The organism is Shigella flexneri 2a str. 301 (genome assembly GCF_000006925.2).
Taxonomy (GTDB): Bacteria; Pseudomonadota; Gammaproteobacteria; order Enterobacterales; family Enterobacteriaceae; genus ECMA0423.
The window spans coordinates 4176984-4292326 of record NC_004337.2; the positions used below are offsets into that span (position 1 = coordinate 4176984).

General features: G+C 51.6%; 79 protein-coding genes, 6 tRNA genes, 6 rRNA genes, 1 other RNA gene, 5 pseudogenes and 9 other annotated features (3 of these 106 running past the window's edge). Of the genes and pseudogenes, 64 read left to right on the forward strand and 33 right to left on the reverse strand.

Annotation, left to right across the window (positions count from 1 at the left end; translation table 11 throughout):
* Nucleotides 1-1275, forward strand: a sequence feature (Similar to Escherichia coli O157:H7 transport protein ref: NP_313343.1 (453 aa). BLAST with identity of 59% in 687 aa. This CDS has been disrupted by insertion. The sequence has been checked and is believed to be correct.) (it extends 787 nt beyond the left edge of the window).
* Nucleotides 1-347, forward strand: a mobile genetic element; it begins 421 nt to the left of the window's first position. Its footprint overlaps the feature before it by 768 nt.
* Nucleotides 1-332, forward strand: the 3' portion of a protein-coding gene (gene insB / locus SF4042) for an insertion element IS1 protein InsB (RefSeq protein ID NP_709764.1). 64 nt of this gene lie to the left of the window's left edge; 332 of the gene's 396 nt are visible here — the last part of the coding sequence; the start codon falls outside the window, past its left edge; its stop codon occupies nucleotides 330-332. It overlaps the preceding feature by 396 nt.
* Before the next feature lie 47 nt (nucleotides 1276-1322).
* On the opposite strand, the gene oxyS is transcribed toward insB (SF4042), so the two are convergent.
* A non-coding RNA gene (gene oxyS, locus SF4563) (OxyS RNA) lies at nucleotides 1323-1432 on the reverse strand.
* A 95-nt stretch (nucleotides 1433-1527) separates the two neighbouring features.
* On the opposite strand from oxyS, the gene oxyR reads away from it, so the two are divergent.
* Entirely contained in the window at nucleotides 1528-2445 is a 918-nt protein-coding gene (oxyR, locus tag SF4043) for a DNA-binding transcriptional regulator OxyR (protein ID NP_709765.1), read from the forward strand.
* On the opposite strand, the gene udhA is transcribed toward oxyR, so the two are convergent.
* Nucleotides 2428-3762: an oxidoreductase gene (udhA, locus tag SF4044; protein ID NP_709766.4), complete on the reverse strand. Its 1335-nt coding sequence runs from the start codon at nucleotides 3760-3762 to the stop codon at nucleotides 2428-2430. The genes oxyR and udhA overlap by 18 nt on opposite strands.
* 332 nt (nucleotides 3763-4094) lie before the next feature.
* On the opposite strand from udhA, the gene yijC reads away from it, so the two are divergent.
* Entirely contained in the window at nucleotides 4095-4799 is a 705-nt protein-coding gene (yijC, locus tag SF4045; RefSeq protein NP_709767.2) for a DNA-binding transcriptional repressor FabR, read from the forward strand.
* Nucleotides 4799-5158 carry a hypothetical protein gene (gene yijD, locus SF4046; RefSeq protein NP_709768.1) on the forward strand — a complete coding sequence of 120 codons (360 nt, stop codon included), beginning with the start codon at nucleotides 4799-4801 and terminating at the stop codon, nucleotides 5156-5158. Before yijC ends, yijD begins: the two co-directional genes overlap by 1 nt.
* Nucleotides 5159-5197: 39 nt before the next feature.
* Here yijD and trmA read toward each other — a convergent pair whose 3' ends face one another.
* Nucleotides 5198-6298: a tRNA (uracil-5-)-methyltransferase gene (gene trmA / locus SF4047; RefSeq protein ID NP_709769.1), complete on the reverse strand. Its 1101-nt coding sequence runs from the start codon at nucleotides 6296-6298 to the stop codon at nucleotides 5198-5200.
* A gap of 368 nt (nucleotides 6299-6666) precedes the next feature.
* Between trmA and btuB the strand changes: the two genes are divergently transcribed.
* The 8 genes from btuB (at nucleotide 6667) to birA (ending at nucleotide 16816) form a co-directional block, all read left to right on the forward strand.
* A complete protein-coding gene (gene btuB, locus SF4048) occupies nucleotides 6667-8511 on the forward strand; it encodes a vitamin B12/cobalamin outer membrane transporter (protein NP_709770.2) in 1845 nt (614 codons plus the stop codon).
* 13 nt (nucleotides 8512-8524) lie between these two features.
* Nucleotides 8525-9313: a glutamate racemase gene (murI, locus tag SF4049; protein NP_709771.4), complete on the forward strand. Its 789-nt coding sequence runs from the start codon at nucleotides 8525-8527 to the stop codon at nucleotides 9311-9313.
* Between the two features lie 373 nt (nucleotides 9314-9686).
* A 16S ribosomal RNA gene (gene rrsB / locus SF4533) occupies nucleotides 9687-11228 on the forward strand.
* Nucleotides 11229-11313: 85 nt separating this feature from the next.
* A tRNA-Glu gene (locus SF4534) sits at nucleotides 11314-11389 on the forward strand.
* A 193-nt stretch (nucleotides 11390-11582) separates the two neighbouring features.
* Nucleotides 11583-14486, forward strand: a 23S ribosomal RNA gene (gene rrlB, locus SF4535).
* A 94-nt stretch (nucleotides 14487-14580) separates the two neighbouring features.
* Nucleotides 14581-14699, forward strand: a 5S ribosomal RNA gene (rrfB, locus tag SF4536).
* Together the 16S, 23S and 5S rRNA genes with 1 tRNA gene alongside form the textbook arrangement of a ribosomal RNA operon.
* A 126-nt stretch (nucleotides 14700-14825) precedes the next feature.
* Nucleotides 14826-15854, forward strand: a complete 1029-nt coding sequence (murB, locus tag SF4050; RefSeq protein NP_709772.1) for a UDP-N-acetylenolpyruvoylglucosamine reductase — start codon at nucleotides 14826-14828, stop codon at nucleotides 15852-15854.
* Nucleotides 15851-16816, forward strand: a complete 966-nt coding sequence (birA, locus tag SF4051) for a bifunctional biotin--[acetyl-CoA-carboxylase] synthetase/biotin operon repressor (RefSeq protein NP_709773.1) — start codon at nucleotides 15851-15853, stop codon at nucleotides 16814-16816. Before murB ends, birA begins: the two co-directional genes overlap by 4 nt.
* 28 nt (nucleotides 16817-16844) lie before the next feature.
* Here birA and coaA read toward each other — a convergent pair whose 3' ends face one another.
* Complete coding sequence (coaA, locus tag SF4052; RefSeq protein ID NP_709774.2) at nucleotides 16845-17771, reverse strand: pantothenate kinase; 927 nt, start codon at nucleotides 17769-17771, stop codon at nucleotides 16845-16847.
* Between the two features lie 385 nt (nucleotides 17772-18156).
* Here coaA and SF4537 point away from each other — a divergent pair.
* The 13 genes from SF4537 to rpoC all read left to right on the forward strand — a co-directional run bounded on the left by SF4537 (nucleotide 18157) and on the right by rpoC (nucleotide 32343).
* Nucleotides 18157-18232: transfer RNA gene (locus SF4537), tRNA-Thr, on the forward strand.
* Between the two features lie 8 nt (nucleotides 18233-18240).
* Nucleotides 18241-18325: transfer RNA gene (locus SF4538), tRNA-Tyr, on the forward strand.
* A 116-nt stretch (nucleotides 18326-18441) separates the two neighbouring features.
* Nucleotides 18442-18516: transfer RNA gene (locus SF4539), tRNA-Gly, on the forward strand.
* A gap of 6 nt (nucleotides 18517-18522) precedes the next feature.
* Nucleotides 18523-18598, forward strand: a tRNA-Thr gene (locus SF4540).
* 114 nt (nucleotides 18599-18712) lie between these two features.
* Entirely contained in the window at nucleotides 18713-19897 is a 1185-nt protein-coding gene (gene tuf / locus SF4053; RefSeq protein NP_709775.1) for an elongation factor Tu, read from the forward strand.
* Between the two features lie 229 nt (nucleotides 19898-20126).
* On the forward strand, nucleotides 20127-20510 hold the full coding sequence (gene secE / locus SF4054; RefSeq protein ID NP_709776.1) for a preprotein translocase subunit SecE: 384 nt from the start codon (nucleotides 20127-20129) through the stop codon (nucleotides 20508-20510).
* Nucleotide 20511: 1 nt separating this feature from the next.
* Nucleotides 20512-21057, forward strand: coding sequence for a transcription antitermination protein NusG (gene nusG / locus SF4055; RefSeq protein ID NP_709777.1), 546 nt, complete (start codon nucleotides 20512-20514; stop codon nucleotides 21055-21057).
* 158 nt (nucleotides 21058-21215) lie between these two features.
* The gene (rplK, locus tag SF4056; RefSeq protein ID NP_709778.1) at nucleotides 21216-21644 is read left to right on the forward strand and encodes a 50S ribosomal protein L11; all 429 of its coding nucleotides are present in this window, start codon (nucleotides 21216-21218) and stop codon (nucleotides 21642-21644) included.
* Between the two features lie 37 nt (nucleotides 21645-21681).
* Nucleotides 21682-22353: 50S ribosomal protein L1 (gene rplA / locus SF4057; RefSeq protein NP_709779.2), on the forward strand; the 672-nt coding region annotated here is incomplete at its 5' end.
* 412 nt (nucleotides 22354-22765) lie between these two features.
* Nucleotides 22766-23263, forward strand: coding sequence for a 50S ribosomal protein L10 (rplJ, locus tag SF4058; protein ID NP_709780.1), 498 nt, complete (start codon nucleotides 22766-22768; stop codon nucleotides 23261-23263).
* Nucleotides 23264-23329: 66 nt separating this feature from the next.
* Nucleotides 23330-23695: a 50S ribosomal protein L7/L12 gene (rplL, locus tag SF4059; RefSeq protein NP_709781.1), complete on the forward strand. Its 366-nt coding sequence runs from the start codon at nucleotides 23330-23332 to the stop codon at nucleotides 23693-23695.
* Nucleotides 23696-24014: 319 nt separating this feature from the next.
* Nucleotides 24015-28043: a DNA-directed RNA polymerase subunit beta gene (gene rpoB / locus SF4060; RefSeq protein NP_709782.2), complete on the forward strand. Its 4029-nt coding sequence runs from the start codon at nucleotides 24015-24017 to the stop codon at nucleotides 28041-28043.
* Between the two features lie 76 nt (nucleotides 28044-28119).
* Nucleotides 28120-32343 carry a DNA-directed RNA polymerase subunit beta' gene (rpoC, locus tag SF4061; protein ID NP_709783.1) on the forward strand — a complete coding sequence of 1408 codons (4224 nt, stop codon included), beginning with the start codon at nucleotides 28120-28122 and terminating at the stop codon, nucleotides 32341-32343.
* A 241-nt stretch (nucleotides 32344-32584) separates the two neighbouring features.
* On the opposite strand, the gene thiH is transcribed toward rpoC, so the two are convergent.
* The 6 genes from thiH to yjaE form a co-directional block, all read right to left on the reverse strand.
* Nucleotides 32585-33718 carry a thiamine biosynthesis protein ThiH gene (thiH, locus tag SF4062; RefSeq protein ID NP_709784.1) on the reverse strand — a complete coding sequence of 378 codons (1134 nt, stop codon included), beginning with the start codon at nucleotides 33716-33718 and terminating at the stop codon, nucleotides 32585-32587.
* Nucleotides 33715-34560 (reverse strand): thiamin biosynthesis protein thiazole subunit, encoded by an 846-nt coding sequence (gene thiG / locus SF4063; RefSeq protein NP_709785.4) that lies wholly within the window; start codon nucleotides 34558-34560, stop codon nucleotides 33715-33717. Before thiG ends, thiH begins: the two co-directional genes overlap by 4 nt.
* 110 nt (nucleotides 34561-34670) lie before the next feature.
* Complete coding sequence (gene thiF / locus SF4064) at nucleotides 34671-35426, reverse strand: thiamin biosynthesis protein thiazole subunit (protein NP_709786.2); 756 nt, start codon at nucleotides 35424-35426, stop codon at nucleotides 34671-34673.
* Nucleotides 35419-36054 carry a thiamine-phosphate pyrophosphorylase gene (thiE, locus tag SF4065; RefSeq protein NP_709787.2) on the reverse strand — a complete coding sequence of 212 codons (636 nt, stop codon included), beginning with the start codon at nucleotides 36052-36054 and terminating at the stop codon, nucleotides 35419-35421. The genes thiF and thiE overlap by 8 nt, the downstream gene beginning before the upstream one ends.
* Complete coding sequence (thiC, locus tag SF4066; protein NP_709788.1) at nucleotides 36054-37949, reverse strand: thiamine biosynthesis protein ThiC; 1896 nt, start codon at nucleotides 37947-37949, stop codon at nucleotides 36054-36056. Before thiC ends, thiE begins: the two co-directional genes overlap by 1 nt.
* A gap of 233 nt (nucleotides 37950-38182) precedes the next feature.
* Nucleotides 38183-38659: an anti-RNA polymerase sigma 70 factor gene (yjaE, locus tag SF4067; protein NP_709789.1), complete on the reverse strand. Its 477-nt coding sequence runs from the start codon at nucleotides 38657-38659 to the stop codon at nucleotides 38183-38185.
* A 94-nt stretch (nucleotides 38660-38753) separates the two neighbouring features.
* On the opposite strand from yjaE, the gene nudC reads away from it, so the two are divergent.
* From nudC to yjaH, 6 genes are all read left to right on the forward strand, one after another.
* Nucleotides 38754-39527 (forward strand): NADH pyrophosphatase, encoded by a 774-nt coding sequence (nudC, locus tag SF4068; RefSeq protein NP_709790.1) that lies wholly within the window; start codon nucleotides 38754-38756, stop codon nucleotides 39525-39527.
* 39 nt (nucleotides 39528-39566) lie between these two features.
* Entirely contained in the window at nucleotides 39567-40631 is a 1065-nt protein-coding gene (hemE, locus tag SF4069; protein ID NP_709791.1) for a uroporphyrinogen decarboxylase, read from the forward strand.
* Between the two features lie 156 nt (nucleotides 40632-40787).
* Nucleotides 40788-41459, forward strand: coding sequence for an endonuclease V (nfi, locus tag SF4070; RefSeq protein ID NP_709792.1), 672 nt, complete (start codon nucleotides 40788-40790; stop codon nucleotides 41457-41459).
* A 42-nt stretch (nucleotides 41460-41501) separates the two neighbouring features.
* On the forward strand, nucleotides 41502-42092 hold the full coding sequence (gene yjaG / locus SF4071; protein ID NP_709793.1) for a hypothetical protein: 591 nt from the start codon (nucleotides 41502-41504) through the stop codon (nucleotides 42090-42092).
* Nucleotides 42093-42278: 186 nt separating this feature from the next.
* Entirely contained in the window at nucleotides 42279-42551 is a 273-nt protein-coding gene (gene hupA / locus SF4072; protein NP_709794.1) for a transcriptional regulator HU subunit alpha, read from the forward strand.
* Nucleotides 42552-42563: 12 nt separating this feature from the next.
* A complete protein-coding gene (yjaH, locus tag SF4073; RefSeq protein ID NP_709795.2) occupies nucleotides 42564-43259 on the forward strand; it encodes a hypothetical protein in 696 nt (231 codons plus the stop codon).
* A 1-nt stretch (nucleotide 43260) separates the two neighbouring features.
* Here yjaH and yjaI read toward each other — a convergent pair whose 3' ends face one another.
* On the reverse strand, nucleotides 43261-43827 hold the full coding sequence (gene yjaI, locus SF4074; RefSeq protein NP_709796.3) for a hypothetical protein: 567 nt from the start codon (nucleotides 43825-43827) through the stop codon (nucleotides 43261-43263).
* A gap of 96 nt (nucleotides 43828-43923) precedes the next feature.
* Here yjaI and hydH point away from each other — a divergent pair, with 96 nt between their 5' ends.
* On the forward strand, nucleotides 43924-45300 hold the full coding sequence (gene hydH / locus SF4075) for a sensor protein ZraS (RefSeq protein ID NP_709797.1): 1377 nt from the start codon (nucleotides 43924-43926) through the stop codon (nucleotides 45298-45300).
* Entirely contained in the window at nucleotides 45297-46622 is a 1326-nt protein-coding gene (hydG, locus tag SF4076) for a transcriptional regulatory protein ZraR (protein ID NP_709798.1), read from the forward strand. Before hydH ends, hydG begins: the two co-directional genes overlap by 4 nt.
* On the opposite strand, the gene purD is transcribed toward hydG, so the two are convergent.
* Together purD and purH are read right to left on the reverse strand one after the other, a co-directional pair.
* Nucleotides 46619-47908 carry a phosphoribosylamine--glycine ligase gene (gene purD, locus SF4077; RefSeq protein NP_709799.1) on the reverse strand — a complete coding sequence of 430 codons (1290 nt, stop codon included), beginning with the start codon at nucleotides 47906-47908 and terminating at the stop codon, nucleotides 46619-46621. The two genes, hydG and purD, sit on opposite strands and share 4 nt — an antisense overlap.
* Before the next feature lie 11 nt (nucleotides 47909-47919).
* Nucleotides 47920-49509 (reverse strand): bifunctional phosphoribosylaminoimidazolecarboxamide formyltransferase/IMP cyclohydrolase, encoded by a 1590-nt coding sequence (gene purH, locus SF4078; protein NP_709800.1) that lies wholly within the window; start codon nucleotides 49507-49509, stop codon nucleotides 47920-47922.
* A gap of 615 nt (nucleotides 49510-50124) precedes the next feature.
* Here purH and rrsE point away from each other — a divergent pair.
* From rrsE to aceK, 8 genes and pseudogenes are all read left to right on the forward strand, one after another.
* Nucleotides 50125-51666, forward strand: a 16S ribosomal RNA gene (rrsE, locus tag SF4541).
* A gap of 85 nt (nucleotides 51667-51751) precedes the next feature.
* Nucleotides 51752-51827, forward strand: a tRNA-Glu gene (locus SF4542).
* A 193-nt stretch (nucleotides 51828-52020) separates the two neighbouring features.
* A 23S ribosomal RNA gene (rrlE, locus tag SF4543) occupies nucleotides 52021-54924 on the forward strand.
* A 94-nt stretch (nucleotides 54925-55018) separates the two neighbouring features.
* A 5S ribosomal RNA gene (rrfE, locus tag SF4544) occupies nucleotides 55019-55137 on the forward strand.
* 6 nt (nucleotides 55138-55143) lie between these two features.
* Nucleotides 55144-55779: a sequence feature (Similar to Escherichia coli K12 homoserine transsuccinylase gi: 1790443 (310 aa). BLAST with identity of 98% in 212 aa. This CDS has been truncated. The sequence has been checked and is believed to be correct.), on the forward strand.
* Nucleotides 55144-55779 (forward strand): annotated as a pseudogene (gene metA / locus SF4079). It overlaps the preceding feature by 636 nt.
* 268 nt (nucleotides 55780-56047) lie before the next feature.
* Nucleotides 56048-57649 (forward strand) — a sequence feature (Similar to Escherichia coli K12 malate synthase A gi: 1790444 (534 aa). BLAST with identity of 98% in 534 aa. This CDS contains an in-frame stop codon. The sequence has been checked and is believed to be correct.).
* A pseudogene (gene aceB / locus SF4080) lies at nucleotides 56048-57649 on the forward strand. (Overlaps the previous feature by 1602 nt.)
* A gap of 29 nt (nucleotides 57650-57678) precedes the next feature.
* Complete coding sequence (gene aceA, locus SF4081) at nucleotides 57679-58983, forward strand: isocitrate lyase (RefSeq protein ID NP_709801.1); 1305 nt, start codon at nucleotides 57679-57681, stop codon at nucleotides 58981-58983.
* Nucleotides 58984-59166: 183 nt separating this feature from the next.
* Nucleotides 59167-60904 (forward strand) — a sequence feature (Similar to Escherichia coli K12 isocitrate dehydrogenase kinase/phosphatase gi: 1790446 (579 aa). BLAST with identity of 98% in 579 aa. This CDS contains an in-frame stop codon. The sequence has been checked and is believed to be correct.).
* Nucleotides 59167-60904 (forward strand): annotated as a pseudogene (gene aceK, locus SF4082). (Overlaps the previous feature by 1738 nt.)
* Nucleotides 60873-63057 (reverse strand) — a sequence feature (Similar to Escherichia coli K12 regulator of acetyl CoA synthetase gi: 1790447 (729 aa). BLAST with identity of 98% in 728 aa. This CDS contains an in-frame stop codon. The sequence has been checked and is believed to be correct.). (Overlaps the previous pseudogene by 32 nt.)
* Here the strand turns inward: aceK and arp are convergent.
* Nucleotides 60873-63057 (reverse strand): annotated as a pseudogene (gene arp / locus SF4083). It overlaps the preceding feature by 2185 nt. The pseudogenes aceK and arp overlap by 32 nt on opposite strands.
* Before the next feature lie 316 nt (nucleotides 63058-63373).
* On the reverse strand, nucleotides 63374-64237 hold the full coding sequence (gene iclR / locus SF4084) for an aceBA operon repressor (protein NP_709802.4): 864 nt from the start codon (nucleotides 64235-64237) through the stop codon (nucleotides 63374-63376).
* Between the two features lie 160 nt (nucleotides 64238-64397).
* On the opposite strand from iclR, the gene metH reads away from it, so the two are divergent.
* Nucleotides 64398-68081, forward strand: coding sequence for a B12-dependent methionine synthase (gene metH, locus SF4085; protein NP_709803.2), 3684 nt, complete (start codon nucleotides 64398-64400; stop codon nucleotides 68079-68081).
* A gap of 219 nt (nucleotides 68082-68300) precedes the next feature.
* Nucleotides 68301-69932: a hypothetical protein gene (gene yjbB, locus SF4086; RefSeq protein ID NP_709804.1), complete on the forward strand. Its 1632-nt coding sequence runs from the start codon at nucleotides 68301-68303 to the stop codon at nucleotides 69930-69932.
* A gap of 90 nt (nucleotides 69933-70022) precedes the next feature.
* Here the strand turns inward: yjbB and pepE are convergent, their stop codons facing one another.
* The 8 genes from pepE to sorC form a co-directional block, all read right to left on the reverse strand.
* The gene (gene pepE / locus SF4087; protein ID NP_709805.1) at nucleotides 70023-70712 is read right to left on the reverse strand and encodes a (alpha)-aspartyl dipeptidase; all 690 of its coding nucleotides are present in this window, start codon (nucleotides 70710-70712) and stop codon (nucleotides 70023-70025) included.
* A 381-nt stretch (nucleotides 70713-71093) separates the two neighbouring features.
* Nucleotides 71094-72323, reverse strand: coding sequence for an L-sorbose-1-P-reductase (sorE, locus tag SF4088; RefSeq protein NP_709806.1), 1230 nt, complete (start codon nucleotides 72321-72323; stop codon nucleotides 71094-71096).
* Between the two features lie 51 nt (nucleotides 72324-72374).
* Nucleotides 72375-73163: a PTS system sorbose transporter subunit IID gene (sorM, locus tag SF4089; RefSeq protein NP_709807.1), complete on the reverse strand. Its 789-nt coding sequence runs from the start codon at nucleotides 73161-73163 to the stop codon at nucleotides 72375-72377.
* Nucleotides 73164-73173: 10 nt separating this feature from the next.
* The gene (gene sorA, locus SF4090) at nucleotides 73174-73914 is read right to left on the reverse strand and encodes a PTS system mannose-specific transporter subunit IIC (RefSeq protein NP_709808.2); all 741 of its coding nucleotides are present in this window, start codon (nucleotides 73912-73914) and stop codon (nucleotides 73174-73176) included.
* Between the two features lie 122 nt (nucleotides 73915-74036).
* Nucleotides 74037-74531 carry a PTS system sorbose transporter subunit IIB gene (gene sorB / locus SF4091; protein NP_709809.1) on the reverse strand — a complete coding sequence of 165 codons (495 nt, stop codon included), beginning with the start codon at nucleotides 74529-74531 and terminating at the stop codon, nucleotides 74037-74039.
* Nucleotides 74531-74938, reverse strand: coding sequence for a PTS system sorbose transporter subunit IIA (gene sorF, locus SF4092; protein ID NP_709810.1), 408 nt, complete (start codon nucleotides 74936-74938; stop codon nucleotides 74531-74533). The genes sorB and sorF overlap by 1 nt, the downstream gene beginning before the upstream one ends.
* 9 nt (nucleotides 74939-74947) lie before the next feature.
* Nucleotides 74948-75754: a sorbitol-6-phosphate 2-dehydrogenase gene (sorD, locus tag SF4093; protein ID NP_709811.1), complete on the reverse strand. Its 807-nt coding sequence runs from the start codon at nucleotides 75752-75754 to the stop codon at nucleotides 74948-74950.
* 69 nt (nucleotides 75755-75823) lie between these two features.
* On the reverse strand, nucleotides 75824-76771 hold the full coding sequence (sorC, locus tag SF4094; protein NP_709812.2) for a sor-operon regulator: 948 nt from the start codon (nucleotides 76769-76771) through the stop codon (nucleotides 75824-75826).
* Between the two features lie 347 nt (nucleotides 76772-77118).
* Between sorC and yjbC the strand changes: the two genes are divergently transcribed.
* Nucleotides 77119-77991, forward strand: a complete 873-nt coding sequence (yjbC, locus tag SF4095; RefSeq protein NP_709813.1) for a 23S rRNA pseudouridine synthase F — start codon at nucleotides 77119-77121, stop codon at nucleotides 77989-77991.
* A 264-nt stretch (nucleotides 77992-78255) separates the two neighbouring features.
* Nucleotides 78256-79586: a mobile genetic element, on the reverse strand.
* Here yjbC and SF4096 read toward each other — a convergent pair.
* Nucleotides 78267-79172, reverse strand: coding sequence for an IS2 transposase TnpB (locus tag SF4096; RefSeq protein NP_709814.1), 906 nt, complete (start codon nucleotides 79170-79172; stop codon nucleotides 78267-78269). Its footprint overlaps the feature before it by 906 nt.
* A complete protein-coding gene (locus tag SF4097; protein NP_709815.3) occupies nucleotides 79130-79540 on the reverse strand; it encodes an IS2 repressor TnpA in 411 nt (136 codons plus the stop codon). Its footprint lies within the feature at nucleotides 78256-79586. Before SF4097 ends, SF4096 begins: the two co-directional genes overlap by 43 nt.
* 323 nt (nucleotides 79587-79909) lie before the next feature.
* Between SF4097 and yjdH the strand changes: the two genes are divergently transcribed.
* The 5 genes from yjdH (at nucleotide 79910) to yjdF (ending at nucleotide 86644) form a co-directional block, all read left to right on the forward strand.
* Nucleotides 79910-81541, forward strand: a complete 1632-nt coding sequence (gene yjdH, locus SF4098) for a sensory histidine kinase DcuS (RefSeq protein NP_709816.1) — start codon at nucleotides 79910-79912, stop codon at nucleotides 81539-81541.
* Complete coding sequence (gene yjdG, locus SF4099) at nucleotides 81538-82257, forward strand: DNA-binding transcriptional activator DcuR (RefSeq protein NP_709817.2); 720 nt, start codon at nucleotides 81538-81540, stop codon at nucleotides 82255-82257. The genes yjdH and yjdG overlap by 4 nt, the downstream gene beginning before the upstream one ends.
* A 570-nt stretch (nucleotides 82258-82827) precedes the next feature.
* On the forward strand, nucleotides 82828-84168 hold the full coding sequence (gene dcuB / locus SF4100; protein ID NP_709818.1) for an anaerobic C4-dicarboxylate transporter: 1341 nt from the start codon (nucleotides 82828-82830) through the stop codon (nucleotides 84166-84168).
* Between the two features lie 77 nt (nucleotides 84169-84245).
* Nucleotides 84246-85892 (forward strand): fumarate hydratase FumB, encoded by a 1647-nt coding sequence (gene fumB / locus SF4101; protein ID NP_709819.1) that lies wholly within the window; start codon nucleotides 84246-84248, stop codon nucleotides 85890-85892.
* Nucleotides 85893-86014: 122 nt separating this feature from the next.
* Nucleotides 86015-86644, forward strand: a complete 630-nt coding sequence (gene yjdF, locus SF4102; RefSeq protein ID NP_709820.1) for a hypothetical protein — start codon at nucleotides 86015-86017, stop codon at nucleotides 86642-86644.
* A gap of 138 nt (nucleotides 86645-86782) precedes the next feature.
* On the opposite strand, the gene melB is transcribed toward yjdF, so the two are convergent.
* Together melB and melA are read right to left on the reverse strand one after the other, a co-directional pair.
* A complete protein-coding gene (gene melB / locus SF4103; RefSeq protein ID NP_709821.2) occupies nucleotides 86783-88192 on the reverse strand; it encodes a melibiose:sodium symporter in 1410 nt (469 codons plus the stop codon).
* 114 nt (nucleotides 88193-88306) lie between these two features.
* Nucleotides 88307-89662 carry an alpha-galactosidase gene (gene melA, locus SF4104; protein NP_709822.1) on the reverse strand — a complete coding sequence of 452 codons (1356 nt, stop codon included), beginning with the start codon at nucleotides 89660-89662 and terminating at the stop codon, nucleotides 88307-88309.
* A gap of 282 nt (nucleotides 89663-89944) precedes the next feature.
* On the opposite strand from melA, the gene melR reads away from it, so the two are divergent.
* The 7 genes from melR (at nucleotide 89945) to basS (ending at nucleotide 99392) form a co-directional block, all read left to right on the forward strand.
* Nucleotides 89945-90853: a DNA-binding transcriptional regulator MelR gene (melR, locus tag SF4105; RefSeq protein NP_709823.1), complete on the forward strand. Its 909-nt coding sequence runs from the start codon at nucleotides 89945-89947 to the stop codon at nucleotides 90851-90853.
* Nucleotides 90854-91051: 198 nt separating this feature from the next.
* Nucleotides 91052-93319, forward strand: coding sequence for an arginine decarboxylase (gene adiA / locus SF4106; protein NP_709824.2), 2268 nt, complete (start codon nucleotides 91052-91054; stop codon nucleotides 93317-93319).
* 324 nt (nucleotides 93320-93643) lie between these two features.
* Nucleotides 93644-94405, forward strand: coding sequence for an AraC family transcriptional regulator (adiY, locus tag SF4107; RefSeq protein ID NP_709825.1), 762 nt, complete (start codon nucleotides 93644-93646; stop codon nucleotides 94403-94405).
* A gap of 136 nt (nucleotides 94406-94541) precedes the next feature.
* On the forward strand, nucleotides 94542-95879 hold the full coding sequence (gene yjdE, locus SF4108; RefSeq protein ID NP_709826.1) for an arginine:agmatin antiporter: 1338 nt from the start codon (nucleotides 94542-94544) through the stop codon (nucleotides 95877-95879).
* Nucleotides 95880-95952: 73 nt separating this feature from the next.
* Nucleotides 95953-97626 (forward strand): metal dependent hydrolase, encoded by a 1674-nt coding sequence (yjdB, locus tag SF4109; RefSeq protein NP_709827.2) that lies wholly within the window; start codon nucleotides 95953-95955, stop codon nucleotides 97624-97626.
* Nucleotides 97623-98291 carry a DNA-binding transcriptional regulator BasR gene (gene basR, locus SF4110; RefSeq protein ID NP_709828.1) on the forward strand — a complete coding sequence of 223 codons (669 nt, stop codon included), beginning with the start codon at nucleotides 97623-97625 and terminating at the stop codon, nucleotides 98289-98291. The genes yjdB and basR overlap by 4 nt, the downstream gene beginning before the upstream one ends.
* Complete coding sequence (gene basS / locus SF4111; RefSeq protein ID NP_709829.1) at nucleotides 98292-99392, forward strand: sensor protein BasS/PmrB; 1101 nt, start codon at nucleotides 98292-98294, stop codon at nucleotides 99390-99392.
* A 176-nt stretch (nucleotides 99393-99568) separates the two neighbouring features.
* On the opposite strand, the gene proP is transcribed toward basS, so the two are convergent.
* The 3 genes from proP to yjdA all read right to left on the reverse strand — a co-directional run bounded on the left by proP (nucleotide 99569) and on the right by yjdA (nucleotide 104438).
* Nucleotides 99569-101071 (reverse strand): proline/glycine betaine transporter, encoded by a 1503-nt coding sequence (proP, locus tag SF4112; RefSeq protein NP_709830.2) that lies wholly within the window; start codon nucleotides 101069-101071, stop codon nucleotides 99569-99571.
* Nucleotides 101072-101334: 263 nt separating this feature from the next.
* Nucleotides 101335-102180 (reverse strand): hypothetical protein, encoded by an 846-nt coding sequence (yjcZ, locus tag SF4113; RefSeq protein NP_709831.2) that lies wholly within the window; start codon nucleotides 102178-102180, stop codon nucleotides 101335-101337.
* 29 nt (nucleotides 102181-102209) lie between these two features.
* A complete protein-coding gene (gene yjdA / locus SF4114; RefSeq protein NP_709832.1) occupies nucleotides 102210-104438 on the reverse strand; it encodes a hypothetical protein in 2229 nt (742 codons plus the stop codon).
* Nucleotides 104439-104840: 402 nt separating this feature from the next.
* On the opposite strand from yjdA, the gene phnA reads away from it, so the two are divergent.
* The 4 genes from phnA (at nucleotide 104841) to phnD (ending at nucleotide 107739) form a co-directional block, all read left to right on the forward strand.
* Nucleotides 104841-105176: a hypothetical protein gene (phnA, locus tag SF4115; RefSeq protein ID NP_709833.1), complete on the forward strand. Its 336-nt coding sequence runs from the start codon at nucleotides 104841-104843 to the stop codon at nucleotides 105174-105176.
* Nucleotides 105177-105333: 157 nt separating this feature from the next.
* Nucleotides 105334-105777, forward strand: coding sequence for a hypothetical protein (gene phnB, locus SF4116; protein NP_709834.1), 444 nt, complete (start codon nucleotides 105334-105336; stop codon nucleotides 105775-105777).
* Nucleotides 105778-105909: 132 nt separating this feature from the next.
* Complete coding sequence (gene phnC / locus SF4117; RefSeq protein NP_709835.2) at nucleotides 105910-106698, forward strand: phosphonate/organophosphate ester transporter subunit; 789 nt, start codon at nucleotides 105910-105912, stop codon at nucleotides 106696-106698.
* Between the two features lie 24 nt (nucleotides 106699-106722).
* Complete coding sequence (gene phnD / locus SF4118; protein NP_709836.1) at nucleotides 106723-107739, forward strand: phosphonate transporter substrate-binding protein; 1017 nt, start codon at nucleotides 106723-106725, stop codon at nucleotides 107737-107739.
* A 257-nt stretch (nucleotides 107740-107996) separates the two neighbouring features.
* Nucleotides 107997-108760 (reverse strand) — a mobile genetic element.
* Here the strand turns inward: phnD and insB (SF4119) are convergent.
* Both insB (SF4119) and insA read right to left on the reverse strand, forming a co-directional pair.
* Complete coding sequence (gene insB, locus SF4119) at nucleotides 108012-108407, reverse strand: insertion element IS1 protein InsB (protein ID NP_709837.1); 396 nt, start codon at nucleotides 108405-108407, stop codon at nucleotides 108012-108014. Its footprint overlaps the feature before it by 396 nt.
* Nucleotides 108434-108709: an insertion element IS1 protein InsA gene (gene insA / locus SF4120; protein NP_709838.1), complete on the reverse strand. Its 276-nt coding sequence runs from the start codon at nucleotides 108707-108709 to the stop codon at nucleotides 108434-108436. Its footprint lies within the feature at nucleotides 107997-108760.
* Before the next feature lie 166 nt (nucleotides 108761-108926).
* Nucleotides 108927-110504, forward strand: a sequence feature (Similar to Escherichia coli K12 conserved hypothetical protein gi: 1790496 (529 aa). BLAST with identity of 98% in 526 aa. This CDS contains an in-frame stop codon. The sequence has been checked and is believed to be correct.).
* Here insA and yjcC point away from each other — a divergent pair.
* Nucleotides 108927-110504: pseudogene (gene yjcC / locus SF4121) on the forward strand. Its footprint overlaps the feature before it by 1578 nt.
* Nucleotides 110505-110506: 2 nt before the next feature.
* Here yjcC and soxS read toward each other — a convergent pair.
* On the reverse strand, nucleotides 110507-110830 hold the full coding sequence (gene soxS / locus SF4122; protein NP_709839.1) for a DNA-binding transcriptional regulator SoxS: 324 nt from the start codon (nucleotides 110828-110830) through the stop codon (nucleotides 110507-110509).
* Between the two features lie 85 nt (nucleotides 110831-110915).
* Between soxS and soxR the strand changes: the two genes are divergently transcribed.
* The 3 genes from soxR (at nucleotide 110916) to yjcE (ending at nucleotide 115235) form a co-directional block, all read left to right on the forward strand.
* A complete protein-coding gene (gene soxR / locus SF4123; protein ID NP_709840.1) occupies nucleotides 110916-111380 on the forward strand; it encodes a redox-sensitivie transcriptional activator SoxR in 465 nt (154 codons plus the stop codon).
* A gap of 705 nt (nucleotides 111381-112085) precedes the next feature.
* A complete protein-coding gene (gene yjcD / locus SF4124) occupies nucleotides 112086-113435 on the forward strand; it encodes a hypothetical protein (protein ID NP_709841.1) in 1350 nt (449 codons plus the stop codon).
* Between the two features lie 150 nt (nucleotides 113436-113585).
* Nucleotides 113586-115235: a hypothetical protein gene (gene yjcE, locus SF4125; RefSeq protein NP_709842.1), complete on the forward strand. Its 1650-nt coding sequence runs from the start codon at nucleotides 113586-113588 to the stop codon at nucleotides 115233-115235.
* Nucleotides 115236-115343 lie beyond the last annotated feature (108 nt).

Below are 115343 nucleotides of genomic sequence, written 5' to 3' on the forward strand. Positions count from 1 at the left end.
GGCTGTTTTACGCGTATGACAGGATACGGAGGACGGTTGTGGCGCACGTCTTCGGTGAACGCACTCTGGCCACACTGGAGCGTCTTCTGAGCCTGCTGTCGGCCTTTGAGGTCGTGGTATGGATGACGGATGGCTGGCCGCTGTATGAATCACGCCTGAAGGGAAAGCTGCACGTTATCAGCAAGCGTTACACTCAGCGCATTGAGCGACATAATCTGAATCTGAGACAACATCTGGCAAGGCTGGGACGGAAGTCACTGTCGTTCTCAAAATCGGTGGAGCTGCATGACAAGGTCATCGGGCATTATCTGAACATAAAACACTATCAGTAAGTTGGAGTCATTACCCGGTCTGGGTATTGGCGAAGCGCCATTTATGCCTGCGGGAGTAAAGTCGATCACCGACTGGTATGCACAAAAAGAACGCGGCACGGCGCTGGGGATTTTTAACTCATCTACCGTTATCGGTCAGGCTATCGCGCCTCCTGCTCTTGTATTGATGCAGCTGGCATGGGGCTGGCGGACGATGTTCGTTATCATCGGCGTGGCAGGGATTCTGGTTGGGATCTGTTGGTACGCGTGGTATCGCAACCGGGCGCAGTTTGTCCTGACTGACGAAGAACGGACGTATCTCTCCGCGTCGGTTAAACCGCGTCCACAGCTGCAATTTAGCGAGTGGCTGGCGCTGTTTAAGCATCGGACAACCTGGGGGATGATTTTAGGTTTCTCTGGCGTCAATTATACCGGTTGGCTTTACATTGCGTGGTTACCCGGTTATTTGCAAGCCGAACAAGGTTTCAGTCTGGCGAAAACCGGTTGGGTAGCGGCGATTCCTTTCCTCGCGGCGGCGGTCGGGATGTGGGTTAACGGTATTGTGGTCGATCGGCTGGCGAAAAAAGGCTACGACCTGGCGAAGACGCGTAAAACGGCTATTGTCTGCGGTTTGATGATGTCGGCATTAGGCACGTTGCTGGTCGTGCAATCTTCCTCGCCAGCTCAGGCGGTAGCGTTTATCTCAATGGCGCTGTTCTGCGTGCATTTCGCGGGAACGTCTGCATGGGGACTGGTGCAGGTGATGGTGTCAGAAACAAAAGTGGCTTCCATCGCCGGGATTCAAAACTTTGGCAGTTTTGTTTTTGCTTCCTTTGCTCCGATCGTAACCGGTTGGGTAGTGGATACCACACACTCGTTTAATCTGGCGCTGGTTATCGCGGCCTGTGTGACGTTCACCGGGGCGCTGTGTTACTTCTTTATTGTCAAAGATCGCATTGAGTAATCGTTACTATCAGGCTCTCTTGCTGTGGGCCTGTAGAATAAAAAAAAAGCGGATCCTGGAGATCCGCAAAAGTTCACGTTGGCTTTAGTTATTCGAGTTGAGAAACTCTCGAAACGGGCAGTGACTTCAAGGGTTAAAAGAGGTGCCGCTCCGTTTCTGTGAGCAATTATCAGTCAGAATGCTTGATAGGGATAATCGTTCATTGCTATTCTACCTATCGCCATGAACTATCGTGGCGATGGAGGATGGATAATGAATATTCGTGATCTTGAGTACCTGGTGGCATTGGCTGAACACCGCCATTTTCGGCGTGCGGCAGATTCCTGCCACGTTAGCCAGCCGACGCTTAGCGGCCAAATTCGTAAGCTGGAAGATGAGCTGGGCGTGATGTTGCTGGAGCGGACCAGCCGTAAAGTGTTGTTCACCCAGGCGGGAATGCTGCTGGTGGATCAGGCGCGTACCGTGCTGCGTGAGGTGAAAGTCCTTAAAGAGATGGCAAGCCAGCAGGGTGAGACGATGTCCGGACCGCTGCATATTGGTTTGATTCCTACGGTTGGACCATACCTGCTACCGCATATTATCCCGATGCTGCACCAGACATTTCCAAAGCTGGAAATGTATCTGCATGAAGCACAGACCCACCAGTTACTGGCGCAACTGGACAGCGGCAAACTCGATTGCGTGATCCTCGCGCTGGTGAAAGAGAGCGAAGCATTCATTGAAGTGCCGTTGTTTGATGAGCCAATGTTGCTGGCTATCTATGAAGATCACCCGTGGGCGAACCGCGAATGCGTACTGATGGCCGATCTGGCAGGGGAAAAACTGCTGATGCTGGAAGATGGTCACTGTTTGCGCGATCAGGCAATGGGTTTCTGCTTTGAAGCCGGGGCGGATGAAGATACACACTTCCGCGCGACCAGCCTGGAAACTCTGCGCAACATGGTGGCGGCAGGTAGCGGGATCACTTTATTGCCAGCGCTGGCTGTGCCGCCGGAGCGCAAACGCGATGGGGTTGTTTATCTGCCATGCATTAAGCCGGAACCATGCCGCACTATTGGCCTGGTTTATCGTCCTGGCTCACCGCTGCGCAGCCGCTATGAGCAGCTGGCAGAGGCCATCCGCGCAAGAATGGATGGCCATTTCGATAAAGTGTTAAAACAGGCGGTTTAAACCGTTTAACGCAGCTACCCGATAGGCTTCCGCCATCGTCGGGTAGTTAAAGGTGGTGTTGACGAAGTACTCAATAGTGTTGCCGCCACCTTTCTGTTCCATAATCGCCTGACCGATATGAATAATTTCGGCAGCGCGCTCGCCAAAGCAGTGAATACCCAGAATCTCTTTTGTTTCCCGATGGAACAAAATTTTCAGCGTGCCCACGTTCATGCCGACGATTTGTGCACGTGCCAGATGTTTGAACTGGGCGCGGCCCACTTCATACGGCACTTTCATCGCGGTCAGCTGCTGTTCGGTTTTGCCCACAGAGCTGATTTCCGGGATGGTGTAAATGCCGGTAGGGATATCTTCAATCAGATGTGCGGTGGCTTCGCCTTTTACCAGCGCCTGCGCGGCAATGCGCCCCTGGTCATAGGCCGCTGATGCCAGGCTCGGATAACCAATCACGTCGCCCACCGCGTAAACGTGCGGCTGTGCGGTCTGATACATGCTGTTGACCTTCAGCTGTCCGCGACTGTCAGTTTCCAGCCCAATGTTCTGTAACGCCAGCGAATCGGTATTACCGGTACGACCGTTGGCATAGAGCAGGCAGTCAGCTTTCAGTTTTTTACCCGACTTCAGATGCATGATCACACCGTCGTCACAGCTTTCGATCTTCTCGTACTCTTCGTTGTGACGAATCACTACGCCACTGTTCCAGAAGTGGTAGGAGAGAGAATCTGACATCTCTTGATCGAGAAATGCCAGCAGGCGATCGCGGGTGTTGATCAGATCCACTTTTACATCCATACCGCGGAAGATCGACGCATATTCACAGCCGATCACTCCAGCACCATAGATAAGTACATGGCGCGGTTCGTGGTGCATGCTAAGAATTGAGTCGCTGTCGTAAATGCGTGGATGGGTGAAATCAACATCTGTTGGATGATATGGACGAGAGCCGCAGGCAATAACAAATTTTTCAGCGGTTAGTGTTTCAACGCTGCCGTCCGGGCAATCCAGCGCCAACGTATGCTCGTCAACAAAGCGAGCGTTCCCCTGCAATATTTCACAGTGATTACGTTCGTAAAATCCCTGACGCATGCGCGTTTGTTGATTAATCACGTTATCGGCATGGTTAAGGATATCGGCAAAAGAAGAGCGGAGCAGTCGGGAATGGTCGCTGTATAGTGGGTTTTGATTGAATTCTATAATGCGGCTGACGGCGTGACGGAGAGCTTTCGACGGGATGGTGCCCCAGTGGGTGCAACCGCCGCCAACATTTTGATAACGCTCGATAACTGCGACGCGCGCACCTTGCTTAACCAGGCCCATTGCAGCGCCTTCGCCGCCGGGGCCGGAACCTATTACTATGGCATCGTAATCGTAGGAATGTGGCATGGTAGGGCTTACCTGTTCTTATACATAAAAGCAACAGAATGGTAACATTCTATCGCGGGTAAGCCAATTGATCCCCGTCATTTATCTGGCTATATCCTGAGCGGCCTTTGCTTTGTCTGTTTCTTACTTTTGCCCTGACGTTTTATTGGATTTTTATCGACGATACTCTCCGTTTAAGCGGCAGGTTTCCGCTGTACGTAAAAGAACCGGCCAGTAAATATGTTTTATTGCGTTACCGTTCATTCACAATACTGGAGCAATCCAGTATGTTCATTCTCTGGTATAGTGCCAGCAGTACTTTTGGCAAGGATTCAGACATCGTGATGGGCGTAAGAGCGCAACAAAAAGAAAAAACCCGCCGTTCGCTGGTGGAAGCCGCATTTAGCCAATTAAGTGCTGAACGCAGCTTCGCCAGCCTGAGTTTGCGTGAAGTGGCGCGTGAAGCGGGCATTGCTCCCACCTCTTTTTATCGGCATTTCCGCGACGTAGACGAACTGGGTCTGACCATGGTTGATGAGAGCGGTTTAATGCTACGCCAACTCATGCGCCAGGCGCGTCAGCGTATCGCCAAAGGCGGGAGTGTGATCCGTACCTCGGTCTCCACATTTATGGAGTTCATCGGTAATAATCCTAACGCCTTCCGGTTATTATTGCGGGAACGCTCCGGCACCTCCGCTGCGTTTCGTGCCGCCGTTGCGCGTGAAATTCAGCACTTCATTGCGGAACTTGCGGACTATCTGGAACTCGAAAACCATATGCCGCGTGCGTTTACTGAAGCGCAAGCCGAAGCAATGGTGACAATTGTCTTCAGTGCGGGTGCCGAGGCGTTGGACGTCGGCGTCGAACAACGTCGGCAATTAGAAGAGCGACTGGTACTGCAACTGCGAATGATTTCGAAAGGGGCTTATTACTGGTATCGCCGTGAACAAGAGAAAACCGCAATTATTCCGGGAAATGTGAAGGACGAGTAATGAAACAAGCAAATCAAGATAGAGGTACGCTGCTGCTGGCGTTGGTTGCTGGTTTATCGATTAATGGTACTTTCGCAGCGCTGTTTAGCTCCATTGTGCCATTTTCTGTATTCCCGATTATTTCCCTGGTGCTGACGGTTTACTGCCTGCATCAACGTTATCTTAATCGCACCATGTCGGTAGGCTTGCCGGGTCTGGCAGCTGCCTGTTTTATTCTCGGCGTACTGCTGTACAGCACGGTAGTTCGTGCGGAATATCCGGATATCGGCTCTAACTTCTTCCCGGCAGTACTCTCCGTCATTATGGTGTTCTGGATTGGCGCGAAGATGCGTAACCGTAAGCAGGAAGTTGCTGAGTAATCGGTATCATGCCGGATGCTGGCGCATCCGGCATGGGTTTTACTTCGCGGTCAGTAATACGCCGCACTCCATATGGTGCGTGTAGGGGAACTGATCAAACAGAGCCAGACGTTCGACCTTGTGCGTCTGGCTTAATGTTTCCAGATTTTTGCATAACGTTTCCGGATTGCAGGAGATATACAGAATACGTGGATACGCCTGCACCATTTTCTCGGTTTCACTGTCCAGACCGCTGCGCGGTGGGTCGACAAAAATGGTTTCGAACTGATAGCTCTTTAAGTCGATCCCTTGCAGGCGGTTAAACTCGCGCACACCATTCATCGCCTGAGTAAATTCTTCTGCCGCCATACGAATAATTTGTACGTTATCAATATGGTTAGCGGCAATGTTGTATTGCGCGGCAGCGACTGACGGTTTGGCGATTTCGGTGGCTAATACCCGATCAAAATTGCGCGCCAGCGCTAATGAAAAGTTACCGTTGCCGCAGTACAGCTCCAGTAAATCGCCTTTTGAGCCTTTGGTTACGTCCAGCGCCCATTCCAGCATCTGAATATTCATCGCCGCGTTCGGCTGGGTAAAGCTGTTTTCTACCTGACGATAGATCATCTCTTTCCCTGCGACCGGCAGACGCTCGTCGATGTAATCTTGATCCAGCGCGATTTTGGTTTTCGTTGCCCGACCAATCAGATGCACATTCAGATTCTGCGCGCGCAGTGCATCGCGCAGTGCTTCCGCTTCCTGACGCCACTCATCATCCAGCTTTTTATGGTACAGCAGGGAAACCACCGCCTGATTACTCAGCGTGGTGAGGTAATCAATCTGGAACAACTTGTGGCGCAGAACGGGATTATTACGCACACCCGCAATCATCGCCGTCATCAACTGGTTGATGAGTTCACTGGCGGCGGGGAAGCTATCCACGCGGATGCGGCTTTTGGTTTGTTGATCGAAAATGATGTGATACAGGTCATCGCCATCGTGCCAGATGCGGAACTCCGCGCGCATCCGGTAATGACTGACCGGCGAGCGAAACACTTCCGGAACCAGGTCAGAAAACGGTGCCATCATACTTTGCAAACGTACCACTTTTTCGGCTAACTGCGCTTCATACTGTTCTGTTGGAAGGTGTTCGGGGGTCATGATGTATCCTGAAAAATTAAAGTACGCGGCGATTGTAGGGATTGCTCATCAGATGTCCAGATCTTGATGAATTCCTATTTGTGAGCTACGTCTGGACAGTAACTTGTTACAACCTGTAGCATCCACTTGCCGGTCCTGTGAGTTAATAGGGAATCCAGTGCGAATCTAGAGCTGACGCGCAGCGGTAAGGAAAGGTGCGATGATTGCGTTATGCGGACACTGCCATCCGGTGGGAAGTCATCATCTCTTAGTATCTTAGATACCCCTCCAAGCCCGAAGACCTGCCGGCCAACGTCGCATCTGGTTCTCATCATCGCGTAATATTGATGAAACCTGCGGCATCCTTCTTCTATTGTGGATGCTTTACAATGATTAAAAAAGCTTCGCTGCTGACGGCGTGTTCCGTCACGGCATTTTCCGCTTGGGCACAGGATACCAGCCCGGATACTCTCGTCGTTACTGCTATCCGTTTTGAACAGCCGCGCAGCACTGTGCTTGCACCAACCACCGTTGTGACCCGTCAGGATATCGACCGCTGGCAGTCGACCTCGGTCAATGATGTGCTGCGCCGTCTTCCGGGCGTCGATATCACCCAAAACGGCGGTTCAGGTCAGCTCTCATCTATTTTTATTCGCGGTACAAATGCCAGTCATGTGCTGGTGTTAATTGATGGCGTCCGCCTGAATCTGGCGGGGGTGAGTGGTTCTGCCGACCTTAGCCAGTTCCCTATTGCGCTTGTCCAGCGTATTGAATATATCCGTGGACCGCGCTCCGCTGTTTATGGTTCCGATGCAATAGGCGGGGTGGTGAATATCATCACGACGCGCGATGAACCCGGAACGGAAATTTCAGCAGGGTGGGGAAGCAATAGTTATCAGAACTATGATGTCTCTACGCAGCAACAACTGGGGGATAAAACACGGGTAACGCTGTTGGGCGATTATGCCCATACTCATGGTTATGATGTTGTTGCCTATGGTAATACCGGAACGCAAGCGCAGACAGATAACGATGGTTTTTTAAGTAAAACGCTTTATGGGGCGCTGGAGCATAACTTTACTGATGCCTGGAGCGGCTTTGTTCGCGGCTATGGCTATGATAACCGTACCAATTATGACGCGTATTATTCTCCCGGTTCACCGTTGCTCGATACCCGTAAACTCTATAGCCAAAGTTGGGACGCCGGGCTGCGCTATAACGGCGAACTGATTAAATCACAACTCATTACCAGCTATAGCCATAGCAAAGATTACAACTACGATCCCCATTATGGTCGTTATGATTCGTCGGCGACGCTCGATGAGATGAAGCAATACACCGTCCAGTGGGCAAACAATGTCATCGTTGGTCACGGTAGTATTGGTGCGGGTGTCGACTGGCAGAAACAGACTACGACGCCGGGTACAGGTTATGTTGAGGATGGATATGATCAACGTAATACCGGCATCTATCTGACCGGGCTGCAACAAGTCGGCGATTTTACCTTTGAAGGCGCAGCACGCAGCGACGATAACTCACAGTTTGGTCGTCATGGAACCTGGCAAACCAGCGCCGGTTGGGAATTCATCGAAGGTTATCGCTTCATTGCTTCCTACGGGACATCTTATAAGGCACTAAATCTGGGGCAACTGTATGGCTTCTACGGAAATCCGAATCTGGACCCGGAGAAAAGCAAACAGTGGGAAGGCGCGTTTGAAGGCTTAACCGCTGGGGTGAACTGGCGTATTTCCGGATATCGTAACGATGTCAGTGACTTGATCGATTATGATGATCACACCCTGAAATATTACAACGAAGGGAAAGCGCGGATTAAGGGTGTCGAGGCGACAGCCAATTTTGATACCGGACCACTGACGCATACTGTGAGTTATGATTATGTCGATGCGCGCAATGCGATTACCGACACGCCGTTGTTACGCCGTGCTAAACAGCAGGTGAAATACCAGCTCGACTGGCAGTTGTATGACTTCGACTGGGGTATTACTTATCAGTATTTAGGCACTCGCTATGATAAGGATTACTCATCTTATCCTTATCAAACCGTTAAAATGGGCGGTGTGAGCTTGTGGGATCTTGCGGTTGCGTATCCGGTCACCTCTCACCTGACAGTTCGTGGTAAAATAGCCAACCTGTTCGACAAAGATTATGAGACAGTCTATGGCTACCAAACTGCAGGACGGGAATACACCTTGTCTGGCAGCTACACCTTCTGAACCACGTCCCACCGTGCTGGTGTTTGACTCCGGCGTCGGTGGGTTGTCGGTCTATGACGAGATCCGGCATCTCTTACCGGATCTCCATTACATTTATGCTTTCGATAACGTCGCTTTCCCGTATGGCGAAAAAAGCGAAGCGTTTATTGTTGAGCGAGTGGTGGCAATTGTCACCGCGGTGCAAGAACGTTATCCCCTTGCGCTGGCTGTGGTCGCTTGCAACACCGCCAGTACCGTTTCACTTCCTGCATTACGCGAAAAGTTCGACTTCCCGGTTGTTGGTGTCGTGCCGGCGATTAAACCTGCTGCACGTCTGACGGCAAATGGCATTGTCGGATTACTGGCAACCCGCGGAACAGTTAAACGTTCTTATACTCATGAGCTGATCGCGCGTTTCGCTAATGAATGCCAGATAGAAATGCTGGGCTCGGCAGAGATGGTTGAGTTGGCTGAAGCGAAGCTGCATGGCGAAGATGTTTCTCTGGATGCACTAAAACGTATCCTACGCCCGTGGTTAAGAATGAAAGAGCCGCCAGATACCGTTGTATTGGGTTGCACCCATTTCCCTCTACTACAAGAAGAACTGTTACAAGTGCTGCCAGAGGGAACCCGGCTGGTGGATTCTGGCGCAGCGATTGCTCGCCGAACGGCCTGGTTGTTAGAACATGAAGCCCCGGATGCAAAATCTGCCGATGCGAATATTGCCTTTTGTATGGCAATGACGCCAGAAGCTGAACAATTATTGCCCGTTTTACAGCGTTACGGCTTCGAAACGCTCGAAAAACTGGCAGTTTTAGGCTGATTTGGTTGAATGTTGCGCGGTCGGAAAATTATTTTAAATTTCCTCTTGTCAGGCCGGAATAACTCCCTATAATGCGCCACCACTGACACGGAACAACGGCAAACACGCCGACGGGTCAGCGGGGTTCTCCTGAGAATTCCGGCAGAGAAAGCAAAAATAAATGCTTGACTCTGTAGCGGGAAAGCGTATTATGCACACCCCGCGCAGCTGAGAAAAAGCGAAGCGGCACTGCTCTTTAACAATTTATCAGACAATCTGTGTGGGCACTCGAAGATACGGATTCTTAACGTCGCAAGACGAAAAATGAATACCAAGTCTCAAGAGTGAACACGTAATTCATTACGAAGTTTAATTCTTTGAGCATCAAACTTTTAAATTGAAGAGTTTGATCATGGCTCAGATTGAACGCTGGCGGCAGGCCTAACACATGCAAGTCGAACGGTAACAGGAAGCAGCTTGCTGTTTCGCTGACGAGTGGCGGACGGGTGAGTAATGTCTGGGAAACTGCCTGATGGAGGGGGATAACTACTGGAAACGGTAGCTAATACCGCATAACGTCGCAAGACCAAAGAGGGGGACCTTCGGGCCTCTTGCCATCGGATGTGCCCAGATGGGATTAGCTAGTAGGTGGGGTAACGGCTCACCTAGGCGACGATCCCTAGCTGGTCTGAGAGGATGACCAGCCACACTGGAACTGAGACACGGTCCAGACTCCTACGGGAGGCAGCAGTGGGGAATATTGCACAATGGGCGCAAGCCTGATGCAGCCATGCCGCGTGTATGAAGAAGGCCTTCGGGTTGTAAAGTACTTTCAGCGGGGAGGAAGGGAGTAAAGTTAATACCTTTACTCATTGACGTTACCCGCAGAAGAAGCACCGGCTAACTCCGTGCCAGCAGCCGCGGTAATACGGAGGGTGCAAGCGTTAATCGGAATTACTGGGCGTAAAGCGCACGCAGGCGGTTTGTTAAGTCAGATGTGAAATCCCCGGGCTCAACCTGGGAACTGCATCTGATACTGGCAAGCTTGAGTCTCGTAGAGGGGGGTAGAATTCCAGGTGTAGCGGTGAAATGCGTAGAGATCTGGAGGAATACCGGTGGCGAAGGCGGCCCCCTGGACGAAGACTGACGCTCAGGTGCGAAAGCGTGGGGAGCAAACAGGATTAGATACCCTGGTAGTCCACGCTGTAAACGATGTCGACTTGGAGGTTGTGCCCTTGAGGTGTGGCTTCCGGAGCTAACGCGTTAAGTCGACCGCCTGGGGAGTACGGCCGCAAGGTTAAAACTCAAATGAATTGACGGGGGCCCGCACAAGCGGTGGAGCATGTGGTTTAATTCGATGCAACGCGAAGAACCTTACCTGGTCTTGACATCCACGGAAGTTTTCAGAGATGAGAATGTGCCTTCGGGAACCGTGAGACAGGTGCTGCATGGCTGTCGTCAGCTCGTGTTGTGAAATGTTGGGTTAAGTCCCGCAACGAGCGCAACCCTTATCCTTTGTTGCCAGCGGTCCGGCCGGGAACTCAAAGGAGACTGCCAGTGATAAACTGGAGGAAGGTGGGGATGACGTCAAGTCATCATGGCCCTTACGACCAGGGCTACACACGTGCTACAATGGCGCATACAAAGAGAAGCGACCTCGCGAGAGCAAGCGGACCTCATAAAGTGCGTCGTAGTCCGGATTGGAGTCTGCAACTCGACTCCATGAAGTCGGAATCGCTAGTAATCGTGGATCAGAATGCCACGGTGAATACGTTCCCGGGCCTTGTACACACCGCCCGTCACACCATGGGAGTGGGTTGCAAAAGAAGTAGGTAGCTTAACCTTCGGGAGGGCGCTTACCACTTTGTGATTCATGACTGGGGTGAAGTCGTAACAAGGTAACCGTAGGGGAACCTGCGGTTGGATCACCTCCTTACCTTAAAGAAGCGTTCTTTGTAGTGCTCACACAGATTGTCTGATAGAAAGTGAAAAGCAAGGCGTCTTGCGAAGCAGACTGATACGTCCCCTTCGTCTAGAGGCCCAGGACACCGCCCTTTCACGGCGGTAACAGGGGTTCGAATCCCCTAGGGGACGCCACTTGCTGGTTTGTGAGTGAAAGTCACCTGCCTTGATATCTCAAAACTCATCTTCGGGTGATGTTTGAGATATTTGCTCTTTAAAAATCTGGATCAAGCTGAAAATTGAAACACTGAACAACGAAAGTTGTTCGTGAGTCTCTCAAATTTTCGCAACACGATGATGAGTCGAAAGAAACATCTTCGGGTTGTGAGGTTAAGCGACTAAGCGTACACGGTGGATGCCCTGGCAGTCAGAGGCGATGAAGGACGTGCTAATCTGCGATAAGCGTCGGTAAGGTGATATGAACCGTTATAACCGGCGATTTCCGAATGGGGAAACCCAGTGTGATTCGTCACACTATCATTAACTGAATCCATAGGTTAATGAGGCGAACCGGGGGAACTGAAACATCTAAGTACCCCGAGGAAAAGAAATCAACCGAGATTCCCCCAGTAGCGGCGAGCGAACGGGGAGCAGCCCAGAGCCTGAATCAGTGTGTGTGTTAGTGGAAGCGTCTGGAAAGGCGTGCGATACAGGGTGACAGCCCCGTACACAAAAATGCACATACTGTGAGCTCGATGAGTAGGGCGGGACACGTGGTATCCTGTCTGAATATGGGGGGACCATCCTCCAAGGCTAAATACTCCTGACTGACCGATAGTGAACCAGTACCGTGAGGGAAAGGCGAAAAGAACCCCGGCGAGGGGAGTGAAAAAGAACCTGAAACCGTGTACGTACAAGCAGTGGGAGCACGCTTAGGCGTGTGACTGCGTACCTTTTGTATAATGGGTCAGCGACTTATATTCTGTAGCAAGGTTAACCGAATAGGGGAGCCGAAGGGAAACCGAGTCTTAACTGGGCGTTAAGTTGCAGGGTATAGACCCGAAACCCGGTGATCTAGCCATGGGCAGGTTGAAGGTTGGGTAACACTAACTGGAGGACCGAACCGACTAATGTTGAAAAATTAGCGGATGACTTGTGGCTGGGGGTGAAAGGCCAATCAAACCGGGAGATAGCTGGTTCTCCCCGAAAGCTATTTAGGTAGCGCCTCGTGAATTCATCTCCGGGGGTAGAGCACTGTTTCGGCAAGGGGGTCATCCCGACTTACCAACCCGATGCAAACTGCGAATACCGGAGAATGTTATCACGGGAGACACACGGCGGGTGCTAACGTCCGTCGTGAAGAGGGAAACAACCCAGACCGCCAGCTAAGGTCCCAAAGTCATGGTTAAGTGGGAAACGATGTGGGAAGGCCCAGACAGCCAGGATGTTGGCTTAGAAGCAGCCATCATTTAAAGAAAGCGTAATAGCTCACTGGTCGAGTCGGCCTGCGCGGAAGATGTAACGGGGCTAAACCATGCACCGAAGCTGCGGCAGCGACGCTTATGCGTTGTTGGGTAGGGGAGCGTTCTGTAAGCCTGTGAAGGTGTGCTGTGAGGTATGCTGGAGGTATCAGAAGTGCGAATGCTGACATAAGTAACGATAAAGCGGGTGAAAAGCCCGCTCGCCGGAAGACCAAGGGTTCCTGTCCAACGTTAATCGGGGCAGGGTGAGTCGACCCCTAAGGCGAGGCCGAAAGGCGTAGTCGATGGGAAACAGGTTAATATTCCTGTACTTGGTGTTACTGCGAAGGGGGGACGGAGAAGGCTATGTTGGCCGGGCGACGGTTGTCCCGGTTTAAGCGTGTAGGCTGGTTTTCCAGGCAAATCCGGAAAATCAAGGCCGAGGCGTGATGACGAGGCACTACGGTGCTGAAGCAACAAATGCCCTGCTTCCAGGAAAAGCCTCTAAGCATCAGGTAACATCAAATCGTACCCCAAACCGACACAGGTGGTCAGGTAGAGAATACCAAGGCGCTTGAGAGAACTCGGGTGAAGGAACTAGGCAAAATGGTGCCGTAACTTCGGGAGAAGGCACGCTGATACGTAGGTGAAGCGACTTGCTCGTGGAGCTGAAATCAGTCGAAGATACCAGCTGGCTGCAACTGTTTATTAAAAACACAGCACTGTGCAAACACGAAAGTGGACGTATACGGTGTGACGCCTGCCCGGTGCCGGAAGGTTAATTGATGGGGTTAGCGCAAGCGAAGCTCTTGATCGAAGCCCCGGTAAACGGCGGCCGTAACTATAACGGTCCTAAGGTAGCGAAATTCCTTGTCGGGTAAGTTCCGACCTGCACGAATGGCGTAATGATGGCCAGGCTGTCTCCACCCGAGACTCAGTGAAATTGAACTCGCTGTGAAGATGCAGTGTACCCGCGGCAAGACGGAAAGACCCCGTGAACCTTTACTATAGCTTGACACTGAACATTGAGCCTTGATGTGTAGGATAGGTGGGAGGCTTTGAAGTGTGGACGCCAGTCTGCATGGAGCCGACCTTGAAATACCACCCTTTAATGTTTGATGTTCTAACGTGGACCCGTGATCCGGGTTGCGGACAGTGTCTGGTGGGTAGTTTGACTGGGGCGGTCTCCTCCTAAAGAGTAACGGAGGAGCACGAAGGTTGGCTAATCCTGGTCGGACATCAGGAGGTTAGTGCAATGGCATAAGCCAGCTTGACTGCGAGCGTGACGGCGCGAGCAGGTGCGAAAGCAGGTCATAGTGATCCGGTGGTTCTGAATGGAAGGGCCATCGCTCAACGGATAAAAGGTACTCCGGGGATAACAGGCTGATACCGCCCAAGAGTTCATATCGACGGCGGTGTTTGGCACCTCGATGTCGGCTCATCACATCCTGGGGCTGAAGTAGGTCCCAAGGGTATGGCTGTTCGCCATTTAAAGTGGTACGCGAGCTGGGTTTAGAACGTCGTGAGACAGTTCGGTCCCTATCTGCCGTGGGCGCTGGAGAACTGAGGGGGGCTGCTCCTAGTACGAGAGGACCGGAGTGGACGCATCACTGGTGTTCGGGTTGTCATGCCAATGGCACTGCCCGGTAGCTAAATGCGGAAGAGATAAGTGCTGAAAGCATCTAAGCACGAAACTTGCCCCGAGATGAGTTCTCCCTGACCCTTTAAGGGTCCTGAAGGAACGTTGAAGACGACGACGTTGATAGGCCGGGTGTGTAAGCGCAGCGATGCGTTGAGCTAACCGGTACTAATGAACCGTGAGGCTTAACCTTACAACGCCGAAGATGTTTTGGCGGATTGAGAGAAGATTTTCAGCCTGATACAGATTAAATCAGAACGCAGAAGCGGTCTGATAAAACAGAATTAGCCTGGCGGCCGTAGCGCGGTGGTCCCACCTGACCCCATGCCGAACTCAGAAGTGAAACGCCGTAGCGCCGATGGTAGTGTGGGGTCTCCCCATGCGAGAGTAGGGAACTGCCAGGCATCAAATTAAGCAGAAAGCCCAGTCGGGCCTTTTTGCGTTTCTACAAACTCTTCCTGTCGTCATATCTACAAGCCATCCCCCCACAGATACGGTAAACTAGCCTCGTTTTTGCATCAGGAAAGCAGCTATGAACCACTCCTTAAAACCCTGGAACACATTTGGCATTGATCATAATGCTCAGCACATTGTATGTGCCGAAGACGAACAACAATTACTCAATGCCTGGCAGCATGCAACCGCAGAAGGACAACCCGTTCTTATTCTGGGTGAAGGAAGTAATGTACTTTTTCTGGAAGACTATCGCGGCACGGTGATCATCAACCGGATCAAAGGTATCGAAATTCATGATGAACCTGATGCGTGGTATTTACATGTAGGAGCCGGAGAAAACTGGCATCGCCTGGTAAAATACACTTTGCAGGAAGGTATGCCTGGTCTGGAAAATCTGGCATTAATTCCTGGTTGTGTCGGCTCATCACCTATCCAGAATATTGGTGCTTATGGCGTAGAATTACAGCGAGTTTGCGCTTATGTTGATTGTGTTGAACTGGCGACAGGCAAGCAAGTGCGCTTAACTGCCAAAGAGTGCCGTTTTGGCTATCGCGACAGTATTTTTAAACATGAATACCAGGATCGCTTCGCCATTGTAGCCGTAGGTCTGCGTCTGCCAAAAGAGTGGCAACCTGTACTAACGTATGGTGACTTAACTCGTCTGGATCCTACAACAGTAACGCCACAGCAAGTATTTAATGCGGTGTGTCATATGCGCACCACCAAACTCCCTGATCCAAAAGTGAATGGCAATGCCGGTAGTTTCTTCAAAAACCCTGTTGTATCTGCCGAAACGGCTAAAGCATTACTGGCGCAATTTCCAACAGCACCAAATTACCCCCAGGCGGGTGGTTCAGTAAAACTGGCAGCAGGTTGGCTTATTGATCAGTGCCAGCTAAAAGGGATGCAAATGGGTGGGGCTGCGGTGCACCGTCAACAGGCGTTAGTTCTCATTAATGAAGACAATGCAAAAAGCGAAGATGTGGTGCAACTGGCACACCATGTAAGACAAAAAGTGGGTGAAAAATTTAATGTCTGGCTTGAGCCTGAAGTCCGCTTTATTGGTGCATCAGGTGAAGTGAGCGCAGTGGAGACAATTTCATGAAGGATAACACCGTGCCACTGAAATTGATTGCCCTGTTAGCGAACGGTGAATTTCACTCTGGCGAGCAGTTGGGTGAAACGCTGGGAATGAGCCGGGCGGCTATTAATAAACACATTCAGACACTGCGTGACTGGGGCGTTGATGTCTTTACCGTTCCGGGTAAAGGATACAGCCTGCCTGAGCCCATCCAGTTACTTAATGCTGAACAGATATTGGGTCAGCTGGATGGCGGTAGTGTAGCCGTGCTGCCAGTTATTGACTCCACGAATCAGTTCCTTCTTGATCGTATCGGAGAGCTTAAATCGGGCGATGCCTGTGTTGCAGAATACCAGCAGGCTGGCCGTGGTCGCCGGGGGCGGAAATGGTTTTCGCCTTTTGGCGCAAACTTATATTTGTCGATGTTCTGGCGTCTGGAACAAGGCCCGGCGGCGGCGATTGGTTTAAGTCTGGTTATCGGTATCGTGATGGCGGAAGTATTACGAAAGCTGGGAGCAGATAAAGTTCGTGTCAAATGGCCTAATGACCTCTATCTGCAGGATCGCAAGCTGGCAGGCATTCTTGTGGAGCTGACTGGCAAAACTGGCGATGCGGCGCAAATAGTCATTGGAGCCGGGATCAACATGGCAATGCGCCGTGTTGAAGAGAGTGTCGTTAATCAGGGGTGGATCACGCTGCAGGAAGCGGGGATCAATCTTGATCGTAATACGTTGGCGGCCATGCTAATACGTGAATTACGTGCTGCGTTGGAACTCTTCGAACAAGAAGGATTGGCACCTTATCTGTCGCGCTGGGAAAAGCTGGATAATTTTATTAATCGCCCAGTGAAACTTATCATTGGTGATAAAGAAATATTTGGCATTTCACGCGGAATAGACAAACAGGGGGCTTTATTACTTGAGCAGGATGGAATAATAAAACCCTGGATGGGCGGTGAAATATCCCTGCGTAGTGCAGAAAAATAAGAAAGGGGAGTATTCGCTCCCCTGCAAATTATTTGCGTAGTCTGACCTCTTCTACCACATGATTAGCACTTTTCGTCAGGATTAAACTGGCGCGCTCACGAGTAGGTAGAATATTTTGCTTTAAGTTCAGCCAGTTGATCTCTTTCCACAATGTCATGGCAGTCTTAATCGCTTCTTCTTTAGTTAATTTCGCGTAGTTATGAAAATAGGAATCCGGGTCTGTAAAAGCCCCTTCGCGGAATTTCAGAAAACGGTTGATATACCACGTCTGAAGTAAGTCTTCCGGTGCATCAACATATATCGAAAAATCGACAAAATCGGAAACAAATACATGATGTGGATCGTGTGGATAATCCATCCCGCTCTGTAAGACATTTAACCCTTCAAGAATTAAAATATCAGGCTGAACAACAGTTTTATCTCCATCCGGGATCACATCATAAATAAGATGCGAGTAAACAGGGGCTGTAACGTTTGGCACGCCGGATTTGAGATCGGAAACAAACTTCACCAGGCGATGCATATCATACGATTCCGGGAAGCCTTTCTTCTTCATCAGACCACGTTCTTTCAGAACCTGATTAGGGTGAAGGAAGCCATCTGTAGTGATCAGTTCAACACGACGATGTTCCGGCCAACGGCTTAATAGCGCCTGCAATACACGGGCGGTTGTACTTTTCCCCACCGCGACACTGCCAGCAATACTGATAATGTAAGGAATGCGTTGCCCGTTGGTACCAAGAAACTGTTCCAGAACTGCCTGACGGCGCAGATTCGAGCTTATATAGAAGTTCAGCAAACGTGACAAAGGTAAATAGATCTCGGCAACTTCTTCTAACGAGAGATCTTCATTAATACCTTTGAGACGGGCGATCTCATCTTCCGATAACGTCATAGGTACGGAATCACGCAGAGCTGCCCACTGGTTGCGGTCAAACTGTAGGTAAGGCGTCATTAACGTTTGCTCTTTTATACTCATAAGCATGTTTCTGGCGGTCATAGCTCTATCGGCAAAGCGATATTTGCCATGGCGCGTCACAGTTCTGTTGAATGGGTTAATGGGCAGGAGGGTAACACCAGATGGGGAGGAATAATAAGAAAAAATCTCTGCCAGGAAGCTATCGTTGAAAAGCAATGTGACAGATATTCCATCTGATAAAAAGAATTATGGTTTAGCAGGAGCGCATTGTTGAGCACAATGATGTTGAAAAAGTGTGCTAATCTGCCCTCCGTTCGGCTGTTTCTTCATCGTGTAGCATAAAATGTGACCAATAAAACAAATTATGCAATTTTTTAGTTGCATGAACTCGCATGTCTCCATAGAATGCGCGCTACTTGATGCCGACTTAGCTCAGTAGGTAGAGCAACTGACTTGTAATCAGTAGGTCACCAGTTCGATTCCGGTAGTCGGCACCATCAAGTCCGGTGGGGTTCCCGAGCGGCCAAAGGGAGCTTACTGTAAATCTGTCGTCACAGACTTCGAAGGTTCGAATCCTTCCCCCACCACCAATTTCGGCCACGCGATGGCGTAGCCCGAGACGATAAGTTCACTTACCGGCTCGAATAAAGAGAGCTTCTCTCGATATTCAGTGCAGAATGAAAATCAGGTAGCCGAGTTCTAGGATGCGGGCATCGTATAATGGCTATTACCTCAGCCTTCCAAGCTGATGATGCGGGTTCGATTCCCGCTGCCCGCTCCAAGATGTGCTGATATAGCTCAGTTGGTAGAGCGCACCCTTGGTAAGGGTGAGGTCGGCAGTTCGAATCTGCCTATCAGCACCACTTCTTTTCTCCTCCCTGTTTTTTCCTTCTGTTTATTGCATTCAACAAGTCGGGCATGTTGCCTGGTTGATGTGGTGATATCACCGATTTATCCGTGTCTTAGAGGGACAATCGATGTCTAAAGAAAAGTTTGAACGTACAAAACCGCACGTTAACGTCGGTACTATCGGCCACGTTGACCATGGTAAAACAACGCTGACCGCTGCAATCACTACCGTACTGGCTAAAACCTACGGCGGTGCTGCTCGCGCATTCGACCAGATCGATAACGCGCCGGAAGAAAAAGCTCGTGGTATCACCATCAACACTTCTCACGTTGAATACGACACCCCGACCCGTCACTACGCACACGTAGACTGCCCGGGGCACGCCGACTATGTTAAAAACATGATCACCGGTGCTGCTCAGATGGACGGCGCGATCCTGGTAGTTGCTGCGACTGACGGCCCGATGCCGCAGACTCGTGAGCACATCCTGCTGGGTCGTCAGGTAGGCGTTCCGTACATCATCGTGTTCCTGAACAAATGCGACATGGTTGATGACGAAGAGCTGCTGGAACTGGTTGAAATGGAAGTTCGTGAACTTCTGTCTCAGTACGACTTCCCGGGCGACGACACTCCGATCGTTCGTGGTTCTGCTCTGAAAGCGCTGGAAGGCGACGCAGAGTGGGAAGCGAAAATCCTGGAACTGGCTGGCTTCCTGGATTCTTATATTCCGGAACCAGAGCGTGCGATTGACAAGCCGTTCCTGCTGCCGATCGAAGACGTATTCTCCATCTCCGGTCGTGGTACCGTTGTTACCGGTCGTGTAGAACGCGGTATCATCAAAGTTGGTGAAGAAGTTGAAATCGTTGGTATCAAAGAGACTCAGAAGTCTACCTGTACTGGCGTTGAAATGTTCCGCAAACTGCTGGACGAAGGCCGTGCTGGTGAGAACGTAGGTGTTCTGCTGCGTGGTATCAAACGTGAAGAAATCGAACGTGGTCAGGTACTGGCTAAGCCGGGCACCATCAAGCCGCACACCAAGTTCGAATCTGAAGTGTACATTCTGTCCAAAGATGAAGGCGGCCGTCATACTCCGTTCTTCAAAGGCTACCGTCCGCAGTTCTACTTCCGTACTACTGACGTGACTGGTACCATCGAACTGCCGGAAGGCGTAGAGATGGTAATGCCGGGCGACAACATCAAAATGGTTGTTACCCTGATCCACCCGATCGCGATGGACGACGGTCTGCGTTTCGCAATCCGTGAAGGCGGCCGTACCGTTGGCGCGGGCGTTGTTGCTAAAGTTCTGGGCTAATTGCCGATAACATTTGACGCAATGCGCACTAAAAGGGCATCATTTGATGCCCTTTTTGCACGCTTTCGTACCAGAACCTGGCTCATCAGTGATTTTCTTTGTCATAATCATTGCTGAGACAGGCTCTGTTGAGGGCGTATAATCCGAAAAGCTAATACGCGTTTCGATTTGGTTTGCCTCGCGATCGCGGGGTGAAAATGTTTGTAGAAAACTTCTGACAGGTTGGTTTATGAGTGCGAATACCGAAGCTCAAGGAAGCGGGCGCGGCCTGGAAGCGATGAAGTGGGTCGTTGTGGTGGCATTGCTCCTGGCGGCGATTGTCGGCAACTACCTTTATCGCGACATTATGCTGCCGCTGCGTGCGCTGGCCGTAGTAATTCTGATTGCTGCAGCGGGTGGTGTCGCGCTGTTATCGACAAAAGGTAAAGCTACCATTGCTTTTGCCCGTGAAGCGCGTACCGAAGTCCGTAAGGTCATTTGGCCGACTCGCCAGAAAACATTGCACACCACGTTGATTGTGGCTGCGGTTACCGCAGTAATGTCACTGATCCTGTGGGGACTGGATGGTATTCTGGTTCGCCTGGTATCCTTTATCACTGGCCTGAGGTTCTGAGATGTCTGAAGCTCCTAAAAAGCGCTGGTACGTCGTTCAGGCGTTTTCCGGTTTTGAAGGCCGCGTAGCAACGTCGCTGCGTGAGCATATCAAATTACACAACATGGAAGATTTGTTTGGTGAAGTCATGGTACCAACCGAAGAAGTGGTTGAAATCCGTGGCGGTCAGCGTCGCAAAAGCGAACGTAAATTCTTCCCTGGCTACGTCCTCGTTCAGATGGTGATGAACGACGCGAGCTGGCACTTGGTGCGCAGCGTACCGCGTGTGATGGGCTTCATCGGCGGTACTTCCGATCGTCCTGCGCCAATCAGCGATAAAGAAGTCGATGCGATTATGAACCGCCTGCAGCAGGTTGGTGATAAGCCGCGTCCGAAAACGCTGTTTGAACCGGGTGAAATGGTCCGTGTTAATGATGGTCCGTTCGCTGACTTCAACGGTGTTGTTGAAGAAGTGGATTACGAGAAATCTCGTCTGAAAGTGTCTGTTTCTATCTTCGGTCGTGCGACCCCGGTAGAGCTGGACTTCAGCCAGGTTGAAAAAGCCTAACCCAGCGATCAAAAAAGCGGCGATTTAATCGTTGCACAAGGCGTGAGATTGGAATACAATTTCGCGCCTTTTGTTTTTATGGGCCTTGCCCGTAAAACGATTTTTTATATCACGGGGAGCCTCTCAGAGGCGTTATTACCCAACTTGAGGAATTTATAATGGCTAAGAAAGTACAAGCCTATGTCAAGCTGCAGGTTGCAGCTGGTATGGCTAACCCGAGTCCGCCAGTAGGTCCGGCTCTGGGTCAGCAGGGCGTAAACATCATGGAATTCTGCAAAGCGTTCAACGCAAAAACTGATTCCATCGAAAAAGGTCTGCCGATTCCGGTAGTAATCACCGTTTACGCTGACCGTTCTTTCACTTTCGTTACCAAGACCCCGCCGGCAGCAGTTCTGCTGAAAAAAGCGGCAGGTATCAAGTCTGGTTCCGGTAAGCCGAACAAAGACAAAGTGGGTAAAATTTCCCGCGCTCAGCTGCAGCAAATCGCGCAGACCAAAGCTGCCGACATGACTGGTGCCGACATTGAAGCGATGACTCGATCCATCGAAGGTACTGCACGTTCCATGGGCCTGGTAGTGGAGGACTAAGAAATGGTTAAACTGACCAAGCGCATGCGTGTTATCCCGTGAGAAAGTTGATGCAACCAAACAGTACGACATCAACGAAGCTATCGCACTGCTGAAAGAGCTGGCGACTGCTAAATTCGTAGAAAGCGTGGACGTAGCTGTTAACCTCGGCATCGACGCTCGTAAATCTGACCAGAACGTACGTGGTGCAACTGTACTGCCGCACGGTACTGGCCGTTCCGTTCGCGTAGCCGTATTTACCCAAGGTGCAAACGCTGAAGCTGCTAAAGCTGCAGGCGCAGAACTGGTAGGTATGGAAGATCTGGCTGACCAGATCAAGAAAGGCGAAATGAACTTTGACGTTGTTATTGCTTCTCCGGATGCAATGCGCGTTGTTGGCCAGCTGGGCCAGGTTCTGGGTCCGCGTGGCCTGATGCCAAACCCGAAAGTGGGTACTGTAACACCGAACGTTGCTGAAGCGGTTAAAAACGCTAAAGCTGGCCAGGTTCGTTACCGTAACGACAAAAACGGCATCATCCACACCACCATCGGTAAAGTGGACTTTGACGCTGACAAACTGAAAGAAAACCTGGAAGCTCTGCTGGTTGCGCTGAAAAAAGCAAAACCGACTCAGGCGAAAGGCGTGTACATCAAGAAAGTTAGCATCTCCACCACCATGGGTGCAGGTGTTGCAGTTGACCAGGCTGGCCTGAGCGCTTCTGTAAACTAATGCCTTTACGTGGGCGGTGATTTTGTCTACAATCTTACCCCCACGTATAATGCTTAATGCAGACGTATATCCGAGATATTCGGGTTGTGGCAAGGCGGCAACTGAGTGAGTCGCCAAGAGCATAGCTAACTATGTGACTGGTGCGAATGAAGGAAGCCAACGCCGCCACAAGTTGAATAGCGACGGATAGAAAAGATTTGTTCGTTGGAGCCTGGCCTATCCAGGCCTCCGTCGAAGACCGCAGGAGTTTCGCAAGAAACTTAATCCCCTGCGTAGACGGTGACAGAACGCTAAGATTATTCTTTTATATTCTGGCTTGTTTCTGCTCACCGTAATTAAGACGCTCTCTCCGTTTGGAGGAGTGAAGTGAGTTCCAGAGATTTTCTCTGGCAAACATCCAGGAGCAAAGCTAATGGCTTTAAATCTTCAAGACAAACAAGCGATTGTTGCTGAAGTCAGCGAAGTAGCCAAAGGCGCGCTGTCTGCAGTAGTTGCGGATTCCCGTGGCGTAACTGTAGATAAAATGACTGAACTGCGTAAAGCAGGTCGCGAAGCTGGCGTATACATGCGTGTTGTTCGTAACACCCTGCTGCGCCGTGCTGTTGAAGGTACTCCGTTCGAGTGCCTGAAAGACGCGTTTGTTGGTCCGACCCTGATTGCATACTCTATGGAACACCCGGGCGCTGCTGCTCGTCTGTTCAAAGAGTTCGCGAAAGCGAATGCAAAATTTGAGGTCAAAGCCGCTGCCTTTGAAGGTGAGCTGATCCCGGCGTCTCAGATCGACCGCCTGGCAACTCTGCCGACCTACGAAGAAGCAATTGCACGCCTGATGGCAACCATGAAAGAAGCTTCGGCTGGCAAACTGGTTCGTACTCTGGCTGCTGTACGCGATGCGAAAGAAGCTGCTTAATCGCAGTTATCTTTTTAACGCATTCGCTTACGTATAAACTTATTCTGATATTCAGGAACAATTTAAATGTCTATCACTAAAGATCAAATCATTGAAGCAGTTGCAGCTATGTCTGTAATGGACGTTGTAGAACTGATCTCTGCAATGGAAGAAAAATTCGGTGTTTCCGCTGCTGCTGCTGTAGCTGTAGCTGCTGGCCCGGTTGAAGCTGCTGAAGAAAAAACTGAATTCGACGTAATTCTGAAAGCTGCTGGCGCTAACAAAGTTGCTGTTATCAAAGCAGTACGTGGCGCAACTGGCCTGGGTCTGAAAGAAGCTAAAGACCTGGTAGAATCTGCACCGGCTGCTCTGAAAGAAGGCGTGAGCAAAGACGACGCAGAAGCACTGAAAAAAGCTCTGGAAGAAGCTGGCGCTGAAGTTGAAGTTAAATAAGCCAACCCTTCCGGTTGCAGCCTGAGAAATCAGGCTGATGGCTGGTGACTTTTTAGTCACCAGCCTTTTTGCGCTGTAAGGCGCCAGTAGCGTTTCACACTGTTTGACTACTGCTGTGCCTTTCAATGCTTGTTTCTATCGACGACTTAATATACTGCGACAGGACGTCCGTTCTGTGTAAATCGCAATGAAATGGTTTAAGCGTGATAGCAACAGGCATTGCGGAAAGTGTTCCATTTTCCGGTCAACAAAATAGTGTTGCACAAACTGTCCGCTCAATGGACAGATGGGTCGACTTGTCAGCGAGCTGAGGAACCCTATGGTTTACTCCTATACCGAGAAAAAACGTATTCGTAAGGATTTTGGTAAACGTCCACAAGTTCTGGATGTACCTTATCTCCTTTCTATCCAGCTTGACTCGTTTCAGAAATTTATCGAGCAAGATCCTGAAGGGCAGTATGGTCTGGAAGCTGCTTTCCGTTCCGTATTCCCGATTCAGAGCTACAGCGGTAATTCCGAGCTGCAATACGTCAGCTACCGCCTTGGCGAACCGGTGTTTGACGTCCAGGAATGTCAAATCCGTGGCGTGACCTATTCCGCACCGCTGCGCGTTAAACTGCGTCTGGTGATCTATGAGCGCGAAGCGCCGGAAGGCACCGTAAAAGACATTAAAGAACAAGAAGTCTACATGGGCGAAATTCCGCTCATGACAGACAACGGTACCTTTGTTATCAACGGTACTGAGCGTGTTATCGTTTCCCAGCTGCACCGTAGTCCGGGCGTCTTCTTTGACTCCGACAAAGGTAAAACCCACTCTTCGGGTAAAGTGCTGTATAACGCGCGCATCATCCCTTACCGTGGTTCCTGGCTGGACTTCGAATTCGATCCGAAGGACAACCTGTTCGTACGTATCGACCGTCGCCGTAAACTGCCTGCGACCATCATTCTGCGCGCCCTGAACTACACCACAGAGCAGATCCTCGACCTGTTCTTTGAAAAAGTTATCTTTGAAATCCGTGATAACAAGCTGCAGATGGAACTGGTGCCGGAACGCCTGCGTGGTGAAACCGCATCTTTTGACATCGAAGCTAACGGTAAAGTGTACGTAGAAAAAGGCCGCCGTATCACTGCGCGCCACATTCGCCAGCTGGAAAAAGACGACGTCAAACTGATCGAAGTCCCGGTTGAGTACATCGCAGGTAAAGTGGTTGCTAAAGACTATATTGATGAGTCTACCGGCGAGCTGATCTGCGCAGCGAACATGGAGCTGAGCCTGGATCTGCTGGCTAAGCTGAGCCAGTCTGGTCACAAGCGTATCGAAACGCTGTTCACCAACGATCTGGATCACGGCCCATATATCTCTGAAACCTTACGTGTCGACCCAACTAACGACCGTCTGAGCGCACTGGTAGAAATCTACCGCATGATGCGCCCTGGCGAGCCGCCGACTCGTGAAGCAGCTGAAAGCCTGTTCGAGAACCTGTTCTTCTCCGAAGACCGTTATGACTTGTCTGCGGTTGGTCGTATGAAGTTCAACCGTTCTCTGCTGCGCGAAGAAATCGAAGGTTCCGGTATTCTGAGCAAAGACGACATCATTGATGTTATGAAAAAGCTCATCGATATCCGTAACGGTAAAGGCGAAGTCGATGATATCGACCACCTCGGCAACCGTCGTATCCGTTCCGTTGGCGAAATGGCGGAAAACCAGTTCCGCGTTGGCCTGGTACGTGTAGAGCGTGCGGTGAAAGAGCGTCTGTCTCTGGGCGATCTGGATACCCTGATGCCTCAGGATATGATCAACGCCAAGCCGATTTCCGCAGCAGTGAAAGAGTTCTTCGGTTCCAGCCAGCTGTCTCAGTTTATGGACCAGAACAACCCGCTGTCTGAGATTACGCACAAACGTCGTATCTCCGCACTCGGCCCAGGCGGTCTGACCCGTGAACGTGCAGGCTTCGAAGTTCGAGACGTACACCCGACTCACTACGGTCGCGTATGTCCAATCGAAACCCCTGAAGGTCCGAACATCGGTCTGATCAACTCTCTGTCCGTGTACGCACAGACTAACGAATACGGCTTCCTTGAGACTCCGTATCGTAAAGTGACCGACGGTGTTGTAACTGACGAAATTCACTACCTGTCTGCTATCGAAGAAGGCAACTACGTTATCGCCCAGGCGAACTCCAACCTGGATGAAGAAGGCCACTTCGTAGAAGACCTGGTAACTTGCCGTAGCAAAGGCGAATCCAGCTTGTTCAGCCGCGACCAGGTTGACTACATGGACGTATCCACCCAGCAGGTGGTATCCGTCGGTGCGTCCCTGATCCCGTTCCTGGAACACGATGACGCCAACCGTGCATTGATGGGTGCGAATATGCAACGTCAGGCCGTTCCGACTCTGCGCGCTGATAAGCCGCTGGTTGGTACTGGTATGGAACGTGCTGTTGCCGTTGACTCCGGTGTAACTGCGGTAGCTAAACGTGGTGGTGTCGTTCAGTACGTGGATGCTTCCCGTATCGTTATCAAAGTTAACGAAGACGAGATGTATCCGGGTGAAGCAGGTATCGACATCTACAACCTGACCAAATACACCCGTTCTAACCAGAACACCTGTATCAACCAGATGCCGTGTGTGTCTCTGGGTGAACCGGTTGAACGTGGCGACGTGCTGGCAGACGGTCCGTCCACCGACCTCGGTGAACTGGCGCTTGGTCAGAACATGCGCGTAGCGTTCATGCCGTGGAATGGTTACAACTTCGAAGACTCCATCCTCGTATCCGAGCGTGTTGTTCAGGAAGACCGTTTCACCACCATCCACATTCAGGAACTGGCGTGTGTGTCCCGTGACACCAAGCTGGGTCCGGAAGAGATCACCGCTGACATCCCGAACGTGGGTGAAGCTGCGCTCTCCAAACTGGATGAATCCGGTATCGTTTACATTGGTGCGGAAGTGACCGGTGGCGACATTCTGGTTGGTAAGGTAACGCCGAAAGGTGAAACTCAGCTGACCCCAGAAGAAAAACTGCTGCGTGCGATCTTCGGTGAGAAAGCCTCTGACGTTAAAGACTCTTCTCTGCGCGTACCAAACGGTGTATCCGGTACGGTTATCGACGTTCAGGTCTTTACTCGCGATGGCGTAGAAAAAGACAAACGTGCGCTGGAAATCGAAGAAATGCAGCTCAAACAGGCGAAGAAAGACCTGTCTGAAGAACTGCAGATCCTCGAAGCGGGTCTGTTCAGCCGTATCCGTGCTGTGCTGGTAGCCGGTGGCGTTGAAGCTGAGAAGCTCGACAAACTGCCGCGCGATCGCTGGCTGGAGCTGGGCCTGACAGACGAAGAGAAACAAAATCAGCTGGAACAGCTGGCTGAGCAGTATGACGAACTGAAACACGAGTTCGAGAAGAAACTCGAAGCGAAACGCCGCAAAATCACCCAGGGCGACGATCTGGCACCGGGCGTGCTGAAGATTGTTAAGGTATATCTGGCGGTTAAACGCCGTATTCAGCCTGGTGACAAGATGGCAGGTCGTCACGGTAACAAGGGTGTAATTTCTAAGATCAACCCGATCGAAGATATGCCTTACGATGAAAACGGTACGCCGGTAGACATCGTACTGAACCCGCTGGGCGTACCGTCTCGTATGAACATCGGTCAGATCCTCGAAACCCACCTGGGTATGGCTGCGAAAGGTATCGGCGACAAGATCAACGCCATGCTGAAACAGCAGCAAGAAGTCGCGAAACTGCGCGAATTCATCCAGCGTGCGTACGATCTGGGCGCTGACGTTCGTCAGAAAGTTGACCTGAGTACCTTCAGCGATGAAGAAGTTATGCGTCTGGCTGAAAACCTGCGCAAAGGTATGCCAATCGCAACGCCGGTGTTCGACGGTGCGAAAGAAGCAGAAATTAAAGAGCTGCTGAAACTTGGCGACCTGCCGACTTCCGGTCAGATCCGCCTGTACGATGGTCGCACTGGTGAACAGTTCGAGCGTCCGGTAACCGTTGGTTACATGTACATGCTGAAACTGAACCACCTGGTCGACGACAAGATGCACGCGCGTTCCACCGGTTCTTACAGCCTGGTTACTCAGCAGCCGCTGGGTGGTAAGGCACAGTTCGGTGGTCAGCGTTTCGGGGAGATGGAAGTGTGGGCGCTGGAAGCATACGGCGCAGCATACACCCTGCAGGAAATGCTCACTGTTAAGTCTGATGACGTGAACGGTCGTACCAAGATGTATAAAAACATTGTGGACGGCAACCATCAGATGGAGCCGGGCATGCCAGAATCCTTCAACGTATTGTTGAAAGAGATTCGTTCGCTGGGTATCAACATCGAACTGGAAGACGAGTAATTCTCGCTCAAACAGGTCACTGCTGTCGGGGTAAAACCCGGCAGCGGATTGTGCTAACTCCGACGGGAGCAAATCCGTGAAAGATTTATTAAAGTTTCTGAAAGCGCAGACTAAAACCGAAGAGTTTGATGCGATCAAAATTGCTCTGGCTTCGCCAGACATGATCCGTTCATGGTCTTTCGGTGAAGTTAAAAAGCCGGAAACCATCAACTACCGTACGTTCAAACCAGAACGTGACGGCCTTTTCTGCGCCCGTATCTTTGGGCCGGTAAAAGATTACGAGTGCCTGTGCGGTAAGTACAAGCGCCTGAAACACCGTGGCGTCATCTGTGAGAAGTGCGGCGTTGAAGTGACCCAGACTAAAGTACGCCGTGAGCGTATGGGCCACATCGAACTGGCTTCCCCGACTGCGCACATCTGGTTCCTGAAATCGCTGCCGTCCCGTATCGGTCTGCTGCTCGATATGCCGCTGCGCGATATCGAACGCGTACTGTACTTTGAATCCTATGTGGTTATCGAAGGCGGTATGACCAACCTGGAACGTCAGCAGATCCTGACTGAAGAGCAGTATCTGGACGCGCTGGAAGAGTTCGGTGACGAATTCGACGCGAAGATGGGTGCGGAAGCAATCCAGGCTCTGCTGAAGAGCATGGATCTGGAGCAAGAGTGCGAACAGCTGCGTGAAGAGCTGAACGAAACCAACTCCGAAACCAAGCGTAAAAAGCTGACCAAGCGTATCAAACTGCTGGAAGCGTTCGTTCAGTCTGGTAACAAACCAGAGTGGATGATCCTGACCGTTCTGCCGGTACTGCCGCCAGATCTGCGTCCGCTGGTTCCGCTGGATGGTGGTCGTTTCGCGACTTCTGACCTGAACGATCTGTATCGTCGCGTCATTAACCGTAACAACCGTCTGAAACGTCTGCTGGATCTGGCTGCGCCGGACATCATCGTACGTAACGAAAAACGTATGCTGCAGGAAGCGGTAGACGCCCTGCTGGATAACGGTCGTCGCGGTCGTGCGATCACCGGTTCTAACAAGCGTCCTCTGAAATCTTTGGCCGACATGATCAAAGGTAAACAGGGTCGTTTCCGTCAGAACCTGCTCGGTAAGCGTGTTGACTACTCCGGTCGTTCTGTAATCACCGTAGGTCCATACCTGCGTCTGCATCAGTGCGGTCTGCCGAAGAAAATGGCGCTGGAGCTGTTCAAACCGTTCATCTACGGCAAGCTGGAACTGCGTGGTCTTGCTACCACCATTAAAGCTGCGAAGAAAATGGTTGAGCGCGAAGAAGCTGTCGTTTGGGATATCCTGGACGAAGTTATCCGCGAACACCCGGTACTGCTGAACCGTGCACCGACTCTGCACCGTCTGGGTATCCAGGCATTTGAACCGGTACTGATCGAAGGTAAAGCTATCCAGCTGCACCCGCTGGTTTGTGCGGCATATAACGCCGACTTCGATGGTGACCAGATGGCTGTTCACGTACCGCTGACGCTGGAAGCCCAGCTGGAAGCGCGTGCGCTGATGATGTCTACCAACAACATCCTGTCCCCGGCGAACGGCGAACCAATCATCGTTCCGTCTCAGGACGTTGTACTGGGTCTGTACTACATGACCCGTGACTGTGTTAACGCCAAAGGCGAAGGCATGGTGCTGACTGGCCCGAAAGAAGCAGAACGTCTGTATCGCTCTGGTCTGGCTTCTCTGCATGCGCGCGTTAAAGTGCGTATCACCGAGTATGAAAAAGATGCTAACGGTGAATTAGTAGCGAAAACCAGCCTGAAAGACACGACTGTTGGCCGTGCCATTCTGTGGATGATTGTACCGAAAGGTCTGCCTTACTCCATCGTCAACCAGGCGCTGGGTAAAAAAGCAATCTCCAAAATGCTGAACACCTGCTACCGCATTCTCGGTCTGAAACCGACCGTTATTTTTGCGGACCAGATCATGTACACCGGCTTCGCCTATGCAGCGCGTTCTGGTGCATCTGTTGGCATCGATGACATGGTCATCCCGGAGAAGAAACACGAAATCATCTCCGAGGCAGAAGCAGAAGTTGCTGAAATTCAGGAGCAGTTCCAGTCTGGTCTGGTAACTGCGGGCGAACGCTACAACAAAGTTATCGATATCTGGGCTGCGGCGAACGATCGTGTATCCAAAGCGATGATGGATAACCTGCAAACTGAAACCGTTATTAACCGTGACGGTCAGGAAGAGAAGCAGGTTTCCTTCAACAGCATCTACATGATGGCCGACTCCGGTGCGCGTGGTTCTGCGGCACAGATTCGTCAGCTTGCTGGTATGCGTGGTCTGATGGCAAAGCCGGATGGCTCCATCATCGAAACGCCAATCACCGCGAACTTCCGTGAAGGTCTGAACGTACTCCAGTACTTCATCTCCACCCACGGTGCTCGTAAAGGTCTGGCGGATACCGCACTGAAAACTGCGAACTCCGGTTACCTGACTCGTCGTCTGGTTGACGTGGCGCAGGACCTGGTGGTTACCGAAGACGATTGTGGTACCCATGAAGGTATCATGATGACTCCGGTTATCGAGGGGGGTGACGTTAAAGAGCCGCTGCGCGATCGCGTACTGGGTCGTGTAACTGCTGAAGACGTTCTGAAGCCGGGTACTGCTGATATTCTCGTTCCGCGCAACACGCTGCTGCACGAACAGTGGTGTGACCTGCTGGAAGAGAACTCTGTCGACGCGGTAAAAGTACGTTCTGTTGTATCTTGTGACACCGACTTTGGTGTATGTGCGCACTGCTACGGTCGTGACCTGGCGCGTGGCCACATCATCAACAAAGGTGAAGCAATCGGTGTTATCGCGGCACAGTCCATCGGTGAACCGGGTACACAGCTGACCATGCGTACGTTCCACATCGGTGGTGCGGCATCTCGTGCGGCTGCTGAATCCAGCATCCAGGTGAAAAACAAAGGTAGCATCAAGCTCAGCAACGTGAAGTCGGTTGTGAACTCCAGCGGTAAACTGGTTATCACTTCCCGTAACACCGAACTGAAACTGATCGACGAATTCGGTCGTACCAAAGAAAGCTACAAAGTGCCTTACGGTGCGGTACTGGCGAAAGGCGATGGCGAACAGGTTGCTGGCGGCGAAACCGTTGCAAACTGGGACCCGCACACCATGCCGGTTATCACCGAAGTAAGCGGTTTTGTACGCTTTACTGACATGATCGACGGCCAGACCATTACTCGTCAGACCGACGAACTGACCGGTCTGTCTTCGCTGGTGGTTCTGGATTCCGCAGAACGTACCGCAGGTGGTAAAGATCTGCGTCCGGCACTGAAAATCGTTGATGCTCAGGGTAACGACGTTCTGATCCCAGGTACCGATATGCCTGCGCAGTACTTCCTGCCGGGTAAAGCGATTGTTCAGCTGGAAGATGGCGTACAGATCAGCTCTGGTGACACCTTGGCGCGTATTCCGCAGGAATCCGGCGGTACCAAGGACATCACCGGTGGTCTGCCGCGCGTTGCGGACCTGTTCGAAGCTCGTCGTCCGAAAGAGCCGGCAATCCTGGCTGAAATCAGCGGTATCGTTTCCTTCGGTAAAGAAACCAAAGGTAAACGTCGTCTGGTTATCACCCCGGTAGACGGTAGCGATCCGTACGAAGAGATGATTCCGAAATGGCGTCAGCTCAACGTGTTCGAAGGTGAACGTGTAGAACGTGGTGACGTAATTTCCGACGGTCCGGAAGCGCCGCACGACATTCTGCGTCTGCGTGGTGTTCATGCTGTGACTCGTTACATCGTTAACGAAGTACAGGACGTATACCGTCTGCAGGGCGTAAAGATTAACGATAAACACATCGAAGTTATCGTTCGTCAGATGCTGCGTAAAGCTACCATCGTTAACGCGGGCAGCTCCGACTTCCTGGAAGGCGAACAGGTTGAATACTCTCGCGTCAAGATCGCAAACCGCGAACTGGAAGCGAACGGCAAAGTGGGTGCAACTTACTCCCGCGATCTGCTGGGTATCACCAAAGCGTCTCTGGCAACCGAGTCCTTCATCTCCGCGGCATCGTTCCAGGAGACCACTCGCGTGCTGACCGAAGCAGCCGTTGCGGGCAAACGCGACGAACTGCGCGGCCTGAAAGAGAACGTTATCGTGGGTCGTCTGATCCCGGCAGGTACCGGTTACGCGTACCACCAGGATCGTATGCGTCGCCGTGCTGCGGGTGAAGCTCCGGCTGCACCGCAGGTGACTGCAGAAGACGCATCTGCCAGCCTGGCAGAACTGCTGAACGCAGGTCTGGGCGGTTCTGATAACGAGTAATCGTTAATCCGCAAATAACGTAAAAACCCGCTTCGGCGGGTTTTTTTATGGGTGTTATTCAGAGGGCAAATTCTTCACGGAAAATATTAAGAAAGGCAGGGCGAAACGAGGAAGAAGCTTTTCGCCCTGGACAACATTCCTGCTGACGGCACTACCATAAAAAAACACAACGCTTTCAACAACCTTGCGTTTTTCATCTTCCGTAGCGGCTCGGAATAAATTTACGTTCTTACATTCCGTCTCATAGTCTTTGCGAGGCGCGTCCCAGATAGCTGTCCCAGTCTTTCCATACCGGCTGCAAACCCTGAGCGGTTAACACGGCAGCAACCGCTTCCGGTCTGCGATCGTCGTGCGGTGAGAACTGTTCCAACTCGGGGTGATTATCGGCATAGCCACCTGGCTGCGTTTTCGAGAAGGCGCTGACGTTATTGATCGCCAGCGGAATAACGCGATCGCGAAACCACGGTGATTCCCGCGTGGAGAGTGACAGTTCAATCTCCGGTGCAAGCAGTCGGAAGGCGCAGATGGTTTGCACTAACTGGCGTTCATCCATAATCGACGCAGGCTCAATGCCGCCAGTACACGGGCGCAGGCGCGGAAAGGAGACAGAGTAACGGCTTTGCCAGTAATGCTGTTGCAGCCATAGCAAATGTTCGGCAACCATATAGCAGTCAACGCGCCAGTTGTCGGAAAGGCCAATTAGCGCGCCGAGGCCTATCTTATCAATCCCCGCACGCCCCAGCCGATCCGGCGTTTCCAGCCGCCAGAAGAAGTCCTGTTTTTTGCCTTTCAAATGATGGCGGGTATAAGTCGCCTCGTGATATGTCTCCTGATAAACCATCACCCCATCCAGACCAAGTTGCTTTAACTCGGCGTATTCCGTCTCCGCCAGCGGTTGCACTTCCATTTGTAGTGAAGAGAACTGTTCACGCAGGGCGGGGAGATGACGACGAAAGTAATCCATCCCCACTTTCGCCTGATGTTCACCAGTGACTAATAGCAGATGTTCAAAGCCCATCTCCCGTATAGCGGCGCTTTCCCTGGCAATATCCGCTTCATCCAGCGTTTTGCGCTTGATGCGATTACTCATGGAAAATCCGCAGTACGTGCAGTCGTTAGCGCAAAGATTGGAAAGATAAAGCGGGACGTAGAAACTAACTGTGTTGCCAAATCGCTGACGGGTCAGACGCTGCGCCTGTTGGGCCAGTTGTTCCAGATAGCCACTGGCGGCAGGCGATAACAGCGCCATCATGTCGTCGCGGGTGAGTTGCGAGGCATTTAGCGCCCGCTCTACGTCAGCAGCCGTTTTGCCGTTGATACGCAGGCGGATGTCGTCCCAGTCCAGTTGTCGCCAGCGATTGCTGAAGGTTTTCATGCCGATGCCTCCAGAAATCCGGTCAGCGGGCTGGTGGCATGAGCAAAATAACTGCGGCTGCCCGGTCCGGACTGACGTGCCAGCAGGCCTACTTCTACCGCCAGACGAAATGCCTTCGCCATGTTGACGGGATCGTCCGCGACGGCAATCGCCGTATTCACTAACACCGCGTCGGCCCCCATTTCCAGCGCCTGCGTGGCATGGCTGGGAACGCCGATGCCAGCATCGACAACCACCGGAACTGTGGCCTGCTGGATAATAATCTCCAGCATGGCACGGGTTTCCAGTCCCTGATTCGAGCCAATCGGCGCGCCGAGCGGCATCACCGCTGCACAGCCGACTTCTTCCAGACGTTTACACAATACCGGATCGGCCCCGCAGTAAGGCAGCACGACAAATCCCTGTTGTACCAGCGTTTCGGCGGCTTTCAGGGTTTCGATGGGATCGGGCAACAGCCAGCGGGCGTCAGGGTGAATCTCCAATTTTAGCCAGTTTGTGCCTAACGCTTCACGTGCCAGATGGGCGGCGAAAATGGCTTCTTCCGCTGTTTTCGCCCCGGAAGTATTCGGCAGCAGGGCCACACCCGCCGCGATAAGCGGTTCGAGGATAGCGTCGTTGTGCTGGCGCAAGTCGACACGTTTCATCGCCAGTGTCACCAGCTGGCTGCCGGAAGCGCGGATCGCCTCCACCATCAGTTGTGAAGAAGCGAATTTCCCTGTGCCGGTAAACAGATGTGAATCAAACGTTTTGTCCGCAATACGTAACATCTCAACCCCCTGCAATAACCTGAAAAAGCAGGATCTGGTCGCCATCCTGCACGATATGTTGCGTCCACTGCTCACGCGGGACGATTTGCTGATTAATCGCCAGAGCCGCGCCCGCTTGTCGTTGGTCGAGTTGCTCCAGTAGTTCGTGAACAGTTTGCCCGGCGGCGCACTGCATCGGTTGATCGTTAAACAGGATCTGCATTGCTTCCTCCGCATACCGGGCAACCACTGGCGCGGCGCAACGCCAGGCTGCGCCACTGGCTCGACTTACCGTCGAACAGTCGGAGTTCTCCCGCAGGCGTCTCTATACCGCTTAATAACTTAATGGCTTCCAGTGCCTGCAAAGTGCCCATCACCCCGACCACCGGGCCAACCACGCCCGCCGTGCGGCAGTTGCGTTCTGGCTGCTGGTTATCTGGCCACAGGCAGCGGTAACACCCCTGCTCCCAGGGCGGTGTCAGTACCATCAACTGACCGCCAAATCCGACCGCGCTGGCGGTGATAAGCGGCGTGTTGAGTGCCACGCAGGCGGCATTAATCTCCTGGCGAGTCGCCATATTGTCGGTACAGTCGAGCACCACATCGGCTTGTGCAACCGCATCTTTCAACGCCTCACCCGTTAACCGTTGTTGTAATGCTGTCAGTTGAATGTCGGGATTCAACTGTGTCAGTCGCTGTTGGCTGACCTGCGATTTCGGGCTGTTGATATCTTCAGTGGTAAAGAGGATTTGTCGTTGCAGATTGCTTAAATGCACATCGTCGTCATCTGCCAGTACCAGCGTCCCGACGCCAGCCCCTGCCAGGTATAGCGCAGCAGGTGTACCCAGCCCGCCAAGACCAATAATCAGCACCTGGCTGTCGAGCAGTTTTTGCTGCCCGTCAAGAGCGATATCGTCGAGCAGAATTTGGCGGCTATAACGCATAAAGTCACGGTCATTCATCGCCAACTCCTGCAATTTCCAGCAACTGTGCCGTTGCCAAACGCCAGTCTGCGGCTTGAGTAATGGCGCTGACGACGGCGATACTGCCGACACCCGTTGCTATCACCGCAGGCGCGCGTGCCAGACTGATACCGCCAATCGCCACGGTGGGATAATCCGCCAGGCGCTCAACATGCCGTGCCAACTGTTCCAGCCCCTGCGGTGCAGAAGGCATCTGTTTGGTTTGCGTCGGGAACACATGTCCCAGCGCGATATAAGAGGGGCGTGCTGCCAGCGCGACGTCGATTTCCATATCGTCATGTGTCGAAACGCCCAGCCGCAGGCCTGCCGCGCGGATGGCATTGAGATCGGTGGCTTGCAAATCTTCCTGCCCCAAATGGACGCCATACGCCTGATGCTTGATCGCGAGCCGCCAGTAATCGTTGATAAACAATCGCGCGTTATAGCGGCGGCCCAGCGCAATTGCCGCCACGACATCGGCTTCCACCTCTTCATCGCGCCGATCTTTGATGCGTAGCTGGAGAGTACGTACGCCTGCATCCAACAGACGTTCGATCCACTGTACGCTGTCCACCACCGGGTACAGTCCTAAACGAAAAGGTACAGGAGGAAAATCAGGCTGATACATCACGCTTCCTCCTTATGCAGGTAGATTTCTCCGCCTCTGGCACGGAAGTTCTCCGACATATCCGCCATTCCCACTTCAATGGTTTGCGCGGCGGCGTAATCGCGTACTTCCTGGCTGATTTTCATCGAGCAGAATTTTGGCCCACACATGGAGCAAAAATGGGCGACTTTGCCGGACTCTTGGGGCAGGGTTTCATCGTGATAAGCGCGGGCGGTAAACGGGTCGAGGGCCAGATTAAACTGGTCTTCCCAGCGAAATTCGAAGCGGGCTTTCGACATGGCGTTATCGCGAATTTGCGCGCCCGGATGCCCTTTTGCCAGGTCAGCAGCGTGGGCGGCAATCTTATAAGTGATAAGCCCCTGCTTAACATCTTCTTTATTGGGCAGACCCAGATGCTCTTTTGGCGTTACGTAACAGAGCATCGCGCAGCCAAACCAGCCAATCATCGCCGCACCAATCCCCGACGTGAAGTGGTCATAGCCCGGTGCAATATCGGTAGTTAGCGGCCCCAGAGTGTAAAACGGCGCTTCGTGGCAGTGCTCTAACTCCTCGGTCATATTGCGGCGGATCATCTGCATCGGCACATGGCCTGGGCCTTCAATCATCACCTGTACGTCATATTCCCAGGCGATTTTGGTCAGTTCGCCCAGCGTATGCAATTCGGCAAACTGCGCTTCATCGTTGGCGTCCTGAATAGAACCGGGGCGCAGACCGTCGCCCAGCGACAGCGAAACGTCATAAGCGGCACAGATTTCACAAATTTCGCGGAAGTGTTGATAGAGGAAATTTTCCTGATGATGGGAGAGGCACCATTTCGCCATAATCGAACCGCCGCGAGAGACGATACCGGTCAGGCGTTTCGCGGTCATCGGCACATAGCGCAGCAGTACGCCCGCATGGATAGTGAAGTAATCCACACCTTGCTCGGCCTGTTCCAGCAGCGTGTCGCGGAACGCTTCCCAGGTAAGATCTTCGGCGATCCCGTTAACCTTCTCCAGCGCCTGGTAGATCGGCACTGTACCGATCGGCACCGGACTGTTACGCAAAATCCACTCGCGGGTTTCGTGAATATAGCGACCGGTGGAGAGATCCATCACCGTATCCGCTCCCCAGCGCGTGGACCATACCAGCTTTTCCACTTCTTCTTCGATGGAAGAGGTGACCGCCGAGTTGCCGATATTGGCGTTAACTTTTACCAGGAAGTTACGGCCAATAATCATCGGCTCCGATTCCGGATGATTAATGTTGGCCGGGATAATCGCACGTCCGGCAGCAACTTCATCACGGACAAATTCCGCAGTGATATTTTCCGGCAGATGTGCGCCAAAGCTCATTCCCGGATGCTGGTGGCGTAAAACCTCGCTACGGATGCGCTCGCGGCCCATATTCTCGCGGATGGCGATGAATTCCATTTCCGGCGTGATGATGCCCTGGCGGGCGTAGTGCAGTTGGGTGACACGGCGTCCTGTTTTGGCGCGTTTTGGCGTTAATAAGCCGCTAAAACGTAGCTCGTCGAGACCATCATCTGCCAGCCGCGTTCTGGTGTAATCGGAACTGCGCACGGTAAGTTCTTCGGTATCGGCGCGCGCATCGATCCACGGCTGGCGTAGTTTTGCCAGCCCTTGCTGCACGTTAATGGCGATCTGCGGATCACCATACGGGCCGGAGGTGTCGTAGACCGGAATCGCTTCGTTTTCTTCGTACTGCGGCTGTTCTTTGCTACCGCCAATTAGCGTCGGGCTAAGCTGGATCTCACGCATCGGCACGCGCACGCCGGGGTGTGTGCCAGTGATATAAATGCGTTTTGAGTTGGGAAAGGCGGTGCCTTCCAGGGTGTCGATAAAATGTTGGGCCCGGGCGCGTTGTTCGCGGCGGGTCAGTTTTGTTGCAGACATAGCTCATTCCAAAAAGTTAAGGACGTGGCTTGTCAGACGACGGATGAAGCAAGAGACGATCGCCGCAAAGGCGATGCGATAGCAGATTAACTCTTGTTCCCTTCGCAGGTATTAGCCTGATCAGGTTCCGCGGATCCCGAATAAACGGTCTCAGCCAGTTAAGGCACTCCGACAAGAAATTAGCCCCCACAAACGGGGCGTTGAATGTAAATTACGCGTTAACAGCGCAGAACTCAAGCAGGATGTTTGACGCGGGCGGCGTCAAGCACCAGCAGAATCAGCTTATCTTCCAGCACAAAGCGCGCTTCCAGCGCCTCGCCGATGTCAGATAAAACCTGTTGAAACTCAAGGTAATTATCATGATCGATGGCGGTTTCCAGGCTGGAATCGTAGTAATCCATAATCTGTTGGGTATTGGCTTCGAGTTGCGGCCAAATCTTCGCGGCGCGCGCGAGTTGCCCGTTGCCTTCCAGCTTATGAAGAATGCGCTCATAAATACTGAAATGTCCGGCAGACAAGTAATCGACCAGGCTCTGACAAAAATCATCAAGGGCTTTTTCGTTTAGCCTCATGTACGATTCTTTGCCAGGCTTAATGCCAACCAGATTGTAGTAAGCCACGAGCAGATGCTTACGTACATGTAGCCAGCGATCAACCAGTTTGTTACTTCCTCTGACGCGCTCCGTCAGGTTATCGAGCTGGTTAAGCATGATTGACTCCGCAAGTTTGTATTCAAAAACTGCTCAGTGAGAAATGTAAAAACCATGTTAAACATGCCAGTGATGCAAAGGTAGTGCAAGAGCTATGGATCGTATAATTGAAAAATTAGATCACGGCTGGTGGGTCGTCAGCCATGAACAAAAATTATGGTTGCCGAAGGGAGAATTGCCATATGGCGAAGCGGCAAATTTCGATCTTGTGGGTCAGCGCGCACTACAAATCGGCGAATGGCAGGGGGAACCTGTTTGGTTAATACAACAGCAGCGGCGTCACGATATGGGGTCGGTACGTCAGGTCATTGATCTCGATGTTGGGCTGTTTCAACTGGCCGGACGTGGCGTGCAACTGGCGGAGTTTTACCGATCGCATAAATACTGTGGTTACTGCGGGCATGAAATGTATCCGAGCAAAACCGAATGGGCGATGCTGTGTAGCCATTGCCGTGAGCGTTACTACCCGCAAATCGCCCCCTGCATTATTGTTGCCATCCGTCGCGATGATTCGCTCCTCCTCGCCCAGCATACCCGCCATCGTAACGGTGTCCATACAGTACTTGCCGGATTCGTCGAAGTGGGCGAAACCCTCGAGCAGGCAGTCGCGCGGGAAGTGATGGAAGAGAGCGGAATTAAAGTTAAAAACTTGCGTTACGTGACTTCTCAGCCGTGGCCGTTTCCTCAGTCTTTAATGACCGCGTTTATGGCGGAATATGACAGCGGCGACATCGTGATCGACCCGAAAGAATTGCTCGAGGCGAACTGGTATCGCTATGACGATTTGCCGTTACTCCCGCCGCCCGGCACCGTAGCGCGCCGTCTGATAGAAGATACTGTGGCGATGTGTCGGGCAGAGTATGAGTGATGATACACTGACCGCCTGACGCACTAAGGAACAGCCAAAATGACCGAACTTAAAAACGATCGTTATCTGCGGGCGCTGCTGCGCCAGCCCGTTGATGTCACTCCAGTATGGATGATGCGCCAGGCGGGTCGCTATCTACCGGAATATAAAGCCACGCGCGCCCAGGCGGGCGATTTTATGTCGCTGTGCAAAAACGCCGAGCTGGCGTGCGAAGTGACTTTGCAACCGCTGCGTCGCTACCCGCTGGATGCGGCGATCCTCTTTTCCGATATCCTCACCGTGCCGGACGCGATGGGGTTAGGGCTCTATTTTGAAGCCGGAGAAGGTCCGCGTTTTACCTCGCCAGTCACCTGCAAAGCCGACGTCGATAAACTGCCAATTCCGGACCCGGAAGATGAGCTGGGTTACGTGATGAACGCGGTGCGTACCATTCGTCACGAACTGAAAGGCGAAGTGCCGCTGATTGGTTTTTCCGGCAGCCCGTGGACGCTGGCAACCTACATGGTGGAAGGCGGCAGCAGCAAAGCCTTCACCGTGATCAAAAAAATGATGTATGCCGATCCGCAGGCGCTGCACGCTCTGCTCGATAAACTGGCGAAAAGCGTCACTTTGTATCTGAATGCGCAGATTAAAGCCGGTGCTCAGGCAGTGATGATTTTCGACACCTGGGGCGGCGTGCTTACCGGGCGCGATTATCAACAGTTCTCGCTCTATTACATGCATAAAATTGTTGATGGTTTACTGCGTGAAAACGACGGTCGCCGCGTGCCAGTCACGCTGTTTACCAAAGGCGGCGGACAGTGGCTGGAAGCCATGGCTGAAACCGGTTGCGATGCGCTGGGCCTCGACTGGACAACGGACATCGCCGATGCGCGCCGCCGTGTGGGCAATAAAGTCGCGTTGCAGGGTAATATGGATCCGTCGATGCTGTACGCGCCGCCTGCCCGCATTGAAGAAGAAGTAGCGACTATACTTGCAGGTTTCGGTCACGGCGAAGGTCATGTCTTTAACCTTGGTCACGGCATTCATCAGGATGTGCCGCCAGAACATGCTGGCGTGTTCGTGGAGGCAGTGCATCGACTGTCTGAACAGTATCACCGCTAAGAGCCTGATCCATCAGGCTATTTTATTTGCCATTTTGAGGCCGGGCAGTGCTCAAAATCCTCACGTACTACGTGTACGCTCCGGTTTTTCCGCGCTGTCCGGCCTCAAACTGCCTTCAACAATTACGCCTGTTGAACCAGGCTCTAAGGAGCGATTATGGATCTCGCGTCATTACGCGCTCAACAAATCGAACTGGCTTCTTCTGTGATCTGCGAGGATCGACTCGATAAAGATCCACCGGATCTGATCGCCGGAGCCGATGTCGGGTTTGAGCAGGGCGGAGAAGTGACGCGAGCGGCGATGGTGCTGCTGAAATATCCCTCGCTTGAGCTGGTGGAGTATAAAGTTGCCCGCATCGCCACCACCATGCCTTACATTCCAGGTTTTCTTTCCTTCCGCGAATATCCTGCGCTGCTGGCAGCGTGGGAGATGCTGTCGCAAAAGCCGGATTTAGTGTTTGTCGATGGTCATGGGATCTCGCATCCTCGCCGTCTTGGCGTCGCCAGCCATTTTGGCTTATTGGTGGATGTGCCGACCATTGGCGTGGCGAAAAAACGGCTCTGCGGTAAATTCGAACCGCTCTCCAGCAAACCGGGCGCGCTGGCCCCACTGATGGATAAAGGCGAGCAGCTGGCCTGGGTCTGGCGCAGCAAAGCGCGCTGTAACCCGTTGTTTATCGCTACCGGCCATCGGGTCAGCGTGGACAGCGCGCTGGCGTGGGTACAACGCTGCATGAAAGGCTATCGTCTGCCGGAGCCAACGCGCTGGGCGGACGCGGTGGCCTCGGAACGTCCGGCGTTCGTGCGCTATACAGCAAATCAGCCCTAATTCAGGTAAACTGCGGATAATTTCCGTATTTGAGAACTCAACATGTTACAAAACCCAATTCATCTGCGTCTGGAGCGCCTGGAAAGCTGGCAGCATGTCACTTTCATGGCTTGCTTATGCGAACGCATGTACCCCAATTACGCCATGTTCTGCCAGCAAACCGGTTTTGGTGATGGGCAAATTTACCGTCGTATTCTCGATCTCATCTGGGAAACGCTGACCGTTAAAGACGCAAAAGTAAATTTCGACAGCCAACTGGAGAAATTTGAAGAAGCGATTCCTTCAGCCGACGATTTCGATCTGTACGGCGTTTATCCGGCAATCGATGCCTGCGTGGCGTTAAGTGAACTGGTCCATTCGCGTTTGAGTGGTGAAACGCTCGAACACGCGGTGGAAGTGAGTAAGACCTCCATCACGACCGTTGCGATGCTGGAAATGACTCAGGCTGGTCGCGAAATGGGCGATGAAGAGCTTAAAGAAAACCCAGCTGTAGAGCAAGAATGGGACATTCAGTGGGAAATATTCCGACTTTTAGCTGAGTGCGAAGAACGCGATATCGAGCTGATAAAAGGCCTTAGGGCAGACCTGCGTGAGTCGGGTGAGAGCAATATTGGTATAATTTTTCAGCAATAAGACCAGAAAACGTGATTTAACGCCTGATTTGTCGTACCTGGAGTCTTCCCTTTCGCCCCCCGTCTGGTCTACATTTGGGGGGCGAAAAAAAGTGGCTATCGGTGCGTGTATGCAGGAGAGTGCTATTCTGGCATTTCCGTCGCACTCGATGCTTAGCAAGCGATAAACACATTGTAAGGATAACTTATGAACAAGACTCAACTGATTGATGTAATTGCAGAGAAAGCAGAACTGTCCAAAACCCAGGCTAAAGCTGCTCTGGAGTCCACTCTGGCTGCAATTACTGAGTCTCTGAAAGAAGGCGATGCTGTACAACTGGTTGGTTTCGGTACCTTCAAAGTGAACCATCGCGCTGAGCGTACTGGCCGCAACCCGCAGACCGGTAAAGAAATCAAAATTGCCGCAGCTAACGTACCGGCATTTGTTTCTGGCAAGGCACTGAAAGACGCAGTTAAGTAAGATTGCGTGGCAGTGAACAGTTTTAACGAAGGGGTGGTTTCACCCCTTTTGTCTTTCTGGCGTCGATCATTGATGCTGGCAGGTGCGCTGTTTCTCACTGCCTGTAGCCACAACTCTTCACTTCCTCCCTTTACCGCCAGTGGATTTGCTGAAGACCAGGGCGCGGTACGCATCTGGCGAAAAGACAGCGGCGATAATGTGCATCTGCTTGCCGTGTTTAGCCCGTGGCGCAGTGGCGATACCACGACGCGAGAGTATCGCTGGCAGGGCGATAACCTCACGCTCATCAATATCAATGTTTACAGCAAACCGCCGGTGAACATTCGCGCGCGTTTTGACGATCGCGGCGATCTGAGCTTTATGCAACGTGAATCCGATGGGGAAAAGCAGCAGCTTTCTAACGACCAAATCGATTTATACCGTTATCGTGCTGATCAGATCCGCCAGATTAGCGATGCCTTACGTCAGGGGAGAGTCGTGCTGCGCCAGGGGCGCTGGCATGCGATGGAACAGACCGTGACCACCTGCGAAGGGCAAACCATTAAACCTGATTTAGATTCGCAGGCGATAGCGCATATCGAGCGCCGCCAGAGCCGCTCTTCTGTTGATGTCAGCGTGGCATGGCTGGAAGCGCCCGAAGGTTCGCAATTACTGTTAGTGGCAAACTCTGATTTCTGTCGCTGGCAACCCAACGAGAAAACGTTCTGATTTACCAGTGGCCCATACCCATATGACCGCCACCACCGCAGCCGCCGTAGCCCATGCCCATTCCGGCTCCGCGCGGAATACCCGCTTCAGCCATCGCGATATCTCGTTTCACCCGTAACTCATCTAACGACTGACGCAAATTCTCCATCTCTTTGGCGACCGCGTTAATTTTGCTGCTATCCGGTGGGTTCGCGGCTAACAGGGCATTGTATTCATAACGCTTCGTCACCAGTTGCTGTTGCAGTGCGCTGCTTTGAGCGTAAAAGTCATTATGGATTTTCTGCCACGCTGTCTGTTGTTCGCTGGTCAAAGGCGCGGCATTTTGCTGCCACATACCGTGTCCGCCGTGAGCAAATGCAGATGTCGATCCCATCGCCATTGCTGAAAGCGCCATCATTACCAGGGCAATTTTCGTGTTCCGTTTCATGGTTAATCCTCCAGTGGTTGTCTTACTTCGGGTATTGCATCTTCCGTGCCAACGATGAAACGCTGATATGACGGGTAATCTGGCATGATAAACGAGTAAAAATGACTCGCCTGCTGCGGGTAGCGAGTCATTTTTACTCATTGAAACTTAAGCCTTTGTGTTACAGCGCAGGGTAAGCGCTGATAAAAGATGGCATGATTTCTGCTGTCAGAAAGGGATGAGCAGGCAAAGAAGAAGATGCGTTTTATGCAACGTTCTAAAGACTCCTTAGCTAAATGGTTAAGCGCGATCCTCCCCGTGGTCATTGTTGGGCTGGTAGGGTTGTTTGCGGTGACGGTGATTCGCGATTATGGGCGCGAGACTGCCGCCGCCAGACAAACGCTGCTGGAAAAAGGCAGTGTACTTATTCGCGCTCTTGAATCCGGCTCGCGCGTCGGCATGGGGATGCGCATGCATCATGCGCAGCAGCAGGCCTTACTGGAAGAAATGGCCGGGCAGCCTGGAGTACGTTGGTTTGCGGTCACGGATGAACAAGGAACAATCGTGATGCATAGCAACTCCGGCATGGTGGGAAAACAGCTTTATTCCCCTCAGGAAATGCAGCAGTTACATCCGGGAGATGAAGAAGCGTGGCGGCGGATCGATAGCGCAGACGGCGAGCCTGTTCTGGAAATTTATCGCCAGTTTCAACCGATGTTTGCTGCTGGAATGTACCGGATGCGCCATATGCAGCAGTATGCCGCGACACCACAAGCAATTTTCATCGCTTTCGACGCCAGTAATATTGTGAGTGCCGAAGATCGTGAGCAGAGAAACACCCTGATTATTCTCTTCGCCCTGGCGACGGTCTTGCTGGCAAGCGTATTGTCATTCTTCTGGTATCGCCGCTATCTGCGCTCGCGCCAGCTTCTACAAGATGAAATGAAGCGCAAAGAGAAGCTGGTGGCGCTGGGGCATCTTGCGGCAGGCGTTGCCCACGAAATCCGTAACCCACTTTCCTCGATTAAAGGACTGGCGAAATACTTTGCCGAGCGCGCGCCTGCAGGGGGAGAAGCGCATCAACTGGCGCAGGTGATGGCGAAAGAGGCCGACCGTTTAAACCGCGTGGTAAGCGAGTTGCTGGAACTGGTTAAGCCAACGCATCTGGCTTTGCAGGCGGTGGATCTCAACACGCTGATTAACCACTCATTACAGCTGGTAAGCCAGGATGCAAACAGCCGGGAGATCCAGTTACGCTTTACCGCCAACGACACATTACCGGAAATTCAGGCCGATCCGGACAGGCTGACTCAGGTCCTGTTGAATCTCTATCTCAATGCTATTCAGGCGATTGGTCAGCATGGCGTGATTAGCGTGACGGCCAGCGAAAGCGGCGCGGGCGTGAAAATCAGCGTTACCGACAGCGGTAAGGGAATTGCGGCAGATCAGCTTGAAGCCATCTTCACTCCGTACTTCACCACCAAAGCCGAAGGCACCGGATTGGGGCTGGCGGTCGTGCATAATATTGTTGAACAACACGGTGGTACAATTCAGGTCGCAAGCCAGGAGGGAAAAGGCTCAACGTTCACCCTCTGGCTTCCGGTCAATATTACGCGTAAGGACCCACAAGGATGACGCACGATAATATCGATATTCTGGTGGTGGATGATGACATTAGCCACTGCACTATTTTGCAGGCTTTACTGCGCGGCTGGGGCTATAACGTCGCGCTGGCGAACAGCGGGCGACAGGCGCTGGAGCAGGTGCGGGAACAGGTTTTTGATCTTGTGCTTTGCGATGTGCGAATGGCGGAGATGGACGGCATCGCCACGCTGAAAGAGATCAAAGCGTTAAACCCGGCAATTCCGGTGCTGATTATGACTGCGTACTCCAGCGTCGAGACGGCGGTAGAGGCACTGAAAACTGGGGCGCAGGATTATCTCATCAAGCCGCTGGATTTCGATAACCTACAGGCGACGCTGGAAAAGGCGCTCGCGCATACGCACAGTATTGATGCTGAAACACCTGCGGTGACTGCCAGCCAGTTCGGTATGGTCGGTAAAAGCCCGGCGATGCAACACCTGCTCAGTGAAATCGCCCTCGTCGCGCCATCGGAAGCCACGGTGCTGATCCACGGCGATTCCGGCACCGGTAAAGAGCTGGTCGCCAGGGCGATTCACGCCAGTAGCGCACGTAGCGAAAAACCGCTGGTAACGCTCAACTGTGCGGCACTCAACGAATCCTTGCTGGAATCTGAATTGTTCGGTCACGAAAAAGGGGCGTTTACTGGAGCCGATAAACGCCGGGAAGGGCGCTTTGTTGAGGCGGACGGCGGCACGCTGTTTCTCGATGAAATTGGCGATATCTCGCCGATGATGCAGGTGCGTCTGCTGCGTGCGATTCAGGAGCGCGAAGTTCAGCGTGTCGGTAGCAACCAGACTATCTCGGTTGATGTCCGGCTGATTGCGGCGACCCATCGCGATCTTGCCGCAGAGGTGAATGCCGGGCGTTTTCGCCAGGATCTCTACTATCGCCTGAATGTGGTGGCGATTGAAGTACCATCGCTGCGGCAACGGCGGGAAGATATCCCTCTGCTGGCTGGCCATTTTCTTCAGCGCTTTGCCGAGCGTAATCGCAAGGCGGTAAAAGGCTTTACGCCACAGGCGATGGATTTGCTGATCCACTACGACTGGCCGGGAAATATTCGTGAACTGGAAAACGCGGTGGAACGGGCGGTGGTGCTGCTGACCGGGGAATATATTTCCGAACGCGAGCTGCCGCTGGCGATTGCCAGTACGCCGATCCCGCTGGGGCAAAGTCAGGATATTCAGCCGCTGGTGGAAGTGGAAAAAGAGGTGATTCTGGCGGCGCTGGAGAAAACGGGCGGCAACAAAACCGAAGCCGCCCGTCAGTTAGGGATCACGCGCAAAACGCTATTGGCAAAACTGTCGCGTTAGTTCTGCTCGCGTTCGATGGCGCGCCAACCGATATCTTTCCGGCAGAAGCAATCATCCCAGTGGATATCGGTCATTAAGGCGTAGGCGCGTTTCTGCGCTTCTGCCACGGTATGACCCAGCGCGGTGACGCACAGTACGCGCCCGCCGCTGGTTACCACCTGCTCGTCATCCGCCAGTTTTGTGCCCGCGTGGAACACTTTGCCGTCAGCCACTTCTTCCAGCGGCAGGCCGTGGATCACATCGCCGGTGCGGTAATCGCCCGGATATCCACCCGCAGCCATCACCACGCTGAGAGAAGCACGTTCATCCCACTCTGACGTTTTCTCGTCCAGTTTGCCTTCACAGGCCGCCAGGCAGAGCTCAACCAGATCGGACTTCATGCGCAGCATAATCGGCTGGGTTTCCGGATCGCCAAAGCGGCAGTTAAATTCAATAACCTTCGGATTGCCCTGTTTGTCGATCATCAGGCCCGCATAGAGAAAACCGGTGTAGGTGTTGCCTTCCGCCGCCATGCCTTTCACGGTTGGCCAGATGATACGTTCCATGGTGCGCTGATGAACTTCATCGGTTACTACCGGCGCGGGGGAGTAAGCGCCCATCCCGCCGGTGTTTGGTCCGTTATCTTTATCGCCTACGCGTTTGTGATCCTGGCTGGTAGCCATCGGCAGCACATGCTCGCCGTCCACCATCACGATAAAGCTCGCTTCTTCGCCATCGAGGAACTCTTCGATAACGATGCGATGACCCGCGTCGCCAAAAGCGTTGCCCGCCAGCATATCGTGAACAGCCGCTTCCGCTTCTTCCAGCGTCATCGCCACGATAACGCCTTTCCCGGCAGCCAGACCGTCCGCTTTAATGACGATTGGCGCGCCTTTCTCACGCAGATACACCAGCGCAGGTTCTACCTCGGTGAAGTTCTGGTATTCCGCCGTAGGGATCTTATGGCGGGCCAGGAAATCTTTGGTAAACGCTTTTGAGCCTTCCAGTTGGGCCGCACCTGCGGTTGGGCCGAAGATTTTCAGCCCGGCGGCGCGGAAGGTATCGACCACGCCTTTCACCAGCGGCGCTTCCGGGCCGACGATGGTCAGATCAATCTTTTCGTTTTGTGCGAAATCCAACAGCGCCGGGATATCGGTCACGCCGATAGCAACGTTTTGCAGCGCGGGTTCCAGCGCAGTGCCTGCATTACCCGGAGCAGCAAAAACAGTCTCAACCAGCGGCGACTGGGCCGCTTTCCAGGCCAGCGCGTGCTCGCGCCCGCCGTTACCAATCACTAATACTTTCATCTATTGCTCCATTAATGGCGGAAGTGGCGCATGTCGGTGAAGAGCATCGCAATACCGTGCTCGTCGGCGGCGGCAATCACTTCGTCATCACGGATGGAACCGCCAGGCTGGATTACGCAGGTCACGCCCGCAGCGGCGGCGGCATCAATACCGTCGCGGAACGGGAAGAACGCGTCAGAAGCCATCGAGGAACCTTTCACTTCCAGGCCTTCATCGGCAGCTTTAATACCGGCGATTTTCGCGGAGTACACGCGGCTCATCTGGCCCGCGCCAATACCGATGGTCATATTGTTTTTGGCATAGACGATAGCATTGGATTTCACGAATTTCGCCACTTTCCAGCAGAACAGCGCATCACGCAGTTCCTGTTCGGTCGGCTGACGTTGGGTGACGACGCGCAGTTCTTCCGCACCGACCATCCCCAGGTCACGATCCTGAACCAGCAGACCGCCGTTCACGCGTTTGAAATCAAGACCCGGAACACGCTCGCCCCACTGACCGCAGGTCAGAACGCGTACGTTCTGCTTGGCGGCGGTGATTTTCAGGGCTTCTTCGCTGGCGGAAGGCGCAATAATCACTTCGACAAACTGACGAGAAATGATGGCCTGTGCGGTTTCCGCATCCAGCTCGCGGTTAAAGGCAATGATGCCGCCGAATGCGGAGGTTGGGTCGGTTTTGTACGCGCGATCGTAAGCATCAAGAATGGAATTGCCGATAGCTACACCGCAAGGGTTGGCGTGCTTCACAATCACACATGCCGGCTCGGCGAACTCTTTCACGCACTCCAGCGCCGCATCGGTATCGGCGATGTTGTTATAAGAGAGGGCTTTACCCTGAACCTGGGTTGCGGTAGCAACGGAGGCTTCTTTCACATTCTCTTCTATATAGAAGGCAGCCTGCTGGTGGCTGTTCTCGCCGTAACGCATATCCTGCTTCTTAATGAAGTTCAGGTTCAGCGTGCGTGGGAAGCGACCGGCGGCTTCTTTGCTTTCACCGTGGTACGCCGGAACCATGCTGCCGAAGTAGTTGGCAATCATGCTGTCGTAGGCGGCAGTGTGTTCGAAGGCTTTGATGGCGAGGTCGAAACGGGTTGCAAGCGTCAGCGATCCTTCGTTGTCATCCATCTCTTTAATAATGGCGTCGTAGTCGCTGCTCTTCACCACGATTGCGACATCTTTATGGTTCTTAGCGGCGGAGCGCACCATGGTCGGGCCGCCGATATCGATGTTCTCAACCGCATCTTCCAGCGAGCAGCCTTCACGAGCAACAGTCTGGGCGAACGGATACAGGTTAACAACCACCATATCGATAGGCTGGATCTGATGTTCTTCCATAATGGCATCGTCCTGGCCGCGACGGCCCAGAATGCCACCATGTACTTTCGGATGCAGGGTCTTCACGCGTCCATCCATCATCTCCGGGAAACCGGTGTAATCGGAAACTTCGGTTACCGGCAGACCTTTTTCTGCTAACAGACGGGCAGTGCCCCCTGTAGACAGCAGCTCCACACCGCGTGCGGAAAGTGCCTGGGCGAATTCGACGATACCGGCTTTGTCAGAAACACTGAGCAGAGCGCGGCGGACTGGACGACGTTGTTGCATGGTAAATCCCCTGGGTTTGACTATTACAGAGAGCGTTAGCTGAATTTTTCGCGAAAAACTCAGCTAACGCCCCTAACGGGGCATCCTTATTTTTCGCCCGCATTGTAACGAAAACGTTTGCGCAACGCTCGCGAATTTTTCTCTTTCAATGGTGATCACAATTTTGACAGTGGTTACCGTGGGAAAAATACAGAAATTACATTGATGATTGTGGATAACTCTGTGCGTAAAAAGGTATAAAGCGGGGTTTTGCTGGGGAATGCAGCAGTCAGTCATTTTTCTGCAATTTTTCTATTGCGGCCTGCGGAGAACTCCCTATAATGCGCCTCCATCGACACGGCGGATGTGAATCACTTCACACAAACAGCCGGTTCGGTTGAAGAGAAAAAATCCTGAAATTCAGGGTTGACTCTGAAATAGGAAAGTGTGATATACGCCACCTCGCGACAGTGAGCTGAAAGCTGCGTCGCCTGCTCTTTAACAATTTATCAGACAATCTGTGTGGGCACTCGAAGATACGGATTCTTAACGTCGCAAGACGAAAAATGAATACCAAGTCTCAAGAGTGAACACGTAATTCATTACGAAGTTTAATTCTTTGAGCATCAAACTTTTAAATTGAAGAGTTTGATCATGGCTCAGATTGAACGCTGGCGGCAGGCCTAACACATGCAAGTCGAACGGTAACAGGAAGCAGCTTGCTGTTTCGCTGACGAGTGGCGGACGGGTGAGTAATGTCTGGGAAACTGCCTGATGGAGGGGGATAACTACTGGAAACGGTAGCTAATACCGCATAACGTCGCAAGACCAAAGAGGGGGACCTTCGGGCCTCTTGCCATCGGATGTGCCCAGATGGGATTAGCTAGTAGGTGGGGTAACGGCTCACCTAGGCGACGATCCCTAGCTGGTCTGAGAGGATGACCAGCCACACTGGAACTGAGACACGGTCCAGACTCCTACGGGAGGCAGCAGTGGGGAATATTGCACAATGGGCGCAAGCCTGATGCAGCCATGCCGCGTGTATGAAGAAGGCCTTCGGGTTGTAAAGTACTTTCAGCGGGGAGGAAGGGAGTAAAGTTAATACCTTTACTCATTGACGTTACCCGCAGAAGAAGCACCGGCTAACTCCGTGCCAGCAGCCGCGGTAATACGGAGGGTGCAAGCGTTAATCGGAATTACTGGGCGTAAAGCGCACGCAGGCGGTTTGTTAAGTCAGATGTGAAATCCCCGGGCTCAACCTGGGAACTGCATCTGATACTGGCAAGCTTGAGTCTCGTAGAGGGGGGTAGAATTCCAGGTGTAGCGGTGAAATGCGTAGAGATCTGGAGGAATACCGGTGGCGAAGGCGGCCCCCTGGACGAAGACTGACGCTCAGGTGCGAAAGCGTGGGGAGCAAACAGGATTAGATACCCTGGTAGTCCACGCTGTAAACGATGTCGACTTGGAGGTTGTGCCCTTGAGGTGTGGCTTCCGGAGCTAACGCGTTAAGTCGACCGCCTGGGGAGTACGGCCGCAAGGTTAAAACTCAAATGAATTGACGGGGGCCCGCACAAGCGGTGGAGCATGTGGTTTAATTCGATGCAACGCGAAGAACCTTACCTGGTCTTGACATCCACGGAAGTTTTCAGAGATGAGAATGTGCCTTCGGGAACCGTGAGACAGGTGCTGCATGGCTGTCGTCAGCTCGTGTTGTGAAATGTTGGGTTAAGTCCCGCAACGAGCGCAACCCTTATCCTTTGTTGCCAGCGGTCCGGCCGGGAACTCAAAGGAGACTGCCAGTGATAAACTGGAGGAAGGTGGGGATGACGTCAAGTCATCATGGCCCTTACGACCAGGGCTACACACGTGCTACAATGGCGCATACAAAGAGAAGCGACCTCGCGAGAGCAAGCGGACCTCATAAAGTGCGTCGTAGTCCGGATTGGAGTCTGCAACTCGACTCCATGAAGTCGGAATCGCTAGTAATCGTGGATCAGAATGCCACGGTGAATACGTTCCCGGGCCTTGTACACACCGCCCGTCACACCATGGGAGTGGGTTGCAAAAGAAGTAGGTAGCTTAACCTTCGGGAGGGCGCTTACCACTTTGTGATTCATGACTGGGGTGAAGTCGTAACAAGGTAACCGTAGGGGAACCTGCGGTTGGATCACCTCCTTACCTTAAAGAAGCGTTCTTTGTAGTGCTCACACAGATTGTCTGATAGAAAGTGAAAAGCAAGGCGTCTTGCGAAGCAGACTGATACGTCCCCTTCGTCTAGAGGCCCAGGACACCGCCCTTTCACGGCGGTAACAGGGGTTCGAATCCCCTAGGGGACGCCACTTGCTGGTTTGTGAGTGAAAGTCACCTGCCTTGATATCTCAAAACTCATCTTCGGGTGATGTTTGAGATATTTGCTCTTTAAAAATCTGGATCAAGCTGAAAATTGAAACACTGAACAACGAAAGTTGTTCGTGAGTCTCTCAAATTTTCGCAACACGATGATGAGTCGAAAGAAACATCTTCGGGTTGTGAGGTTAAGCGACTAAGCGTACACGGTGGATGCCCTGGCAGTCAGAGGCGATGAAGGACGTGCTAATCTGCGATAAGCGTCGGTAAGGTGATATGAACCGTTATAACCGGCGATTTCCGAATGGGGAAACCCAGTGTGATTCGTCACACTATCATTAACTGAATCCATAGGTTAATGAGGCGAACCGGGGGAACTGAAACATCTAAGTACCCCGAGGAAAAGAAATCAACCGAGATTCCCCCAGTAGCGGCGAGCGAACGGGGAGCAGCCCAGAGCCTGAATCAGTGTGTGTGTTAGTGGAAGCGTCTGGAAAGGCGTGCGATACAGGGTGACAGCCCCGTACACAAAAATGCACATACTGTGAGCTCGATGAGTAGGGCGGGACACGTGGTATCCTGTCTGAATATGGGGGGACCATCCTCCAAGGCTAAATACTCCTGACTGACCGATAGTGAACCAGTACCGTGAGGGAAAGGCGAAAAGAACCCCGGCGAGGGGAGTGAAAAAGAACCTGAAACCGTGTACGTACAAGCAGTGGGAGCACGCTTAGGCGTGTGACTGCGTACCTTTTGTATAATGGGTCAGCGACTTATATTCTGTAGCAAGGTTAACCGAATAGGGGAGCCGAAGGGAAACCGAGTCTTAACTGGGCGTTAAGTTGCAGGGTATAGACCCGAAACCCGGTGATCTAGCCATGGGCAGGTTGAAGGTTGGGTAACACTAACTGGAGGACCGAACCGACTAATGTTGAAAAATTAGCGGATGACTTGTGGCTGGGGGTGAAAGGCCAATCAAACCGGGAGATAGCTGGTTCTCCCCGAAAGCTATTTAGGTAGCGCCTCGTGAATTCATCTCCGGGGGTAGAGCACTGTTTCGGCAAGGGGGTCATCCCGACTTACCAACCCGATGCAAACTGCGAATACCGGAGAATGTTATCACGGGAGACACACGGCGGGTGCTAACGTCCGTCGTGAAGAGGGAAACAACCCAGACCGCCAGCTAAGGTCCCAAAGTCATGGTTAAGTGGGAAACGATGTGGGAAGGCCCAGACAGCCAGGATGTTGGCTTAGAAGCAGCCATCATTTAAAGAAAGCGTAATAGCTCACTGGTCGAGTCGGCCTGCGCGGAAGATGTAACGGGGCTAAACCATGCACCGAAGCTGCGGCAGCGACGCTTATGCGTTGTTGGGTAGGGGAGCGTTCTGTAAGCCTGTGAAGGTGTGCTGTGAGGTATGCTGGAGGTATCAGAAGTGCGAATGCTGACATAAGTAACGATAAAGCGGGTGAAAAGCCCGCTCGCCGGAAGACCAAGGGTTCCTGTCCAACGTTAATCGGGGCAGGGTGAGTCGACCCCTAAGGCGAGGCCGAAAGGCGTAGTCGATGGGAAACAGGTTAATATTCCTGTACTTGGTGTTACTGCGAAGGGGGGACGGAGAAGGCTATGTTGGCCGGGCGACGGTTGTCCCGGTTTAAGCGTGTAGGCTGGTTTTCCAGGCAAATCCGGAAAATCAAGGCCGAGGCGTGATGACGAGGCACTACGGTGCTGAAGCAACAAATGCCCTGCTTCCAGGAAAAGCCTCTAAGCATCAGGTAACATCAAATCGTACCCCAAACCGACACAGGTGGTCAGGTAGAGAATACCAAGGCGCTTGAGAGAACTCGGGTGAAGGAACTAGGCAAAATGGTGCCGTAACTTCGGGAGAAGGCACGCTGATACGTAGGTGAAGCGACTTGCTCGTGGAGCTGAAATCAGTCGAAGATACCAGCTGGCTGCAACTGTTTATTAAAAACACAGCACTGTGCAAACACGAAAGTGGACGTATACGGTGTGACGCCTGCCCGGTGCCGGAAGGTTAATTGATGGGGTTAGCGCAAGCGAAGCTCTTGATCGAAGCCCCGGTAAACGGCGGCCGTAACTATAACGGTCCTAAGGTAGCGAAATTCCTTGTCGGGTAAGTTCCGACCTGCACGAATGGCGTAATGATGGCCAGGCTGTCTCCACCCGAGACTCAGTGAAATTGAACTCGCTGTGAAGATGCAGTGTACCCGCGGCAAGACGGAAAGACCCCGTGAACCTTTACTATAGCTTGACACTGAACATTGAGCCTTGATGTGTAGGATAGGTGGGAGGCTTTGAAGTGTGGACGCCAGTCTGCATGGAGCCGACCTTGAAATACCACCCTTTAATGTTTGATGTTCTAACGTGGACCCGTGATCCGGGTTGCGGACAGTGTCTGGTGGGTAGTTTGACTGGGGCGGTCTCCTCCTAAAGAGTAACGGAGGAGCACGAAGGTTGGCTAATCCTGGTCGGACATCAGGAGGTTAGTGCAATGGCATAAGCCAGCTTGACTGCGAGCGTGACGGCGCGAGCAGGTGCGAAAGCAGGTCATAGTGATCCGGTGGTTCTGAATGGAAGGGCCATCGCTCAACGGATAAAAGGTACTCCGGGGATAACAGGCTGATACCGCCCAAGAGTTCATATCGACGGCGGTGTTTGGCACCTCGATGTCGGCTCATCACATCCTGGGGCTGAAGTAGGTCCCAAGGGTATGGCTGTTCGCCATTTAAAGTGGTACGCGAGCTGGGTTTAGAACGTCGTGAGACAGTTCGGTCCCTATCTGCCGTGGGCGCTGGAGAACTGAGGGGGGCTGCTCCTAGTACGAGAGGACCGGAGTGGACGCATCACTGGTGTTCGGGTTGTCATGCCAATGGCACTGCCCGGTAGCTAAATGCGGAAGAGATAAGTGCTGAAAGCATCTAAGCACGAAACTTGCCCCGAGATGAGTTCTCCCTGACCCTTTAAGGGTCCTGAAGGAACGTTGAAGACGACGACGTTGATAGGCCGGGTGTGTAAGCGCAGCGATGCGTTGAGCTAACCGGTACTAATGAACCGTGAGGCTTAACCTTACAACGCCGAAGATGTTTTGGCGGATTGAGAGAAGATTTTCAGCCTGATACAGATTAAATCAGAACGCAGAAGCGGTCTGATAAAACAGAATTAGCCTGGCGGCCGTAGCGCGGTGGTCCCACCTGACCCCATGCCGAACTCAGAAGTGAAACGCCGTAGCGCCGATGGTAGTGTGGGGTCTCCCCATGCGAGAGTAGGGAACTGCCAGGCATCAAATTAACTTTGACGGTCTGATTGTAACCGGTGCGCCGCTGGGCCTGGTGGAGTTTAATGATGTCGCTTACTGGCCGCAGATCAAACAGGTGCTGGAGTGGTCGAAAGATCACGTCACCTCGACGCTGTTTGTCTGCTGGGCGGTACAGGCCGCGCTCAATATCCTCTACGGCATTCCTAAGCAAACTCGCACCGACAAACTCTCTGGCGTTTACGAGCATCATATTCTCCATCCTCATGCGCTTCTGACGCGTGGCTTTGATGATTCATTCCTGGCACCGCATTCGCGCTATGCTGACTTTCCGGCAGCGTTGATTCGTGATTACACCGATCTGGAAATTCTGGCAGAGACGGAAGAAGGGGATGCATATCTGTTTGCCAGCAAAGATAAGCGCATTGCCTTTGTGACGGGCCATCCCGAATATGATGCGCAAACGCTGGCGCAGGAATATTTACGCGATGTGGAAGCCGGACTAGACCCGGATGTACCGTATAACTATTTCCCGCACAACGATCCGCAAAACAAACCGCGAGCGAGCTGGCGTAGTCACGGTAATTTGCTGTTTACCAACTGGCTCAACTATTACGTCTATCAGATCACGCCATACGATCTACGGCACATGAATCCAACGCTGGATTAATCTTCTGTGATAGTCGATCGTTAAGCGATTCAGCACCTTACCTCAGGCACCTTCGGGTGCCTTTTTTATTTCCGAAACGCACCTCAGCAAGTGAATAAATTTTATTCATATTGTTATCAATAAGTTATCAAGTATTTTTAATTAAAATGGAAATTGTTTTTGATTTTGCATTTTAAATGAGTAGTCTTAGTTGTGCTGAACGAAAAGCGCACAACGTTCCTTCGTTCACAGAGGGGAAGTTTTCGGATCCATGACGAGGAGCTGCACGATGACTGAACAGGCAACAACAACCGATGAACTGGCTTTCACAAGGCCGTATGGCGAGCAGGAGAAGCAAATTCTTACTGCCGAAGCGGTAGAATTTCTGACTGAGCTGGTGACGCATTTTACGCCACAACGCAATAAACTTCTGGCAGCGCGCATTCAGCAGCAGCAAGATATTGATAACGGAACGTTGCCTGATTTTATTTCGGAAACGGCTTCCATTCGCGATGCTGATTGGAAAATTCGCGGGATTCCTGCGGACTTAGAAGACCGCCGCGTAGAGATAACTGGCCCGGTAGAGCGCAAGATGGTGATCAACGCACTGAACGCCAATGTGAAAGTCTTTATGGCCGATTTCGAAGATTCACTGGCACCAGACTGGAACAAAGTGATCGACGGGCAAATTAACCTGCGCGATGCGGTTAACGGTACCATCAGCTATACCAATGAAGCAGGCAAAATTTATCAGCTCAAGCCCAATCCAGCGGTTTTGATTTGTCGGGTACGCGGTCTGCACTTGCCGGAAAAACATGTCACCTGGCGTGGTGAGGCAATCCCCGGTAGCCTGTTTGATTTTGCGCTCTATTTCTTCCACAACTATCAGGCACTGTTGGCAAAGGGCAGCGGTCCCTATTTCTATCTGCCGAAAACCCAGTCCTAGCAGGAAGCGGCCTGGTGGAGCGAAGTCTTCAGCTATGCAGAAGATCGCTTTAATCTGCCGCGCGGCACCATCAAGGCGACGTTGCTGATTGAAACGCTGCCCGCCGTGTTCCAGATGGACGAAATCCTTCACGCGCTGCGCGACCATATTGTTGGTCTGAACTGCGGTCGCTGGGATTACATCTTCAGCTATATCAAAACGTTGAAAAACTATCCCGATCGTGTCCTGCCAGACAGACAGGCCGTGACGATGGATAAACCATTCCTGAATGCTTACTCACGCCTGCTGATTAAAACCTGCCATAAACGCGGTGCTTTTGCGATGGGCGGCATGGCCGCGTTTATTCCGAGCAAAGATGAAGAGCGTAATAACCAGGTGCTCAACAAAGTAAAAGCGGATAAAGCGCTGGAAGCCAATAACGGTCACGATGGCACATGGATCGCTCACCCAGGCCTTGCGGACACGGCAATGGCGGTATTCAACGACATTCTCGGCTCCCGTAAAAATCAGCTTGAAGTATTGCGCGAACAAGACGCGCCGATTACTGCCGATCAGCTGCTGGCACCTTGTGATGGTGAACGCACCGAAGAAGGTATGCGCGCTAACATTCGCGTGGCTGTGCAGTACATCGAAGCGTGGATCTCCGGCAACGGCTGCGTGCCGATTTATGGCCTGATGGAAGATGCGGCGACGGCTGAAATTTCCCGTACCTCGATCTGGCAGTGGATCCATCATCAAAAAACGTTGAGCAATGGCAAACCGGTGACCAAAGCCTTGTTCCGCCAGATGCTGGGCGAAGAGATGAAAGTCATTGCCAGCGAACTGGGCGAAGAACGTTTCTCCCAGGGCCGTTTTGACGATGCCGCACGCTTGATGGAACAGATCACCACTTCCGATGAGTTAATTGATTTCCTGACCCTGCCAGGCTACCGCCTGTTAGCGTAAACCACCACATAACTATGGAGCATCTGCACATGAAAACCCGTACACAACAAATTGAAGAATTACAGAAAGAGTGGACTCAACCGCGTTGGGAAGGCATTACTCGCCCATACAGTGCGGAAGATGTGGTGAAATTACGCGGTTCAGTCAATCCTGAATGCACGCTGGCGCAACTGGGCGCAGCGAAAATGTGGCGTCTGCTGCACGGTGAGTCGAAAAAAGGCTACATCAACAACCTCGGTGCACTGACTGGCGGTCAGGCGCTGCAACAGGCGAAAGCGGGTATTGAAGCAGTCTATCTGTCGGGATGGCAGGTAGCGGCGGACGCTAACCTGGCGGCCAGCATGTATCCGGATCAGTCGCTCTATCCGGCAAACTCGGTGCCAGCTGTGGTGGAGCGGATCAACAACACCTTCCGTCGTGCCGATCAGATCCAATGGTCCGTGGGCATTGAGCCGGGCGATCCGCGCTATGTCGATTACTTCCTGCCGATCGTTGCCGATGCGGAAGCCGGTTTTGGCGGTGTCCTGAATGCCTTTGAACTGATGAAAGCGATGATTGAAGCCGGTGCTGCGGCAGTTCACTTCGAAGATCAGCTGGCGTCAGTGAAGAAATGCGGTCACATGGGCGGCAAAGTTTTAGTGCCAACTCAGGAAGCTATTCAGAAACTGGTCGCGGCGCGTCTGGCAGCTGACGTGACGGGCGTTCCAACCCTGCTGGTTGCACGTACCGATGCTGATGCGGCGGATCTGATCACCTCAGATTGCGACCCGTATGACAGCGAATTTATTACCGGCGAGCGTACCAGTGAAGGCTTCTTCCGTACTCATGCGGGCATTGAGCAAGCGATCAGCCGTGGCCTGGCGTATGCGCCATATGCTGACCTGGTCTGGTGTGAAACCTCCACGCCGGATCTGGAACTGGCGCGTCGCTTTGCACAAGCTATCCACGCGAAATATCCGGGCAAACTGCTGGCTTATAACTGCTCGCCGTCGTTCAACTGGCAGAAAAACCTCGACGACAAAACTATTGCCAGCTTCCAGCAGCAGCTGTCGGATATGGGCTACAAGTTCCAGTTCATCACCCTAGCAGGTATCCACAGCATGTGGTTTAACATGTTCGACCTGGCAAACGCTTATGCGCAGGGCGAAGGTATGAAGCACTATGTTGAGAAAGTGCAGCAGCCGGAATTTGCCGCCGCGAAAGATGGCTATACCTTCGTATCTCACCAGCAGGAAGTGGGTACAGGTTACTTCGATAAAGTGACGACTATTATTCAGGGCGGCACGTCTTCAGTCACCGCGCTGACTGGCTCCACTGAAGAATCGCAGTTCTAAGCAACCTACAAACGTTGCTGACTGTAGGCCGGATAAGGCATTTACGCCGCATCCGGCAATCGGTGCACGATGCCTGATGCGACGCTTGCGCGTCTTATCATGCCTACAACCGTTGCCGAACGTAGGCTGGATAAGGCGTTTACGCCGCATCCGGCAATTCTCTGCTCCTGATGAGGGCGCTAAATGCCGCGTGGCCTGGAATTACTGATTGCTCAAACCATTTTGCAAGGCTTCGACGCTCAGTATGGTCGATTCCTCGAAGTGACTTCCGGGGCGCAGCAGCGTTTCGAACAGGCCGACTGGCATGCTGTCCAGCAGGCGATGAAAAACCGTATCCATCTTTACGATCATCACGTTGGTCTGGTCGTGGAGCAACTGCGCTGCATTACTAACGGCCAAAGTACGGACGCGGCATTTTTACTGCGCGTTAAAGAGCATTACACGCGGCTGTTGCCGGATTACCCGCGCTTCGAGATTGCGGAGAGCTTTTTTAACTCCGTGTACTGTCGGTTATTTGACCACCGCTCGCTTACTCCCGAGCGGCTTTTTATCTTTAGCTCTCAGCCAGAGCGCCGCTTTCGTACCATTCCCCGCCCGCTGGCGAAAGACTTTCACCCCGATCACGGCTGGGAATCTCTACTGATGCGCGTTATCAGCGACCTGCCGCTGCGCCTGCGCTGGCAGAATAAAAGCCGTGACATTCATTACATCATTCGCCATCTGACGGAAACGCTGGGGACAGACAACCTCGCGGAAAGTCATTTACAGGTGGCGAACGAACTGTTTTACCGCAATAAAGCCGCCTGGCTGGTGGGCAAACTGATCACGCCTTCCGGCACGTTGCCCTTCTTACTGCCGATCCACCAGACGGACGACGGCGAGTTATTTATTGATACCTGCCTGACGACGACCGCCGAAGCGAGCATTGTTTTTGGCTTTGCGCGTTCTTATTTTATGGTTTATGCACCGCTGCCCGCAGCGCTGGTCGAGTGGCTACGGGAAATTCTGCCAGGTAAAACCACTGCTGAATTGTATATGGCTATCGGCTGCCAGAAGCACGCCAAAACCGAAAGCTACCGCGAATATCTCGTTTATCTACAGGGCTGTAATGAGCAGTTCATTGAAGCGCCGGGTATTCGTGGAATGGTGATGTTGGTGTTTACGCTGCCGGGCTTTGATCGGGTATTCAAAGTCATCAAAGACAAGTTCGCGCCGCAGAAAGAGATGTCTGCCGCTCACGTTCGTGCCTGCTATCAACTGGTGAAAGAGCACGACCGTGTGGGCCGAATGGCGGACACCCAGGAGTTTGAAAACTTTGTGCTGGAGAAGCGGCATATTTCCCCGGTATTAATGGAATTACTGCTCCAGGAAGCAGCGGAAAAAATCACCGATCTTGGTGAGCAGATTGTAATTCGCCATCTCTATAATCGAGCGGCGGATGGTGCCGCTCAATATCTGGCTGGAACAAGTGGAAGGTCAGCAGTTGCGCGACGCCATTGAAGAATACGGTAACGCTATTCGCCAGCTTGCCGCTGCTAACATTTTCCCTGGCGACATGCTGTTTAAAAACTTCGGTGTCACCCGTCACGGGCGTGTGGTTTTTTATGATTACGATGAAATTTGCTACATGACGGAAGTGAATTTCCGCGACATCCCGCCGCCGCGCTATCCGGAAGACGAACTTGCCAGCGAACCGTGGTACAGCGTCTCGCCGGGCGATGTTTTCCCGGAAGAGTTTCGCCACTGGCTATGCGCCGACCCGCGTATTGGTCCGCTGTTTGAAGAGATGCACGCCGACCTGTTCCGCGCTGATTACTGGCGCGCACTACAAAACCGCATACGTGAAGGGCATGTGGAAGATGTTTATGCGTATCGGCGCAGGCAAAGATTTAGCGTACGGTATGGGGAGATGCTTTTTTGAGTAAAGCTTCCATATAATTTTTCTCCGCAATGTATCGAGGGTTATCCGTAAAGCCAAAGCTTTCAGCCATCTTATTTAATGTATTAAGGATTAATTCAGCAATAACCCGGTGACCAAATTCAAAAGCCAACTCAAAGGCAGAGTATTTTTGTGGCGCTTTGTGTTGCCAAAAATCCATAATATCTTCAGCGGTAAATCCAAACAGGCGTGCATGGTCAGATAAAGCAAGATAAACCGTCTCTACAACGTTTTGTTGTTTATGCTGTATCGCTGAAAACAAACCGGGATATTCATTAGAATTATTTGCCAGGAGGAGGGGCTTCATATTTTTTTATCGAATTTAAACGTATTAAAAAGAGTGGGTAATGCGTTAAAAATAGTATTAATAACGTTCATATGTCCGCGCTGCATGGCCATAAACAAACCCGTGTCGCGCGCAAGACTTTTAGCGGTCAGAAGATCTACAATATCGGAAGCTGAAATGTTAATTTCCTGGGCCAGACAGGGCAATGCTTCGAGAATAACTTTCACGATATCGCTATGTCCATTTTGCATCGCCAGGTATAGTCTTGGGCAACCATAAAAATCCTTTGCCTTCAGGAGATCGAGTACCTGTTCTTTAGTCAAATGACATGTGCGAATTAACAAAGGTAACGCGACCAAAAAAATTTTCAGCATGTCGGCATCACCATTCGCCATAACATGGTATAAAACATGGCTGGACGTTCTATTTTTGGCACTCAGGAATTTATACACCTGTTCATTATCTAAATGATGTGTTGCGGCCAGTTTAGGTAAGACGTTCAGAATCGAGGTTACAACATTTTTATCCTTACGTGATATCGCTAAAAATAATCCAGAAAAACCATTTTTATCTTTTGCCTCCAGAATATGCATGAGATTTTTTTTCGAGAGTAACCCTTCATATCCTGTTTCTGACAATGAATTGAAAATAGTCTCAACGATATCCGCATTGCCATAATTTATAGCCAAATATAAACCGGGGAGGTTAATACTATTATAGGCAGTCAACATTTCTGTTCTATGTAGTTCTGGCATTTTCTGGAGCTGAATCATCAGTTGCGTAAGTTGGTGATTCTGACCAATTGCCATTAGCAAATTCATCGTTGCTGGTGATAATGGAGGGGTTATTTCATCCACAGTTCCTTTTAACATCAATAGCTGTTCTTTCGGAAGTGCTGGAATTATTGCAACAGATTGGTTAATAACATGATCATTTGACCATTTCAGGAGGCTATAATCTACATTCATAAAATCCATCAGAGAATAGTGTTTAATATCCTCTTTGCTTTCGCTCATAATTCTTATTTTATCGTTAGTTACATTAGGATCATAAACCGAAACCACGTAATGGGTACATCCTTCAGTTGTGTTCTTTATTCTTAGCCGGACCGTCAAAGCATGGTTATCCACCAGTAATATGGCTGCCATAACACTGATGCCATTTGATTCCATCTTGTCAAAATATGCTTTCATAACTAGCCCGAAATCACCGCAGGCAGCAACGCAACGCCCCTCAGGACGGCTGGAAATCAACGCCAAAGTCTGGTTTTTGCATTTTTTGTTGAAGTGAGTGAGAAATTTTTCAGCTGAAGAGTAATCATCTTGATGGGGTTTGTAATCAACATTCTGATAAATATCATTAATATATTGTGCAGCAATGTGTCGGTATACTATACGGTTTTGGGGCGCCCCGGGAAATAACATTGACCATTAAGTTTAATTCTTGGGAATTCTTTTTCTTTTCTATCTGATTTTTGGTTTAATTCTTGTTTATCAAGAGTGTCTGAGCGTTGAGGTAAAATTTCCATTAGGTATTCTTCAAATATTGTAGCAATGGTTTGAGTGAGTGTCGTGTTTTCGTTTTTATTAATCATCGTAATTTCTTTCTTATCAGCTTGTAAGACGGACGTGGAAAATTTAATGACAAAATCCTTGTTGCTAAAGATATGACGAACATTTTGTCTACAGTTCTCTGAGAAGCTTTTTAATAGAGGCGTCGCCAGCTCCTTGCCAGAAAATTTATCCTCGAGTTCTTTATAAAACAATTCACTCAGGGTTTGGTGTTCATTTGTCTGGGCTGTATTATTAATATTTGCAGAGAAAGAACTACGAGGAATACGAGTAATCATTTAAATATCTCATTGTTTATTGATGTCTTGAATTTTAACTATCAGAACAGTGAAAAAATTTAATATGATTACAACTAAAAAAATATCATAAATCGCTCAATCTCATAATGCAGCCGTAAAAGTTTCGGTGGAATGAGATCTTGCGATTTTGTTAATAATTAAGTGGTTTGATGTTTAAAAATAATGCTGAGTTAATAAAAGTGTGTGAAGTGTATGACATTAAGTTATTTTGGCGTCAATGCGATTAACAGACACCCTTATTCTATTGCCACTCAGGTATGATGGGCAGAATATTGCCTCTGCCCGCCAGAAAAAGTCAGCGCATTCCACCGTACGCCAGCGTCACTTCCTTCGCCGCTTTAATCACCATCGCGCCAAACTCGGTCACGCGATCATCGGTAATACGTGAAATCGGTCCGGAAATAGAAATTGCGGCAAACGGTTCGCGGTGCTCATCGAACATACACGCTGCAAGGCAACGTAGCCCCAGCGCATGTTCCTCATCGTCAAATGAATAACCCCGTTTGCGCGTTTGGGCGAGATCTTCTTTTAAATGCACAGGAGACACCAGAGTTGCGTGGGTATAGGCATGTAACCCTTTGCGGTGCAGCAGCTTCGTCACCTGTTCTTCGCTCAGTTGGGCTAAAAAGGCTTTACCCGCACCGGAAGCGTGCATCGGCAATTTACCGCCGATAGGCGCGGACATTCGCATCAGGTGGGTACACTGTACCTGGTCGATAATAATCGCTTCGTGATCGCTTTGATCAAGCACCGCCATATTGACCGTTTCGCCAGACTCTTCCATTAGATTGCGCAGGATAGGGTGAACAATTGCTAACAAATTACGGCTCTGGAGAAAGCTGCTGCCGACCATAAAGGCATGTGCGCCGATTGCCCAGTGTCCCAGTTCGCCGACCTGACGCACGAAACCCTGCTGTTGCATCGTGGTTAGCAGGCGGTGGGTCGTGGAATTGGGTAACCCGGCTTGTTGCGCCAGCTCTGTGAGTGCCACGCTGCCATTGGATTCGGCAATCCACTCCAGTAATTTCAGGCCACGCGTTAAAGACTGAACCTGTCCAGTCGCTGGTGCGGTGGCAACGGCGGGTTTTCTGCCGCGTTTCGCGGGAATGGGTGCGACCATGACAGCCTCCTTTTTCTGTATCGTGGAAATTATTTTCATTTTTATTGTTAGCTAATGCAATAGTTGCTGAACTGATCCGATGAGTTAATGTTGAACAAATCTCATGTTGCGTGGTGGTCGCTTTTACCACAAATGCGTTTATTCCAGTATGGTTTGTTGAATTTTTATTAAATCTGGGTTAAGCGTGTCGGGAGCAAGTGTGAGCAGCAAAGTGGAACAACTGCGTGCGCAGTTAAATGAACGTATTCTGGTGTTGGACGGCGGTATGGGCACCATGATCCAGAGCTATCGACTGAACGAAGCCGATTTTCGTGGTGAACGCTTTGCCGACTGGCCATGCGACCTCAAAGGCAACAACGACCTGCTGGTACTCAGTAAACCGGAAGTGATCGCCGCTATCCACAACGCCTACTTTGAAGCGGGCGCGGATATCATCGAAACCAACACCTTCAACTCCACGACCATTGCGATGGCGGATTACCAGATGGAATCCCTGTCGGCGGAAATCAACTTTGCGGCGGCGAAACTGGCGCGCGCCTGTGCTGACGAGTGGACCGCGCGCACGCCGGAGAAACCGCGCTACGTTGCCGGTGTTCTTGGCCCAACCAACCGCACGGCGTCTATTTCTCCGGACGTCAACGATCCGGCATTCCGCAACATCACTTTTGACCAGCTGGCGGCGGCCTATCGCGAATCCACCAAAGCGCTGGTGGAAGGTGGTGCGGATCTGATCCTGATTGAAACCGTTTTCGACACCCTTAACGCCAAAGCGGCGGTCTTTGCGGTGAAAACGGAGTTTGAAGCGCTGGGCGTTGAGCTGCCGATTATGATCTCCGGCACCATCACCGACGCCTCCGGGCGCACGCTCTCCGGGCAGACCACCGAAGCATTTTACAACTCATTGCGCCACGCCGAAGCGCTGACCTTTGGCCTGAACTGTGCGCTGGGGCCCGATGAACTGCGCCAGTACGTGCAGGAACTATCACGGATTGCGGAATGCTACGTCACCGCCCACCCGAACGCCGGGCTGCCTAACGCCTTTGGTGAATACGATCTCGACGCCGACACGATGGCAAAACAGATACGTGAATGGGCGCAAGCGGGCTTTCTCAATATCGTCGGTGGTTGCTGCGGGACCACGCCGCAACATATTGCAGCGATGAGTCGTGCAGTAGAAGGATTAGCGCCGCGCAAACTGCCGGAAATTCCCGTAGCCTGCCGTTTGTCTGGCCTGGAGCCGCTGAACATTGGCGACGATAGCCTGTTTGTGAACGTGGGTGAACGCACCAACGTCACCGGCTCTGCTAAGTTCAAGCGCCTGATCAAAGAAGAGAAATACAGCGAGGCGCTGGATGTGGCGCGTCAGCAGGTGGAAAACGGCGCGCAGATTATCGATATCAACATGGATGAAGGGATGCTCGATGCCGAAGCGGCGATGGTGCGTTTTCTCAATCTGATTGCCGGTGAACCGGATATCGCTCGCGTGCCGATTATGATCGACTCCTCAAAATGGGATGTCATTGAAAAAGGTCTGAAGTGTATCCAGGGCAAAGGCATTGTTAACTCTATCTCGATGAAAGAGGGCGTCGACGCCTTTATCCATCACGCGAAATTGTTGCGTCGCTACGGTGCGGCAGTGGTGGTGATGGCCTTTGACGAACAGGGACAGGCCGATACTCGCGCACGGAAAATCGAGATTTGCCGTCGGGCGTACAAAATCCTCACCGAAGAGGTTGGCTTCCCGCCAGAAGATATCATCTTCGACCCGAACATCTTCGCGGTCGCCACCGGTATTGAAGAGCACAACAACTACGCGCAGGACTTTATCGGCGCGTGTGAAGACATCAAACGCGAACTGCCGCACGCGCTGATTTCCGGCGGCGTATCTAACGTTTCTTTCTCATTCCGTGGCAACGATCCGGTGCGCGAAGCCATTCACGCAGTGTTCCTCTACTACGCTATTCGCAATGGCATGGATATGGGGATCGTCAACGCCGGGCAACTGGCGATTTACGACGACCTACCCGCTGAACTGCGCGACGCGGTGGAAGATGTGATTCTTAATCGTCGTGACGATGGCACTGAGCGTTTACTGGAGCTTGCCGAGAAATATCGCGGCAGTAAAGCGGACGACACTGCTAACGCCCAGCAAGCGGAGTGGCGCTCGTGGGACGTGAATAAACGTCTGGAATACTCGCTGGTCAAAGGCATAACCGAGTTTATCGAGCAGGATACTGAAGAAGCCCGCCAGCAGGCTACGCGCCCGATTGAAGTGATTGAAGGCCCGTTGATGGACGGCATGAACGTGGTCGGCGATCTGTTTGGCGAAGGCAAAATGTTCCTGCCACAGGTGGTCAAATCGGCGCGCGTCATGAAACAGGCAGTGGCGTATCTCGAACCGTTTATTGAAGCCAGCAAAGAGCAGGGTAAAACCAACGGCAAGATGGTGATCGCCACCGTGAAAGGCGATGTCCACGACATCGGTAAAAATATCGTTGGTGTGGTGCTGCAATGTAACAACTACGAAATTGTCGATCTCGGCGTTATGGTGCCTGCGGAAAAAATTCTCCGTATCGCCAAAGAAGTGAATGCTGATTTGATTGGCCTTTCGGGGCTTATCACGCCGTCGCTGGACGAGATGGTTAACGTGGCGAAAGAGATGGAGCGTCAGGGCTTCGCCATTCCGTTACTGATTGGCGGCGCGACCACCTCAAAAGCGCACACGGCGGTGAAAATCGAGCAGAACTACAGCGGCCCTACGGTGTATGTGCAGAATGCCTCGCGCACCGTTGGTGTGGTAGCGGCGCTGCTTTCCGATACTCAGCGTGATGATTTTGTCGCTCGTACCTGCAAGGAGTACGAAACCGTGCGTATTCAGCACGGGCGCAAGAAACCACGCACACCACCGGTCACGCTGGAAGCGGCGCGCGATAACGATTTCGCATTTGACTGGCAGGCTTACACGCCGCCGGTGGCGCACCGTCTCGGCGTGCAGGAAGTGGAAGCCAGCATCGAAACGCTGCGTAATTACATCGACTGGACACCGTTCTTTATGACCTGGTCGCTGGCCGGGAAGTATCCGCGCATTCTGGAAGATGAAGTGGTGGGCGTTGAGGCGCAGCGGCTGTTTAAAGACGCCAACGACATGCTGGATAAATTAAGCGCCGAGAAAACGCTGAATCCGCGTGGCGTGGTGGGCCTGTTCCCGGCAAACCGTGTGGGCGATGACATTGAAATCTACCGTGACGAAACGCGCACCCATGTGATCAACGTCAGCCACCATCTGCGTCAACAGACCGAAAAAACGGGATTCGCTAACTACTGTCTCGCTGACTTCGTTGCGCCGAAGCTTTCTGGTAAAGCAGATTACATCGGCGCATTTGCCGTGACTGGCGGGCTGGAAGAGGACGCACTGGCTGATGCCTTTGAAGCGCAGCACGATGATTACAACAAAATCATGGTGAAAGCGCTTGCCGACCGTTTAGCCGAAGCCTTTGCGGAGTATCTCCATGAGCGTGTGCGTAAAGTCTACTGGGGCTATGCGCCGAACGAGAACCTCAGCAACGAAGAACTGATCCGCGAAAACTACCAGGGCATCCGTCCGGCACCGGGCTATCCGGCCTGCCCGGAACATACGGAAAAAGCCACCATCTGGGAGCTGCTGGAAGTGGAAAAACATACTGGCATGAAACTCACAGAATCTTTCGCGATGTGGCCTGGTGCATCGGTTTCGGGTTGGTATTTCAGTCATCCGGACAGCAAGTACTACGCGGTGGCGCAAATTCAGCGCGATCAGGTTGAAGACCATGCCCGCCGTAAAGGTATGAGCGTCTCCGATGTTGAGCGCTGGCTGGCACCGAATCTGGGGTATGACGCGGACTGATTCACAAATCTGTCACTTTTCCTTACAACAAACAGGGCGCTCAATGAGTGCCCTGTCTCTTTATTAATATGAAACACTTATACTGGAAACAGGCTGGAATAATCTTAGCCGGAAAAACGAATGTCAAAAGGCACAGTAAAGATGCCAGTCAGCGTGTTTCCGGTCCTTTGGTCATTCAATTGCTTCAGGAACATATAACGATAAGGAGAATCTGAACTCGTGTTAACGCTGCTTCACCTGCTTTCTGCCGTCGCCCTGCTGGTCTGGGGGACTCATATTGTTCGAACCGGCGTAATGCGCGTCTTCGGCGCGCGTTTGCGTACTGTCCTTAGCCGGAGCGTCGAAAAAAAGCCGCTCGCCTTTTGCGCGGGGATCGGCGTTACCGCACTGGTACAGAGCAGTAATGCCACCACCATGCTGGTGACCTCGTTCGTCGCTCAGGATCTGGTAGCCCTCGCACCGGCTCTGGTCATTGTGCTGGGGGCAGATGTCGGGACGGCGCTAATGGCGCGTATTCTCACCTTCGACTTATCCTGGCTGTCACCGTTACTTATTTTTATCGGCGTGATTTTTTTCCTCGGACGCAAACAGTCACGCGCCGGGCAACTGGGCCGCGTCGGTATTGGTCTTGGGCTGATTTTGCTGGCGCTGGAGTTGATTGTGCAGGCCGTAACGCCGATCACCCAGGCAAACGGCGTTCAGGTGATCTTTGCCTCGCTGACCGGCGATATTCTGCTGGATGCGCTGATTGGCGCGATGTTCGCCATTATCAGCTACTCCAGCCTTGCTGCTGTACTGCTGACCGCGACTCTGACCGCTGCAGGCATTATCTCCTTCCCCGTGGCGCTCTGTCTGGTGATTGGAGCTAACCTCGGTTCCGGCCTGCTGGCGATGCTCAACAACAGTGCCGCCAATGCCGCAGCCCGCCGTGTCGCGCTGGGTAGTCTGCTGTTTAAGCTGGTGGGTAGCCTGATTATCCTGCCGTTTGTCCATTTGCTGGCAGAGACAATGGGGAAGCTGTCATTGCCAAAAGCGGAACTGGTGATCTATTTCCACGTCTTCTACAACCTTGTACGTTGCCTGGTCATGCTGCCATTTGTTGACCCGATGGCACGGTTTTGCAAAACGATTATTCGCGATGAACCGGAACTGGATACCCAGCTACGGCCTAAACATCTGGATGTCAGCGCGCTGGACACGCCCACGCTTGCTCTGGCGAACGCCGCGCGCGAAACCCTGCGCATTGGCGACGCCATGGAACAGATGATGGAAGGGCTGAATAAAGTGATGCACGGCGAGCCACGGCAGGAGAAAGAGCTGCGTAAGCTGGCAGATGATATCAACGTTCTCTACACCGCCATTAAGCTGTATCTGGCGCGGATGCCAAAAGAAGAGTTGGCGGAGGAAGAGTCGCGCCGCTGGGCGGAGATCATCGAAATGTCGCTCAACCTTGAACAGGCCTCCGATATCGTCGAGCGCATGGGCAGCGAAATTGCCGATAAATCGCTGGCAGCACGGCGGGCATTTTCGCTTGATGGGTTGAAGGAACTGGATGCGCTCTATGAGCAATTGCTCAGTAATTTAAAGCTGGCAATGTCGGTGTTCTTCTCTGGCGATGTCACCAGCGCTCGTCGTTTGCGTCGCAGCAAACATCGTTTTCGCATTCTTAATCGCCGCTATTCCCACGCCCACGTCGATCGCCTGCATCAGCAAAACGTGCAGAGCATTGAAACCAGTTCGCTACATTTAGGCTTACTGGGAGATATGCAGCGCCTGAACTCGCTGTTTTGTTCGGTGGCTTACAGTGTGCTGGAACAGCCGGATGAAGATGAAGGACGGGACGAGTATTAATATTGTGAATCCTGTAGGCCTGATAAGACGCGTCAAGCGTCGCATCAGGCACTATGAACAAGATGCCGGATCATGCATCCGGCAATTCACTTAAAAACGGTGACCAGCTTCCAGCGGAACCGCTTCTTCACCAGCCTTAAACACATAAGTGGTGTTCGGGCCACCCAGCGTAGCGTGACCTTTACTCACTGTGATCCAGTTACCTTCCGGCAGACCAATAATCGTCAGTTCTGGCGCGACGACCAGCAGTTCGCGAATACGCTGCTCACGGGTTTCACCTTTATGGCCTTCCGGCAGCGCGTTGGTGAAGTGCGGGTTGATTTGCAACGGGAACAGATTTAGCGCATCGAAACCTTGCGGATCGACAATCGGCATATCGTTGGTGGTACGAATGGTTGGGCAAGCAAGGTTAGCGCCTGCGCTCCAGCCAATATACAGCGCGCCACGTTTAACCACGTCAGTAATTGGAGCCAGCAGCCCGCGCTCGCGGCACTGTTTCAGCAACTGGAAAGTATTACCGCCGCCGACAATCACAATTTCCGCATTTTCAATCGCGGCAACGGGATCGACAACGCTATGAATACCGGTGACAGAAACACCCAGCGGAGCGAGAACCGCAGCCGTTTTCTCTGTGTAATCATCCCAGGTCTGCGTTACGCCAGCGAAAGGGATAAACACCGCTGAGCGGCGACCCTGCAACTGTTCAGCAATTAGCGGCAGTGCATGTTCCAGCCAGGCTTTACCCGGCAGCGTCGAGTTACTCAATAAAAGCAGTTCCATTACTTCTCCGGTTAGTAAGAAATCACGGAAGGCATGCTACCACTGCGAATTTAACCACTTACTGACATGGCTCACGATGTCACGTATTGCACCGGGCGCTGAGACTGATGACAAACACAGCATTGCCTGATGCGCTACGCTTACCTGGCCTACCAGATAACTGCAATATATTGGATTTTCAAAATTATGTAGACCGAATAAGGCTTCATTCCGCATCCGGCATAAACAATGTGTACTTTGCCACCAATTTGAGCGCCCCTTAAGGCGCTGATATTTTTTATCCTTCTCGTGCAAATTGTGCTGCTTCAGCAATCAGCCGCACATCCGGTCGCGAAGTTGCTGGGGCGACCAGCCAGCGACATGCAGAGTTAAGTAGCGCGATTAATCATGGGAAATTGCCTCTGCATGGGCGAGCAGGTATTGCTCCACCTCACCGGACCAGATCCCCTGATGACGCGCCAGAATCGCCGACAGTGCTTGATCCTGAATCTGCGTGAGTGACGTCAGCGGCAGGTATTTCCCGGTATACACCAGCTTTTTGCCGCCGCCGACGGCAGGCAATTCAAGCGTGGTTTCGCCCGCGGCATTCAGCCCAAGAATATGTGTTACCACTTTTGCGGCCTGCACTTTTTTCTCTTCGATCAGTTTGACCGCCGCGCGCATGTCGTCGGTATTGCCGCCTGACGTGCCCACGTAGTGGGTAAATGCATAATGCACATCGTAGAAATTAATTGGCGCGCTGAAATGTTTATCCTGCGGTCCGGCGAAGAAATTCAGGCAACCATCTGTCGCCAGCAAGGAAGAGGCGAGAGTCACCAGTCCTTCATTAGGCACAAAGACGAAAATATCATCGAAGCCGTGACCGCCACTCAGCGCCATTAACGTATCAAATGCTGCATCGGTGGCATTGAGATAATGAATCAGTGTTTGCGGTTCTGATGGATAGTGCTTGCGCGCATAACTCAATTTGTCGTTGTCGGTATCGGTAATGACGAGCAGCGACGGGTTAACTGGTCCATGCAGCGCATAATCAATCGCCAACAGTCCCATTGGTCCGGTGCCGCCGAGGATCAGCGTGTGCCCTTGCGGGCGAATCCCCATCGTGTGGTTATAACTACCTTCCTGAAGATGATAGTTGGCGTTGAACGCGCCAATCACGCAGGAAAGCGGTTCAACCAGTGAGCCTTCAAAATAGGTTTCGCCGTCGTATGCCAGCAGGCAATATTGTTCCATGACCTCGTTGGGAATAACCACATGCGTCGCTTCGCCGTCTACCCACGGGAAGGAGTAGCCGGGGCAATCCGGGCGGTCGGGGAGTTGCAGGTTGGCCTGAATCACATAACGCTGACCCGGCTGGAATTTGTGCTGCCACTTTTTACCCACGGCCAGAATATCGCCGCAAAATTCGTGGCCGATGATGATTGGGTTGGTCGTCACATCGTCGGGTACTTTTTTATGGTTTTCACCCAGATTGGCCTCTTTCCAGGAAGAGAGGCACAGGCTGTCAGTGACCACCGTTGCGAGGATTTCATCCTCCTGCATTTCAGGAAGGTCAAAGGTTTCCAGGCGTAAATCACGTTTACCATAAAGACGCAGAGCTGTTGTTTTCATAAACCACCTCATGTTGAGCGATGGCCTCGGCAGTCGTGCCGGGGCGAAGAATCAGGACAGGAAGCCCAGAGCATTGCCGATAATCCCTAAGCCAAACAGGGCGAAAATCAGCCATACCGGGTTAATTTTTTTGTTGAGCAGACGAACCATTAGTAGCGTCAGACCGAGCGCCAGCAAACCAGGGCAAAGTTGGTCGAGAATGTTCTGCACGGTCATGGTGACGGTGGAGCCATCGGCGGCATGCGTTTGTGAAACCACCAACGGTACGTTGATTGACGTCCATTTGGTCACCAGCACGCCCATCACAAACAGTCCGAGAATCGACGCGCCTTCGGTGAGTTTTTGCAGCACATTCCCGCCCATATCGCTGACGATATTCACCCCTTTGCGAAAGCCGAGCTGTAGGCCATACCACTTCATCGCCAGACGCACCGCGTTGAAAATAAAGAAGAACAGCAGCGGGCCGAGAATGTTGCCCGAAAGTGCCAGAGATGCGCCGAGCGCGGCGGTAATCGGGCGCAGCGTTCCCCAGACCAGTGGATCGCCAACTCCTGCCAATGGTCCCATCAGACCGACTTTGATGCCGTTGATGGTACCGTCATCAATTTCCGCGCCGATGACCGGGCCACATACGGCTGGCGTGGTATTGAAGAACACCAGGTGTAGCCTGAGCGCCGCAACCTGATCCTCTTTTAATGGGTAAAGTCGCTTGATGGCGGGGATCATGTCGTAGCAAAAGCCCAGCCCGTGAATACGTTCAAAGTTAAAGGACGCCTGTTGCAGGTTGGAGCGCAGAAACATGCTCACCAGATCGCTGCGTGTAATTTTTCTCTGTTCCATGATGGCTCCGTTAATCGTCAAGTTGGTCAAGGGCGGTGGAGGCGGTGGCCTGGAGTTGAGGTTCAGCTTTACACCACTGTGGATTTAGCTGGATGTAGACCAGGGCCATGATCACGCCGACGCCACCGAACGCCAGCAGGCTGAGATCGAGGTAGCCACCTGCGAGGAAACCGAGGAAAAAGAAAGGCATCAAATATTTCACGCCCATCATACGTAGCACCATGGCGTAACCGACCACCACGATAAAACCGCCAGCAATCTGTAGTCCTCGGGTCACAAATTCGGGAATGGCGTTTAACATATTGCTGACCATATCGGCGCTGACGAACAGTGAGACAATCAGTGCCGGAATGGCGACGCGCAGCGCCTGCACGCCAAGCGCGGAGACATGCAGAATATCGAGAGTGCGAAACCGCGCCTCTTCTGCTGCTTTATCCGCCGCGTGCTGGAACACTACGGTGATGGTACGGGCAAACACCGTCAGCACCTGGCCTGCCGCAGCCACAGGCAACGCGATGGCGATTCCGGTGGCGATGCTTTGCTGACCAACGATAACCAGAATGGCGGAGATTATGCTGGCGAGTGCAGAATCCGGAGATTGCGCCGCGCCGACGTTCATCCAGCAGAGAGCTATCAATTCCAGCGTACCGCCGAGTATTATTCCGGTTTTTAAATCACCGAGAATTAAACCAATCACCGTACAGGCAATTAACGGGCGATGAGTCTGAAATTCATCCAGCACGCTGCCCATTCCGGCAATACAGGAAAAAAGAAATATAGCAATGATTTGTAGGGTACTTATTTCCATGATTTGTCACCTTTTAAGTGTCGTCATCCCTGCCTGTTAAAGCATATGTACACAGGCGCTATTATTTAATTTGCGATTAACTGTTCGTTTATTTTGTCGATAATATTGATTGAGGGATCTGACGCTACGACGCGTAAATCCAGTATGACACCAAGATTATTTAACTCATGAAATGCGTTAATATCATCATCATCTAATGAAACCGCTTTGGTTAACTGTTTTTTACCGGGCCGCCAGGCCATGCCGCCAATATTCAGGGTGCCTATTTTTACCCCCTGGCGAACCATCGCTAAGGCATCCTGTGGGCGAGTGAAAAGATAAAAAACGGTTTCGTCCTGATATTGCGGGTTGTGATAAACCGCGACGGCTTTTTCAATATTGACCACGTTAACCTTCATTCCCGGTGGCGCAGCCTGACGCAATAATGTCCGGCGCACTTCATCGTTATAAACTTCGTCATTGCAGATAATAATGCGCTGGGCGTTAGCCACTTTCGACCAGACGGTAGTGACCTGGCCGTGGATCAGACGGTCATCAATGCGGGCGAGCGTAATGTTCATCAGAAATCCTCCTCTGTCGTTGCCAGTTGTTTCCAGACAACGCAGGTTTGCTTTGCGATTTGCGTCAGGTGTTCACACAGTTCATCAACATTCATGCTGTCCTGGTTATCAACCAGTTCGAGCGCCAGCGGCAGAGAAAGGCCGCTGATTACCCGCAAACGAGGATTGCGCATCGCAAGCATTGCTGCCGCATTCCACGGGCTGCCGCACTGTAAATCCACGGCAATCAGCCACTCATCTTGATTGTGAATGCTTACTAACTTTTCCAGCTTTACCGCAATGTCTCCGGCGTTTTCACCGGGCACAAATGCAACGGCTTCAACATTGGCGTTGCCGTAAACCATCTGAACCGATTCCAGCATGGCGCAAGCTAATTTGCCGTGGGCACAAAAAATGGCGTTGACCATAAAGCCTCCTTAGCCGCGCGTTTTGCCGCCCGCAATGTTAGTGGTTACTCCGGTGATGTAGCTGGCGCGTTCAGACAACAGATAACAAACAAAATCAGCTACTTCTGCTAATCTTCCGGCGCGCCCAATAGGAATGGCGTTTTTGGTATAGCCTTCACGCAGCTGCTCGACGGTGATATTGCGCGTCCACGCCAGCGCCTCTTCATATTCCGGCGTGCGTAGCCCGGTTTTTTCCAGAATCCCGGGCGCGATACCGACCACACGGATACCGTGTTTACCCAGCTCTTTCGACCAGGAGCGCGTGAAGCTATTGAGCGCGGCTTTGGTAGCGGCGTAACAGCTTTGTCCTTCTGAGCCTTCCAGCCCACTTTCTGAGGAAACATTCACAATCACGCCATCATGTTGTTTGACCATCTGTCGCGCCACCGCCTGCGACATCAGAAAAACACCTTTCTGGTTGATATTGACCATTTTTTCGAATGCAGCTTCGTTGAGTTCATACTGCCCGGCAGGCGCTTTCTCATCGACCAGCAGACGCGGGAAATTGACCCCGGCGTTATTGACCAGACCGTCGATGCGACCAAAACGCTGGATAATTTCCGCTACCGTATGATTTACCTCTTTTGTGCTAGAAATATCGGTCGGCCAAAACTGATAGCCTTTATGACCTTCATATTGACCATCGCCACCGTGAATATCGACCATCTGTACATTCGCGCCTTGTGCTAATAATTCCTCTACAATCGCCAGACCAATACCGGATGCGCCGCCGGTGACAATAATGATTTTATCCTGCAAATTTAACCACGTTTGCATAACAGACTCCTGATTTTAGATAATAGGGACCCGCCGTAATTTTTATTACGGTAAACATCGGGAAGATTTTTATTTCAGTAATAGTTCAGCTGTGCTGCTATTCGTTACCAGACAATTAATATATTTTCCACGCAGTGCACCAATAATTCCGCTGTATTTTTCTTCACTCATGGCAATGCCAATGGAATATCGCGCCTGCTTTAATTTATTCATTTCGATAGAGAGCGTTTTTTCGCTCATATTCGTTTCAACCATTGCGCCGTGAATATCAAAAAAGCGCGAGCAAATATCGCCAGCAACCTGGCGGGCATTCAGGTCGTCACTCTCTTCACCACCATAAAACGCATGCCAGTTAGCGCCGTCGCGAATGGCCGGTGAGCCAATTCCCACCAGGGCGATATCCAGATTATCCCAGTAGGCAGAGATGGTTTTAAAGTGCTGAGACTGCATGATCCCATTACGAATTAATGGGTTATCCAGCAGAGCCGGAAAATCCGCGAGATGCGATTCCCCTTTCAGCTTCGCTGCCGCGCTGTAGGTTAATGTGTTTACATGATAGCGGCTTTCGAGTTTACCGGACGGTCCGCCAATAATTGGTACGCAGATTAACTGCCGCGATTGCCCCGCCTGCGGCAAGTTTTCAACCAGTGCGCTCACCGCGCGACCCCAGGAAAAACCGACAATATCGCCAGGCTCCAGCAAGCGATCCAGCAGTTGCGCGCCGTGTAACCCCATCATCGCCAGTTGAGTCTCTTCATCCTCATCATTTCCCGACACCACCACAACGTCTTTCAGGCCAAACTTTTGCTTCAGTTGCTGCTCCAGCCAGAGATTTTCGTTGTAGTCATAGTTGATGGCGATGGTGACCATTCCCTGATCGCGGCCTCGTTTAAGCAAGCGGCTGATGGTGGTGCGGTAAATACCCAGTTCGCGCGCGATTTGCGCCTGCGTCATATCCTGTTCGTAATAGAGTTGGGCAATCTTCACAATCAAACGGATATCGTCACTGTTTTCCATTGCCGCCTCCTGGTTCTGCACATTTGTGCAAATACGCTTTCTCACCGCTTGATCTGATATAACCCCATCATGAGGGCCTTTCAAAGCGATTTTTCACTCTTTGCATGGGGAGAAATAGCGCTTTCTCTTGCACATTTGTTTCTCTGCGTAGTAGTCATCAGCACAGGTGTGCAGCGATTCGTAATATGTTGATTATCCTTATTTTGCCAGGCAAATTTGCATCGTACTTCCGGAGACACTTTTGTGATAAAAGGCGTGGCAGATCACATTTAATTTCGACGTTGCCGCATAACCCTGTTTTTCCCCGCTAAGAGGTACGGTATATTCCGCGTTTTACAGGAGAATTTATGCTGCCCGACTCATCAGTCCGTTTAAATAAATACATCAGCGAAAGCGGAATTTGCTCACGCCGCGAAGCGGATCGCTATATCGAGCAAGGCAATGTGTTCCTTAATGGCAAGCGAGCCACCATTGGCGATCAGGTGAAACCCGGCGACATTGTGAAAGTAAACGGTCAGTTGATTGAGCCTCGGGAAGCCGAAGATTTGGTACTTATCGCCCTGAACAAGCCCGTCGGTATTGTCAGCACCACCGAAGATGGCGAGCGCGATAACATTGTCGATTTCGTTAACCACAGCAAACGCGTGTTCCCGATTGGCCGCCTGGATAAAGACTCCCAGGGGCTGATTTTCCTCACCAATCACGGCGATCTGGTGAATAAGATCCTCCGTGCGGGTAACGATCATGAGAAAGAGTATCTGGTGACGGTCGATAAACCGATTACCGATGAATTTATTCGTGGTATGGGGGCGGGGGTGCCGATCCTCGGGACGGTGACGAAAAAGTGCAAAGTCAAAAAAGAAGCGCCGTTTGTCTTCCGCATTACCCTAGTGCAGGGGCTGAACCGTCAGATCCGGCGCATGTGCGAGCATTTCGGCTATGAAGTGAAAAAGCTGGAACGTACGCGCATTATGAACGTCAGCTTAAGCGGCATTCCGCTGGGGGAGTGGCGCGATTTAACCGACGATGAGTTAATCGACCTCTTTAAGCTCATCGAAAATTCCTCTTCCGAGGCAAAACCTAAAGCGAAGGCCAAACCGAAAACAGCGGGCATCAAACGTCCAGTCGTTAAGATGGAAAAAACGGCGGAAAAAGGCGGTCGCCCGGCGTCCAACGGTAAGCGTTTTACCTCGCCGGGGCGTAAAAAGAAGGGACGCTGATTAACGCCTCAGACTGATGAAAACGTCCAAAAAGAGCTCGGACAGTCCCCTCGCCCCTTCGGGGAGAGGGTTAGGGTGAGGGGAAGATTGTGTCCACACAGACGAGTGAAAATCTCAGGCGTTGATTGTTCATTAGCGCCTGCCGCGCGTCGACGTATTTGCTGACCAGCTAAATGACGCTTCAGGATCCGGTTTATAAGCCTGCTTTTTCTTCAATTGGCGGGCTTTTTTCGCTTCAGCCTCACGCTCGACCATTAATTTATCTGGATTTGCCCCTATATTTCCAGACATCTGTTATCACTTAACCCATTACAAGCCCGCTGCCGCAGATATTCCCGTGGCGAGCGATAACCCAGCGCACTATGCGGATGCCATTCGTTATAATGCTCGAACGCCTCTGCAAGGTTCTTTGCTGCCGTTAACCCGTCTGGTTTGGGCATGATACTGATGTAGTCACGCTTTATCGTTTTCACGAAGCTCTCTGCTATTCCGTTACTCTCCGGACTCCGCACCGCCGTGTTCTTCGGTTCAAGTCCCAACATCCGGGCGAACTGGCGTGTTTCATTAGCCCGGTAGCATGAACCATTATCCGTCAGCCACTCCACTGGAGACGACGGAAGATCGTTGCCGAAGCGGCGTTCCACCGCTCCCAGCATGACGTCCTGTACTGTTTCACTGTTGAAGCCGCCGGTAGTCACCGCCCAGTGCAGTGCCTCACGATCACAGCAGTCCAGCGCGAACGTGACACGCAGTCTCTCTCCGTTATCACAGCAGAACTCGAACCCGTCAGAGCACCATCGCTGATTGCTTTCTTTCACGGCTACTCTGCCTGTATGTGCCCGTTTCGATGGCGGTACAGCAGGTTTTCGCTCAAGCAACAGCGCATTCTGGCGCATGAGCCGGTAAACACGTTTGGCATTGATCGCAGGCATACCATCAAGTTCTGCCTGTCTGCGAAGCAGCGCCCATACCCGACGATAACCATACGTGGGCAGCTCTCCGATAACATGGTGTATACGGAGAAGCACATCCGTATCATCAGTGTGACGACTGCGGCGGCCATCCATCCAGTCATCGGTTCGTCTGAGAATGACGTGCAACTGCGCACGCGACACCCGGAGACAACGGCTGACTAAGCTTACTCCCCATCCCCGGGCAATAAGGGCGCGTGCGCTATCCACTTTTTTGCCCGTCCATATTCAACGGCTTCTTTGAGGAGTTCATTTTCCATCGTTTTCTTGCCGAGCAGGCGCTGGAGTTCTTTAATCTGCTTCATGGCGGCAGCAAGTTCAGAGGCAGGAACAACCTGTTCTCCGGCGGCCACAGCAGTAAGACTTCCTTCCTGGTATTGCTTACGCCAGAGAAATAGCTGGCTGGCTGCTACACCATGTTGCCGGGCAACGAGGGAGACCGTCATCCCCGGTTCAAAGCTCTGCTGAACAATTGCGATCTTTTCCTGTGTGGTACGCCGTCTGCGTTTCTCCGGCCCTAAGACATCAATCATCTGTACTCCAATGACTAGTCTAAAAACTAGTATTAAGACTATCACTTAAATAAGTGATACTGGTTGTCTGGAGATTCAGGGGGCCAGTCTACACGACTTTCGTTTGAGATTAAATAACTTGCCGTTGCCACGTACGCAATTGCCAGAATGCTGACATATCGCAGTGTTGAAATAGACATCGATCTTTTCGCCGGTATAACAGCGATAACCCCCGTCCAGTAGCGCCTGATCCATGACCTTCCCTCTCTCATCAGTATGATTATCGCTATAAGCATAGCCCCGGAATCTTCATACAGCACTGGCAGTTTCCGTTGCCAGAGTCTCTTCCCCTATATAGCCAATCATTTTTACTCCCTTTGAATTACCCGCCTCATCAGAGATAATGCTTAAGAAATTTGTCACACAAGGAAGCTGATGAGACATTCATTGCCCTACCACATATTACGCAAACGTCCGATGAAATTGAGTACCACTGTGATCTTAATGGTCAGCGCGGTACTGTTCTCGGTGCTATTGGTGGTGCATCTGATTTACTTCTCGCAAATCAGTGATATGACGCGAGACGGGCTGGCCAACAAGGCACTGGCAGTGGCGCGTACCCTCGCCGACTCGCCGGAAATCCGTCAGGGCTTGCAGAAAAAACCGCAGGAGAGTGGCATCCAGGCCATCGCGGAAGCCGTGCGCAAACGCAACGATCTGCTGTTTATTGTCGTTACCGATATGCAAAGTCTTCGCTACTCACATCCTGAAGCCCAGCGTATTGGTCAGCCATTTAAAGGTGATGACATCCTTAATGCGCTGAATGGCGAAGAAAATGTCGCTATCAATCGCGGTTTTCTGGCGCAGGCTTTACGCGTATTTACCCCCATCTACGATGAAAATCATAAACAAATTGGCGTGGTGGCGATCGGCCTTGAGTTAAGCCGCGTGACCCAACAGATCAATGACAGTCGCTGGAGCATTATCTGGTCGGTATTATTTGGCATGCTGGTCGGACTGATTGGCACCTGCATTCTGGTTAAGGTACTGAAAAAAATCCTTTTCGGCCTGGAACCCTACGAAATCTCCACGCTGTTTGAGCAACGCCAGGCCATGTTGCAGTCTATCAAAGAAGGCGTCGTTGCCGTGGACGATCGCGGCGAGGTCACGCTGATCAACGATGCCGCACAAGAATTGCTGAATTACCGTAAGTCGCAGGACGATGAGAAACTGTCGACGCTCAGCCACTCATGGTCACAGGTGGTAGATGTCTCGGAAGTGTTACGCGACGGTACGCCGCGCCGCGACGAAGAGATTACGATTAAAGACCGGCTATTACTGATCAACACCGTTCCGGTGCGCAGTAATGGCGTTATCATCGGTGCCATTTCAACCTTCAGGGACAAAACTGAAGTTCGTAAACTGATGCAGCGACTCGACGGTCTGGTCAACTATGCTGACGCACTTCGTGAACGATCCCACGAATTTATGAATAAATTGCATGTGATTCTCGGATTATTGCATCTGAAGAGTTATAAGCAGTTGGAAGATTACATTCTCAAAACAGCCAATAACTATCAGGAAGAGATTGGCTCTCTGCTGGGTAAGATCAAATCTCCGGTTATCGCTGGTTTTTTAATCAGCAAGATTAACCGCGCGACCGATTTAGGCCATACGCTGATTTTAAACAGTGAAAGCCAGCTGCCAGACAGCGGCAGTGAGGACCAGGTCGCGACGCTGATTACCACATTGGGAAATCTGATAGAAAACGCGCTGGAAGCATTAGGGCCGGAACCCGGTGGCGAAATTAGCGTAACATTGCACTACCGTCACGGCTGGCTGCACTGCGAAGTTAACGATGATGGACCGGGGATCGCACCCGACAAAATCGATCACATTTTTGACAAAGGTGTCTCGACAAAAGGAAGCGAGCGAGGCGTCGGTTTAGCACTTGTCAAACAACAGGTAGAAAATCTCGGCGGCAGCATCGCCGTGGAATCGGAACCGGGGATTTTCACACAATTTTTTGTCCAGATACCCTGGGACGGGGAGAGGTCGAACAGATGATCAATGTATTAATTATCGATGACGACGCAATGGTCGCGGAGCTGAATCGCCGATACGTAGCACAAATCCCAGGCTTTCAATGCTGTGGAACAGCCTCGACGCTGGAGAAAGCCAAAGAGATTATCTTCAATAGCGATGCGCCTATCGACCTGATATTGCTCGATATCTATATGCAAAAAGAGAACGGGCTCGATTTACTGCCTGTCCTGCATAACGCGCGTTGCAAAAGTGATGTGATTGTCATCTCCTCCGCAGCCGATGCGGCAACCATTAAAGATTCGCTGCATTACGGTGTCGTGGATTACCTGATCAAACCCTTCCAGGCTTCCCGCTTTGAAGAGGCGCTCACCGGCTGGCGGCAAAAGAAAATGGCGCTGGAAAAACATCAGTATTATGACCAGGCCGAGCTTGATCAGCTAATCCACGGCAGCAGCTCCAACGAACAGGATCCTCGTCGCTTGCCAAAAGGCTTAACGCCGCAGACGTTACGCACGCTGTGCCAGTGGATTGACGCGCATCAGGACTATGAGTTTTCAACCGACGAGCTGGCTAACGAGGTTAACATCTCGCGTGTTTCCTGCCGAAAATACCTCATCTGGCTGGTCAACTGCCACATCTTGTTCACCAGTATCCATTATGGCGTCACGGGGCGTCCGGTTTACCGTTACCGTATTCAGGCAGAACACTACTCACTGCTGAAACAATATTGCCAATAACGGATCGCTGGTTATCTGTAAGTAATAATTATTACCGTAATGCAAAATACCCCTGGCACAAGTTACATCGTTAATCAGTAAAACTTGTGCCAGATCAAATATAATTATCCCTCCATCATCGTTAAAAATTAATATCTCTTCAGATGAACGGTGTTTTTAATTTCAAAACGATAACAAAAGTTAATTAACTATTATGTCACCCGCATTATGTGTATTTTTACCCACAAATGGGTAGATCAGATTAATCTATAAACCTAATGATATCTGCCCTGAGAACAAAAAATAGACCGATAAATATCAATAAGATAACAGCAAACAAAACATTAACATCTGCGCAGTACAAACTATAAACCCATCGCCAGAGAGTTTTTCTCTCTGAAAAAGCCGCTTATCACAGTGCATAAATTTGCCGCTGCTTTAATCAGCCAATATTCACTGTGAGGTATTTGCTAAAGCCGGTAACGACCAAACGGATATTTAGTCAGGCTCTGAAAACAGTTCATACAAAACAGAACGTGACTGTGATCTATTCAGCAAAAATTTAAATAGGATTATCGCGAGGGTTCACACATGTTATTTACTATCCAACTTATCATAATACTAATATGTCTGTTTTATGGTGCCAGAAAGGGTGGTATCGCGCTGGGTTTATTAGGCGGTATCGGTCTGGTCATTCTGGTCTTCGTCTTCCACCTTCAGCCAGGTAAACCACCAGTTGATGTCATGCTGGTTATCATTGCGGTGGTGGCGGCATCGGCGACCTTGCAAGCTTCGGGCGGTCTTGATGTCATGCTGCAAATTGCCGAGAAGCTGCTGCGCCGCAACCCGAAATATGTCTCAATTGTCGCGCCGTTTGTGACCTGTACACTGACCATTCTTTGCGGTACGGGTCATGTGGTTTACACCATTCTGCCGATCATCTACGACGTCGCCATTAAGAACAACATCCGTCCGGAACGTCCGATGGCGGCAAGTTCTATCGGTGCACAGATGGGGATTATCGCCAGTCCGGTGTCGGTTGCGGTCGTGTCTCTGGTTGCGATGCTGGGTAATGTCACCTTTGATGGTCGCCATCTTGAGTTCCTCGATCTGCTGGCAATCACCATTCCATCGACGTTAATCGGTATCCTGGCGATCGGTATCTTCAGCTGGTTCCGCGGTAAAGATCTGGATAAAGACGAAGAGTTCCAGAAATTCATCTCCGTACCGGAAAACCGTGAGTATGTTTACGGTGATACCGCGACGCTGCTGGATAAAAAACTGCCGAAAAGCAACTGGCTGGCAATGTGGATTTTCCTCGGGGCAATCGCTGTAGTCGCCCTTCTTGGTGCTGATTCGGACCTGCGTCCATCCTTCGGCGGCAAACCGCTGTCGATGGTACTGGTTATTCAGATGTTTATGCTGCTGACCGGGGCGCTGATTATTATCCTGACCAAAACCAATCCCGCGTCTATCTCAAAAAACGAAGTCTTCCGTTCCGGTATGATCGCCATCGTGGCGGTGTACGGTATCGCATGGATGGCAGAAACCATGTTCGGTGCGCATATGTCTGAAATTCAGGGCGTACTGGGTGAAATGGTGAAAGAGTATCCGTGGGCGTATGCCATTGTTCTGCTGCTGGTTTCCAAGTTTGTAAACTCTCAGGCTGCGGCGCTGGCGGCGATTGTTCCGGTCGCGCTGGCGATCGGCGTTGATCCGGCATACATCGTGGCTTCAGCACCGGCTTGCTACGGTTATTACATCCTGCCGACTTATCCGAGCGATCTGGCAGCGATTCAGTTTGACCGTTCCGGCACCACCCACATCGGTCGCTTCGTCATCAACCACAGTTTTATTCTGCCGGGGTTGATTGGTGTGAGCGTATCGTGCGTCTTCGGCTGGATCTTCGCCGCGATGTACGGGTTCTTATAAATGCACTTTGCGTGCCGCCCGTGACTACGCGGCACGCCATTTTCGAATAACAAATACAGAGTTACAGGCTGGAAGCTATGTCAAACAAACCCTTTATCTACCAGGCACCTTTCCCGATGGGGAAAGACAATACCGAATACTATCTACTCACTTCCGATTACGTTAGCGTTGCCGACTTCGACGGCGAAACCATCCTGAAAGTGGAACCAGAAGCCCTGACCCTGCTGGCGCAGCAAGCCTTTCACGACGCTTCTTTCATGCTACGTCCGGCACACCAGAAACAGGTTGCGGCTATTCTTCACGATCCAGAAGCCAGCGAAAACGACAAGTACGTGGCACTGCAATTCTTAAGAAACTCCGAAATCGCCGCCAAAGGCGTGCTGCCGACCTGCCAGGATACCGGCACCGCGATCATCGTCGGTAAAAAAGGCCAGCGCGTGTGGACCGGTGGCGGTGATGAAGAAGCGCTGTCGAAAGGCGTCTATAACACCTATATCGAAGATAACCTGCGCTACTCGCAAAACGCGGCGCTGGACATGTACAAAGAGGTCAACACCGGCACTAACCTGCCTGCGCAAATCGACCTGTACGCGGTAGATGGCGATGAGTACAAATTCCTTTGCGTTGCGAAAGGCGGCGGCTCTGCCAACAAAACGTATCTCTACCAGGAAACCAAAGCCCTGCTGACTCCCGGCAAACTGAAAAACTTCCTCGTCGAGAAAATGCGTACCCTCGGTACTGCAGCCTGCCCGCCGTACCATATCGCGTTTGTGATTGGCGGTACGTCTGCGGAAAACAACCTGAAAACCGTCAAATTAGCAAGCGCTCACTATTACGATGAACTGCCGACGGAAGGGAACGAACATGGTCAGGCGTTCCGCGATGTCCAGCTGGAACAGGAACTGCTGGAAGAGGCCCAGAAACTCGGTCTTGGCGCGCAGTTTGGCGGTAAATACTTCGCGCACGACATTCGCGTTATCCGTCTGCCACGTCACGGCGCATCCTGCCCGGTAGGCATGGGCGTCTCCTGCTCCGCTGACCGTAACATTAAAGCGAAAATCAACCGCGAAGGTATCTGGATCGAAAAACTGGAACACAATCTAGGTCAGTACATTCCACAAGAACTGCGTCAGGCCGGTGAAGGCGAAGCGGTGAAGGTCGACCTTAACCGCCCGATGAAAGAGATCCTCGCCCAGCTTTCGCAATATCCGGTTTCCACTCGTTTGTCGCTCACTGGCACCATTATTGTGGGTCGAGATATTGCACACGCCAAGCTGAAAGAGCTGATTGACGCCGGTAAAGAACTTCCGCAGTACATCAAAGATCACCCGATCTACTACGCGGGTCCGGCGAAAACCCCTGCCGGTTATCCATCAGGTTCACTTGGCCCAACCACCGCAGGTCGTATGGACTCCTATGTGGATCTGCTGCAATCCCACGGCGGCAGCATGATCATGCTGGCGAAAGGCAACCGCAGCCAGCAGGTTACCGACGCGTGTCATAAACACGGCGGCTTCTACCTCGGTAGCATCGGCGGTCCGGCGGCGGTACTGGCGCAGCAGAGCATCAAGCATCTGGAATGCGTCGCTTATCCGGAGCTGGGTATGGAAGCTATCTGGAAAATCGAAGTAGAAGATTTCCCGGCGTTTATCCTGGTCGATGACAAAGGTAACGACTTCTTCCAGCAAATCGTCAACAAACAGTGCGCGAACTGCACTAAGTAACCTCTTCGGCCCAGCGCCTGGCAGCATGCTGCCAGGTGATCCCCCTGGGCCACCTCTTTTGCGATTGTAATTTCATGCTTGCTGGTGAATAGTCAGTATTTTCCCTGACTTGCGAACTCACCATGACCCGCACACTCAAGCCGTTAATTCTTAACACCGGCGCACTGGCGCTAACGTTAATCCTGATTTATACCGGCATTTCGGCCCATGACAAACTCACCTGGCTGCTGGAAGTGACACCGGTGATTATCGTCGTGCCGCTACTACTTGCCACCGCCAGACGTTACCCGTTAACGCTGCTGCTCTATACGCTCATCTTCTTTCACGCCATCATCCTGATGGTAGGCGGGCAGTACACCTACGCGAAAGTCCCCGTTGGTTTTGAGGTGCAGGAATGGCTGGGGTTGAGTCGTAATCCGTATGACAAGCTGGGGCACTTTTTCCAGGGGCTGGTGCCTGCACTGGTGGCACGAGAAATTCTCGTTCGCGGGATGTACGTGCGCGGACGTAAAATGGTGGCGTTTCTGGTCTGTTGCGTGGCGCTGGCGATAAGCGCGATGTATGAATTAATCGAGTGGTGGGCGGCACTGGCGATGGGCCAGGGAGCGGATGATTTTCTCGGTACCCAGGGCGACCAGTGGGACACGCAATCCGATATGTTCTGCGCGCTGCTTGGCGCATTAACGACAGTGATATTGCTCGCTCGCTTTCATTGCCGCCAGCTACGGCGCTATGGCTTGATAACTGGATAACAACGTGCACTTTGTTGATGCCGGATGCGGCGTGAATTCCTTATCCGGTCTACAAAATTTGCAAATCCAAAGCATTACATTAAGACGTGGCCTGATAAACATATCGCATCAGGCCATTTTCGTTAGCTATTGTCCACGTCAGGCTTTCACATCACTCACTGCACCGACCGGAATATCAGCATGAACAGGCTCGGGCGGTACTTTGCGATATTTATCCAGCAGATGAATCTGGATCCTGCGCAGCGTGTCGCCATTGAGGCGATAGAAACGGAAGTAGAGAATCAGCGTTACCATGAAAAACAGAGTCGGTAGAGCAATCATAATAAACTGCATACCTAATAGGGCTTGCGTAGACTGTTCAACATTCGGTACATAGCCAATCATCCCTAACACAACCGCAATGAAAAAAGCCGCAAAGGCTGAACCGCCCTTCACCACCATAGTCTGCACGGAGTAAGCGATGCTTTCACAGCGTACGTGCAGTTTATATTCACCGTAATCAACGGTATCTGCCACCATGATGACCTGTAATACCCAGAAAAGCGCCGTTCCCACATTCAGCAAAATACCCGCAATCACAATGAGGACGACGTTGTGATAGCTCATTAATGCCATTAACAGGAGAACACCACAGCTTAACACCGGAAGAATAGATGCTCCGGCCCATAAAATGCGTCGGGATAATGATTTAACTAAGCGTGGGAAGAATACTAACGTCACCAGGTTAGCAGCTCCCGCATACGACAGATAATAGGGGAACAAATCCGCATCACCGATAACATATGAGAAATAATAGATAGCAAATCCGGTAATAATGTTGCTGGCTACATTATAAGCAAGAGCCATACCCAAGAGGCATGAAAGCTGATCGTTTTTATAAATAAGCGCAACGATGGCTTTAAGTGTCAGATGGCTTCCTTCAGCAGACGATTGATTGTCTGACGAAAAGACTTCATGCACATTGCGCAGAGTGATGATGGTTGAAACAATAAAAAAGGCGATCAATACCAGAGTGAACATCTGAAAGCCAAATCCCCGATCGCCACCGCCGACATAATTAACAAATGGTAGCGTCACACCTGCCGTAACAAAGCCTGCCAGACTGGCAAAAAAACGCGGATAAGGAACCAGTTGTTCGCGTTCACGTTTATCGAGCGTGATGGTTGGAACCAGCGACCAGAAGGGAATATCCATAATGGTGTAAGTCATGCCCCAGAGGATGTAGGTCACGCAAACAAAGACAATCTGAGTAGTACCTTCAAACAGATGCGCACTAAAGAGGAGAAATAAGATTACAGAGTTTGCCAACGTACCGATCAGGATCCAGGGTTTGAACTTACCCCATCGCGATCGCGTAGCATTTACAATCCATCCCATAATCGGATCGTTAATAGCATCCCAGATCCTCGCCACCAGAAACAAAGTACCGACCAAACCCACAGACAGCCCGACGACATCGGTGTAGTAATACATGAGGTACATATACACAATGCCGATCGCAAAATCCTTCCCGAACGCTCCAAATCCATAACTGAGTTTTGTAGTCATTGAAATGCTCATAGGGTATCGGGTCGCTGTTACCAACGCCCGCCTTCTGTTATTGGTATCGTCAGAGGTGTGCGCCGGAATAAATCCCCCGGCGCAGTAGCGTTTAGTCGCGTTTTAACGGTGCAACCAGCTTGGCAGCCAGTCGCCGTGGGCGGCAATCAGGTCGTCAACAAGAGCATATATTTCGTCAATGCCCAGCACGGCGGCAGTATGCGGGTCCATCATCGCGGCGTGGTAAACACGGTCGCGATTTTCCGTAAGAATAGCTTCGGTCAGCAGCGTCTGTACGTTGATGTTGGTTTGCATCAGGGCGGCCAGATGCGAAGGTAGCGTACCGACTTTGGTCGGCTGAATGCCATTAGCATCAACCAGACAGGCTACTTCCACGCAACATCCTTGTGGCAGGTTATCAATCAAACCATCGTTACGGACGTTGCCGTAAATCACACTCGGCTCGCCAGTCCAGATAGCGTTCATGATTGTGCTGGCATATTCCCGTGACGGTTTAATATCAATCCGGGAGGCGTTTTTATACTCCTCCAGCTCTTTATGCCAGTTCGCCAGCTGCTCGACGCAGCGTTTCGGGTACTCATCCAGCGGTACTTTATAACGCTCAATCAAATCCTCACGACCTAGCTTAATAAACCACGGCGTATATTCGGCAAAATGTTCTGACGATTCCGTGACGAAGTAGCCCAGCTTTTTGAACATTTCGTAGCGCACAATATTCTGGCAGCGAGTATTACCATGAATATTTGGCTTCGGTGCCTGCCCTGCTTCATAAGCCGCCAGCAGTTCCGGGTAGAGATTCACGTAACTGCCGTCGGCGGTTTTGCGCTCCAGCTCCAGGTAAAACGCCATATGGTTGATACCTGCGCAACGGTAACGCAGCGTAGCCGGGTCGATATTGAGGTCACGCGCCAGCTCTTCCGCCGTTCCCTGCACCGAATGGCACAGCCCGACCTGTTTGATATACGGATAGCGGGCATACATCGCCCAGGTATTCATCGCCATTGGGTTAACATAGTTGAGCATGGTGGCATCGGGGCAGACTTCCGTCATGTTCTCGCAAATTTGCCACAGATGCGGAATGGTACGTAGCGCGCGCATAATACCGCCCGGCCCCAACGTATCGGCAATGGTTTGTTCCAGACCATGCCGCTTACAGACCTCGAAATCAGTCACCGTGCAAGGTTCATAACCGCCAATCTGAAATGCCACCACGACAAAATCGGCATCCTCTAAGGCTTCTTTCTGTTGGGTGTGGCAGGTGATTTTGCCGCTGGCCCCTGCTGAATCCATCAGCTTACGCACCACAATATGCGACTCTTCCAGGCGGGTGGGGTCAATGTCCATCAGGGCAATATGCGCCGTTTTCAGCGCCTCGCGATGGAACACATCACCAAGAATATTTTTAACGAAAATCGTCGAACCAGCGCCGATAAATGTAATTTTGGGTGCAGACATCATGCAGATCTCCTGGCTTGCTTGAATAACTTCATCATGGCAGGCGAATCTGCAGAAAACCTCCGGCTTCCAGGTTGAGCATTCCCATAAACTCAGATCCTGCGTGAAGCAGCAGTAAATCTGAGTTTATGGGAATAAATTACCTGAAAAGTAGAGTTTTCGGCCTCATGATGCTCGGACAGTCCCCTCGCCCCTCTGGGAAGAGGGTGAAAACCGTGCTCCCACTCGCAGTCATCCTCCCTCACTCCTGCCATAATTCTGATATTCTAGGAAAGAGAGCCATCCATGAATACAGATACGTTTATGTGCAGCAGCGACGAAAAACAGACCCGCAGCCCGCTGTCGCTGTATTCGGAATACCAGCGGATGGAGATTGAGTTTCGCGCACCGCATATCATGCCCACCAGCCACTGGCATGGTCAGGTCGAAGTGAATGTGCCTTTCGATGGCGATGTGGAATACCTGATCAACAATGAAAAAGTGAATATCAATCAGGGTCATATCACGCTGTTCTGGGCCTGTACACCGCACCAACTAACAGATACCGGAACCTGTCAGAGCATGGCGATTTTTAATCTGCCGATGCATCTGTTTCTCTCCTGGCCGCTGGATAAAGACCTGATTAACCACGTCACTCACGGCATGGTGATCAAATCACTTGCCACACAGCAACTTAGCCCGTTTGAAGTACGCCGCTGGCAGCAGGAATTAAACAGTCCGAATGAGCAAATTCGCCAGCTCGCCATTGATGAAATTGGCCTGATGCTCAAGCGATTTAGCCTCTCTAGCTGGGAACCGATTCTGGTCAATAAAACCTCGCGCACACACAAAAACAGCGTCTCGCGCCATGCGCAATTTTATGTTAGCCAGATGCTGGGCTTTATTGCCGAAAACTATGATCAGGCGCTGACCATCAACGATGTGGCTGAGCACGTCAAACTTAACGCCAACTATGCAATGGGGATATTCCAGCGGGTCATGCAATTGACGATGAAACAGTACATTACCGCGATGCGCATCAACCACGTTCGCGCGTTACTGAGCGATACCGATAAAAGTATTCTCGATATTGCCCTGACGGCAGGCTTTCGTTCAAGTAGTCGTTTTTACAGCACGTTCGGCAAATATGTCGGCATGTCGCCGCAACAATACCGCAAACTTAGCCAACAGCGCCGCCAGACGTTTCCCGGCTAAAGACGATATCAGTATCAGCCAAAAAAATAGTTTAGCCGTCGATAATAAGCAGTGAAAATAATTTAAAATAATCACATAACGTATTGTTTATAAAACTAAATATTTCAAAAATGTTTGTTTTTCACGCGCTTTACAGCCCGAAAAGGCCGGAAGATACTTGCCCGCAACGAAGATTCCTTCATAACCGGGTAAGCAATGATGAAAGTATTAATTGTTGAAAGCGAGTTTCTCCATCAAGACACCTGGGTCGGTAACGCCGTTGAGCGTCTGGCAGATGCTTTAAGCCAGCAAAATGTTACCGTGATTAAATCCACCTCCTTTGATGATGGTTTTGCCATTCTCTCTTCAAACGAAGCCATTGACTGCCTGATGTTCAGCTATCAAATGGAGCATCCGGACGAACATCAAAACGTCAGACAATTGATCGGTAAGCTTCATGAGCGCCAACAAAACGTGCCGGTCTTCCTGTTGGGCGATCGGGAAAAAGCCCTCGCCGCAATGGACCGGGATCTGCTGGAGCTTGTCGATGAATTCGCCTGGATTCTGGAAGATACCGCCGACTTTATCGCCGGACGCGCCGTTGCCGCGATGACCCGCTACCGCCAGCAGCTGTTGCCGCCACTGTTCAGCGCGCTGATGAAATATAGTGACATCCATGAATATTCCTGGGCAGCGCCAGGCCACCAGGGCGGCGTTGGTTTTACCAAAACACCCGCCGGACGTTTCTACCATGACTACTATGGTGAAAATCTGTTCCGCACCGACATGGGCATCGAACGAACTTCCCTCGGTTCTTTGCTTGACCATACTGGCGCATTTGGCGAAAGCGAAAAATATGCCGCACGCGTATTTGGTGCCGATCGCTCCTGGTCGGTAGTCGTCGGTACTTCCGGCTCTAACCGCACCATCATGCAGGCTTGCATGACCGATAACGATGTCGTGGTCGTTGACCGTAACTGCCATAAATCCATCGAACAAGGTTTGATGCTGACAGGCGCGAAACCGGTCTATATGGTGCCAAGCCGCAACCGCTACGGCATTATCGGGCCAATCTATCCGCAGGAAATGCAACCTGAAACCTTGCAAAAGAAAATCAGTGAAAGCCCGCTGACCAAAGACAAAGCCGGGCAAAAACCGTCTTACTGCGTGGTAACCAACTGCACCTATGACGGCGTGTGTTATAACGCTAAAGAAGCGCAGGATCTGCTGGAAAAAACCTCCGATCGTCTGCACTTTGACGAAGCCTGGTACGGCTATGCACGTTTCAACCCGATCTATGCCGATCACTATGCCATGCGCGGCGAACCTGGCGATCACAACGGTCCTACCGTTTTCGCCACCCACTCCATCCACAAACTGCTGAATGCGCTGTCACAGGCTTCTTATATTCATGTACGTGAAGGTCGTGGGGCGATTAACTTCTCCCGCTTCAACCAGGCCTACATGATGCATGCCACCACCTCCCCGCTGTATGCCATCTGCGCATCCAACGACGTGGCGGTGTCGATGATGGACGGCAACAGCGGCCTGTCACTGACACAGGAAGTGATTGACGAAGCGGTTGATTTCCGTCAGGCGATGGCGCGGCTATATAAAGAGTTCACCGCTGACGGTAGCTGGTTCTTCAAACCGTGGAACAAAGAAGTCGTCACCGACCCACAAACCGGCAAAACCTATGACTTTGCTGACGCACCAACCAAACTGCTGACCACCGTTCAGGACTGCTGGGTAATGCATCCGGGCGAAAGCTGGCACGGCTTCAAAGATATTCCGGATAACTGGAGTATGCTCGACCCAATTAAAGTCAGCATCCTTGCTCCGGGAATGGGTGAAGATGGTGAACTGGAAGAAACCGGTGTTCCGGCGGCGCTGGTCACTGCCTGGCTTGGTCGCCACGGCATTGTGCCTACCCGCACCACTGACTTCCAAATTATGTTCCTGTTCTCTATGGGCGTAACCCGTGGGAAATGGGGGACTCTGGTTAACACCCTTTGCTCCTTCAAACACCACTATGACGCCAACACACCGCTGGCGCAGGTGATGCCGGAACTTGTTGAACAATATCCTGACACTTACGCGAACATGGGGATTCACGATCTGGGTGACACCATGTTTGCCTGGCTGAAAGAAAACAACCCTGGCGCACGGTTGAACGAAGCCTATTCCGGCCTGCCGGTGGCGGAAATCACCCCGCGTGAAGCGTACAACGCGATTGTCGACAACAATGTCGAACTGGTATCCATTGAAAATCTGCCAGGACGCATCGCGGCAAACTCAGTTATCCCGTATCCGCCAGGAATCCCGATGCTGCTGTCTGGTGAAAACTTCGGCGATAAAAACAGTCCGCAAGTAAGTTATTTACGCTCGCTGCAATCCTGGGACCACCATTTCCCTAGATTTGAACACGAAACTGAAGGGACTGAAATTATTGACGGTATTTACCACGTTATGTGCGTGAAAGCGTAACCACTATTCCGCTGAAGGCGTAATTGTTTAAATAACATTACGCCGCCTGGCCTTAGGCCTTTTGAGTATGGCAACGTTTTCATAAAAATTGCTGCAAACAAAAATGTCATACTTTTTGCGCGGCCCCACCCCACGCTTTTTTTTGCCTGTTATTTATCCTGTAAAAAAATATGTACATGAGAAATTACTATAAAAATTTGTAATATTAGTAAAACTCGTTATTTTTATGCATGTTTATATTCATCATGCAATTATATAACCATTTCCCGGTATCGCTTTGCTTTAGCGAGAACTGGTCTTTTATTCGCACTCAGGAGTACATGTATGAGGATTTGCAGCGACCAACCTTGTATTGTTTTATTGACTGAAAAAGATGTCTGGATAAGGGTGAATGGGAAAGAACCTATTAGCCTTAAAGCTAACCATATGGCGTTATTAAATTGTGAAAATAATATTATCGACGTCTCCTCTCTTAACAACACTTTGGTTGCTCATATTAGTCACGACATCATCAAAGATTACCTCCGGTTTCTGAATAAAGATCTCTCGCAAATACCAGTATGGCAACGTAGCGCTACGCCCATACTCACCCTGCCATGCCTGACGCCAGACGTCTTTCGCGTTGCCGCGCAACACAGCATGATGCCCGCAGAAACTGAGTCAGAAAAGGAACGAACACGCGCATTATTATTCACGGTGCTATCCCGTTTTCTCGACAGTAAAAAATTCCTTTCATTAATGATGTATATGTTACGTAATTGTGTAAGTGACAGCGTTTATCAAATTATTGAAAGCGATATTCACAAAGACTGGAATCTTAGTATGGTAGCCAGTTGTTTATGTCTTAGCCCAAGTCTGTTAAAGAAAAAGTTGAAAAGCGAAAACACCAGTTATAGCCAAATAATCACCACCTGCCGCATGCGTTATGCCGTAAATGAATTAATGATGGACGGTAAAAATATCTCTCAGGTATCACAGTCCTGCGGCTACAACAGTACGTCGTACTTTATTTCTGTCTTTAAAGACTTCTACGGTATGACGCCGCTGCATTATGTTAGTCAGCACAGAGAACGCACTGTCGCCTGATTTTTAACCTTAACGAAGAGCTATATTAATAACGGCATCAGCGATAACCCGGTCGATAATAATTCAACTATCGAATGCAGGCGTATGATATGACGTAATTTATTGTCACGAAGCTCGCCTTCGCAGGAGTTTAATTATGTCTTCGGATGCTGATGCTCACAAAGTGGGCTTAATCCCCGTCACCCTGATGGTGTCGGGGAATATTATGGGGTCAGGTGTTTTTCTGTTACCTGCAAACCTGGCCTCCACTGGCGGGATTGCCATTTATGGATGGTTGGTGACGATTATCGGTGCGCTGGGGCTCTCGATGGTATACGCCAAAATGTCGTTCCTCGACCCAAGTCCTGGTGGTTCTTACGCTTACGCCCGCCGCTGCTTTGGCCCGTTTCTCGGTTATCAAACCAACGTCCTCTACTGGCTGGCCTGCTGGATCGGCAATATCGCCATGGTGGTCATTGGCGTAGGATATTTAAGTTACTTCTTCCCGATTCTGAAAGATCCATTGGTATTAACCATCACCTGCGTCGTGGTGCTGTGGATCTTCGTCCTGCTGAACATTGTCGGTCCGAAAATGATCACCCGCGTGCAGGCCGTTGCCACTGTGCTGGCGCTGATCCCCATCGTCGGGATTGCCGTATTTGGCTGGTTCTGGTTCCGTGGTGAAACCTATATGGCGGCATGGAACGTCAGCGGCCTGGGCACCTTCGGTGCGATTCAAAGTACCCTTAACGTTACGCTGTGGTCGTTCATCGGTGTGGAAAGTGCCTCCGTTGCCGCAGGTGTGGTGAAAAACCCGAAACGCAATGTCCCTATCGCCACCATTGGTGGGGTATTGATTGCCGCCGTTTGCTATGTGCTCTCCACCACCGCGATTATGGGGATGATCCCTAATGCCGCACTGCGCGTTTCTGCCTCGCCATTCGGTGATGCCGCACGGATGGCGTTGGGTGACACCGCTGGGGCCATTGTTTCCTTCTGCGCAGCTGCGGGTTGCTTAGGTTCACTGGGCGGCTGGACGTTGCTGGCGGGTCAAACGGCGAAAGCCGCTGCCGATGACGGACTGTTCCCACCGATTTTTGCCCGTGTAAATAAAGCGGGTACGCCAGTGGCGGGGCTGATTATCGTCGGTATTTTGATGACCATCTTCCAGCTCAGCAGCATTTCACCAAACGCGACCAAAGAGTTCGGTCTGGTTTCTTCCGTCTCGGTCATCTTTACACTGGTGCCATATCTTTACACCTGTGCGGCGTTACTGCTGCTCGGCCACGGTCACTTTGGTAAAGCACGCCCGGCATATCTGGCTGTTACTACCATTGCCTTCCTCTACTGCATTTGGGCCGTGGTGGGGTCCGGGGCGAAAGAGGTTATGTGGTCATTTGTCACCCTGATGGTCATCACCGCCATGTATGCGCTGAATTACAACCGGCTACATAAAAACCCGTATCCCTTAGATGCACCAATAAGCAAAGATTAATTCCCCTTAATCCAGCAAACATAAAAGCCAACCTTAAGAACTTAAGGTTGGCTTAATTTTGCTTTGCGAGCATATGCGCACTTTGTTCGATGGAAACACCGTGATGTTGAAGCGCCTACTAAAAAGACCCTCTTTGAATTTACTCGCCTGGCTATTGTTGGCCGCTTTTTATATCTCTATCTGCCTGAATATTGCCTTTTTTAAACAGGTGTTGCAGGCGCTGCCGCTGGATTCGCTGCATAACGTACTGGTTTTCTTGTCGATGCCGGTTGTCGCTTTCAGCGTGATTAATATTGTCCTGACACTAAGCTCTTTCTTATGGCTTAATCGACCACTGGCCTGCCTGTTTATTCTGATTGGCGCGGCTGCACAATATTTCATAATGACTTACGGCATCGTCATCGACCGCTCGATGATTGCCAATATTATTGATACCACTCCAGCAGAAAGTTATGCGCTGATGACACCGCAAATGTTATTAACGCTGGGATTCAGCGGCGTGCTTGCTGAGCTGATTGCCTGCTGGCTAAAAATCAAACCTGCCACCTCGCGTCTGCGCAGTGTTCTTTTCCGTGGAGCCAATATTCTGGTTTCTGTACTGCTGATTTTGCTGGTCGCCGCACTGTTTTATAAAGACTACGCCTCGTTGTTCCGCAATAACAAAGAGCTGGTGAAATCCTTAAGCCCCTCTAACAGCATTGTTGCCAGCTGGTCATGGTACTCCCATCAGCGACTGGCAAATCTGCCGCTGGTGCGAATTGGTGAAGACGCGCACCGCAACCCGTTAATGCAGAACGAAAAACGTAAAAATTTGACCATCCTGATTGTCGGCGAAACCTCGCGGGCGGAGAACTTCTCCCTCAACGGCTACCCGCGTGAAACTAACCCGCGGCTGGCGAAAGATAACGTGGTCTATTTCCCTAATACCGCATCTTGCGGCACGGCAACGGCAGTTTCAGTACCGTGCATGTTCTCGGATATGCCGCGTGAGCACTACAAAGAAGAGCTGGCACAGCACCAGGAAGGCGTGCTGGATATCATTCAGCGAGCGGGCATCAACGTGCTGTGGAATGACAACGATGGCGGCTGTAAAGGTGCCTGCGACCGCGTGCCTCACCAGAACGTCACCGCGCTGAATCTGCCTGATCAGTGCATCAACGGCGAATGCTATGACGAAGTGCTGTTCCACGGGCTGGAAGAGTACATCAATAACCTGCAGGGTGATGGCGTGATTGTCTTACACACCATCGGCAGCCACGGTCCGACCTATTACAACCGCTATCCGCCGCAGTTCAGGAAATTTACCCCAACCTGCGACACCAATGAGATCCAGACCTGTACCAAAGAGCAACTGGTGAACACTTACGACAACACGCTGGTTTACGTCGACTATATTGTTGATAAAGCGATTAATCTGCTTAAAGAACATCAGGATAAATTTACCACCAGCCTGGTTTATCTTTCTGACCACGGTGAATCGTTAGGTGAAAATGGCATCTATCTGCACGGTCTGCCTTATGCCATCGCCCCGGATAGCCAAAAACAGGTGCCAATGCTGCTGTGGCTGTCGGAGGATTATCAAAAGCGGTATCAGGTTGACCAGAACTGCCTGCAAAAACAGGCGCAAACGCAACACTATTCACAAGACAATTTATTCTCCACGCTATTGGGATTAACTGGCGTTGAGACGAAGTATTACCAGGCCGCGGATGATATTCTGCAAACTTGCAGGAGAGTGAGTAAATGAAAATTCTGATTGTTGAAGACGATACGCTGTTATTGCAGGGACTGATTCTGGCGGCGCAAACCGAAGGCTACGCGTGCGATGGCGTGACAACCGCGCGGATGGCGGAACAAAGCCTTGAGGACGGTCATTACAGCCTGGTGGTACTGGATTTAGGGTTACCCGACGAAGATGGACTGCATTTTCTCGCCCGTATCCGGCAGAAAAAATACACCCTGCCGGTACTGATCCTCACCGCTCGCGATACGCTGACCGACAAAATCGCCGGGCTGGATGTCGGTGCCGATGACTATCTGGTGAAGCCTTTTGCGCTGGAAGAGTTACACGCCCGTATCCGCGCCCTGCTACGACGCCATAATAATCAGGGCGAAAGTGAGCTGATTGTTGGCAATCTGACGCTGAATATGGGTCGCCGTCAGGTATGGATGGGCGGTGAAGAGTTGATTCTGACGCCCAAAGAATATGCTCTGCTGTCACGGTTAATGCTCAAAGCAGGCAGTCCGGTACATCGGGAAATTCTCTACAACGACATCTATAACTGGGACAATGAACCCTCGACCAACACCCTGGAAGTGCATATCCACAATCTGCGCGACAAAGTGGGCAAAGCCCGTATCCGCACCGTGCGCGGCTTTGGCTATATGCTGGTCGCGAATGAGGAAAACTAATTGAATCTGATGCGTTTTCTGCGCCGACCTATATCGCTGCGCCAACGGCTGATATTGACCATCGGGGCCATTTTGTTGGTGTTTGAGCTGATCAGCGTCTTCTGGCTATGGCATGAAAGTACCGAGCAGATTCAGCTGTTTGAGCAGGCGCTACGCGACAATCGCAACAACGATCGCCACATCATGCGTGAGATCCGCGAGGCGGTCGCCAGCCTGATTGTCCCCGGCGTCTTTATGGTCAGCCTGACGCTATTTATCTGCTATCAGGCGGTACGCCGCATCACCCGCCCGCTGGCGGAGCTGCAAAAAGAGCTGGAAGCGCGCACCGCCGACAACTTAACGCCCATTGCCATTCACAGCGCCACCCTCGAAATCGAAGCGGTGGTTTCGGCGTTGAACGATCTGGTCAGTCGCCTGACCAGCACGCTGGATAACGAAAGGTTGTTTACCGCTGACGTCGCGCACGAACTGCGAACGCCACTGGCGGGGGTGCGTTTGCATCTGGAACTGCTGGCGAAAACGCATCACATTGATGTAGCACCGTTAGTGGCACGGCTTGATCAGATGATGGAGAGCGTCTCCCAGCTGCTGCAACTGGCGCGTGCCGGACAGTCATTTTCTTCCGGTAATTATCAACATGTAAAACTGCTGGAAGATGTCATTCTCCCCTCGTATGACGAACTCAGTACCATGCTCGACCAGCGACAGCAAACCCTGCTATTGCCAGAGAGCGCCGCCGACATCACCGTTCAGGGTGATGCAACCCTGCTGCGGATGTTATTGCGAAACCTGGTAGAAAACGCCCATCGTTACAGCCCGCAAGGCAGCAACATTATGATTAAGCTGCAAGAAGATGGCGGAGCGGTCATGGCAGTTGAAGATGAAGGACCAGGTATTGATGAGAGTAAATGCGGGGAGTTGAGTAAAGCGTTTGTACGTATGGACAGCCGTTATGGCGGGATTGGTCTGGGGTTAAGTATTGTCAGCCGCATTACACAGTTGCATCACGGGCAGTTTTTCCTGCAAAACCGGCAAGAGACTTCCGGCACGCGGGCCTGGGTACGGCTGAAGAAAGATCAGAACGTGGCAAACCAGATATAAAGAAAGCTGCTGACCACCAGCACGCTGAACACGGTAGTTAAACTTTCATAAACACGGTTTTTCATTGCACTCTCCTCCGTTAACCTGGAGGAGAGTATGCGCGTCAGAGATTAAGTGAACCTTAAGAGTTCAATTGGCCTGATAAGACAGCGTCACATCAGGCCATCCGTTTCAGCTTATTCATCAATTCGCGGATGTTGCTGCACCAGGCGGGTACGTTTCGCCTGCAAATCGGCAATCTCGTGGTCAATATTATCGATTTTCTGCTCGATATTATCGTAATGCTCGACGAGAATTTCCTTCGCTTCCTGTATATCTGACGCCGCCGGTGTCGCACCTTTCAACGGACGATTTGCCGTCTCTTTCATGGTTACGCCGGTGATTAAACCAATCACCGCCACTACCATCAGGTAATAGGCAGGCATCATCAGATTCTGCGAGCTTTCGACCAGCCAGGCCGCCAGTGTTGGCGTCAGACCGGCAACCAGCACCGAAATATTAAATGCCGCCGCCAGCGCGCTGTAACGGATATGCGTCGGGAACATCGCTGGCAAGGTAGAAGCCATAACGCCCATAAAGCAGTTAAGGATCACCGCCAGCATCAGTAACCCGGCAAAAATCAGGCCGATGACGTTACTGTTAATCAGAATAAACGCCGGGATCGCCAACACAAACAGTGCAACACTACCAAGTAGCACAAACGGACGACGGCCAAAACGGTCACTCAGCAAGCCCATCACCGGCTGGACAAACAGCATACCGATCATAATGGCGATAATAATCAGCACCCCGTGGTCTTCGGAGTAATGCAGGTTATGCGACAAATAACTCGGCATATAGGTCAGCAACATGTAGTAAGTCACGTTGGTGGCAATTACCAGACCAATACATGTCAACAGGCTGCGCCAGTATTTAGTGGCAATCTCTTTAAACGAGACTTTCGGGCCATCCTGCAAACCTTCGCGGTCGCCCTGTTCCAGTTTATCAACATGCTGCTGGAACGCCGGAGTTTCTTCCAGCGCATGGCGCAGGTAAAGCCCGATAATCCCTAACGGCAGAGCAATAAAGAACGGAATACGCCAGCCCCAGTCGAGGAAGTTCGCTTCGCCGACAATGGTCGAAATTAACACCACCACGCCCGCACCCAGCACAAACCCGGCAATAGAACCGAAGTCCAGCCAGCTGCCCATAAAGCCACGTTTACGGTCAGGGGAGTATTCCGCAACAAATATCGACGCCCCGGTATATTCACCACCGACCGAGAAACCTTGTGCCATCTTACAGATCAACAGCAGAATCGGTGCCCAAATACCAATCGTGTCGTAGGACGGTATTAAGCCAATACAGAACGTACTGATCGACATAATCACAATAGTGATAGCGAGGATCTTCTGGCGACCATATTTATCGCCCAACATACCAAAGAAGAGTCCGCCAAGCGGTCGAATCAGAAAGGGAACGGAGAAAGTGGCAAGTGCAGCAACCATCTGCACGCTGGGGTCAGCCCCCGGGAAAAAAACTTTACCTAATGCGTAAGCAACAAAACCATAAACACCAAAATCAAACCATTCCATTGCATTACCCAGTGATGCTGCGGTAATGGCTTTACGCAGTTTACCGTCATCAATAATGGTGACATCACGAAGGGTAATCGGTTTTACTTTTTTCCTTTTCAGCATAGCTTTCCTCGCAGAGTTGGCCCATTTCCGCAAACGCCAGAAAAATCAGCGCGACGGCCGCAAAAGGGGAGCGGGAATTGCAGGATGCAATCTCTGTAACAAGCGTAGCGGGTTTGCTTACACCCTCCGGTTAAGGAATGTACAATCAAACCAGTTGACGCCTGAATTGGGCAGTTAATGACCTTTTTACCCTACCAGTGTTTAAATTTGTGATCAACTTCACACATGGATTTCGTTTAGGACTCATTGATGTAACTGATTATTTACGCCAAATTTACAGAGAAGATTTCCTCGACCATTGCCCCCACCAAACGCTGCGCTGAACAGAGTCGTGGCATCCCCAGCGCGACAGTTTGCCAGCGTTGGGTCACTGACCAGCAAACGGGTTGTTTATCTGCCGTGGTCCACTTTCCCAGCCAACTTAAAAAATCAGCATGATCCCCGCCCGTCGGAACGGTCGAAGAGGCAAACCACTGATGGTAATAGTGACGCGTAGTCGGTGCCGCATTGATACTCTCTGCCAGATGTTGTGTCGCTTTCTCGCGCAAATCACCCAGCAACAACACCACCGCTTGCGGGCTTCCCAGACGGCAGGCATCGCCAAATGCACCCCAGCGCAACTCCTCCAGAACGATAAAACAGCGCCCAGGCAACGACCAGGCGTTATACGCCCCAGCACGCCAGCGGGTAAAAATTTGCTCGCTCTGATCACCTGCCTGCACCAGTAGGCCTCGTTGCGTTAACGCCTTTTCCTTCCAGCGACAACGGGCTGAAAACCACTCATACAAGGCGGCAATTTGCTGGGGGAGCTCCGGGAAAGCAGAGTGCTGGCGGTGATCCATTTTTTGCAGCAGCGCCAGATGCTGCGCGATCTGCGTCAGCGCCAGATGACCGGGATCCAGCATCGACGCCAGTTTTTCCACCATTGTCAGTCGCAGGCTAAGCGGCGCATTTAACATGCCGCCGTTCGTCCATGTCTGAAGCTGCACACGCGAAAGAAGTTCCTGCATCAGTCGTTCACGAAACTGCTGCTGATGGGCTTGAGGATGGCGGGCATCATCGCCCTGCGCCAGATCCACTAAAAAGCGCGGATGAACCGACTCCAGCACGCGACCGGGGCCGTCCAGTAACGTCTTGGTCAATATCGTTCTGCCGTGAAAAGTGTTTGAATATCATCGCGTAACAGCTGAGCGTCGGTGTAAATCCAGCTGTGAGTCATCACAGTCTGCTGCAATTGCTGCTGCATCAGCCTGACCACCGATTCATTTTGTTGACGCAGAGCCAGACTTTCGCGTAAACGCGTCTGTAATTCTGTCAAACATGAAGCGAACTCAGCGAAAAAAGTATTCATGCCTGCCGTAACAGATTCATCGACCTGCTCTGCCAGAACTTTAGCCATTTGTTGGCAATAGAGATCGACTTCTGCGCTTAATGCTCGTTGCAACACACTGTAATCAACCGTTTCTGTCGGGGATTTCTCATTTCCCCGTCCCCAGTCGGGCTGATTCAACCAGCGCGAAAAAGTCTCACGCACAACGCCTAAACGCGTGCTCTGCTCGTCCGTTGCTTCCTGGCGCGAAATGACTTCACTGAACAGCTGGCGAGTGTTGAAGTGGGGAACTACGCCGTGAAAAACAGGAAAATGAAACCCAGGACGAAACCCTGACTCGCTCAATTCCATTTTGACTTGTTGCTCAATGGGGCGAATAACATCGGTTAACACCCGGCAAAGGGTGGATTCCATCTCGGCAAAACGCAGCGTAAAGTCGCGACTGATGGTGTTCTGCGCCGTCTGTAACAGTGTCTCACAGCGGGTACGAATCTCGCTTAACGGCTCCGAATCATCCTGAAACAAGGCGGCTAACTGCGCATTCACCGCATCTTGCTGTTGACGCAGAAAGTGGTTGGCGGAGGTCAGGGCCAGCTCGATTTCATGTTTAATCTCGCCGCTCACCTGCGCCTGATTGAGTTGCAATAGCTGCAAACTTTCTTCGACCTGATGGATATTTTGCCGCAATTGTTCACAAGCGACGTTTAACCCGTGCGCACGAAAATCCAGGTATTCCCGCGCCTGCTGCGCGTAATTCAACAGTTTATGCGCAGCAGATCGCAGAGCATACAATGAGGCGTTAGCGTAAGCGGCATGAAGCAACGCCTGAATTGGCTGGGCGAACAGCGAATCTTCCCACAACTGATCGGCAGCATGACGAATATGTTCGAGGTCCGCCAGATCGGCATGACGCCAGCGCCTGCCGAGCGCGGCATGGGCAAAATCTTCCACCCAGCGTTGTTGCTCTGGCGCTGGTAACTTACCGTTGTTGGCTAACTCATAGCGCGCCCGATTCGCCAGGTAGCCCCACATCGACGACACCGGGAATATCTGCTGTGGCGTAATACAGCCTTTCATCAGCGTCCCGGAAATCAGTGCCCGCACCTGGTCGGCGTCGTCACTGTTACGATCCTGTTGATCGAACTTATTGACCAGCACATACAGCGGCACCGATTGCCCCACCGCCAAAATCGCCTCACGGACCTCTTCATCGGAGATCGATTTCAGTTGCGTATAATCCAGCACCGCCAGTACCGCCGAGGCGCGTGCCAGCTGCTGGTTAAGCATTTTTTGCAGATGCGGTTGCCCGGCTTCATTTGGCCCGGGGGTATCCAGTAACGTCAACTGACCGGGATAACTTTCCAGCCCCGCCAGATGGACAAACTCCACTTCAATCACGGGAATATGCTCAATGGCGGCGTAAGCAGAAAAAGGAAAATCGACGTCCAGCGCCTTCGCCAGTCGCACTAAATCATTCAAACTTTTCAGACAATGAAAAATAGGCTGGGCACCCAGATAATATTTTTCGAAAGCGACGCCATTTTCGATCCGCTGCATAAGCGCACGCATATCTTTATCTATTTCCAGCACATCGGTCAGATGCTTAATATCGCAATCACGCAGGCGCTGTTGTAATTGTTGAATTAAACAATCGATTGGCGCGACATGTGAAAAATGCAGTACCGGTTCCTTTTGCCCGGGCGTATGGCGAATAAGCGTCGGCAGCGCAGTCATTGGGCGATTACGATTAGGCAGAACCTCCGTACCAACAATGGCATTAATGGTGGTTGATTTCCCTGCTTTCATGGTACCGACAATTGCCAGCACCATTTCCAGTCGGGAAATTTTACACAACTCATTATTCAGCATCGCGTGACGTTCGGCGATATTAGGCTGACTCCAGGGTAAAGCCAGTTGTGGCGCGTCGTCTCCGGGTACAGAGAGAGGCATTTTTTCCAGTAACTGCAACTGTTGGCGAGAAAGCTGTAACAGGCGTTCAGCCTCCTGACTTAACTCATACAGGGTCTGTGTGTACATAGAAAATTCTTCCTTAAAGCAAATTTTGTTACTTTTATTTAGCCAGATTGTTTTTGAGTTCTGTTTTCGGCTTTTATAATTACTGCAAGAAATAATTTTATATTTAGTGTGTTGTTTTTTTATCAGAATAAATAACGTCTTCTGATGCGTTTAAAACGTCAGAAAGATAAAAATATCATGTGAATAAAAAAAAGAACAAGTAGAGCATTAACATTATCTTAAATAATAAATAGAGGCAAAAAGATTATTTTCTTTTTGCGTTTCCTTTCAAATGAAAACGATCGTCGTCTAAAATCAGCAGTACCCCCGACAAACTCAGGGATTTTGTGTATAATTGCGGCCTTTTTCGGCAATCTGCCGTTTTTTGGCGCTTTTGCCCTGCTGACTTTTGAGGAAATCCACATGTCATTACCACACTGCCCAAAATGCAACTCCGAATACACTTACGAAGATAACGGCATGTACATCTGCCCGGAATGTGCCTACGAATGGAACGACGCAGAACCTGCACAGGAAAGCGACGAGCTGATCGTTAAAGATGCTAACGGCAATCTGCTGGCTGACGGCGACAGCGTTACCATCATTAAAGATCTGAAGGTGAAAGGTAGCTCTTCGATGCTGAAAATTGGCACCAAAGTGAAAAACATCCGCCTGGTTGAAGGCGACCATAACATCGATTGCAAAATCGACGGTTTTGGTCCGATGAAACTGAAATCTGAGTTTGTGAAAAAGAACTGATTGTATTGTGATCGGTAAGCCGGATAAGGCGCTCGCGCCGCATCCGGCAACGATGCCGACTGCCTGATGCGACGCTTGCGCGTCTTATCAGGCAGCCTCTCATCTGTATAAATTTCGAACTACACTTAACTGGCTTCTCTTAACTGAGGTCACCATCATGCCGTTAAGTCCCTACCTCTCTTTTGCCGGTAACTGTTCCGACGCGATTGCCTATTATCAACGTACGTTGGGCGCGGAACTGCTCTATAAAATCAGCTTCGGCGAAATGCCGAAATCAGCGCAGGACAGCGCCGAGAACTGCCCTTCCGGAATGCAATTTCCCGATACCGCCATCGCTCATGCCAACGTGCGCATTGCCGGAAGCGACATCATGATGAGCGATGCTATACCGTCAGGAAAAGCCAGCTACTCCGGCTTTACGCTGGTGCTCGATTCGCAACAGGTCGAAGAAGGAAAACGCTGGTTTGATAACCTTGCCGCTAACGGAAAAATCGAAATGGCCTGGCAGGAAACTTTCTGGGCGCATGGCTTTGGCAAAGTCACCGATAAATTTGGCGTACCGTGGATGATTAATGTCGTCAAACAACAACCAACGCAATAACCCGCCGGGAGGCCCGCCCTCCCGCACTGTCATCGAATTCCCGTTAACTCTTCATCTGTTAGTCACTTTTAATTAACCAAATCGTCACAATAATCCGCCACGATGGAGCCACTTTTTTAGGGAGGCTGCATCATGCAAACGATTATCCGTGTCGAGAAGCTCGCCAAAACCTTCAATCAGCATCAAGCGCTGCATGCGGTTGATCTGAACATTCATCACAGTGAAATGGTGGCTCTGCTTGGGCCGTCGGGTTCCGGCAAATCCACCCTTTTACGTCATTTAAGCGGTTTGATTACCGGCGATAAATCCGCCGGTAGCCATATCGAGCTACTGGGCCGCACTGTCCAGCGCGAAGGCCGCCTGGCCCGCGATATCCGCAAAAGCCGCGCCAACACCGGCTACATCTTTCAACAATTCAACCTGGTGAACCGCCTGAGCGTACTGGAGAACGTGCTGATTGGCGCGCTCGGCAGCACGCCGTTCTGGCGCACCTGTTTTAGCTGGTTCACCGGCGAGCAGAAACAGCGCGCGTTACAGGCGCTGACCCGCGTTGGCATGGTGCATTTTGCCCATCAGCGCGTTTCCACCCTCTCCGGCGGCCAGCAGCAACGTGTGGCGATTGCCCGTGCGCTGATGCAGCAGGCGAAAGTGATTCTGGCCGATGAACCCATCGCCTCGCTGGACCCGGAATCAGCGCGCATCGTGATGGACACCCTGCGCGACATCAACCAGAACGACGGCATCACCGTGGTCGTCACGCTGCATCAGGTGGATTACGCCCTGCGCTACTGCGAACGCATCGTCGCCCTGCGTCAGGGGCACGTCTTCTACGACGGCAGCAGCCAACTGTTTGATAACGAACGTTTTGACCATCTCTACCGCAGCATTAACCGCATCGAAGAGAACGCGAAAGCTGCCTGATATCCCCATCATTGAGGAAAACGAATGAACGCTAAGATAATTGCCTCGCTGGCCTTCACCAGCATGTTCAGCCTCAGCACCCTGTTAACCCCGGCACACGCCGAAGAGCAGGAAAAGGCGCTGAATTTCGGCATTATTTCAACGGAATCACAGCAAAACCTGAAACCGCAATGGACGCCGTTTTTACAGGATATGGAGAAGAAACTGGGCGTGAAGGTCAACGCCTTCTTTGCCCCGGACTACGCGGGCATTATCCAGGGGATGCGCTTCAATAAAGTGGATATTGCCTGGTACGGCAACCTGTCGGCGATGGAAGCGGTGGATCGCGCCAATGGCCAGGTCTTCGCCCAGACGGTCGCGGCGGATGGATCGCCGGGTTACTGGAGCGTGTTGATCGTCAACAAAGACAGCCCGATCAACAACCTGAACGATCTGCTGGCGAAGCGGAAAGATCTCACCTTCGGCAATGGCGATCCTAACTCCACCTCTGGCTTCCTCGTCCCCGGTTACTACGTCTTCGCTAAAAACAATATCTCCGCCAGCGACTTCAAGCGCACCGTCAACGCCGGGCATGAAACCAACGCGCTGGCCGTCGCCAACAAGCAAGTGGATGTTGCCACCAACAACACCGAAAACCTCGACAAGCTGAAAACCTCCGCGCCGGAGAAGCTTAAAGAGCTGAAGGTGATCTGGAAATCGCCGCTGATCCTAGGCGATCCGATCGTCTGGCGCAAGAATCTGTCCGAAACTACCAAAGACAAGATCTACGACTTCTTTATGAACTACGGAAAAACGCCGGAAGAGAAAGCGGTGCTGGAACGCCTGGGCTGGGCGCCGTTCCGCGCTTCCAGCGACCTGCAACTGGTGCCGATTCGCCAGCTCGCACTGTTTAAAGAGATACAAAGCGTGAAAGGCAATAAAGGGCTGAATGAGCAGGACAAGCTGGCGAAAACCACCGAGATTCAGGCGCAGCTGGATGACCTGGACCGCCTGAACAACGCGTTAAGCGCGATGAGTTCGGTGAGTAAAGCGGTGCAGTAAATCGTAGGTCGGATAAGACGCCCCGGCGTCGCATCCGACAATGTGTAGGCGTTGATGCCGGATGCGGTGCAAGCACCTTATCCGGCCTACAGACCGGAGCCAAACATGCAAACCATCACCATCGCCCCACCCAAGCGTAGCTGGTTCTCGCTTCTGAGCTGGGCCGTTGTTCTCGACGTGCTGGTCGTCTCGTGGCAGGGCGCGGAAATGGCCCCGCTTACGCTGATTAAAGACGGCGGCAACATGGCAACCTTCGCGGTAATGACTCCAACTTACTGATAGTGTTTTATGTTCAGATAATGCCCGATGACCTTGTCATGCAGCTCCACCGATTTTGAGAACGACAGTGACTTCCGTACCAGCCTTGCCAGATGTTGTCTCAGATTCAGATTATGTCGCTCAATGCGCTGAGTGTAACGCTTGCTGATAACGTGCAGCTTTCCCTTCAGGCGTGATTCATACAGCGGCCAGCCATCCGTCATCCATACCACGACCTCAAAGGCCGACAGCAGGCTCAGAAGACGCTCCAGTGTGGCCAGAGTGCGTTCACCGAAGACGTGCGCCACAACCGTCCTCCGTATCCTGTCATACGCGTAAAACAGCCAGCGCTGACGTGATTTAGCACCGACGTAGCCCCAATGTTCGTCCATTTCAGCGCAGACAATCACATCACTGCCCGGTTGTATGCGCGAGGTTACCGACTGCGGCCTGAGTTTTTTAAGTGACGTAAAACCGTGTTGAGGCCAACGCCCATAATGCGTGCGCTGGCGCGACATCCGACGCCATTCATGGCCATATCAATGATTTTCTGGTGCGTACCGGGCTGAGAGGCGGTGTAAGTGAACTGTAGTTGCCATGTTTTACGGCAATGAGAGCAGAGATAGCGCTGATGTCCGGCAGTGCTTTTGCCGTTACGCACCACGCCTTCAGTAGCGGAGCAGGAAGGACATCTGATGGAAATGGAAGCCACGCAAGCACCTTAAAATCACCATCATACACTAAATCAGTAAGTTGGCAGCATAATTTTGAATATCAATGAATTATTTTCATCCAGGTGACGATTAAAAAGGTATCAATTTCAAATCAGGCAAAAGTGCTATTTATACCGTAAGATTTATCTAAAGACGTCGGTAGCCAGGGTTTCACCTTGCAATGGCCGGGTATAAACAGGCAGGAAATTGATAGCAATGAGTCATCGTGCACGACACCAATTACTGGCGTTGCCGGGCATTATCTTTTTAGTTCTCTTTCCCATCATTCTTTCGCTATGGATTGCCTTCCTTTGGGCAAAATCAGAAGTGAATAATCAGCTCCGAACCTTTGCTCAACTGGCACTGGATAAATCCGAGCTGGTCATTCGCCAGGCAGATTTAGTGAGCGATGCAGCTGAACGCTATCAGGGGCAAGTTTGCACTCCAGCCCATCAAAAGCGAATGTTGAATATTATTCGTGGCTATCTTTATATTAATGAATTCGTGATAACCATTTTTTATGCTCATCGCTGATAGCGCCTGTAAACGGCTATACGATTGCACCGGCCGATTATAAGCGTGAACCTAACGTTTCTATCTATTATTACCGCGATACGCCTTTTTTCTCTGGCTATAAAATGACCTATATGCAGCGGGGAAATTATGTGGCGGTTATCAACCCTCTCTTCTGGAGTGAAGTGATGTCTGATGACCCGACATTGCAATGGGGTGTGTATGATACGGTGATGAAAACCTTTTTCTCGTTAAGCAAAGAGGCCTCGGCAGCAACGTTTTCTCCGCTGATTCATTTGAAGGATTTAACCGTACAAAGAAATGGCTATTTATATGCGACAATTTATTCGACAAAACGCCCAATTGCAGCCATTGTTGCGACTTCATATCAACGTCTTATAACCCATTTTTATAATCATCTTATTTTTGCGTTGCCCGCCGGTATTTTGGGGAGTCTTGTTCTGCTATTACTCTGGCTACGTATTCGACAAAACTATTTATCTCCCAAACGTAAATTGCAACGCGCCCTCGAAAAACATCAACTTTGTCTTTATTACCAGCCAATAATCGATATCAAAACAGAAAAATGTATCGGCGCTGAAGCGTTGTTACGTTGGCCTGGTGAGCAGGGGCAAATAATGAATCCGGCAGAGTTTATTCCGCTGGCAGAAAAGGAGGGGATGATAGAACAGATAACTGATTATGTTATTGATAATGTCTTCCGCGATCAGGGCGCGTACCTGGCAACACATGCCGATCGCTATGTTTCTATTAACCTGTCGGCCTCCGATTTTCATACGTCACGGTTGATAGCGCGAATCAATCAGAAAACAGAGCAATACGCGGTGCGTCCGCAGCAAATTAAATTTGAAGTGACTGAGCATGCATTTCTTGATGTCGAAAAAATGACGCCGATTAATTCTGGCTTTCCGCCAGGCTGGTTACGAAGTGGCAATTGATGATTTTGGTATTGGCTACTCTAACTTGCATAACCTTAAATCATTGAATGTCGATATTTTGAAAATCGATAAATCGTTTGTTGAAACGCTGACCACCCACAAAACCAGTCATTTGATTGCGGAACACATCATCGAGCTGGCGCACAGCCTGGGGTTAAAAACGATCGCTGAAGGCGTCGAAACTGAGGAGCAGGTTAACTGGCTGCGCAAACGCGGCGTGCGCTATTGCCAGGGATGGTTTTTTGCGAAGGCGATGCCGCCGCAGGTGTTTATGCAATGGATGGAGCAATTACCCGCGCGGGAGTTAACGCGCGGGCAATAAAACTACAGGCGGTGGCGATAATCGCTGGGAGTGCGATCAAACTGCCGACGGAAAACGCGGGAGAAGGTCTGCTGCGAGACATAACCCAGGTCCATTGCGATATCAAAAATCGGACGCTCGGTGGTGCGCAACTCAACGGCGGCCAGTAACAGGCGGCGTTGGCGAATGTAATCGCCAAGCGTCTGATGCGTCACCGTGCGGAACATCCGTTGCAAGTACCACTTTGAATAGCCTGATTTTTTTGCGACGACATCAATGTTAAGCGGCTGGTCAATATGCACGTCAATCCATGCGATAAGATCCTGAATAATTTTCTGATGGGACATAAATCTGCCTCTTTTCAGTGTTCAGTTCGTTAATTCATCTGTTGGGGAGTATAATTCCTCAAGTTAACTTGAGGTAAAGCGATTTATGGAAAAGAAATTACCCCGCATTAAAGCGCTGCTAACCCCTGGCGAAGTGGCGAAACGCAGCGGTGTGGCGGTATCGGCGCTGCATTTCTATGAAAGCAAAGGGTTGATTACTAGTATCCGTAACAGCGGCAATCAGCGGCGATATAAACGTGATGTGTTGCGATATGTCGCAATTATCAAAATCGCTCAGCGTATTGGCATTCCGCTGGCGACCATTGGTGAAGCGTTTGGCGTGTTGCCAGAAGGGCATACGTTAAGTGCGAAAGAGTGGAAACAGCTTTCGTCCCAATGGCGAGAAGAGTTGGATCGGCGCATTCATACCTTAGTGGCGCTGCGTGACGAACTGGACGGATGTATTGGTTGTGGCTGCCTTTCGCGCAGTGATTGCCCGTTGCGTAACCCGGGCGACCGCTTAGGAGAAGAAGGTACCGGCGCACGCTTGCTGGAAGATGAACAAAACTAAAGCGCCACAAGGACAAGCTGACTCATCGTTAACTATGGGGCCGGGGTGAGGGTAAATATTTGCACTGGTGCTGCCTGTTCCCCTCACCCTAACCCTCTCCCCGAAGGGGCGAGGGGACTGATCGAGCTCTTTTGGAATTATCCGCAAACACAAAACTAAAGCGCCACAAGGGCGCTTTAGTTTGTTTTCCGGTCTTTGTCTTTCTCTCTATCCCGCTGGAACACAGGAGGGTTTCCCCCGACGTCAACACACCTCATTCGAGCACGTGGTGGAGGTTCCGGTTGGTGTTGATGCTTTAATTGTATGTCACCGACGTTTCTTCGCCAGTGTAAAAGTATACTTTTTAGCCGCAATATTTTTGTCATCTCAGACGATTTTTTATCGCAATCCAGAACGGTATACGGCTCGATAACGCTGCAATCTTGCACATCGACGATAACGTTTGCGCATCAATTGCCTGGTTTTTCATCGTCAAGACAATAAAAGAGAAAAAAGCAGCAAACTTCGGTTGAAAAAGCCGCTATGATCGCCGGATAATCGTTTGCTTTTTTTTACCACCCGTTTTGTATGCGCGGAGCTAAACGTTTGCTTTTTTGCGACGCACCAAATTGCCGCAAACCTGGAGCAGGAAGATAACGTTTCGCTGGCAGGGGATTGTCCGCCACGCATCTTGACGAAAATTAAACTCTCAGGGGATGTTTTCTTATGTCTACGCCATCAGCGCGTACCGGCGGTTCACTCGACGCCTGGTTTAAAATTTCACAACGTGGAAGCACTGTCCGTCAGGAAGTGGTTGCCGGGTTAACAACGTTTCTGGCGATGGTCTACTCGGTCATCGTCGTTCCAGGTATGTTGGGTAAAGCAGGCTTCCCGCCTGCGGCAGTTTTCGTTGCAACCTGTCTGGTTGCCGGACTCGGTTCTATCGTGATGGGTCTGTGGGCTAATCTGCCGTTGGCGATTGGTTGCGCCATCTCCCTGACGGCGTTTACCGCATTCAGCCTGGTGCTGGGGCAACATATTAGCGTACCTGTCGCGCTGGGTGCCGTGTTCCTGATGGGTGTGCTGTTTACGGTAATTTCTGCCACGGGTATCCGTAGCTGGATTTTGCGCAACTTGCCGCACGGTGTGGCGCACGGCACGGGGATCGGTATCGGTCTGTTCCTGCTGCTCATTGCCGCTAATGGTGTCGGTCTGGTGATTAAAAACCCGCTTGATGGTCTGCCCGTTGCGCTGGGTGATTTCGCGACCTTCCCGGTGATTATGTCACTGGCAGGTCTGGCGGTGATCATCGGCTTGGAAAAACTGAAAGTCCCTGGTGGCATTCTGCTGACCATTATCGGTATCTCAATTGTCGGTTTGATCTTCGATCCTAACGTCCATTTCTCCGGCGTTTTCGCCATGCCTTCATTGAGCGATGAAAACGGCAATTCACTGATTGGCAGCCTGGACATTATGGGCGCGCTGAATCCTGTAGTCCTGCCAAGCGTTCTGGCGCTGGTGATGACGGCAGTATTTGATGCCACCGGAACTATCCGCGCTGTCGCCGGCCAGGCGAACCTGCTGGATAAAGATGGGCAGATCATCGACGGCGGGAAAGCACTGACCACTGACTCCATGAGCAGCGTTTTCTCTGGCCTGGTGGGTGCAGCTCCGGCAGCGGTATACATCGAGTCTGCGGCGGGTACGGCGGCGGGCGGTAAAACCGGGTTGACGGCTATCACCGTTGGCGTGCTGTTCCTGCTGATTCTGTTCCTCTCTCCGCTTTCTTACCTCGTTCCGGGGTATGCAACGGCTCCGGCGCTGATGTACGTTGGCCTGCTGATGCTGAGCAACGTGGCGAAAATCGACTTTGCTGATTTTGTTGATGCGATGGCGGGTCTGGTTACGGCGGTATTCATCGTGCTGACCTGTAACATCGTAACAGGCATCATGATCGGCTTCGCGACTCTGGTGATTGGTCGTCTGGTTTCCGGTGAATGGCGCAAGTTGAACATCGGTACGGTCGTTATCGCCGTGGCGCTGGTGACCTTCTATGCGGGTGGCTGGGCTATCTAATCTTTCATCGGATTCTGAAAACGGGTGGCAATGGCTGCCCGTTTTTATTTTCTCCGCACATTGTGTGAGCTTTTGCGATATTCTGAAAAAATGAGAATTCAGGCATAACGTCTTTCTCAGATCATAAAAAACATCGCAAACAGGGAACGCATGGAAATCTTCTTCACCATACTGATAATGACCCTCGTGGTCTCGCTGTCCGGGGTGGTCACTCGTGTCATGCCCTTTCAGATCCCGCTTCCGCTTATGCAAATCGCCATCGGTGCGCTACTGGCGTGGCCGACGTTTGGTTTGCATGTGGAGTTTGATCCTGAACTCTTTTTAGTCTTGTTTATCCCGCCGTTGCTGTTCGCTGATGGCTGGAAAACGCCGACCCGTGAATTTCTCGAACATGGTCGAGAGATTTTCGGCCTCGCGCTGGCGCTGGTGGTGGTCACCGTGGTCGGCATTGGCTTCCTTATTTACTGGGTGGTGCCGGGCATTCCGCTGATCCCCGCCTTTGCGCTGGCGGCGGTACTTTCTCCGACCGATGCTGTGGCGCTCTCCGGGATTGTTGGCGAAGGGCGCATCCCGAAAAAAATCATGGGCATTTTGCAGGGCGAAGCGTTGATGAATGACGCTTCCGGCCTGGTGTCGTTGAAGTTTGCCGTGGCAGTGGCGATGGGGACGATGATCTTCACTGTCGGCGGTGCGACGGTCGAATTTATGAAAGTAGCCATTGGCGGTATTCTTGCCGGTTTTGTGGTGAGCTGGCTGTATGGTCGCTCGCTGCGATTCCTCAGCCGCTGGGGCGGTGATGAACCCGCGACGCAGATCGTTCTGCTGTTCTTGCTGCCATTCGCTTCTTATCTGATTGCCGAACATATTGGCGTTTCGGGCATCCTCGCTGCGGTTGCCGCCGGGATGACCATCACCCGCTCCGGTGTGATGCGCCGTGCGCCACTGGCAATGCGCCTGCGCGCAAACAGCACCTGGGCGATGCTGGAATTTGTCTTTAACGGCATGGTGTTCCTGCTGTTAGGTCTGCAACTGCCGGGTATTCTGGAGACGTCGCTGATGGCGGCAGAAATCGACCCTAACGTCGAAATCTGGATGCTGTTTACCGATATTATTCTGATATATGCGGCGCTGATGCTGGTCCGTTTCGGCTGGCTGTGGACGATGAAAAAGTTCAGCAACCGCTTCCTGAAGAAGAAGCCGATGGAGTTTGGTTCGTGGACCACACGAGAAATCCTGATCGCGTCTTTCGCTGGGGTGCGTGGGGCGATCACTCTGGCCGGTGTGCTCTCAATCCCGCTGCTCTTGCCGGATGGTAACGTCTTCCCGGCGCGCTATGAGCTGGTGTTCCTGGCGGCTGGCGTCATTCTCTTCTCGCTGTTTGTCGGCGTGGTGATGTTGCCTATTCTGCTACAACACATTGAAGTCGCGGACCATTCGCAACAATTGAAAGAAGAACGTATTGCGCGAGCGGCAACGGCAGAAGTGGCGATTGTGGCGATCCAGAAAATGGAGGAGCGTCTGGCGGCGGATACCGAAGAGAATATCGATAACCAGTTGCTTACGGAGGTCAGTTCTCGCGTCATTGGTAACCTGCGTCGTCGCGCCGATGGACGTAACGACGTTGAAAGTTCCGTGCAGGAAGAGAACCTTGAGCGTCGCTTCCGTCTGGCGGCATTGCGTTCTGAACGTGCTGAACTGTACCACCTGCGCGCCACGCGGGAGATCAGCAACGAAACGCTGCAAAAATTACTGCACGATCTCGATTTGCTTGAAGCGTTGCTAATTGAGGAAAATCAGTAAGCCGAAAGCGACGTAACCAGGCCCGAGGTAATCTGAAAAAGGTGCAATCTTTTGCACCTTTAACAGGTTAGCTCGGGCGAACATTCATGATTCTAAAACAAATAAGTT

Bases quoted from the DNA above. Each gene is read 5' to 3' on its own strand.
- oxyR (NP_709765.1), top strand. From the start codon at position 1,528: ATGAATATTCGTGATCTTGAGTACCTGGTGGCATTGGCTGAACACCGC.
- udhA (NP_709766.4), bottom strand. From the start codon at position 3,762: ATGGGCCTGGTTAAGCAAGGTGCGCGCGTCGCAGTTATCGAGCGTTAT.
- yijC (NP_709767.2), top strand. From the start codon at position 4,095: ATGTTCATTCTCTGGTATAGTGCCAGCAGTACTTTTGGCAAGGATTCA.
- yijD (NP_709768.1), top strand. From the start codon at position 4,799: ATGAAACAAGCAAATCAAGATAGAGGTACGCTGCTGCTGGCGTTGGTT.
- trmA (NP_709769.1), bottom strand. From the start codon at position 6,298: ATGACCCCCGAACACCTTCCAACAGAACAGTATGAAGCGCAGTTAGCC.
- btuB (NP_709770.2), top strand. From the start codon at position 6,667: ATGATTAAAAAAGCTTCGCTGCTGACGGCGTGTTCCGTCACGGCATTT.
- murB (NP_709772.1), top strand. From the start codon at position 14,826: ATGAACCACTCCTTAAAACCCTGGAACACATTTGGCATTGATCATAAT.
- birA (NP_709773.1), top strand. From the start codon at position 15,851: ATGAAGGATAACACCGTGCCACTGAAATTGATTGCCCTGTTAGCGAAC.
- coaA (NP_709774.2), bottom strand. From the start codon at position 17,771: ATGACGCCTTACCTACAGTTTGACCGCAACCAGTGGGCAGCTCTGCGT.
- tuf (NP_709775.1), top strand. From the start codon at position 18,713: ATGTCTAAAGAAAAGTTTGAACGTACAAAACCGCACGTTAACGTCGGT.
- secE (NP_709776.1), top strand. From the start codon at position 20,127: ATGAGTGCGAATACCGAAGCTCAAGGAAGCGGGCGCGGCCTGGAAGCG.
- nusG (NP_709777.1), top strand. From the start codon at position 20,512: ATGTCTGAAGCTCCTAAAAAGCGCTGGTACGTCGTTCAGGCGTTTTCC.
- rplK (NP_709778.1), top strand. From the start codon at position 21,216: ATGGCTAAGAAAGTACAAGCCTATGTCAAGCTGCAGGTTGCAGCTGGT.
- rplJ (NP_709780.1), top strand. From the start codon at position 22,766: ATGGCTTTAAATCTTCAAGACAAACAAGCGATTGTTGCTGAAGTCAGC.
- rplL (NP_709781.1), top strand. From the start codon at position 23,330: ATGTCTATCACTAAAGATCAAATCATTGAAGCAGTTGCAGCTATGTCT.
- rpoB (NP_709782.2), top strand. From the start codon at position 24,015: ATGGTTTACTCCTATACCGAGAAAAAACGTATTCGTAAGGATTTTGGT.
- thiH (NP_709784.1), bottom strand. From the start codon at position 33,718: ATGAAAACCTTCAGCAATCGCTGGCGACAACTGGACTGGGACGACATC.
- thiF (NP_709786.2), bottom strand. From the start codon at position 35,426: ATGAATGACCGTGACTTTATGCGTTATAGCCGCCAAATTCTGCTCGAC.
- thiE (NP_709787.2), bottom strand. From the start codon at position 36,054: ATGTATCAGCCTGATTTTCCTCCTGTACCTTTTCGTTTAGGACTGTAC.
- thiC (NP_709788.1), bottom strand. From the start codon at position 37,949: ATGTCTGCAACAAAACTGACCCGCCGCGAACAACGCGCCCGGGCCCAA.
- yjaE (NP_709789.1), bottom strand. From the start codon at position 38,659: ATGCTTAACCAGCTCGATAACCTGACGGAGCGCGTCAGAGGAAGTAAC.
- nudC (NP_709790.1), top strand. From the start codon at position 38,754: ATGGATCGTATAATTGAAAAATTAGATCACGGCTGGTGGGTCGTCAGC.
- hemE (NP_709791.1), top strand. From the start codon at position 39,567: ATGACCGAACTTAAAAACGATCGTTATCTGCGGGCGCTGCTGCGCCAG.
- nfi (NP_709792.1), top strand. From the start codon at position 40,788: ATGGATCTCGCGTCATTACGCGCTCAACAAATCGAACTGGCTTCTTCT.
- yjaG (NP_709793.1), top strand. From the start codon at position 41,502: ATGTTACAAAACCCAATTCATCTGCGTCTGGAGCGCCTGGAAAGCTGG.
- hupA (NP_709794.1), top strand. From the start codon at position 42,279: ATGAACAAGACTCAACTGATTGATGTAATTGCAGAGAAAGCAGAACTG.
- yjaI (NP_709796.3), bottom strand. From the start codon at position 43,827: ATGAGTAAAAATGACTCGCTACCCGCAGCAGGCGAGTCATTTTTACTC.
- hydH (NP_709797.1), top strand. From the start codon at position 43,924: ATGCGTTTTATGCAACGTTCTAAAGACTCCTTAGCTAAATGGTTAAGC.
- hydG (NP_709798.1), top strand. From the start codon at position 45,297: ATGACGCACGATAATATCGATATTCTGGTGGTGGATGATGACATTAGC.
- purD (NP_709799.1), bottom strand. From the start codon at position 47,908: ATGAAAGTATTAGTGATTGGTAACGGCGGGCGCGAGCACGCGCTGGCC.
- purH (NP_709800.1), bottom strand. From the start codon at position 49,509: ATGCAACAACGTCGTCCAGTCCGCCGCGCTCTGCTCAGTGTTTCTGAC.
- aceA (NP_709801.1), top strand. From the start codon at position 57,679: ATGAAAACCCGTACACAACAAATTGAAGAATTACAGAAAGAGTGGACT.
- iclR (NP_709802.4), bottom strand. From the start codon at position 64,237: ATGAAAATAATTTCCACGATACAGAAAAAGGAGGCTGTCATGGTCGCA.
- pepE (NP_709805.1), bottom strand. From the start codon at position 70,712: ATGGAACTGCTTTTATTGAGTAACTCGACGCTGCCGGGTAAAGCCTGG.
- sorE (NP_709806.1), bottom strand. From the start codon at position 72,323: ATGAAAACAACAGCTCTGCGTCTTTATGGTAAACGTGATTTACGCCTG.
- sorM (NP_709807.1), bottom strand. From the start codon at position 73,163: ATGGAACAGAGAAAAATTACACGCAGCGATCTGGTGAGCATGTTTCTG.
- sorA (NP_709808.2), bottom strand. From the start codon at position 73,914: ATGGGCAGCGTGCTGGATGAATTTCAGACTCATCGCCCGTTAATTGCC.
- sorB (NP_709809.1), bottom strand. From the start codon at position 74,531: ATGAACATTACGCTCGCCCGCATTGATGACCGTCTGATCCACGGCCAG.
- sorF (NP_709810.1), bottom strand. From the start codon at position 74,938: ATGGTCAACGCCATTTTTTGTGCCCACGGCAAATTAGCTTGCGCCATG.
- sorD (NP_709811.1), bottom strand. From the start codon at position 75,754: ATGCAAACGTGGTTAAATTTGCAGGATAAAATCATTATTGTCACCGGC.
- sorC (NP_709812.2), bottom strand. From the start codon at position 76,771: ATGGAAAACAGTGACGATATCCGTTTGATTGTGAAGATTGCCCAACTC.
- yjbC (NP_709813.1), top strand. From the start codon at position 77,119: ATGCTGCCCGACTCATCAGTCCGTTTAAATAAATACATCAGCGAAAGC.
- yjdH (NP_709816.1), top strand. From the start codon at position 79,910: ATGAGACATTCATTGCCCTACCACATATTACGCAAACGTCCGATGAAA.
- yjdG (NP_709817.2), top strand. From the start codon at position 81,538: ATGATCAATGTATTAATTATCGATGACGACGCAATGGTCGCGGAGCTG.
- dcuB (NP_709818.1), top strand. From the start codon at position 82,828: ATGTTATTTACTATCCAACTTATCATAATACTAATATGTCTGTTTTAT.
- fumB (NP_709819.1), top strand. From the start codon at position 84,246: ATGTCAAACAAACCCTTTATCTACCAGGCACCTTTCCCGATGGGGAAA.
- yjdF (NP_709820.1), top strand. From the start codon at position 86,015: ATGACCCGCACACTCAAGCCGTTAATTCTTAACACCGGCGCACTGGCG.
- melB (NP_709821.2), bottom strand. From the start codon at position 88,192: ATGACTACAAAACTCAGTTATGGATTTGGAGCGTTCGGGAAGGATTTT.
- melA (NP_709822.1), bottom strand. From the start codon at position 89,662: ATGATGTCTGCACCCAAAATTACATTTATCGGCGCTGGTTCGACGATT.
- melR (NP_709823.1), top strand. From the start codon at position 89,945: ATGAATACAGATACGTTTATGTGCAGCAGCGACGAAAAACAGACCCGC.
- adiA (NP_709824.2), top strand. From the start codon at position 91,052: ATGAAAGTATTAATTGTTGAAAGCGAGTTTCTCCATCAAGACACCTGG.
- adiY (NP_709825.1), top strand. From the start codon at position 93,644: ATGAGGATTTGCAGCGACCAACCTTGTATTGTTTTATTGACTGAAAAA.
- yjdE (NP_709826.1), top strand. From the start codon at position 94,542: ATGTCTTCGGATGCTGATGCTCACAAAGTGGGCTTAATCCCCGTCACC.
- yjdB (NP_709827.2), top strand. From the start codon at position 95,953: ATGCGCACTTTGTTCGATGGAAACACCGTGATGTTGAAGCGCCTACTA.
- basR (NP_709828.1), top strand. From the start codon at position 97,623: ATGAAAATTCTGATTGTTGAAGACGATACGCTGTTATTGCAGGGACTG.
- proP (NP_709830.2), bottom strand. From the start codon at position 101,071: ATGCTGAAAAGGAAAAAAGTAAAACCGATTACCCTTCGTGATGTCACC.
- yjdA (NP_709832.1), bottom strand. From the start codon at position 104,438: ATGTACACACAGACCCTGTATGAGTTAAGTCAGGAGGCTGAACGCCTG.
- phnA (NP_709833.1), top strand. From the start codon at position 104,841: ATGTCATTACCACACTGCCCAAAATGCAACTCCGAATACACTTACGAA.
- phnB (NP_709834.1), top strand. From the start codon at position 105,334: ATGCCGTTAAGTCCCTACCTCTCTTTTGCCGGTAACTGTTCCGACGCG.
- phnC (NP_709835.2), top strand. From the start codon at position 105,910: ATGCAAACGATTATCCGTGTCGAGAAGCTCGCCAAAACCTTCAATCAG.
- phnD (NP_709836.1), top strand. From the start codon at position 106,723: ATGAACGCTAAGATAATTGCCTCGCTGGCCTTCACCAGCATGTTCAGC.
- soxS (NP_709839.1), bottom strand. From the start codon at position 110,830: ATGTCCCATCAGAAAATTATTCAGGATCTTATCGCATGGATTGACGTG.
- soxR (NP_709840.1), top strand. From the start codon at position 110,916: ATGGAAAAGAAATTACCCCGCATTAAAGCGCTGCTAACCCCTGGCGAA.
- yjcD (NP_709841.1), top strand. From the start codon at position 112,086: ATGTCTACGCCATCAGCGCGTACCGGCGGTTCACTCGACGCCTGGTTT.
- yjcE (NP_709842.1), top strand. From the start codon at position 113,586: ATGGAAATCTTCTTCACCATACTGATAATGACCCTCGTGGTCTCGCTG.